This is a genomic window from Chryseobacterium sp. C3, from assembly GCF_014218905.1.
Taxonomy (GTDB): Bacteria; Bacteroidota; Bacteroidia; order Flavobacteriales; family Weeksellaceae; genus Chryseobacterium; species Chryseobacterium mucoviscidosis.
The window spans coordinates 115,344-230,686 of the sequence record NZ_JACLCU010000009.1 but is presented as its reverse complement, the minus strand read 5'-3'; the positions used below and the strand labels follow the sequence as shown (position 1 = coordinate 230,686).

General features: G+C 36.0%; 85 protein-coding genes, 8 tRNA genes and 1 other RNA gene (2 of these 94 cut by a window edge). 17 read left to right on the top strand and 77 right to left on the bottom strand.

The window, feature by feature from the left end; translation table 11 throughout:
* From rpoC to tuf, 13 genes are all read right to left on the bottom strand, one after another.
* Positions 1-2,551, bottom strand: partial view of a DNA-directed RNA polymerase subunit beta' gene (rpoC, locus tag H6W53_RS19180; RefSeq protein ID WP_087707479.1) — the 5' portion only. 1,715 nt of this gene lie to the left of the window's left edge; the window shows 2,551 of its 4,266 coding nt (coding positions 1-2,551); the start codon lies at positions 2,549-2,551; its stop codon lies beyond the left edge, outside the window.
* An 84-nt stretch (positions 2,552-2,635) separates the two neighbouring features.
* Positions 2,636-6,457, bottom strand: coding sequence for a DNA-directed RNA polymerase subunit beta (gene rpoB / locus H6W53_RS19175; protein ID WP_185209010.1), 3,822 nt, complete (start codon positions 6,455-6,457; stop codon positions 2,636-2,638).
* A gap of 926 nt (positions 6,458-7,383) precedes the next feature.
* On the bottom strand, positions 7,384-9,969 hold the full coding sequence (locus H6W53_RS19170) for a T9SS type A sorting domain-containing protein (RefSeq protein ID WP_185209007.1): 2,586 nt from the start codon (positions 9,967-9,969) through the stop codon (positions 7,384-7,386).
* 29 nt (positions 9,970-9,998) lie between these two features.
* Positions 9,999-11,192, bottom strand: coding sequence for a hypothetical protein (locus H6W53_RS19165; RefSeq protein ID WP_185209005.1), 1,194 nt, complete (start codon positions 11,190-11,192; stop codon positions 9,999-10,001).
* A gap of 500 nt (positions 11,193-11,692) precedes the next feature.
* On the bottom strand, positions 11,693-12,058 hold the full coding sequence (gene rplL, locus H6W53_RS19160) for a 50S ribosomal protein L7/L12 (RefSeq protein ID WP_087707490.1): 366 nt from the start codon (positions 12,056-12,058) through the stop codon (positions 11,693-11,695).
* A 45-nt stretch (positions 12,059-12,103) separates the two neighbouring features.
* On the bottom strand, positions 12,104-12,691 hold the full coding sequence (gene rplJ / locus H6W53_RS19155; protein ID WP_185209003.1) for a 50S ribosomal protein L10: 588 nt from the start codon (positions 12,689-12,691) through the stop codon (positions 12,104-12,106).
* 17 nt (positions 12,692-12,708) lie between these two features.
* Positions 12,709-13,401 (bottom strand): 50S ribosomal protein L1, encoded by a 693-nt coding sequence (rplA, locus tag H6W53_RS19150; protein ID WP_029295585.1) that lies wholly within the window; start codon positions 13,399-13,401, stop codon positions 12,709-12,711.
* An 11-nt stretch (positions 13,402-13,412) separates the two neighbouring features.
* Positions 13,413-13,859 (bottom strand): 50S ribosomal protein L11, encoded by a 447-nt coding sequence (gene rplK / locus H6W53_RS19145; protein ID WP_076390708.1) that lies wholly within the window; start codon positions 13,857-13,859, stop codon positions 13,413-13,415.
* Between the two features lie 154 nt (positions 13,860-14,013).
* The gene (locus tag H6W53_RS19140) at positions 14,014-14,772 is read right to left on the bottom strand and encodes a hypothetical protein (protein ID WP_185209001.1); all 759 of its coding nucleotides are present in this window, start codon (positions 14,770-14,772) and stop codon (positions 14,014-14,016) included.
* Positions 14,773-14,885: 113 nt separating this feature from the next.
* A complete protein-coding gene (gene nusG / locus H6W53_RS19135) occupies positions 14,886-15,428 on the bottom strand; it encodes a transcription termination/antitermination protein NusG (RefSeq protein ID WP_002976412.1) in 543 nt (180 codons plus the stop codon).
* 22 nt (positions 15,429-15,450) lie between these two features.
* Positions 15,451-15,657 carry a preprotein translocase subunit SecE gene (gene secE, locus H6W53_RS19130; protein WP_076390705.1) on the bottom strand — a complete coding sequence of 69 codons (207 nt, stop codon included), beginning with the start codon at positions 15,655-15,657 and terminating at the stop codon, positions 15,451-15,453.
* Positions 15,658-15,669: 12 nt separating this feature from the next.
* A tRNA-Trp gene (locus H6W53_RS19125) sits at positions 15,670-15,740 on the bottom strand.
* Positions 15,741-15,800: 60 nt separating this feature from the next.
* Positions 15,801-17,006 carry an elongation factor Tu gene (tuf, locus tag H6W53_RS19120; RefSeq protein WP_072955499.1) on the bottom strand — a complete coding sequence of 402 codons (1,206 nt, stop codon included), beginning with the start codon at positions 17,004-17,006 and terminating at the stop codon, positions 15,801-15,803.
* Positions 17,007-17,341: 335 nt separating this feature from the next.
* On the opposite strand from tuf, the gene H6W53_RS19115 reads away from it, so the two are divergent.
* A complete protein-coding gene (locus H6W53_RS19115; RefSeq protein ID WP_185208998.1) occupies positions 17,342-18,847 on the top strand; it encodes a DUF4394 domain-containing protein in 1,506 nt (501 codons plus the stop codon).
* 442 nt (positions 18,848-19,289) lie between these two features.
* Here H6W53_RS19115 and H6W53_RS19110 read toward each other — a convergent pair whose 3' ends face one another.
* The 15 genes from H6W53_RS19110 to rpsU all read right to left on the bottom strand — a co-directional run bounded on the left by H6W53_RS19110 (position 19,290) and on the right by rpsU (position 30,023).
* Complete coding sequence (locus H6W53_RS19110) at positions 19,290-22,388, bottom strand: efflux RND transporter permease subunit (RefSeq protein ID WP_185208996.1); 3,099 nt, start codon at positions 22,386-22,388, stop codon at positions 19,290-19,292.
* A 302-nt stretch (positions 22,389-22,690) separates the two neighbouring features.
* Positions 22,691-23,776, bottom strand: a complete 1,086-nt coding sequence (locus H6W53_RS19105) for an efflux RND transporter periplasmic adaptor subunit (RefSeq protein WP_116097684.1) — start codon at positions 23,774-23,776, stop codon at positions 22,691-22,693.
* A gap of 2 nt (positions 23,777-23,778) precedes the next feature.
* A complete protein-coding gene (locus H6W53_RS19100) occupies positions 23,779-25,020 on the bottom strand; it encodes a TolC family protein (protein WP_185208994.1) in 1,242 nt (413 codons plus the stop codon).
* 247 nt (positions 25,021-25,267) lie between these two features.
* Entirely contained in the window at positions 25,268-26,632 is a 1,365-nt protein-coding gene (locus H6W53_RS19095; protein ID WP_185208992.1) for an ATP-binding protein, read from the bottom strand.
* A gap of 1 nt (position 26,633) precedes the next feature.
* Positions 26,634-27,314: a response regulator transcription factor gene (locus H6W53_RS19090; RefSeq protein ID WP_076390699.1), complete on the bottom strand. Its 681-nt coding sequence runs from the start codon at positions 27,312-27,314 to the stop codon at positions 26,634-26,636.
* Positions 27,315-27,591: 277 nt separating this feature from the next.
* Positions 27,592-27,663 (bottom strand) — tRNA-Thr (locus H6W53_RS19085).
* Between the two features lie 40 nt (positions 27,664-27,703).
* Positions 27,704-27,776: transfer RNA gene (locus H6W53_RS19080), tRNA-Gly, on the bottom strand.
* A gap of 84 nt (positions 27,777-27,860) precedes the next feature.
* Positions 27,861-27,941: transfer RNA gene (locus H6W53_RS19075), tRNA-Tyr, on the bottom strand.
* Between the two features lie 20 nt (positions 27,942-27,961).
* Positions 27,962-28,035: transfer RNA gene (locus H6W53_RS19070), tRNA-Thr, on the bottom strand.
* Positions 28,036-28,127: 92 nt separating this feature from the next.
* Positions 28,128-28,200: transfer RNA gene (locus tag H6W53_RS19065), tRNA-Gly, on the bottom strand.
* Between the two features lie 84 nt (positions 28,201-28,284).
* A tRNA-Tyr gene (locus tag H6W53_RS19060) sits at positions 28,285-28,365 on the bottom strand.
* A gap of 20 nt (positions 28,366-28,385) precedes the next feature.
* Positions 28,386-28,459: transfer RNA gene (locus tag H6W53_RS19055), tRNA-Thr, on the bottom strand.
* Positions 28,460-28,568: 109 nt separating this feature from the next.
* On the bottom strand, positions 28,569-28,859 hold the full coding sequence (locus H6W53_RS19050; protein ID WP_076390695.1) for an HPF/RaiA family ribosome-associated protein: 291 nt from the start codon (positions 28,857-28,859) through the stop codon (positions 28,569-28,571).
* A complete protein-coding gene (locus H6W53_RS19045) occupies positions 28,856-29,743 on the bottom strand; it encodes a tyrosine-type recombinase/integrase (RefSeq protein WP_076390996.1) in 888 nt (295 codons plus the stop codon). Before H6W53_RS19045 ends, H6W53_RS19050 begins: the two co-directional genes overlap by 4 nt.
* Positions 29,744-29,825: 82 nt before the next feature.
* Complete coding sequence (gene rpsU / locus H6W53_RS19040) at positions 29,826-30,023, bottom strand: 30S ribosomal protein S21 (RefSeq protein ID WP_062697349.1); 198 nt, start codon at positions 30,021-30,023, stop codon at positions 29,826-29,828.
* A 359-nt stretch (positions 30,024-30,382) separates the two neighbouring features.
* Between rpsU and H6W53_RS19035 the strand changes: the two genes are divergently transcribed.
* The 3 genes from H6W53_RS19035 to H6W53_RS19025 all read left to right on the top strand — a co-directional run bounded on the left by H6W53_RS19035 (position 30,383) and on the right by H6W53_RS19025 (position 36,472).
* Positions 30,383-34,210, top strand: a complete 3,828-nt coding sequence (locus H6W53_RS19035; protein WP_185208989.1) for a T9SS type B sorting domain-containing protein — start codon at positions 30,383-30,385, stop codon at positions 34,208-34,210.
* A gap of 386 nt (positions 34,211-34,596) precedes the next feature.
* Positions 34,597-34,998, top strand: a transfer-messenger RNA (tmRNA) gene (gene ssrA, locus H6W53_RS19030).
* 247 nt (positions 34,999-35,245) lie between these two features.
* Entirely contained in the window at positions 35,246-36,472 is a 1,227-nt protein-coding gene (locus H6W53_RS19025; protein ID WP_098972089.1) for a site-specific integrase, read from the top strand.
* Between the two features lie 364 nt (positions 36,473-36,836).
* Here the strand turns inward: H6W53_RS19025 and H6W53_RS19020 are convergent, their stop codons facing one another.
* Positions 36,837-39,704 carry a type I restriction endonuclease subunit R gene (locus H6W53_RS19020; protein WP_185208987.1) on the bottom strand — a complete coding sequence of 956 codons (2,868 nt, stop codon included), beginning with the start codon at positions 39,702-39,704 and terminating at the stop codon, positions 36,837-36,839.
* Between the two features lie 90 nt (positions 39,705-39,794).
* Positions 39,795-40,721 (bottom strand): tyrosine-type recombinase/integrase, encoded by a 927-nt coding sequence (locus H6W53_RS19015; RefSeq protein WP_185208985.1) that lies wholly within the window; start codon positions 40,719-40,721, stop codon positions 39,795-39,797.
* Between the two features lie 84 nt (positions 40,722-40,805).
* Here H6W53_RS19015 and H6W53_RS19010 point away from each other — a divergent pair, with 84 nt between their 5' ends.
* Positions 40,806-42,008, top strand: coding sequence for a restriction endonuclease subunit S (locus tag H6W53_RS19010; protein ID WP_185208983.1), 1,203 nt, complete (start codon positions 40,806-40,808; stop codon positions 42,006-42,008).
* On the opposite strand, the gene H6W53_RS19005 is transcribed toward H6W53_RS19010, so the two are convergent.
* A complete protein-coding gene (locus H6W53_RS19005) occupies positions 42,001-42,435 on the bottom strand; it encodes a restriction endonuclease subunit S (RefSeq protein WP_317169759.1) in 435 nt (144 codons plus the stop codon). The two genes, H6W53_RS19010 and H6W53_RS19005, sit on opposite strands and share 8 nt — an antisense overlap.
* Positions 42,436-42,592: 157 nt before the next feature.
* Between H6W53_RS19005 and H6W53_RS19000 the strand changes: the two genes are divergently transcribed.
* Positions 42,593-43,183: a restriction endonuclease subunit S gene (locus tag H6W53_RS19000; protein WP_185208980.1), complete on the top strand. Its 591-nt coding sequence runs from the start codon at positions 42,593-42,595 to the stop codon at positions 43,181-43,183.
* On the opposite strand, the gene H6W53_RS18995 is transcribed toward H6W53_RS19000, so the two are convergent.
* From H6W53_RS18995 to mobA, 9 genes are all read right to left on the bottom strand, one after another.
* Positions 43,176-44,342 carry a restriction endonuclease subunit S gene (locus tag H6W53_RS18995; RefSeq protein WP_185208978.1) on the bottom strand — a complete coding sequence of 389 codons (1,167 nt, stop codon included), beginning with the start codon at positions 44,340-44,342 and terminating at the stop codon, positions 43,176-43,178. The genes H6W53_RS19000 and H6W53_RS18995 overlap by 8 nt on opposite strands.
* A 47-nt stretch (positions 44,343-44,389) precedes the next feature.
* Positions 44,390-45,940: a type I restriction-modification system subunit M gene (locus H6W53_RS18990; protein ID WP_185208976.1), complete on the bottom strand. Its 1,551-nt coding sequence runs from the start codon at positions 45,938-45,940 to the stop codon at positions 44,390-44,392.
* Between the two features lie 166 nt (positions 45,941-46,106).
* On the bottom strand, positions 46,107-47,864 hold the full coding sequence (locus tag H6W53_RS18985; protein WP_185208974.1) for a protein kinase domain-containing protein: 1,758 nt from the start codon (positions 47,862-47,864) through the stop codon (positions 46,107-46,109).
* Positions 47,861-48,151 carry a DUF6804 family protein gene (locus H6W53_RS18980; RefSeq protein WP_185208972.1) on the bottom strand — a complete coding sequence of 97 codons (291 nt, stop codon included), beginning with the start codon at positions 48,149-48,151 and terminating at the stop codon, positions 47,861-47,863. The genes H6W53_RS18985 and H6W53_RS18980 overlap by 4 nt, the downstream gene beginning before the upstream one ends.
* Positions 48,152-48,183: 32 nt before the next feature.
* The gene (locus H6W53_RS18975) at positions 48,184-50,700 is read right to left on the bottom strand and encodes an Hsp70 family protein (RefSeq protein ID WP_185208970.1); all 2,517 of its coding nucleotides are present in this window, start codon (positions 50,698-50,700) and stop codon (positions 48,184-48,186) included.
* Positions 50,701-50,717: 17 nt separating this feature from the next.
* Entirely contained in the window at positions 50,718-51,623 is a 906-nt protein-coding gene (locus tag H6W53_RS18970; RefSeq protein ID WP_185208968.1) for a hypothetical protein, read from the bottom strand.
* On the bottom strand, positions 51,624-53,531 hold the full coding sequence (locus H6W53_RS18965) for a hypothetical protein (protein ID WP_185208966.1): 1,908 nt from the start codon (positions 53,529-53,531) through the stop codon (positions 51,624-51,626).
* Between the two features lie 355 nt (positions 53,532-53,886).
* A complete protein-coding gene (gene mobB / locus H6W53_RS18960) occupies positions 53,887-55,149 on the bottom strand; it encodes a conjugal transfer protein MobB (RefSeq protein WP_185208964.1) in 1,263 nt (420 codons plus the stop codon).
* Between the two features lie 4 nt (positions 55,150-55,153).
* Positions 55,154-55,588, bottom strand: coding sequence for a conjugal transfer protein MobA (gene mobA / locus H6W53_RS18955; RefSeq protein WP_185208962.1), 435 nt, complete (start codon positions 55,586-55,588; stop codon positions 55,154-55,156).
* 547 nt (positions 55,589-56,135) lie between these two features.
* Here mobA and H6W53_RS18950 point away from each other — a divergent pair.
* The 4 genes from H6W53_RS18950 (at position 56,136) to H6W53_RS18935 (ending at position 58,185) form a co-directional block, all read left to right on the top strand.
* Positions 56,136-56,627, top strand: coding sequence for a DUF3408 domain-containing protein (locus H6W53_RS18950; protein ID WP_185208959.1), 492 nt, complete (start codon positions 56,136-56,138; stop codon positions 56,625-56,627).
* A gap of 502 nt (positions 56,628-57,129) precedes the next feature.
* Positions 57,130-57,510, top strand: coding sequence for a hypothetical protein (locus tag H6W53_RS18945; RefSeq protein WP_228457837.1), 381 nt, complete (start codon positions 57,130-57,132; stop codon positions 57,508-57,510).
* Between the two features lie 100 nt (positions 57,511-57,610).
* Positions 57,611-57,907, top strand: a complete 297-nt coding sequence (locus H6W53_RS18940) for a helix-turn-helix domain-containing protein (RefSeq protein WP_078795240.1) — start codon at positions 57,611-57,613, stop codon at positions 57,905-57,907.
* The gene (locus tag H6W53_RS18935) at positions 57,904-58,185 is read left to right on the top strand and encodes a helix-turn-helix domain-containing protein (protein ID WP_034979496.1); all 282 of its coding nucleotides are present in this window, start codon (positions 57,904-57,906) and stop codon (positions 58,183-58,185) included. The genes H6W53_RS18940 and H6W53_RS18935 overlap by 4 nt, the downstream gene beginning before the upstream one ends.
* A 112-nt stretch (positions 58,186-58,297) precedes the next feature.
* On the opposite strand, the gene H6W53_RS18930 is transcribed toward H6W53_RS18935, so the two are convergent.
* The 35 genes from H6W53_RS18930 to H6W53_RS18760 all read right to left on the bottom strand — a co-directional run bounded on the left by H6W53_RS18930 (position 58,298) and on the right by H6W53_RS18760 (position 109,311).
* Positions 58,298-60,538 carry a DUF262 domain-containing protein gene (locus H6W53_RS18930; protein WP_185208954.1) on the bottom strand — a complete coding sequence of 747 codons (2,241 nt, stop codon included), beginning with the start codon at positions 60,536-60,538 and terminating at the stop codon, positions 58,298-58,300.
* Positions 60,528-62,357 carry a DUF262 domain-containing protein gene (locus H6W53_RS18925; RefSeq protein WP_185208952.1) on the bottom strand — a complete coding sequence of 610 codons (1,830 nt, stop codon included), beginning with the start codon at positions 62,355-62,357 and terminating at the stop codon, positions 60,528-60,530. The genes H6W53_RS18930 and H6W53_RS18925 overlap by 11 nt, the downstream gene beginning before the upstream one ends.
* 232 nt (positions 62,358-62,589) lie before the next feature.
* Positions 62,590-63,840 (bottom strand): site-specific integrase, encoded by a 1,251-nt coding sequence (locus H6W53_RS18920; protein ID WP_185208950.1) that lies wholly within the window; start codon positions 63,838-63,840, stop codon positions 62,590-62,592.
* Between the two features lie 553 nt (positions 63,841-64,393).
* Positions 64,394-65,083 carry a PP2C family protein-serine/threonine phosphatase gene (locus H6W53_RS18915; protein WP_098972117.1) on the bottom strand — a complete coding sequence of 230 codons (690 nt, stop codon included), beginning with the start codon at positions 65,081-65,083 and terminating at the stop codon, positions 64,394-64,396.
* Positions 65,083-70,362: a methylation-associated defense system ATP-binding protein MAD8 gene (gene mads8 / locus H6W53_RS18910; RefSeq protein WP_228426233.1), complete on the bottom strand. Its 5,280-nt coding sequence runs from the start codon at positions 70,360-70,362 to the stop codon at positions 65,083-65,085. The genes H6W53_RS18915 and mads8 overlap by 1 nt, the downstream gene beginning before the upstream one ends.
* Positions 70,363-70,471: 109 nt before the next feature.
* Positions 70,472-72,028, bottom strand: coding sequence for a methylation-associated defense system protein MAD7 (mads7, locus tag H6W53_RS18905; protein WP_098972121.1), 1,557 nt, complete (start codon positions 72,026-72,028; stop codon positions 70,472-70,474).
* Between the two features lie 2 nt (positions 72,029-72,030).
* Positions 72,031-76,170 carry a methylation-associated defense system protein kinase MAD6 gene (gene mads6 / locus H6W53_RS18900; protein ID WP_098972123.1) on the bottom strand — a complete coding sequence of 1,380 codons (4,140 nt, stop codon included), beginning with the start codon at positions 76,168-76,170 and terminating at the stop codon, positions 72,031-72,033.
* Positions 76,155-77,576, bottom strand: a complete 1,422-nt coding sequence (gene mads5, locus H6W53_RS18895) for a methylation-associated defense system restriction endonuclease subunit S MAD5 (RefSeq protein ID WP_098972125.1) — start codon at positions 77,574-77,576, stop codon at positions 76,155-76,157. The genes mads6 and mads5 overlap by 16 nt, the downstream gene beginning before the upstream one ends.
* Positions 77,577-77,581: 5 nt before the next feature.
* Positions 77,582-79,594: a methylation-associated defense system DNA methyltransferase MAD2 gene (gene mads2, locus H6W53_RS18890; protein ID WP_098972127.1), complete on the bottom strand. Its 2,013-nt coding sequence runs from the start codon at positions 79,592-79,594 to the stop codon at positions 77,582-77,584.
* Positions 79,594-80,436 (bottom strand): nucleotidyl transferase AbiEii/AbiGii toxin family protein, encoded by an 843-nt coding sequence (locus H6W53_RS18885; protein WP_098972129.1) that lies wholly within the window; start codon positions 80,434-80,436, stop codon positions 79,594-79,596. Before H6W53_RS18885 ends, mads2 begins: the two co-directional genes overlap by 1 nt.
* Positions 80,426-81,448, bottom strand: a complete 1,023-nt coding sequence (locus tag H6W53_RS18880; protein WP_098972130.1) for a type IV toxin-antitoxin system AbiEi family antitoxin — start codon at positions 81,446-81,448, stop codon at positions 80,426-80,428. Before H6W53_RS18880 ends, H6W53_RS18885 begins: the two co-directional genes overlap by 11 nt.
* Positions 81,449-81,742: 294 nt before the next feature.
* Positions 81,743-86,911 (bottom strand): Eco57I restriction-modification methylase domain-containing protein, encoded by a 5,169-nt coding sequence (locus H6W53_RS18875; protein ID WP_228426236.1) that lies wholly within the window; start codon positions 86,909-86,911, stop codon positions 81,743-81,745.
* The gene (locus H6W53_RS18870) at positions 86,904-87,584 is read right to left on the bottom strand and encodes a hypothetical protein (RefSeq protein WP_098972134.1); all 681 of its coding nucleotides are present in this window, start codon (positions 87,582-87,584) and stop codon (positions 86,904-86,906) included. Before H6W53_RS18870 ends, H6W53_RS18875 begins: the two co-directional genes overlap by 8 nt.
* A 69-nt stretch (positions 87,585-87,653) precedes the next feature.
* Complete coding sequence (locus tag H6W53_RS18865) at positions 87,654-89,738, bottom strand: hypothetical protein (RefSeq protein ID WP_185208948.1); 2,085 nt, start codon at positions 89,736-89,738, stop codon at positions 87,654-87,656.
* A 62-nt stretch (positions 89,739-89,800) separates the two neighbouring features.
* A complete protein-coding gene (locus H6W53_RS18860) occupies positions 89,801-90,505 on the bottom strand; it encodes a hypothetical protein (protein WP_098972136.1) in 705 nt (234 codons plus the stop codon).
* 11 nt (positions 90,506-90,516) lie between these two features.
* Positions 90,517-91,398, bottom strand: a complete 882-nt coding sequence (locus H6W53_RS18855) for a M23 family metallopeptidase (RefSeq protein WP_098972138.1) — start codon at positions 91,396-91,398, stop codon at positions 90,517-90,519.
* Between the two features lie 4 nt (positions 91,399-91,402).
* Positions 91,403-93,391: a type IV secretory system conjugative DNA transfer family protein gene (locus H6W53_RS18850; protein ID WP_098972140.1), complete on the bottom strand. Its 1,989-nt coding sequence runs from the start codon at positions 93,389-93,391 to the stop codon at positions 91,403-91,405.
* Complete coding sequence (locus tag H6W53_RS18845) at positions 93,391-93,747, bottom strand: hypothetical protein (protein ID WP_098972142.1); 357 nt, start codon at positions 93,745-93,747, stop codon at positions 93,391-93,393. Before H6W53_RS18845 ends, H6W53_RS18850 begins: the two co-directional genes overlap by 1 nt.
* A gap of 12 nt (positions 93,748-93,759) precedes the next feature.
* Positions 93,760-94,629 carry a conjugative transposon protein TraN gene (gene traN / locus H6W53_RS18840; protein WP_098972144.1) on the bottom strand — a complete coding sequence of 290 codons (870 nt, stop codon included), beginning with the start codon at positions 94,627-94,629 and terminating at the stop codon, positions 93,760-93,762.
* A gap of 4 nt (positions 94,630-94,633) precedes the next feature.
* The gene (gene traM, locus H6W53_RS18835; RefSeq protein WP_098972146.1) at positions 94,634-95,848 is read right to left on the bottom strand and encodes a conjugative transposon protein TraM; all 1,215 of its coding nucleotides are present in this window, start codon (positions 95,846-95,848) and stop codon (positions 94,634-94,636) included.
* Complete coding sequence (locus H6W53_RS18830; RefSeq protein WP_098972148.1) at positions 95,845-96,195, bottom strand: hypothetical protein; 351 nt, start codon at positions 96,193-96,195, stop codon at positions 95,845-95,847. The genes traM and H6W53_RS18830 overlap by 4 nt, the downstream gene beginning before the upstream one ends.
* Before the next feature lie 2 nt (positions 96,196-96,197).
* The gene (gene traK / locus H6W53_RS18825) at positions 96,198-96,812 is read right to left on the bottom strand and encodes a conjugative transposon protein TraK (protein ID WP_098972149.1); all 615 of its coding nucleotides are present in this window, start codon (positions 96,810-96,812) and stop codon (positions 96,198-96,200) included.
* Between the two features lie 36 nt (positions 96,813-96,848).
* Positions 96,849-98,096 carry a hypothetical protein gene (locus tag H6W53_RS18820; RefSeq protein WP_123840837.1) on the bottom strand — a complete coding sequence of 416 codons (1,248 nt, stop codon included), beginning with the start codon at positions 98,094-98,096 and terminating at the stop codon, positions 96,849-96,851.
* A 1-nt stretch (position 98,097) separates the two neighbouring features.
* The gene (locus H6W53_RS18815; protein WP_228457836.1) at positions 98,098-98,718 is read right to left on the bottom strand and encodes a hypothetical protein; all 621 of its coding nucleotides are present in this window, start codon (positions 98,716-98,718) and stop codon (positions 98,098-98,100) included.
* A 214-nt stretch (positions 98,719-98,932) separates the two neighbouring features.
* Positions 98,933-99,601, bottom strand: coding sequence for a hypothetical protein (locus H6W53_RS18810; protein WP_098972152.1), 669 nt, complete (start codon positions 99,599-99,601; stop codon positions 98,933-98,935).
* Between the two features lie 66 nt (positions 99,602-99,667).
* A complete protein-coding gene (locus tag H6W53_RS18805; protein WP_098972154.1) occupies positions 99,668-100,354 on the bottom strand; it encodes a hypothetical protein in 687 nt (228 codons plus the stop codon).
* Positions 100,355-100,363: 9 nt separating this feature from the next.
* On the bottom strand, positions 100,364-101,017 hold the full coding sequence (locus H6W53_RS18800) for a hypothetical protein (protein WP_098972156.1): 654 nt from the start codon (positions 101,015-101,017) through the stop codon (positions 100,364-100,366).
* On the bottom strand, positions 101,004-104,093 hold the full coding sequence (locus H6W53_RS18795) for a TraG family conjugative transposon ATPase (protein ID WP_185208945.1): 3,090 nt from the start codon (positions 104,091-104,093) through the stop codon (positions 101,004-101,006). The genes H6W53_RS18800 and H6W53_RS18795 overlap by 14 nt, the downstream gene beginning before the upstream one ends.
* Positions 104,065-104,379: a DUF4133 domain-containing protein gene (locus H6W53_RS18790; protein ID WP_098972160.1), complete on the bottom strand. Its 315-nt coding sequence runs from the start codon at positions 104,377-104,379 to the stop codon at positions 104,065-104,067. Before H6W53_RS18790 ends, H6W53_RS18795 begins: the two co-directional genes overlap by 29 nt.
* 3 nt (positions 104,380-104,382) lie before the next feature.
* Positions 104,383-104,703: a DUF4134 domain-containing protein gene (locus H6W53_RS18785; protein ID WP_098972162.1), complete on the bottom strand. Its 321-nt coding sequence runs from the start codon at positions 104,701-104,703 to the stop codon at positions 104,383-104,385.
* Positions 104,704-104,819: 116 nt separating this feature from the next.
* Positions 104,820-105,356, bottom strand: a complete 537-nt coding sequence (locus H6W53_RS18780; RefSeq protein WP_098972164.1) for a hypothetical protein — start codon at positions 105,354-105,356, stop codon at positions 104,820-104,822.
* Between the two features lie 33 nt (positions 105,357-105,389).
* A complete protein-coding gene (locus H6W53_RS18775; protein ID WP_098972166.1) occupies positions 105,390-106,043 on the bottom strand; it encodes a ParA family protein in 654 nt (217 codons plus the stop codon).
* A gap of 87 nt (positions 106,044-106,130) precedes the next feature.
* Positions 106,131-107,603, bottom strand: a complete 1,473-nt coding sequence (locus H6W53_RS18770) for a relaxase/mobilization nuclease domain-containing protein (protein ID WP_317169758.1) — start codon at positions 107,601-107,603, stop codon at positions 106,131-106,133.
* A 75-nt stretch (positions 107,604-107,678) separates the two neighbouring features.
* Positions 107,679-108,932, bottom strand: coding sequence for a hypothetical protein (locus tag H6W53_RS18765; RefSeq protein WP_123840834.1), 1,254 nt, complete (start codon positions 108,930-108,932; stop codon positions 107,679-107,681).
* Positions 108,933-108,954: 22 nt separating this feature from the next.
* The gene (locus H6W53_RS18760; RefSeq protein WP_098972171.1) at positions 108,955-109,311 is read right to left on the bottom strand and encodes a hypothetical protein; all 357 of its coding nucleotides are present in this window, start codon (positions 109,309-109,311) and stop codon (positions 108,955-108,957) included.
* Positions 109,312-110,459: 1,148 nt separating this feature from the next.
* On the opposite strand from H6W53_RS18760, the gene H6W53_RS18755 reads away from it, so the two are divergent.
* From H6W53_RS18755 to H6W53_RS18740, 4 genes are all read left to right on the top strand, one after another.
* Positions 110,460-110,822: a hypothetical protein gene (locus H6W53_RS18755; RefSeq protein ID WP_185208943.1), complete on the top strand. Its 363-nt coding sequence runs from the start codon at positions 110,460-110,462 to the stop codon at positions 110,820-110,822.
* A gap of 150 nt (positions 110,823-110,972) precedes the next feature.
* A complete protein-coding gene (locus H6W53_RS18750; RefSeq protein ID WP_123840833.1) occupies positions 110,973-111,662 on the top strand; it encodes a hypothetical protein in 690 nt (229 codons plus the stop codon).
* Between the two features lie 153 nt (positions 111,663-111,815).
* On the top strand, positions 111,816-112,112 hold the full coding sequence (locus H6W53_RS18745) for a hypothetical protein (RefSeq protein WP_034870061.1): 297 nt from the start codon (positions 111,816-111,818) through the stop codon (positions 112,110-112,112).
* Between the two features lie 121 nt (positions 112,113-112,233).
* Positions 112,234-112,455, top strand: a complete 222-nt coding sequence (locus tag H6W53_RS18740; protein WP_098972177.1) for a hypothetical protein — start codon at positions 112,234-112,236, stop codon at positions 112,453-112,455.
* A 273-nt stretch (positions 112,456-112,728) separates the two neighbouring features.
* Here H6W53_RS18740 and H6W53_RS21590 read toward each other — a convergent pair whose 3' ends face one another.
* Both H6W53_RS21590 and H6W53_RS21585 read right to left on the bottom strand, forming a co-directional pair.
* Positions 112,729-113,409, bottom strand: a complete 681-nt coding sequence (locus H6W53_RS21590) for a YhcG family protein (protein ID WP_302714206.1) — start codon at positions 113,407-113,409, stop codon at positions 112,729-112,731.
* Between the two features lie 71 nt (positions 113,410-113,480).
* Positions 113,481-113,768 (bottom strand): DUF1016 N-terminal domain-containing protein, encoded by a 288-nt coding sequence (locus H6W53_RS21585; RefSeq protein WP_228426242.1) that lies wholly within the window; start codon positions 113,766-113,768, stop codon positions 113,481-113,483.
* Positions 113,769-114,060: 292 nt separating this feature from the next.
* On the opposite strand from H6W53_RS21585, the gene H6W53_RS21580 reads away from it, so the two are divergent.
* The 3 genes from H6W53_RS21580 to H6W53_RS18725 form a co-directional block, all read left to right on the top strand.
* A complete protein-coding gene (locus H6W53_RS21580) occupies positions 114,061-114,471 on the top strand; it encodes a phospholipase D-like domain-containing protein (RefSeq protein ID WP_228426245.1) in 411 nt (136 codons plus the stop codon).
* Complete coding sequence (locus H6W53_RS21575) at positions 114,419-114,958, top strand: hypothetical protein (RefSeq protein WP_228457835.1); 540 nt, start codon at positions 114,419-114,421, stop codon at positions 114,956-114,958. Before H6W53_RS21580 ends, H6W53_RS21575 begins: the two co-directional genes overlap by 53 nt.
* 348 nt (positions 114,959-115,306) lie before the next feature.
* Positions 115,307-115,343 carry the 5' portion of a transposase gene (locus H6W53_RS18725; protein WP_098972179.1) on the top strand. 503 nt of this gene lie beyond the right edge of the window, so the window shows 37 of its 540 coding nt (coding positions 1-37); the start codon lies at positions 115,307-115,309; its stop codon lies beyond the right edge, outside the window.

Below are 115,343 nucleotides of genomic sequence, written 5' to 3'. Positions count from 1 at the left end.
ATACTCTACCTAAGATTCTTTCAGAGATTCTTTCAACGATCTCATCATTTTTCTTAAGTGCGGTAACTTCTGTACCTCTTAAAGTTCCACAGTCGTCTTCTGTAACGATAACGTCCTGTGCAACGTCTACCAATCTTCTCGTTAAGTAACCTGCATCGGCAGTCTTAAGAGCGGTATCCGCAAGACCTTTACGGGCACCGTGGGTAGAGATAAAGTATTCTAGGATGGAAAGACCTTCTTTAAAGTTAGCAAGAATCGGGTTTTCGATGATCTCCGCTCCGGTAGAACCAGCTTTCTGCGGTTTTGCCATCAAACCTCTCATCCCTGATAGCTGACGGATCTGTTCTTTAGAACCCCTCGCTCCGGAATCAAGCATCATGTATACAGAGTTGAAACCACCTTGGTCAGTTTTCATTCTTCCCATGATCATCTCAGTAAGGTTGGCGTTGGTTGTAGTCCAAACGTCGATTACCTGGTTATAACGTTCTGTATCTGTAATAAGACCCATGTTATAGTTGGCTCTAATTTCATCTACTGTTCCGATAGAATCTGCAATCATCTGCTTTTTCTCAACAGGAACCACGATGTCTCCTAATGAGAAAGAAAGACCTCCTTTGAATGCGTTTGAATATCCTAAATCTTTCATTGCATCCAGGAATTTCACTGTTGTAGGGAAATCTGTATCTGCAAGAATTTTACCGATAACGTTTCTCAATGATTTCTTCGTTAAAAGCTCATTGATATATCCTACCTGCTTTGGTACAATCTGGTTGAATAAGATTCTACCTACCGTAGTTTCAATTAATCTTGTTACGATTTCTCCGTTTTCTTTTACCGGAAGTCTACATCTTACTTTAGCATTTAAAGATACTCTTCCTTCCGCATAAGCGATTTCTGCTTCTTCAGGAGAATAGAATGCCAAACCTTCACCTTTTACTTTCATATCTTCTGTAGAACTCAATTCTTTGGTCATGAAATAAAGACCAAGAACCATGTCCTGAGAAGGTACCGTAATTGGAGAACCGTTTGCAGGGTTTAAGATATTTTGAGAACCTAACATCAATAACTGAGCTTCAAGGATCGCTTCAGGACCTAACGGTAAGTGTACCGCCATCTGGTCACCGTCGAAATCGGCGTTGAATGCTGTTGTTACCAACGGGTGAAGCTGAATTGCCTTACCTTCGATCATCTTAGGCTGGAATGCCTGAATACCCAATCTGTGAAGCGTAGGTGCTCTGTTCAGTAGAACAGGGTGACCTTTCATCACGTTTTCAAGGATATCATACACTACCGGCTCTTTTCTGTCGATGATTCTCTTAGCAGATTTTACTGTTTTTACAATTCCTCTTTCAATCAGTTTTCTGATGATGAACGGTTTGTACAATTCCGCAGCCATATCTTTAGGAATACCACATTCGTGAAGCTGTAAGTTTGGACCTACAACAATTACGGAACGCGCTGAGTAATCTACCCTTTTTCCTAATAAGTTCTGACGGAAACGACCCTGCTTCCCTTTCAATGAATCTGAAAGTGATTTCAACGGTCTGTTTGATTCAGATTTTACGGCTGAAGATTTTCTTGTATTATCGAATAGTGAATCTACAGATTCCTGAAGCATACGCTTCTCGTTTCTTAAGATTACTTCCGGAGCTTTGATCTCCAATAATCTCTTCAAACGGTTGTTTCTGATGATTACTCTTCTGTAAAGGTCATTTAAATCGGAAGTAGCGAAACGTCCTCCATCCAACGGAACCAATGGTCTTAGTTCTGGTGGAATAACAGGAAGTACACGCATGATCATCCACTCCGGTCTGTTGATCATTCTTGTATTAGCACCTCTCAATGCTTCTACAACGTTCAATCTTTTCAGAGCTTCCGTTCTTCTTTGTTTTGAACCTTCGTTGTGTGCTTTGTGTCTCAGGTCGAAAGACAATGCATCAAGGTCGATTCTTTTTAGTAATTCTTCAACCGCTTCCGCACCCATCTTAGCGATGAATTTGTTCGGATCAGAATCATCAAGATACTGGTTCTCAATCGGAAGAGTTTCCATGATGTCAAGGTACTCTTCTTCAGTTAAGAATTCCATATTTTCGAAATCAGAACCGTCTAATTTTTTAGCAATACCCTGCTGAATCACTACATATCTTTCATAGTAGATGATCATATCCAATTTCTTGGAAGGAATCCCTAAAAGGTAACCGATTTTGTTCGGTAAAGAACGGAAATACCAGATGTGCGCAATTGGAACTACCAGATTGATATGCCCGATTCTCTCTCTACGTACTTTTTTCTCCGTAACTTCTACTCCACAACGGTCACAAACGATCCCTTTGTAACGAATTCTCTTGTATTTACCACAAGCACATTCGTAATCCTTTACAGGACCGAAGATTTTTTCACAGAACAAACCGTCTCTTTCAGGCTTATGTGTTCTGTAGTTAATAGTTTCCGGCTTAAGAACCTCCCCTCTCGATTCCTGAAGAATAGATTCCGGTGAAGCTAAACCGATGGTTATTTTATTAAATCTACTTGATTTATTTTTATTTGACATTTGTTAGATTTTAAATTTTAGATTTTAGATTTTAGATTAATTTCCGAATGTTTCCATTCAGCATTTATAATTTAAAATTTAAAATTATTCCTCTAGTCTTACGTCTAATCCAAGACCTTGTAACTCGTGAAGTAGTACATTGAATGATTCCGGAATACCTGGTTCAGGCATTGATTCACCTTTTGCAATAGCTTCGTAAGTTTTCGCTCTACCAATAACGTCATCCGACTTCACGGTAAGGATCTCTCTCAGGATATTTGATGCACCGAATGCTTCAAGTGCCCAAACCTCCATCTCTCCGAATCTCTGACCTCCGAACTGAGCTTTACCTCCTAACGGCTGCTGAGTAATCAATGAGTAAGGACCGATAGAACGTGCGTGCATTTTATCATCAACCATGTGTCCCAGTTTCAACATATAGATTACCCCTACTGTTGCAGCCTGAGTAAATCTTTCTCCGGTACCCCCATCATAAAGGTGAGTGTGACCGAATTTAGGAAGACCCGCTTTCTCAGTATATTCAGTAATCTGGTCTAAGCTAGCTCCGTCGAAGATTGGCGTAGCGAACTTCAATCCTAATTTCTGACCAGCCCACCCAAGTACTGTTTCGTAGATCTGACCGATGTTCATACGCGAAGGTACTCCAAGTGGATTCAATACGATATCTACCGGTGTTCCGTCTTCAAGGAATGGCATATCTTCTTCACGAACGATTCTCGAAACGATACCTTTGTTACCGTGACGACCCGCCATTTTATCTCCTACGTTCAGTTTACGTTTCTTAGCGATGTAAACTTTAGCCAACTTCATGATCCCTGCAGGAAGTTCGTCCCCGATTGAAATTGCAAATTTCTCACGGTTTTTAACTCCTTGAATATCGTTGTACTTGATTTTGTAGTTGTGAATTAATTGTTTGATTAATTCATTTTTATCGTTATCAACTGTCCAGTCTGAACCGCTAACGTTTACATAATCTTCAACTGAAGTCAATAATTTGTGAGTGAACTTCACCCCTTTACCGATGATTTCTTCATCAAGGTCGTTTTTCACGCCCTGAGAAGTTTTACCGCTTACAAGGGTATTTAATTTTTCAATTAAAGTATTTCTCAAATCATCAAACTTAGCCTTGTAAGTGTTTTCAATTTCTTCAAGCTTAAGTTTTTCTTCAGTTCTTTTCTTTTTATCTTTAATGTTTCTAGAGAACAATTTCTTGTCGATCACAACACCTCTTAATGAAGAATCCGCTTTCAATGAAGCATCTTTTACATCACCAGCTTTGTCACCGAAGATCGCTCTCAAAAGTTTTTCTTCAGGAGTCGGGTCAGATTCACCTTTTGGAGTGATTTTACCAATCATGATATCTCCAGGCTTCACTTCAGCACCGATTCTGATCATACCGTTCTCGTCAAGATCTTTAGTAGCTTCTTCAGAAACGTTCGGAATATCTGCTGTCAATTCTTCCATACCTAATTTGGTATCACGAACTTCCAAAGAATATTCATCTACGTGGATTGAAGTAAACCAGTCTTCACGAACTACCTTTTCGTTAATTACGATCGCATCCTCGAAGTTGTATCCTTTCCAAGGCATGAACGCAACCACTAAGTTTCTACCAAGAGCCAATTCTCCTTTTTCAGTAGCATAACCGTCGCAAAGTACCTGTCCTTTTTCCACTACATCACCTACTCTTACGTTTGGTCTCAGGGTAATGGTAGTACTCTGGTTGGTTTTTCTGAACTTAGTTAAGTTATATGTTTTAGTAGCAGACTCGAATTGTACTAAATCTTCGTCTTCGCTTCTTTCATATTTAATAACGATTCTGTCGGCATCTACATACTCTACAGTACCTGTACCTTCAGCGTTAATTAAGATTCTTGAATCTCTTGCAACCTGCTGCTCAAGCCCTGTACCTACGATTGGAGCTTGTGGCTTCAATAGAGGAACTGCCTGACGCATCATGTTCGATCCCATCAACGCACGGTTCGCATCATCATGCTCCAAGAAAGGAATTAATGAAGCAGAAATACCAGAGATCTGGTTTGGTGCTACGTCGATAAGGTCTACTTGGTTTGGCTCAACTACAGGATAGTCACCATCCAATCTTGCAATAATTCTGTCTGTTTCGAATTCACCGTTGTCGCTTAGTTCAACGTTTGCCTGAGCAATTACTTTAGATTCTTCGTCTTCTGCATTTAAGTAGATAGGATCTGCATTAAGCTCAATTTTACCATTCTCTACTTTTCTGTAAGGAGTTTCGATGAAACCTAATCTGTTGATTTTCGCATAAATACCTAAAGATGAAATCAAACCGATGTTTGGTCCTTCCGGAGTTTCGATCGGGCAAATTCTTCCGTAGTGTGTATGGTGAACGTCTCGAACCTCGAAACCTGCTCTTTCTCTTGATAAACCTCCAGGTCCTAGTGCAGAAAGTCTACGCTTGTGCGTGATTTCTGATAGCGGGTTGGTCTGGTCCATGAACTGAGAAAGCTGGTTGGTACCAAAGAACGAGTTGATTACTGATGTTAAAGTTTTTGCGTTAACAAGATCAAGCGGAGTAAAGATTTCGTTATCTCTAACGTTCATTCTTTCCTTGATTGTTCTTGCAATTCTTGAAAGACCTACCCCGAACTGTCCTGCTAATTGCTCACCAACAGTTTTAATTCTTCTGTTTGATAAGTGGTCGATATCATCCACCTCCGCTTTAGAGTTTACCAATTCGATCAAGTGTCTTACGATCGCAATGATATCTTCTTTTGTAAGAACCTCAGTTGTTGTAGGAATGTTAAGACCTAATTTTTTGTTTAGTCTGTAACGTCCTACTTCACCTAATGAATATCTTTGCTCTGAGAAGAATAATTTTTCAATGATTCCTCTTGCTGTTTCCTCATCTGGCGGATCTGCGTTTCTTAACTGACGATAGATGTACTCTACTGCCTCTTTTTCAGAGTTTGTAGGGTCTTTCTGTAATGTATTCTGGATGATAGAGAACTCGTTGCTGTTTTCTTTGTGAATCAGGATTGATTTCACACCTGCATCAAGAATAAGATCTAAATGTTCTTTTTCAAGAATCGTTTCTCTGTCTAAGATGATTTCGTTTCTTTCGATAGAAACAACTTCACCGGTATCTTCGTCTACGAAATCTTCGAACCAAGTGTTCAATACTCTCGCAGCCAATGTTCTTCCTTCTACTTTTTTAAGGGCAGCTTTAGAAACTTTCACTTCTTCAGCAAGATCGAAGATCTGAAGGATGTCCTTATCAGACTCATACCCGATAGCTCTTAATAAAGTTGTTAATGGTAATTTTTTCTTACGGTCGATATACGCGTACATTACGCTGTTGATATCTGTCGTAAATTCCATCCAAGATCCTTTGAAAGGGATAATTCTTGAATAATAAAGTTTAGTTCCGTTTGCGTGGTAAGTCTGTCCGAAGAATACCCCCGGAGATCTGTGTAACTGAGTTACGATTACACGCTCTGCTCCATTGATAATGAATGAACCGGACGGCGTCATGTAAGGAACCGGACCTAAGTATACATCCTGAACCACGGTCTGGAAATCCTCGTGTTCCGGGTCTGTACAATACAATTTAAGTCTTGCTTTAAGAGGAACGGAATACGTTAAACCTCTTTCCACACACTCATCGATTGAATAACGTGGAGAATCTACCAGATAATCCAAAAACTCCAATACGAATTGGTTTCTGGAATCGGTAATCGGGAAATTTTCCTGGAATGTTTTGTACAATCCTTCGTCTCTCCTGTCTTCAGGAAGCGTATCAAGCTGAAAAAACTCACTGAAAGACTCGATCTGGATATCCAGGAAGTCCGGAGTGATGATTTTTCCTTTCGCTGAAGAGAAATTTACTCTCTGATTTCCCCTAGTTGTAGGTGTTGTTTTACTCATAAAACTTTTAAGAAAGGTTAAAAAATATTTTGATTCATTAAAAAATATCAGAAAGAAGAGTTTGAGAGCAGAAATTGTAAAAGACCTTATAATATTGGCGCTATTAGAGACAGCCTTTTATTTTTTCCTTTTGATTCTCAGAATCTTATTCCTAACTGCAACACTGGTATATCTTTTCACAGCGTAATGCAAAATATTTTTATTACTTTTGAGGCAGATACCGCCGTAATATCTATACACACGAAATCTCTTTCATGGAAATGAAAGAGGTGATATTCAATATTTTATAGATTTACAAACAATTATTCGCGCCAAAAGAGACTGCAAATTTACAACATTTTATTTTCATATACAAATAAAACAACTTCATTCTGAAGATGTTAATTGTTTTTATGATTTTCCTATTGCCTTATCGTTGTGGTTTTAAAATTTCGATTTCATTATTAATTATACTGTTCTTTAAAGCAGGAGATCGCTAAGATTCTTTTTAAATATCAACTGTTTTCTAATCTGTACACCTTATTCATTCAGCAAAAACTCAAACTTTTTTAATGATGAAAAATTTTGGGACAGTAATATTTTATTTCTATACATTTTTTACACAAAAAGGTCATCCAAAAATATGGATGACCTACCCTTAATAAAAAAACTCAATCTTAAAATCATTATAATAACCTAAGATTTAGCTGTATTTTGATGTAAGATCGATTTTATCGAAAAAGATTAGCAGATGATCAATATTCGAAAAAGCCGTCATAATATATATTTACTGCAAGAAACTAAGAATAATTACTATTTTTTTACGGTAATTACTTTTTTTATAAAGTTAATTAAAAAAAATCAATAAAACATTTAATTTCAGATATTTAAAAACATAAGTCATTCTTGCGAATGACTTATGTGTAGAAAAGCTTTATTTATTGAAATTACCTCACGATGACTTTGTATGATTTTACAGTCGTTTTTGTTTCTACTTTTATAATGTACATTCCTGCCGGTAAAGAAGAAGTAGCAATTTCGGTGTTTCCTGAAAATTTACCTGAGCGGATTAATTGTCCTTGAGCTGAAAACAATGTGTACGTACCTTCTTCATCAGATTTTACATTTAAATTTTCCCCAGCTTTTACAGGATTAGGATAAATTTTAATATCATTTGCCACTGTATTTACTTCTCCTACTAAAGCTTTAGCTGCAATTGCACTGTTTTTCGCAAATGAAGAATATGGTGAAAGAGGAGAATTCGGAGAACCTTTCGCAATAAGATCCGTATCTACAACCGCCTGAATTCCATCTGCATCTGCATCGTTTATTCTCGAAATAAATCCTTCACCAAGATCATCCAGATTATCTTTTCCGATGGTATAAAGATCGAAGTCTACATTATTGGATTTCAAATCCACAAAATCCGGCTTATCGTCTCCATCTGTATTTTTTAAAGGATATTTCATAACGCCTGAATCCGGAGATGTTTCCAGAATATCTGCAATTCCGTTATTTCCTACCGCAACGCCGCTGTCGATAATTCCGTTATGATCCGCATCAATCTGATCAATAACTGAAGTTGGAATTCCAGATTCAAATAAATCTAAAATACCGTCGTTATCAGAATCAAGATCAAGATAACTTGAAATTCCGTCTCCCAGTTCTGCAATAACCAGTTTATTTCCGTCTACATCATCATCTTCAAATTTTCCGTTTCCATTAAGGTCTTCCCATGCATCCGGAATTCCGTCGTTATCAGAATCATTATCACAAGCATCTGCAACACCATCTCCATCACTGTCTAACGCAGAAGATTTATCATTTACCACAGAACATCCTTCAGCACAATCCGGAATACCGTTTCCGTTGTTATCAATACTGTCGTTTCCGTTCGGACATTTATCGTTACAGTTCGGAACACCATCCTGATCGTCATCAAGCTGAACAAATGCATTATAAATGTAGTATTGCTGCGCCAAAGTGATTCCTATTCCGGGATTGATTTCAATTTTCATTCTGTCGAACGCTTTTGTTGCTGTAAAACCAACATAAAACTGATTGGAAGCAGAAGTAATAAACTGTCCGCTGAATAAACCTCCCGAAGTTCTGGATTCTGTAACCGTTGTTCCTTTATAAAAAGTAATGGTAATATAATCTAGAGCATTTATAGTTAACAAATTAGCACTTTTCGTTAAGGTAAATCCGCCGAAAGTTCCGGCAGGATATTCTCCTGTATTGCTTTTAACGGTTAACCTAACTGTTGGAATTAATAAATTGATTGGAGAAAAATTTACTGTTGCAAAATTTGTTGTGTTGGTATCTACAACGTTTCCTGTGTTGGTAATATTGGTTAATCCGAAAATCGTTCCGGAAGCACCTGTCCATGAAGCACCCTGTACAATATCTCCTAATCTTGAAGTTCCCGAAGTCTGAATATACTCATTACAGTCGCAATCCTGAGGTTCTTCGAAGGCATAAAATACTTTTAAAGCTCCGAAATTCACACCTACTGTCTGCGTAATTTTTAATCTTACTTCATTAAAAGGCTTGGTTGTATTGAGGGAAATTTTTTGTTTGTTGGAACCGAATCTTAACACTTTGATATTAATCAGCCCTCCTCCATCAAATAAGTTTTTAGAATCCTGTAACTGCCCGAATAAATAGGTTTCGATTGTTATATTTTTCAAAAATTCAGCACTTAGCAATTTACCCTGATCGTCCGGTTCAATAACAAACCCTGCTTTGTTTCCTGCAGGATAAACCTGATTCTTATCTAAAACGCCTACAGAGTATGATCCCAACAAGCCTGCCGGTAAAACAACAGAACCGTAAGAACTTTTATCTCCGTCGCCAATCTTTTGCCTGTCGACCACGAAAGAAAGAGGTGCTAAAAAGCTGCTGCTTCCTGAAACATTTCCATCTACGCCGCTTCCTGCAATAATATCATCACAGATGCCATTATTATCTACAGGAACTTTATTGGGATCAAAAGCAAATGCATAATAAATATTCAGGGCACTGAATATAGAAAGGGCGTTAACCTGATACAGTCTTACTTCGTTAAAATCTTTAGTTGTTTTAAAGTGAAGGAAAATTCTTGTTTTGGTTCCTCCAAATGCAGGAACAGACAGTAAAGTTGCACTATTTGAAGATTCCTGAAGAACTCCTGCTTTATAAGTGCTGATTCTTAAATTGCTTAAAAGACTTGCCGTAAAAACGCTGGTTCCTAAATCTACATTAAAACCAGTAATATATCCTGCAGGATAAGTGGTATTTGTATTTTTAACAGAAACTCCGTTTCCGCTTACCAAGGTGGTAAAGCTTCCCATACTTACGCTGTTATCCAAATTGGCATCAATAAGGGGATTTGTGCTTCCGCTGTAACAAGCCAGGCATATTCCGTTTGCGTTAAGTGGTTTTGCTTCCACTCCCATTCCTCGAATCGGGGTGTAACCCTGTCCGAAAATCTTCACAGACAGCAGAAACAGCATGAGAAATGCTGTAATTTTCGTAAATAATTTTTTTGTCATTTTTATAGATTTTAAAGTTTGTGTATTTTTTAGAATTGTTGCCACGCATATACTCCTGCGGAAATTCTGCATCCGTAAAAGTTTCCTGTATTTCCGGATTTACCGTAAACAATAGTTCCTTCATTACTTGCGTTACAGTCTGAAGTTACAGGAACACCGGTGGCTTTAATTAAAATCCCTTTACTGATTTCAAGATCCGGAATATTAGTTCCGTTGGGAGTCATATTTACACCAACGTCCGTAATTGCTGTTCCAATTACACCCTGTCCGGAAAATGCATGTGAGGTATTGGCATAAACAGTCTGATTGGCAATGGTTGCACTTGCATTGGTTCCGAAAGCAATTGCGCCGGCTGCTCCGCTTGCAACATTGGCATTTCCAAATGCATAATTATTGCTCGTTACGTTATTTCCTGTTCCAAAAGCAAAACCACCGGAATTTACATTGGAGTTTCCAACATTAATTCCGCTAACATTAGATCCGGAAGTTCCGTTATTATTTCCTAAAACAATGGTATTGGCTCCTGTGGCAAAATTGTTGTTCCCTATTGTTTTTGCTCCGCTTAAAGAACTGTTTGCTGCTCCTATTGCCACACCCGGAAAGTTGGCAGCCTGCGCAGCAACGGTATTTTCTCTTCCTAAAGCGATGTTGGACGAGGTATTGTTTGATAATGTATTATTTGATCCCCAAGAAAGTGATGCATAAGGAGCTGAAGTATTGGCATTTCCACCTCTAAGATTACCATTAACATCCAAAATTGCTTTTACGGTATTGTTTGTTGTAAATACTAAATTCTGACTGTCGGTAGTTCCTAAAAAGTTTCCGGAAGAAACAGCAGTCCCTAAAGTTGAAGCAGAAGCCGTAGTTCCTGAGTTTCCGGTTGTTTTCCAATCTGAAGACTGTGGCTGAAGAAACTGAATCCAAACTGAGCCATCAAAATAATAATATCCTGTGCTTGTAACATTGGCGGTTTGACCTGAAGGTGCTGTATCAGGAGTTGTTACATAAACAATTGCACCAGTCTGAGCTGTAGAATAGTTTTTTACCTTAAGTTGATCTCCTGTAATTCGCGGTGCAATAATTCCATCAAGTTTATTTGGATTTGAAGGCGCTCCCACAACATCGAGAGTTGCCTGTCCCAAATTAGTATTAATGCCTACTTGTGCGTTTAGCATGCAACTGAAAATTGTCAACACGGACAATCCGAATAATTTGTTTTTCATTATATGATATTTGTAGTTTTTGAAAGATTACATGAAAAGTTATTTCATGCCTGCTGTAAAGATAATTTTACAATGTGTGATAAAATTAGCAGTGATGTAATTTTATAAGTAAGAATTTTTAGATGATATCTGTTGATAAAAAGAGGAATTTAACAGCTTTGCTGTATTAAAATACATCAACAAGATCATGTAAAGAATAAGCGGCACATTAATGTCCGGCAGAAAATAATTTATATCCAAGGCTGTGTGTTTTACAGATACAAATATAGTATATTTTCAATTAAATTATAAATTTTTATTAAATAATTTAAACTATTAAACAATTTAACACATAATAAATAAACTAAAAAGGCAAAAATTAAAAATAATTTAAAAATAAAAAATTACAATTGGTTTTTTTTAGTTCATAAATATTTATAGATATTAAAATGAATTTTTATACCCAATAAAAAAAGCCTGAACATTTTGTTCAGGCTTCCTATTTTTAATGTAAACTAGAATTATTTCAATTCTACTTCAGCACCAGCTTCTTCTAATTGCTTCTTAAGAGCTTCAGCTTCGTCTTTAGATACACCTTGCTTCAATGGAGCAGGAGCACCGTCTACGATATCTTTAGCTTCTTTAAGACCAGCACCAGTTAAATCTTTTACTAATTTAACGATCGCTAATTTAGAAGCACCTGCAGACTTAAGAATTACGTCGAATTCAGTCTTTTCTTCAGCAGCTTCACCAGCAGGACCAGCCATTACTACTGCAGCAGCAGCAGGCTCAATTCCGTACTCATCCTTAAGGATAGCAGCTAATTCGTTTACGTCTTTTACTGTTAAGTTTACTAGCGTTTCAGCTAAATTTTTTAAATCTGACATTGTTGTAATGTTTTTGTTGATTATTGATTATTTTTTGAGTGTAAATTATTCAGCAGCTGGAGCTTCTCCTTCAGCAGCCGGAGTTTCCGGAGTTTCAGCAGCAGGAGCTTCTTCTACTGCAGGTGCAGCTTCTTCAGCTTTAGCTTCTACTGTCTCAGGTTTGTTTTGAAGAGCAGAAACAACTCTCTGGATTGGAGACTGAAGTAATCCGATGATTTCACCGATCATTTCTTCTCTAGACTTGATGTTAGCTAACATCTCTAGGTTATTGTCACCTACATAGAAAGTTTCCTGAACGAAAGCAGACTTTAACGCCGGCTTTTCTTCTTTCTTTCTGAAATCTCTGATTAATTTTGCTGGAGCACTTGCGGTCTCAGCAATCATAATTGCAGAATTTCCTTTGAAAGACTGGAACATCTCAGAGTAATCTACTCCTTCAATCTGCTCCATTGCTTTTTGCAAAAGTGTATTTTTTACAACTTTTACTTTGATATTTTGCTTGAAAGCCTGTCTTCTGAAGTCAGAAGATTTTCCAGCGTTCAAACCTTCTAGATCTGCTACGTAAACTACTTTTGCATCCTGAAGCAAATCTTTGATCTCTTGTATTGCTACAACTTTTTGGTCTTTTGTCATTGTCTTAGGATTTATAATTAGTTAACAGATTTAGTATCGATTGCAATACCAGGACTCATTGTAGAAGAAAGATAGATAGACTTCACATAAGTTCCTTTAGCAGCAGTTGGCTTCATTTTGATCAAAGTAGAGATCAATTCCTGAGCATTTTCCTTGATTTTAGCAGCATCGAAAGATACTTTACCAATACCAGCGTGGATAATACCGTATTTATCAACTTTGAAATCAATTTTACCAGCTTTCACTTCAGTTACTGCTTTACCAATTTCCATAGTTACAGTACCTGATTTAGGGTTTGGCATTAAACCTCTTGGTCCTAATACTCTACCCAATGGTCCTAATTTACCCATTACAGCCGGCATCGTAACGATAACGTCAACGTCTGTCCAACCTTCTTTGATTTTTTGTAAATATTCATCAAGACCTACATAATCAGCACCCGCTTCTTTAGCTTCTGCTTCTTTATCTGGAGTTACTAAAGCCAAAACTTTAACATCTTTACCAGTTCCGTGAGGAAGAGATACAACACCTCTTACCATTTGGTTTGCTTTTCTTGGATCTACCCCTAATCTTACAGCGATATCTACAGAAGCATCAAACTTTGCAGTATTTACTTCTTTTACAAGAGCTGCACCTTCTTCAAGGTTATAGATTCTTCCTTTTTCTACTTTGCTTAAAGCTTCCTTTTGCTTCTTTGTTAATTTTGCCATTTCTTTAAGTTTTAAGCGTTAAAAGTTGGTTTAGTTCCTGTTACTCTTAATCCCATAGATCTTGCAGTACCTGCAACCATAGAAACAGCTGAATCCATTGTAAAGCAGTTAAGGTCTGCCATTTTATCTTCAGCAATCTTTTGAACCTGAGCCCAAGTTACAGCACCTACTTTGTTTCTGTTCGGTTCTCCGGAACCACCCTTGATTTTAGCTGCATCCATTAACTGGATCGCTGCAGGAGGAGTTTTAATTACGAATTCAAAAGATTTGTCTTCGTATACTGTAATAACTACAGGTAAAACTTGTCCCGGCTTATCTTGAGTTCTTCCGTTAAATTGCTTACAAAACTCCATGATGTTCACACCTGCAGAACCCAAAGCTGGACCTACTGGTGGAGAAGGGTTAGCTGCGCCACCTTTCACCTGAAGCTTTACCATTTTAAAGACTTTTTTAGCCATTGTTTGTTTTTTAAATTTGAATAATTAATGAGTTTGGAAGCATTTATTATTCAGCAGGTTATCCATTCTCACATTAGATAATCCTACTTTTCGGACTGCAAAATTATGAAATATTTTTGAAATAGCAAACGGAATATGTTGATTTTTAAATAAATTAAGGCAAACTATCATCAAAAGACTGCGGAATTTTAAACACACTGTCTCTATTATCGAATGGCACAACAATTTTATCCAGAATTTGATCCTTATCTTCTTTTAAACAACTTTTCTTAACAAGTTGTAAATCGTACACCGCCTTCTCTGATGGAAGAAACGCATACTGAACATTATAACAAAATCTGGTTCCATCTGAATTATCATCCCAATCTCCGTAAGAATATTCTGTAGTAACAGTACAAGCCTTTTTTAATTTATTCTGGCTGAAAATAACCAAATCATCATAATATAAAGTTCCCATATGAGTTTGTCCGCCTGATAAAGCAAAGCATACTGTTTCTTTACCAATCACAGTAAAGCTATGCAACGAACCGGAATTCCCATACATTCCACCACTTCCTGCTTCGATCATAAAATCAGCAGTTTCCCAATTCTTACCATTGAATCGGAATATGAACAGATCGCATTGCCCTGTGGATGCACCTGCAAAAGGATATTGATTTTCTACTACTAAAGCAGCAAATTTTTCTTTTCCTATTACAAAACGTTTGATATCTGATCTTGAAAGCTGTATTTCCTCATCCATTTCTTCTAAAGGTTTCATATTCATCGTATCATAGACAGGCTTTAAAAGATTATCTACAATTCCCGAAGTTAAAGTTGTATCTACGGCTATTACAACATTTTGTTTTTGAGGTGACGGAGAATTGACCGATGGCGGCGAAGAAGTTTCTTTTTTACAGTTTATTGCAGACAAAAGAAGCAATGTTAAGAATATATATAATGAAATAGTTCGAATCATCATCAAATATATTAAAAAGAAAAAGACCATTCTTTCGAACAGTCTTTTAAATTATTTTTTTAAAGTTTTTACACTTTTTCTACCTGCATATAGCTAAGTTCCATAGGAGTTTTTCTACCGAAAATAAGTACAGAAACTTCAATTTTCTTTTTATCTTCAAGAATTTTTTCAACAGTTCCGTTGAATCCGTTGAATGGTCCGTCTATTACTTTAACGTTTTCACCCACTACATAAGGAATTTCAACATCGCTTGCAAACTCGGAAAGTTCATCCATTCTTCCCAACATTCTGTTTACCTCAGATTTTCTCATCGGAACAGGATCTCCTCCTTTTGTTAAGCTTAAGAAAGAAATAACTCCCGGAATGTTTTTGATAACGTGAGGAATCTCTCCCATCAAATCAGCTTCAATCATTAAGTATCCAGGATAGTAAGGTCTTTCTTTAGGAACTTTTTTACCGTTTCTGATCTGAATAACCTTTTCCATAGGAATAACTACCTGAGTAACGTACTGTTCAAACCCTAAACGCTTGATTTCCGTCTCAATGTAGTTTTTCACTTTATTTTCCTGTCCGCTGATCGCTTTCAGCACATACCATTTCAATTCGCTCATTATTGGGAAAATACTTTTATTATTAATTGAACAAGTTGATTAGCATTCCAATGATGTTGCTGATTGCTTTAGAAAACAATTCATCAACCCCAAAAGTAAATAACGCCAAGATCACTGTTGCAACAGTTACTACAATTGTAGAAGATTGCAGATCAGACCACTTTGGCCATTCAACTTTATGTCTGAATTCGTTATAAGAACCTTTTAAAAAATCGACAAATGAACTCATAATTGTTATTTGCACGGGCACAAGGATTCGAACCCTGATCAACGGTTTTGGAGACCGGTATCCTACCATTGGACGATGCCCGTAGTTAAAAAAAGCTTCCGTAAAGAAGTTCCTTACGGAAGCTTTTATATTGTGTTAGATGATTAGTCTAAGATTTCAGTTACCTGACCTGAACCAACTGTTCTACCTCCTTCTCTGATCGCGAATCTAAGACCCTCGTTAAGAGCGATTGGTTGTAACAATTCTACAGTGATCTCTAAGTTATCACCAGGCATTACCATTTCTACACCTTCTGGTAAGAAGATCTCACCTGTAACGTCAGTAGTTCTTACGTAGAACTGAGGACGGTATTTGTTGTGGAATGGAGTGTGACGTCCACCTTCTTCTTTAGAAAGGATATAAACAGATGCTTTGAATTTTTTGTGTGGCTTCACAGAGTCTTTCTTAGCGATAACCATACCTCTCTTGATGTCAGTTTTTTCAATACCTCTCAACAATAGACCTACGTTATCACCAGCTTCACCTCTATCTAAGATTTTTCTGAACATCTCAACTCCTGTAATTGTAGAAGTTAATTTTTCATCCCCCATACCTACGATGTCTACAGGATCACCAGTGTTGATGATACCAGCCTCGATTCTACCAGTTGCTACAGTACCTCTACCTGTAATAGAGAATACGTCTTCGATTGGCATCAAGAATGGCTTATCTGTATCTCTTGTTGGCTCTTCGATCCACTCGTCAACAGCATCCATTAACTGCTCAACAGTTTTGAACCACTTGTCATCAGAGTTACCTTCAGTAGCAGCAGTAAGAGCTCCTAATGCAGAACCTTGGATTACTGGAGAGTTATCTCCGTCGAATTCATAAGTAGATAATAAGTCTCTAAGCTCCATTTCAACAAGCTCTAACAACTCAGCATCATCTACCATGTCAACTTTATTCATGAAAACAACGATTCTTGGTACGTTTACCTGACGGCAAAGTAGAATGTGTTCTCTTGTTTGAGGCATTGGTCCGTCAGTCGCAGCACATACCACGATAGCTCCATCCATCTGAGCAGCACCAGTTACCATGTTCTTTACATAATCCGCGTGACCTGGGCAGTCAACGTGAGCATAGTGTCTTTTCTCAGTTTCGTATTCGATGTGAGCTGTATTGATAGTAATACCTCTTTCTTTTTCTTCTGGAGCAGAGTCAATTGCAGAGAAGTCTTTTTTCTCAGCAAGACCCTTGCTAGCTAATACAGCAGAAATAGCAGCTGTAAGAGTAGTTTTACCATGGTCAACGTGACCAATAGTACCAATGTTCAAGTGTGGTTTGTTACGATTAAACGTTTCCTTTGCCATGATTTAAAATTATTTATTTATTGTTTTTCAAATTTTCGGTGTGCAAATATAATGAATTTTTAAATACCAAAACCTTTTTATTAAAAAAAGTTTCAATATTCAAATCCAATGAAGTACAAACCTTATATTTCAATGTATTGAGATTGCAAATTTACACAAATTTCTCAATTTAGAAAATCCGGAATAAACCTTTTAGCCAAAATATAAACTATCTCTTTAATTATGAATGCAATAAAATAGATAAAAAAAATAATATTGAGAAAAAATGCAGTAAAGCAAAACCATAATATATCTTTTATCGTAGATGGAAATATGAACCATTAAAATAATATATTATGAGAAAATTATTACACTTATGTACCGTACTGTTCAGCACCATCATCTTATTTTCGTGTGATGATTCCGATGATATGATGTCCACAGACATGAATATGCCTGTTCAGGGACCCGATCTTATGGCTTACGGACTTACGGCGAACAACGAACTTGTAGCCTTCAATGCCAACAATCCCAAAATGTTTACTTCTAAAACCGCTGTTACAGGAGTAGTTTCAGGCGAAAAACTGATGAGTATCGATTTCAGACCTGCAACAGGAGAGCTTTACGCTTTATCCAGTGCAAGTAAGCTTTACATCATCAACACTTCCAACGCTTCCGCAAGAGCGGTAAGCACAACAGCATTTTCACCGGCTGTTTCAGGAACAATTGCGTCAATTGATTTTAATCCTACCGTAGACAGAATTCGTTTAGTAAGCAATACAGGGCAGAATTTAAGACTTCATCCGGAAACAGGAGCGGTTGCTGCAACCGATATGAACATTAACGGAGGCGGAACGCCTGCTGTAACAGGGGTTGCTTATACCAACAGCAAATCCGCAGCTACAAGCACAGTTCTGTATGATATTGATATGACTTCCGGAAAGTTATTTAAGCAGGATCCTCCGAACAACGGAACATTGGTAGAAGTCGGAAGTTTGGGAACTACTTTTACGGGACAGGCTGCTTTTGATATTAAATATGATAACAGTGTAGCATTATTAGCTTTAAACAGCAACCTGCATTTATTGGATCTGAGTACAGGTAAAGCAACCAACATCGGGATGCTTCAGCAACAGATTATTGATCTTGCGATTCCTACAGAACCGGTTGCTTACGCGGTAGATAATTCAAACAACCTTCAGATCTTCAATCCGAACAGTCCGATGCCGGTTTCAAAGGGAATTACAGGACTTCAGAGTGGTGAAAGTATTTTAGGAATAGATTTCAGACCGTTAAACGGACAGCTTTATGCTTTAGGAAGTTCAAGCAGACTGTATACTATCAACTTAGGAACAGGAGCTGCAACTGCAGTGGGAACTTCTCCTTTTGCAACACTACTTGCGGGAACAGATTTCGGGTTTGATTTTAATCCGACCGTTGATAAGATCAGAGTCGTAAGCAACACGGGACAAAATCTACGTCTTGATCCTGTAACAGGCGGAATAACGGCAGTAGACGGAATGGTGAATCCGGGAACTCCGATGATCGGAGCGGCTGCTTATACCAATAATTTTGCAGGAGCTACTTCAACAACTTTATTCGTTATCGATCATAATACAGACAAATTGTACCAACAAAATCCACCAAACAACGGAACTCTGGTAGAGACAGGTTCTTTAGGAATCAATATTACCAGTGCGAACGGTTTCGATATCGGAAGCATGAGCCAAAAAGCATATTTATTGGCAACAGTAGGAACGGCAACGAAAGTATACAGTATTAATACTTCAACGGGAGCTGCAACTGCGGTTTCAGATTTCCCAAATGCAGTAAGAGGTTTTGCTGTGGGATTAGGATTCTAAACTCATAATAATTATTTCAATAGCGAGAATCGCGGAAAACAAAGTTTTCCGCGATTCTTTTTTAACCGAATATTTATTAGCCGCAAAGGCAAAAGATTTCGAAAATATATTGATAGTTTATTATTAAGGTAAAAAAAAGAAAACATAAACTCTTTCTTTAAAGTTTTAGTTATCTTATTTAAATATCTTTTGCCACCTGTGGTTAAATAAAAGGTTAAAGTAAAACTTGTCTAAATTTTTTTTACCGCAAAAGATGCAAAAGATTGTAACCCTTTAGTTGTTTAAGTTTACTTCTTAAATGGAAAAAAGAGCACATAAGTTAAAAAAATCAAAGATTTTTTCTCTTTGCAGATTTTTGGAATACTCTAAATAAATCCAATAAAGTCTTTTGTCTTCTGCGGTTAAATTTAAAACGAGTTTAAAATATAATTGAAAGAAATGATCAGATCTGCTGAGATTTTTTAGTTCGGTTGAAAATCCAGAAAATAATTGGGAAAATCAGCAGGGTTAAAACAGTTGCCGTAATTAATCCTCCGATAATGACGATTGCCAACGGTTTTTGGGATTCTGATCCGATTCCTGTGGATAAAGCAGCAGGCATTAATCCGATGGATGCCATTAAAGCCGTCATAATCACAGGACGCGTTCTGGATTTCACCCCATTCAGCAATGAGCTGTCCAGATCCATTCCGTTTTTAACATTCTGATGAAATTCTGTGATGAGGATGACTCCGTTTTGAATACAGATTCCCAAAAGGGCGATCATTCCCACTCCGGCTGAAATTCCGAAATTAATTCCGGTAACGTGCAGTGCGATAATTCCGCCGATTAAAGCAAAAGGTACGTTTGCCAAAACCAGTAAAGAATCTTTTATGTTTCCGAAAAGGATAAATAAAAGGAAGAAAATTCCTAAAATACTGATGGGAACAACCTGCGTCAATCGTTTTGAAGCTCTCTGCTGATTTTCAAACTGACCGGTCCAGCCTACGGAATATCCGTCCGGAAGATCAATTTTAGCAACCGCTTTCTGCGCATCGGCAATCGTACTTCCCAAATCACGGTCGCGGATGGAAAATTTAATCCCGATGTATCTTTTAATATCATCTCTGTAAATAAATGCAGCTCCGTTGTCTTTTTCAATCGTGCTGATTTCTTTTAACGGAATTTTAGCACCGTCCTGTGTAGGAACCATTAAGGCAGCAATATCATTTTCATCCTTCCTGTACTCCTGCGAATAACGGAGACGGATCGGGAATTTTCTTTCGCCATCAAACATTTCCGAAGCGGTTTTACCTCCGAAAGCCATCTCCAGAACCGACTGCGCATCATCGGGCATTACTCCGTAAGCCGCCATTTTATCTCTGTCGAGAACCACGCTTACTTCCGGCTGACCGATATTTTTAATAATTCCGGCATCTTTTACGCCTTTAATATCTTTTACCTCTTTTAAAACTTTTTCGGCAAGCACATCCAAAGTCTGAAGGTTGTCTCCGTAGATTTTAATTCCGTTTTCTGCCTTGAAACCGGCAACTGCTTCAGCCACATTGTCTGAAATCGGCTGGGAATAATTGAATGTAATTCCCTGATAATTTCTTAATTTTTTATCGATTTCTTCAATCAGTTCTTCATAAGTGATGTTCCGTTTCCATTCTTCTTTGGGTTTAAGATTCACGGCAAACTGTACGAACCCAAAACCATTCGGGTCGGTTCCGTCATTACTTCTTCCCGTCTGCGCGAGAACATCCGTGACTTCCGGGAAACTCATAATGTCTTTCTTGAGAAGATCGGCTGTATTCAGAGATTCTTTTAATGAAGAACTCATCGGCATTTCGGCAGTAATCCACAATGAACCTTCATTTAACTGAGGTAAAAATTCGGTTCCTAAAAATTTCCCTGAAAATAAAGTCACGGCTAAAAATGAAAGAGAAACAATTAAACTGAGTTTTTTATGTTTAAAGGTAAAATTGAATCCTTTCAACACAATTCTGTCCCAGAAATTCACGAACGGATTATTTTTCTCCTTTACATTTTTATTTAAAAGGATGTGCGAAAGCACCGGAACGAGCGTTAAAGTGAAAATCAAAGCGCCCATTAAAGCAAAACCTAACGTAAAAGCCAATGGCGAAAACATTTTTCCTTCCACTTTCTGGAATGAGAAAATCGGGATCAGGGAAGTAATGATGATTAATTTTGAAAAGAAGATTGCTTTTCCAAGACCTGTTCCCGTCTGTTTGATCCAGCCTGCTTTTGCCAGTTTATTGAATTTTTCATCACCGTATTTGTGGGCTTTATGGTCGAGCATCACAAAGAGTCCCTCCACCATGACGACCGCTCCGTCAATGATAATTCCGAAATCTACCGCGCCGAGTGAAAGTAAATTTGCGCTCATTCCCGCGAGTTTCAGACATAAAAAGGCAAATAATAAGGATAAAGGAATGATGATGGAAACGATAAGCGTTGTTCTCCAGTCTGCCATGAAAATCAAAACAATCACGGTAACCAGAACAATTCCTTCAATAAGGTTGTGCATTACGGTGTGCGTGGTGAAATCCATCAGATTATCACGATCGTAAAAAGTGACCATTTTTACATCTTTCGGCAGCACTTTTTCGTTGAGTTCTTTAATTTTTGCTTTTACGCCGACCAGAACTTCACGCGGATTTTCTCCTTTTCGCATCACGACAATTCCTTCAACAGTATCTTCCTGATGATTGAGTCCCGCCTGTCCTACTCTCGGCATCGAGCTTTCGTGTACTTCTGCAACATTTTTAACGAGAACAGGGTTTCCGCTGTCGTTCTGGATGGTAATATTTCCGATATCGGCAACAGATTTTACCAGACCGATTCCACGTACAACGTAAGCCTGTCCGTTTTTCTCAATAACATCACCGCCGACATTCAAATTACTTTTTGTGACGGCATCATAGACCTGAAGCGGTGTAAGATTATATTTATCCAATGCTCTCGGATCGATGCTTAATTCGAACACTTTGTCCTGACCTCCGAAAACATTGATGTCTGCAACACCGGGAACTCCTCTCAAAGCACGGTCGATTACCCAGTTTTGTAAGGTTAACAGTTCTCTGGAATCTTTGGTTTTACTCTGTAAAGTATATCTGAAAATTTCTCCGGTCGGTCCGTAAGGCGGCTGAACTTCGGGATCCACTTCATCTGGAAGACTCACCGTCCGAAGCTGATTATTGACCTGATTTCTGGCAAAAATATCGTCTACTCCATCGTCAAAAAGAATTTTAACAATAGAAAGTCCGAACATCGTGGTACTTCTTACACTGGTTTTCTTCTGAACGGGACTCATTGCGAGTTCAATAGGTGTGGTAACGAAACGTTCTACTTCTTCGGCACTTCGCCCGTTCCATTGGGTGATGATGACAATTTGGGTATTGGTAACATCGGGAAAGGCTTCAATGGGCATGTTTTTGAAGCTGATGAATCCCGAAACCGCCAGAATCGCTACCCAAATAAAGGTGAATGCTTTATTTTTTAACGAAAAAGCAATGATATTTTTAATGAATTTGTTCATGATGGATTTTTTTTGACCTAAAAAAGTCGTTGAATTTGTTTTCTTTTGTTTTTAACGCAAGGAGCGCAAAGCTTTTTGACAAACCATATATTTTTTAAGTTTGCAACGGTGCTTCGACAAGCTCAGCATAAACTATTCACTCAGCCAAGATCTTTTGATTTTAACCATTAAGGATATGTAAGGAGTTAAGAATTATTAAGCAACTTGTAAACGATTTTAAAAACCGATGTATAAAAAATCTTTAGATATTTTCTTAATTCGACTTAACTTCTTAATTAAAATCTTAATGGTTTAAATAAAAATCAGCTATTCAAAGAGCGATAAATCAACAACTGATTGTTTGTGATTACCTGTTCTCCTTCGGATAAACCTTCGGAAACATAGGTAATGTCTCCTACCTGTTTCAGAACTTTTATTTCTTTCACTTTTACATCGGTTCTGGATTTATAGATCACCACAAAACTTCTGTTGTCATCAAAAATCACGGCTTTGGAAGGAACTGTAAGTGCAGTTTTATTCTCCGAACTTGTTACTTTTATCGTTGCTTTGCTTTCCGGAATCAATAATCCATCCTGATTATCAAGTACTACTCTCGCCTGCATCGCATTGGTTTGAGGATCAATGATTTTGAAAATTTTATCAATCTTTCCATCAAAAACCTTATCCGGATACGATAATGTGGAAACCTGTGCTTTCATTCCGAGGCTGATTTTATCAATATCAGATTCATTCACGTTCATGATTGCCCAAACGTTGGTGGTATTGGCGACATCAAAAATATTATCGCTTCGGTCGCTTCTGAGCTGCATATCCTTATTGATGTTTTTCTGCACAATATATCCGCTGATTGGCGCAACAACGCTGTAGATATTTCCTTTTTTTACATTATACACTGTACTCACTGCACTTGCCCGCTGCAACTGATCCTGTGCTTTCTGAAGCTGGCTTTTGGCTTCCAGAACGTCTCTTTCGGTATTCAGTTTTCCTTCGTACATTTCTTTGGCAACGCGAAGATTGTTCTGGGCAACGACCAAATCTGTTTTTGCATCGCTCACATCTTTCTGCACTTCCGCCAATTCTGTACTTCGTATGGTGGCGAGAACCTGACCTTTCGTTACATGATCGCCCAGTTCAACATTAACGCTTAAAACATTTCCGCCGACCAAAGGATAGACATCGATGTAGCTGTTTTTGTCTGCTGAAATCTTTCCGTAGAAATTGTAATCGTCTTCTATATATTTTTTTTCAACTTTTGCTAAATCGATTGAATTCAGCATCGTGTTGCTCAGTTCAAAACCTTTTTTTGCCTGCGGTTTTGCTTCTTCCTCTTTTTTGGAGCAAGATAAAACAGACAGGGCAATCATTACCGGAATTATATAATTTTTCATGTTTAATAGAAGATTTTCGTTTGTACTAGTTGATTCAATTGTTCTGCAGACTGCATGATCCCGTTTTTCATATCATAAATCTGAAGTGCCATTTCGCGGTAACTGTCCATAAAGTCTGTAAATTCAATAAGACTGATGTTGCCTTTCCTGAAATTATTCAGCATCCCGTTGTAGACCAGTTCCATATTATTAAGATCTGTAGATTTAATCTGGCTGAGCTGATCGTATTGTGTTTTCCATATTTTGTAAGCCGACTGTACTTTTGTTTCGAGGTTCAGCTTCTGAAATTCTGCATTTTTCTGATTCTGCTGAATGGCAAAATTGGCTTTATCCACATTTCCTTTATTGGATTTCCAAAGTGGAAGAGGAATTCCGACCATCAGATTGACTTCATTTTTGAAGGTTCCGCCATTCTGATCCCACCCTGCTCCAAGATTAAGATCGGGAACGTTTAAAGATTTCTGCCATTGCGCATATAATTTACTGTTGTCGATCAATTTTAAATTAAATTGATAATCGGCATTGTTTTCGAGTGCTTTTTTCTGAAGTTCCGCTTCGTCGCCGAAAGGCTGAGCGGCAAGAATTTCTTTCGCTTCGGAATCGGAAAGCTGTGGTTCAATATCTTCGGTGACTCCTGTAAGAAGTTTCAGAGTCTGTTCAAATTTAAGAATATTTTTATTGATTCCTACTTTATCGTTATTTAACTGAATGACAATACTTTGTAGTCTAACTTCGTCTTTCAGCGAAACATTTCCTTTGGCAGACTGTATTTTGTAGGCAGCCAGAAGATCGTTCATGTAACCCAATTGCTTATTGGTATTGTCGAGTTTTAGTTTTTCGTAGTAAAGTTCAAAGTAAGTGGAACGAAGCTGGGATTTGAGATCGACCAAAAGCTGGGCAAACTGAAGTTGCGCCAGTTCCTTATTGGATTTTGCGAAGGCAATTTCATTCTTCTTTTTGCCCCCCATGTAAATTAATTGGGTGATCTGTGCTCCTTTTGCGTGTCCCACATCGAAAACTTTTCTGTCTTCGGGATTGTATGCATTGATTTGTCCGCTTAGCTGCGGAAGTTCCCAGATTTTAGCCTGCAAAATATCTGCATCAGCCATGTTGATGTTGTACTGTTCGGCGAGCAGTTGTAAATTGTTCTTCTGGAAAGCTTCTTCGCAATCCCGAAGCGACATTTGCTGTTGTGCCGTCATGAATGAGGAAATGACGATGAACAGCCCTGCAAATTTGTTCATTTTATTGATTTTATGATACAAAAATGCCTTTCTGCTATTAAAATGCTCTTAAAGAATGCTTAAAAAAAAATTAAATTTGTTAAGCAGCAACATATAATCATCTCATTTAAATTAAGTTACGAGTTGATTATAGTATTAATTTAATTCATGTAAACGTTAAGATTGCAAAGATTTATTTAAAATTTTGGGGAATATTTTCGTTCGCAAGAGCCGAATTACGTAAATGTTTTTAGATTAATTTAAAAAATTATTTCACAAAAATCACACTGAACTTATTGAGGAGATCTGCCGGAGAAGTATAGGTAATTTTAGCGCCGTGATATTCGAGAATCCGTTTAACGATTCTTAAACCCAATCCGGAACCTGAAATATTCTGAGAATTTTTTCCTCTTTTAAAGGCTTCAAAAAGTTTTTTCTGTTCTTCTTTCGGAATGGTATTTCCATGGGAAATGACATCAACAATCAGATGTTCGTCATTTTCTTTAATCAGTACATCCACTTCCACATCATCGGAATAGATGGCTGCATTTTTAAATAAGTTGATGAAAACAATATCGAGTAAAGACTGGATTCCTTTAATGGTTAAAAGTGCATCTTCAGAAGTATCTTCGGAGATCAGAAAATCCAGTTTTAATTTGGGGTAGCTTTTTTCAACTGCTTCAAAGGATTCAAAAATAACTTCATCAATTCTTACCTCTTCGTAAATGCTCTGGATATTTTCCTTGTCGAATTTGGTAAGCAGCAAAAGTGAATTGGTAAGATCCGAAAGCTGATACACATCTCTCTGAATCTGTCTTAAAGATGATAGGGTTTCAGGGGAATGTTCTCCGAATTTTATTAAATTTTCAAGCTGAAAAGCCATTCTGGTAATGGGCGTCCGTATTTCGTGGGAAGCACTTGCGGTAAAATCTTTCTGCGACTGGAAAACATCGTCCAACCTTGCAATCATCGTATTGAATGATTTTGCGAGAACATCAATCTCATCGTTAGAATTACGAACCGGAATCTGTGTTGTTAATTTATGCGCCGTAACTTCAGAAATTTCCTGATTAAGATCTTCGAGAGGTTTTAAAAACTGTCCCATGAAATAATAACTGAAGAAGCCAATGAGAAGGGCACTCATCACATAAGCCGTTATTAAAAGATATTTAAGATATTCCAGCTTGGATTTTCCGTTGGAATCTAAAGCACTTGTTAAAATATAATATTTTTCGCCGTTGATGGTTCTTAATGCCGCATAAATTTCGGGAACTGATTTTTCTGAGTAGATTACTTTTTTTTCGTCGAGTTCTTTCAGAAGTTCATTATCCCAGATTACATTGCGGTCTTTGATCGTGCTGTATATCAATTCTTTTTTTCCGTTGAAAATTAATATGGTCTCATTTAAAAGAATGTTATCTGAATTTTCATTAAAAAAGACAGGTGCTTCTTCTTCAAAATCTTTAGACTTGGCAATGAAATGGGAAGTGAACTCCAGTCTCTGCCTGAATCTTTCTTTGAATTCTTCTCTGCGGAAATCATTAAAAGACATATAAATAACTACCATTACAATAGCAAAAAGCAATGAAAAGGCAATACTAAGATTGAGCGCGATCTTCCTTTTTAAAGACATGCTATAACGGGCTTAGATAATATCCGAAACCGGAACGGGTGTGGATCAATTTTACTTTAAAATCTTTATCGATCTTCTTTCGTAAAAAATTGATGTAGACTTCCACGGTATTGGTGTTCGTATTAAAATTATGTTCCCAAACGTGTTCCGTGATCTGCTGCTTGGAAACCGTTCTTCCCTGCGCTTCGGCAAGATAAACCAACAACTGAAATTCTTTCAGGGTAAGATTGATTTCATTTCCGCCACGATAGACTTTCTGTTCGGTTTTATTTACTATCAGATCATCGATTCTTATAATTTCCTGATCCATATTCTCAGAAGGCGCTTTTCTTCTCAGCAAAGAATTGATGCGCAATAATAATTCTTCAAACTGAAATGGTTTTACCAGATAATCATCCGCCAAACGTGTAAAGGCATCTTTTTTATCGGAAAGGTCTCCGTAAGCCGAAATAATAATGATGGGCGTATTTTTATCGAAAGAACGGATGGTCTGACAAACGTCCAGTCCATTAATTTTCGGAACATTGATGTCCAGAAGATACAAATCGTAGGAACTGTTCCTGATCTGGCGAAGAAATGTTTCCCCATCATAAATCTTGTCGCATGTAAAGTTATTTGACTCCAGAAATTTGCAAAGTTCCGCTGAAAGAATTAAATCGTCTTCCAATAAAAGAATGTTCATCGAAAATTATTTTATACGAATGTAACGAAATTTTTGGTGATTGTAAAGGAATTGAATGAGGGAGGAATTACTTTTAATTGAATTTTAAGATTTGTATTGAATGCTTCTGAAAATTTTTATCCTGAAAAATCAAATGAATTCGAATTGCTTTTTTATGCAGAGTGTTTAACAGAATCTAAAAGGTAAGTCACATTATTTTTAATTTTTCCGAAAATTTTTAAAATTTCAGATAAAATTCAGGCATAAAAAAATCCCGAAGAAATCGGGATAAAATGAGAGCCAACTACGGGACTTGAACCCGTGACCTCTTCCTTACCAAGGAAGCACTCTACCGCTGAGCTAAGTCGGCTTAAAATAAAAAATCACACCAAAAAGCGTGATTTTTATTGAGCGGAAGACGGGGGTCGAACCCGCGACATTCAGCTTGGAAGGCTGACGCTCTACCAACTGAGCTACTTCCGCAATTTTGTTTCCAAAATTATTGGTAACGCTGTGCAAACTTAAGGAAAATCCTTTATTTATGCAACTTTTTTCTAATATAAAATGTGGGGAGAGCAGGATTCGAACCTACGAAGCCGAAGCAACTGAGTTACAGTCAGTCCCATTTAGCCACTCTGGAATCTCCCCAGATATTTTATATTAAATTGAGCTTCCAGAGGGATTCGAACCCACGACCCCGAGATTACAAATCACGTGCTCTGGCCAACTGAGCTATGGAAGCATTTTAATAAATGGACTGAACGCTGTGAGAAACTCTACTCTACATCATTTCAGTAGTAAAAAAAATCACGCTTTTTACGAGTGTGATATTTGAGCGGAAGACGGGGGTCGAACCCGCGACATTCAGCTTGGAAGGCTGACGCTCTACCAACTGAGCTACTTCCGCAATTTTGTTTCCAAAATTATTGGTAACGCTGTGCAAACTTAAGGAAAATCCTTTATTTATGCAACTTTTTTCTAATATAAAATGTGGGGAGAGCAGGATTCGAACCTACGAAGCCGAAGCAACTGAGTTACAGTCAGTCCCATTTAGCCACTCTGGAATCTCCCCAGATATTTTATATTAAATTGAGCTTCCAGAGGGATTCGAACCCACGACCCCGAGATTACAAATCACGTGCTCTGGCCAACTGAGCTATGGAAGCATTATTAAAAAAGAATTCAAAAGATCGCTGTTCCCTTTTTGCGAGTGCAAATATAGAACGGATTTTTTGAATTCTCAAATTTTTTAATAACTTTTTTTAACTTTTTTTTCTAAGCCATTTCTTTTTTCTTGATTAATAGCTTTTTAGCAGTATCAACGCATAGGTCTAAACTTTCCTCAAAACTTGCAGAGGTTTTCTTTACTACAATATCGTCTCCCGGAACCGCCAAAATAATCTCGGCCGTTTTGTTTGCTTTATCCGAGTTGTTTTCTACTTTTAAAAATATTTTACACTCCTGAATTTTGTCATAAAAAGTATCCAGTTTGCTTACTTTTTTTTCAATGTGTGATTCTAGTGGTTCGTGTGGAGTTAAACCAATTGATTGTACTGTGATCTTCATAATTCGTCATTTTTTGAGGCTCTTGGATGAGCCCGATTAAACACTTTTTTCAATTGTTCAATATTGGCATTCGTATAGACTTGAGTACTTGCAAGGCTGGAATGTCCTAATATTTTTTTTACTTTAGAGATCTCTGCCCCATTATCCAAAACGTGCGTAGCAAAGCTGTGACGAAGGATGTGAGGACTTCTTTTTTCTTTTGTTGTTATAAGACTAAGGTACTTATTAACGACCACATAAACAAATTTTTCAGTGAGTTTTTTGCCTTTCTTATTGACAAAAAAATACAAATCGTATTCAGACAGTGGTTTCCTTATTTTCAAATAACTTTTAAGCAGATCCGAAAGTTCTCCGGAGATGGGGATGTATCTTTCTTTGTTTCCCTTTCCTATTATTTTCAGTTCGTTTCCGCTAAGGTTTACATTTTCAAAAGTCATACCACAAAGCTCTGCTTTCCTGATTCCTGTCTGATAAAGCACCTCAACGATACATTTATCCAGAATATCGTTAATTTCTTCAAAAACCTGATCATTAAGTGTTTGCATTTCTTCTTTTGATATCGGAATCTGCTTTTCGGGATAAAATTTTAATGAAGAAATACTTTCTGTGGGAGAAATTTTTATTTCACCAATCTTTAAAAGAAAAAGGTAAAAGCTGCGAAGCGAAGACAGTTTCCGGTTGATACTCCGCTTGGAAATATCATTTTCGCTCAGCTCTACGATAAAATTTCTGATTATTTTTTTGTCGGCTTTGGAAATATCTTCCGAAGCTTCTGTCTTCAGGCAGAAATGGGAAAAATCTTCAAGATCTTTTCGGTAGCTTGTAATGGTGTGAGGAGAATATCTCTTCTCGAACTGTAAATATTCCAGGAATTTGTCCAGCATCATTTAGTATATAAAAACAAAAAATTCACTCTTCAAATATAAACATTTAAAGAGTGAATTTAGTATGGGTGTAAGAAAATTCTTAAGCCTGTTCTTCTTTGCTAAGATTTCTTTGCTTGTGAGCAGCCTTTAATCTAGCTTGTCTTAAAGTTACAGAAGGCTTGATAAACTGTTGTCTAGCTCTTAACTGACGAACTGTACCCGTTTTATCAAATTTTCTTTTATATTTTTTTAATGCTCTGTCGATAGACTCTCCGTCTTTTACTGGAATTATTAACATATATTACATCTCATTTTGGATTGCAAAAGTAAACATTATTTATGAAACCGCAAAACTTTATTCAATAAAAATCTTTAAAATCATATAACTTAAATTTTCAAAATAACTTATTAAGAAAAGCATTTAACATATTATTCGTAATAATTTAAGTGTATTTATAAAAAATTATTCAACAAATTATATGGTTTTGCATTCTTTATTTATTTAGATTTGCAGATTATATTAAACTGCTTAAAACCAAACAGCTATGATCCTATCCCATTACTCCTTTTTTATAAGGACTTTTCTGTTTTCACAGTCTACAGAATCTAAGTTTTGATTTATTTCGAGTAAAAACCATATTTCATATTCCCTTCAACATGCTTAAAAAATTACTCTTTTCTATCGTAATGCTCTTTTCTGTTTTTGTGTTTTCACAGGAAGATTGCGTTTCCGCTATTACCGTCTGCGGAAATTCGGGCATTAATTATACTCCTGTAGGAATCGGCAACACCAATGAAACTCTGGGAGGATGCCTTTCTTACGAAAATCACTCGGTTTGGTATAAATTTACGATCGCCACCAGCGGAACGCTTACTTTTGACCTCGCTCCTACCGGACCGGTAGATTATGACTGGGCGATTTACGGACCGAATGTAACCTGCTCCAACAGAGGAACTCCGGTAAGATGCAACGCTTCCGGATATTACACCAATACAGGGATGAACATGACGAATACCAATACCTCATCCGGCGCAGGAAATACAGATCCTTACTGTAAATATATGGATGTCGTGGCGGGTCAGACGTATTATCTGTATATCGACAACTGGTCTACAACAGTTTACACTTTTAATTTAACATGGGGAGGAACGGCAACTTTTGTATCTCCTTTCACCAATTCCACAATTGCTCCCAATCCTTTTGTGCCGCCGGGAAATCCGGGACCAACGGCAAGTTCTCCGAGAGAAATAAATATTTGCGGAAGTTCTGCAACATTTAATTTCAGTACCTTATCGCCGGGAATATTAAACGGAAATCCCAATTTTTATGTTTCCTATTACAGTACAGCGAACAACGCAGCTACTGGAACGAACCCGATTACCGCACCTATTACTGTCAATACGAGTAATACCTATTATTATAGCATCAGTTATCAGGATCCTAACAATCCCAATAATTCTATTAATTCCTGTAAACAAACGAATGCTATCATTTTTAAAGACAAAAGTGTAACGGCATCTATAACTGCATCCTCCACAAAGTTATGTCCTAACGGAAATGTTACTTTAACATCGAACAATGCGACAGGAAACACGTGGTCTACAGGAGCAACAACCCAGTCTATCACTGTAACTACACCCGGAACCTATACTTTAACGAGCAGCAACGGAATCTGTACGAGTCCACAAGCTTCCGTTACCATCACCCAAGACATAGATCCAAATGCGCAGATCAGCGGAAATCTGACATTGTGTGAAAATACTTCTACAATTCTTACTGCAACTTCAACGGGAACAGGAAACACCTATTCATGGTCTACCGGAGCTACAACTCCTTCAATTACCGTAACTGCTCCCGGAACGTATATAGTAACCGTAAAAACTCCGGCGAACTGCCAATACACAAAACCCGTAACGGTTGTACAGGGTGCGGTCCCTGTTGCTCAAAATGCGACTTTAACCAATTGCTCCAGTACAAGTACAGCAATTTTTAATTTAACAACAGCACAGCCCAACATAAGCACGACTTCAGGAGTTACTTTTGATTATTATGTGAATCAGGCAGATGCCATTGCCGGAAATACAAATACCATTGCAACACCAACCGCTTATACATCGGGAAACGCAACTATTTATGTAAGAGTAAAAACAGCAACGTGCTCAAAGGTAGTTTCGCTTCAACTCAATATAACCCAGCTTGCCTCTCCAACGATTACAAGTTCATCTTTGACGATCTGTTTTGGCGGAAATGTAACGCTTACTTCAAGTGTTCCAACCGGAAATACATGGTCTACCGGAGCAACAACACAATCTATCACGGTTACATCCGGAGGAACTTATTCTTTAACCAACACCAACGGAATATGTACGAGTGCGCCCGTTTCAGTAACATTAACCGCAGAAAGCGATCCGAATCCTCAGATTACGGGAAATTTAATCGTCTGCGGGTCTCCGACAACCTTAACAGCAACGTCTAACGGAACAGGAAATACATATTCATGGTCTACAGGCGCCATAGGAAATTCAATTTCAGTTTCAGTGCCGGGAACTTATACGGTGACTGTAAATACTCCTGCCAACTGCCAGTACACAAAATCTGTGACAGTAGTTCAGGGAGCAGTGCCTGTGGTACAAAATTCATCTTTAAGCGTCTGTTCAAATAACAATACCGGAACATTTAATTTAACATCAGCGCAACCGAATATCAGTACAACAACAGGAGTAACATTCAGTTATTATCTGAATCAGGCAGATGCATTAACCGGAAACAGTAATACGATTGCAAATACTTCGGCTTATATTTCAGGAAATGCTACGATTTATGTTTTGGTAAAATCAGGCTCATGTTCGAAAATTGCTGAATTACAGTTAATTGTTAATGTAAAACCAATTCCGACAATTACTGCTTCATCGAATGTCATCTGTAACAACAATCCTGTTACCCTTACTTCGGGTTCAGCAACAGGAAACACATGGTCAAACGGCGCAACGACCCAGTCGATCACCGTATCTGCTCCGGGAACCTATACTTTAACCTATAATAACGGAACCTGCACAAGCGATCCTGTTTCCGTTACGATCACTCAGGGAACAGATCCGAATGTTCATATTTCCGGAAATTTAAATTTCTGCGAAGGTGCTTCAACCGTTTTAACGGCTAGTGCAAACGGAACGGGAAATACTTTTTCATGGTCAAACGGAGCCACAACTGCCACAACCACAGTAAATGCTTCCGGAATTTATACAGTAACGGTAACTACGCCGGACGGTTGTCAATATACAAAATCTGCAACCGTGACAATGGATCCGGCCATCGTCATTAATATTAATCCTCCGGCAGAAATTAACTGTACAAATGCTCAGGTTACTTTAAACGCAACGACTTCTGTTTATCAACCCGGATCTACTTTCTTATGGACCGCTACAGGTGGGGGAAATATTGTTTCCGGAGCCAATACGTTAACACCGGTTGTTAATAATTCAGGAACTTATACTTTAACGATTACAAGCCCGACTTCCAACGGATGCGTAAAACAAAGTTCTGTAACAGTTATTAAGAACATTACACCGCCGATCATCAGTGTTTCGGCACCAAAAATATCAATCTGTAAAGGTGAATCTATTGCTCTTACAGCAATGGGTGCAGCAACATACACATGGACGGGATTAACAGGAAACGGCAACACACAGATTGTTTCCCCGACAATCACCACAACTTATACGGTAACAGGAATCGGAACAAACGGCTGTTCTGCAACGACTCCTGCTACAATTACCATCACGGTTGTTCCTGAAATTGTTTCTACGCTAAAAAATATTGAGATCTGTAAGGGTGACAAAGGTATTCTGGATGCAGGAAGCGGTCCGAATTACTCTTATTCATGGAATACCGGAGCAACTTCTCAAACCATCAATGTAGACACCGCGGGAACCTATTCGGTAACCATCAGTAACGGAGTCTGTTCTAAAACGTTTACTGCAACGGTAGGATATATTGCAACTCCTCAAATTAAAGAAATCACTTACAAAGATCCATTTTTAACGATTATTGTACAAAATAACGGAAATGTACCTATAGAGTATTCCATAGACGGAGGCGTAACGTGGCAGGCTTCCAACACTTTCCAAGTACTAAAAAACACGAAATATTCGATAAGGGTAAGAAACAGAGGAGCAACCTGCGATACCACGGCAGAATATTATACGTTCTTTATGGCAAACGTTATTACCCCGAACAGTGACGGAAGCAATGATGTGATTGATTTCAGCGAGATCAGCAAATACGGAAATTTTGAAGGGGGCATTTTCGACCGATACGGAAAAGAAGTTTTCCGACCGACCACCAAAACGCCGATCTGGGACGGAAAATACATCGGAAGACCTCTTCCTACAGGAACGTATTGGTATAAATTACAATGGGAAGATAAAATCATTAAAAAGCCTGTTCAGCTTTCGGGATGGATTTTACTAAAGAACAGGGATTGATGAGGTTGAAGTTAAGACTGAGATTGAGATTAAGATTGAGGTTGAGATTAAAATTGAGGAAAGGATTTAGATGAATTATAGAAGTGTCGGGTTTTTTCCGGCACTTTTTGTTTTTTGAGGGTTATTTTTTTGCTGTTCAGGCTTTTGTTCTTTGCTTAAAAGTTTTTTTGTCTATCATTTATACTACCCACTTCCACCCTAGCCCTGATTGTAGAGAAAATCCCGGAATGGAGCGGCGGAGCGAAGCGGAGCCGCGTAATGAGGAATTGCAACGGAAAGCAGGATAAAGCTTCAAATAAAATACATGAAATCCCATTATTAAAATGACTGAAAGAATATGAACTGAATTTGAATAAAAGTGTTATCTTTGCATTCACTTTATTCATGGGGTTGACTGGTTTCGACAGCAAGGTCAATGGGTAAGTAAGCATGCAGAGAACCGTAGCGCGATCTCTATAATCCCTTGCTACAAAATTTTAACTGGCAACGAAGAGTTCGCTCTTGCAGCTTAATATCGAAGTATAGTAGATCAAGCGTTTCCCCGAAGATTTTAGTAAGGGAGCAAGATATTCCACAAATGCTCTGTTCTGCGGCGTTTGATTCTGGGATATAGGAATGCAGAAATAAGGCTTTTGCTGCTTCGGCTAAAGCTCGAAAACCTCAGAAGATAAGTCGGAAGTTGGGTGTCTGCTCTCTGCTTCCGGTCGAAAACCAATAGCAGAATAAGCATGTAGAAAGCTTATGTATTGCTTGTTTGGACGAGGGTTCGAATCCCTCCAACTCCACCAGGTGGGAAACCAAATTAATCTAAAAGCCTTTAAATCCTAGTATTTAAGGGCTTTTTTATTTTTTGAGTTATCAAAATATACCAAAGAAATACAAATCGAACGTGAGTCATTCGGTGAGTCGTCTTTAGGCAGCATTTTGACTCACCGAATTCTCATTAAACAGCTTATTCATCAGCCTGTTCAATGATTGAACATCTTGTAGGTTTAAAGGTTCAGCAATATTATTAACCTTTAAAATTAAAATGTTATGCAAACCTACAGCTTACTGTTTTATGCCAAAAAGGCAAAAAACAACCCTGAATTATCAACAATTTACATGAGAATCACTGTTGCCGGAAGACGAACGGAAATTTCAACAGGACAAACGGTAAAAACTCCTCAATGGAGTATAAAATTAGGAAAGGTATCAGGTAATAGTCCCAATGGTAAACAATTAAACTCCTTACTGGAAAGCTTCAGAGCTAAATTATTTGAATGCTATAATTCCTTGTATAACGAAGGCAAAGAGATAACTTGTGAAAATCTTCGAAATAAATATTTAGGAATTGAAGAAAAAAAAGTTACTCTTATTGAAGCTTTTAAAGATCACAACTCAAAGGTAAAGGAACTTATAGATAGAGAATTTTCTAAAGGAACGTGGAAACGGTATGAAACATCATTACGACATACTCAGGCATTTTTGAAATGGAAATTTAATCTCAGTGATATTGATGTCCGTCATATTAATCCCGGATTCGTTGCAGATTATGAGTTTTACCTACGTACTGTTAGAAACTGCTCCAATAATTCTGCTGTAAAATACATTAGAAATTTTCAAAAAATAATCAATATTTGTCTCAACAATGAATGGATTAGCAAAAACCCCTTTATAGGTTATAAATCTAAAATAGAAAGCGTAGATGTCAGATTCTTAACTGATATTCAGCTACAAAAAATCCGTGAAAAGAATTTTAATTCTGACAGATTAAGAGTAGTCCGTGATATTTTCGTATTCTGCTGTTTTACTGGTTTAGCCTATATTGATGCCAAGAATCTTACTAGAGATAAAATAACAAAAGGAATTGATACAGGGTTATGGATAAAAACTAAAAGGGTTAAAACAAAGGTCGAAGCCAGTATACCCCTGCTACCAGAAGCACAGGAAATTTTAAGTAGATATGAAAATCATCCGAAATGTGTAAATGAAAATACTGTTTTACCGGTACTAAGCAATCAAAAGATGAATGGGTATTTAAAAGAGATTGGAGACTTATGTGAAATTGATTTTGATATTACTTTTCACACGGCAAGACATACATTTGCTACTACGGTTACCCTCAATAATGGTGTACCTTTAGAGACCGTAAGTAAAATGCTTGGTCATGCCAACATTCGAATGACGCAGCATTATGCTAAAATACAAGATAAAAAAATTGGAGAGGATATGCTGGTATTAAAAAAAATATTGATAAAAGAAAAAAAAGAAGTGTGTTGAAGATGTAAACCATAGTACTGCCACTCTTCCTCCAATTGCAATAAAAGCATTTAAATTGGAAGAAACACTTTTCCACAAAGTGTGTAAGCTAAAAAGTTAGGCTTGGATTTTCATAATCTGAGTCCTTTTTTATTTTAAAGTTTTCAGGAAAAAGCTGTATCGGTTGAATACTAAGCTTTTATAAAGATTATCAAAAAAGTCAGGTAACGATTTGGTAACGGTGCTTATTGCTTTGCTTTTCAACGTGTTTCCGTTAGCTCAAGGCAAATATACAAAAATAGAAGGATAGAAAAATTAAAACCTATCCTTTATTTATCACTCTTAAATATTTTTGATTCTTATGAACACCTACTAGAATAAAACATTAATTTCCTGATATCCCATTAACAAAAGTGTCTATGAATCCTATGATTTTATTTAGAATACGATCTCCGATTTCCTTAGATTTTAATACACTTGGTCTTCCTTCTTTCCGTAAATCTAAAATTTCTTTTCGCAAAGGTTCACGTTCTGTAAACAAATAGTTCTCTATAAGTCTTTCCGTTTTTTCTTCGGAAAGATTTTCTGTCTTGACTAGTTCCTGAAGTGCCTTTTCTTGCTCTACATTCCAGAATTTTTCGAACTCTTCAGGAATGGTATCCGTATCTTCAATATGGGGTAAACTTTCTTGAATAAATTTCTCAATCAATTCCCTTTTACTTCTTAATGATACTTCGGTGTTCAGTAAATTGAAAATGTCTTTTTCAATACTTTCTTTGTCTTTTGCATTATGTTTAGAATTGAATTTAATCAGTAACTGAAGGATATAGGTTACATTGATGGTATCACGCCTAATCAATTCCAATTCAAAATCTATATCATTGAGAATAGACGCTTTTTTAGATGGGTCAGTAGGATCAAGTCTTTCCTTTAAATCCAAATATTTGCTCGTGTAATCTGCAAAAAGCTGTTCTTCCATCTGTAAATCATCCCAAGTAAATTCTGTATAATGGCTCATTTTTTTGTGCAAACGCATCATGGCACGGAAAGCCAAAATAAATTGTAGCTGATCTTCTTCCGAATATAAACCGTCAACAGATACTACTTGTGGAACAATTTCTAATAATTTCTGCGTGGCTTCGTTAAACTTTTCTACATACGCTTCGTATGGTTCCACTATAATTTCGTCAATTGCTTCTTTATTGCTGAATAAAGCTATGGCTTCGTCTGTTTTGTCTTTAAGGTTTCGGAAACATACAATATTTCCCTGTGTTTTATTCTTATCTAGGATACGATTGGTACGGCTAAACGCTTGTATCAATCCATGATATTTCAGATTTTTATCAACGTATAAGGTGTTTAAATATTTACTATCGAACCCTGTCAAAAACATATTGGCAACCAACAAAATATCTGTCTCATTTTGTTTTGACTTCTTTGCTACTGCATTGTAATAATTGTAAAATCCTTCGGTATCTTTTACGTTCTGTTTCTCTCCAAATAATTCATTAAAGTCTTGTACATACGTTTCTAATAATTCTCTACGATGAGGTTTGTAGCCGTAAACTGCTTGTGGTTCAGCAACCATTCCTAATTGGGAATAAACAGCATCTTCCATTTCTTCTTCATTCTGAGCAAAGCTAAAAATAGTCGCTATTTTTAGCTCGTGCTGTCCCTCTTGTTTTTTACGCTTGAAAATTTCATAGTATTGAATGACGGAATCAATATCCTGTACACACATCATGGCACAAAACTTCCTGTTTTGCGTTTTCTGATCGTGGTATTGAATGATGTAATCTACAATGGCTTCCTTTCGTTCAGGAGCTTCAAAAACTTCAGTTTCATTGATTTGTTCTACTTTTAAATCAATGATATGTTCTTTCTGTTTGAAAGTCTGAATGTATTCTACAGAAAACTTCAGTACATTCTCATCACGTATGGCATCTGTAATTACATATTTATGCAGACATTTTCCAAACAAGCTTGCAGTTGTTTTTTCTCCATCTGCATTCTCTGCCAAAATAGGTGTACCTGTAAAGCCAAATAATTGAATATTGGTAAAATAATTGACGATGTTTTTGTGGGTATCACCAAATTGCGAACGATGGCACTCGTCAAATATAAAAACCATCCTTTCGTGCTGAATGGATTTCATTTTTGATAAGTTTCTACCTGAAATTGCGTTATTTAGCTTTTGAATGGTGGTAACGATGATGCGAACATTCGGGTCGTTTAATTTATGAATAAGGTCATCCGTATTAGTAGCAGAACTTACCGAGCCCTTACTAAATTTATCGTACTCCTGGTTGGTTTGATAATCCAAATCTTTTCTATCTACCACAAAAACCACTTTTTTGATAGCTGGAATTTTGGATAGAATCTGACTGGCTTTGAAACTGGTTAAGGTTTTTCCACTTCCAGTTGTATGCCAGATGTAGCCATTTTTTTCGATGTTATAGCCATTCAGAATTTCGTTTTCTTTTACCTTTTTGATAATACTTTCTACCGCATAATATTGGTATGGACGAAGTACCATCAGACGTTTATCAGTTTCATTCAGAACGATGTATTTACAGATCATTTTACTGATATGACAAGGTTCCAAAAAAGAATCGGTAAAGCCGTTTAAAATATTATTTAGTGGATTATTTTGTTCATCTGTCCAATGAAAAGTTTGAAGATATTCCTGCTTATGTGTTCCAAAATTGCTAAAATATTTGGTGTTTACACCGTTACTTATAACGAATAATTGTACAAAATGAAACAAACCCTTTCCAGCACCAAAGCTATGTTTTTGATAGCGGTTGATTTGGTTGAATGCTTCTTTCATTTCTAAGCCTCTTCGTTTCAGCTCAATTTGCACCAAAGGCAACCCATTCACGAGTAAGGTAACATCATAACGGTTTTCGTATTTCCCTTCTTGTGTAATTTGATTGGTTACCTGATATTCGTTCTGACACCAATGTTCTACATTGAGAAATTCAAAATACAGGTTATCACCATTATCACGAATAATATGATGCTTCTTTTCACGTAAAACCTTGGCTTTTTCAAATACAGAACCTTTATTGAGTATATTCAACACTTTTTCAAACTCACTATCGCTAAATTGTATATGATTATGCTTTTCTAATTGAATTTTCAGGTTTTCCAGTAATGCTTTTTCATCAGCAATAAAAGCGTATTTATATCCCAATTTCTGTAATTGGTCAACGAGTTGCTCTTCTAGAATTTGTTCGGACTGTTTGCTCAAAATAATTATGAATTAGGAGTTTATCTTGTTCTTTCCATCTATGTACAAATTTAACAAAATAAAATGTTCTCCTAATCCATAATCTAAAACTTATCTAAGAGCCTTAAACATCTGCTCAATAGCTTTTTTCTTTTGCTCCATATTGGGATGAACATAAAGATTCAGCGTTGTACTGATATTAGAATGCCCTAATAATACACTCACTGTTTTATAATCACAATTACTTTCAATACATCGGGTGGCGAAACTATGTCTTAACCCGTGAAATTTAAGTTCAGGCATTTTTAATTCTTTCATTAAATTTTTGTAATAGCTTCTGTAGGTTCTGGGTTCAGTTGGTTTAGCATCGTTTGTCAATACAAAAAACAAAGGATTCACAATCTTTTTAAATGGTTTCAATATTCTTAATAAATCCTTACTTATCGGAATTTCACGAATAGAATTTTTAGTTTTCGGGGTATCCAGAATCAATTCCGTTCTACGAGTTCCATCTTCTATCACATAAATACGCTGGATGGTTCTGTTAACACTGATAATTCCGTTATCGGTATCAATATCTTCCCAAGTTAAGGCGCATACTTCCCCAATACGCATTCCTGCACTTAAACATATATATACCCCTAAATTTCTAAATGTAAAATGTTCTTGTATATAGTTCATTATTTTTTTCTGATCAGTCTTGGTAAGCACTTCAATATTATGCTTTTCTCGTTCAGTAGGAAACTGAATATCAAAAGGGGTATACTGTAACCATTTGTTTTTAGCTCCAAATTTCAAAATCATTTTCAGAACAATTAAAATATCCTTAATTGTTTTATGACTTAAACCCGTTTCCAATTTTTGAAAAACAAAGCATTGGACATCAGCTTCCTCAATCGCAAATTTATTTCCGAAATTTGGTAGTAGATGATTCTCAATCAATAGCGTATAAGCTGAGAAACTTGATTTTTTTACATACTGTTTTTTGTCTATTTTCCATAGATCGATAACTTCTGAGAGTTGTTTTTGTTCATTCATTATAATTTAATTTTTTAAAATCTCAAAGGAAAGCAATTAAGGACATTTTATCCCGCAGATAGATTTGGAACTAAGGTTCCTAATTTGAGATTTCCTGAATTTACGGAGGAATGGGAAACTAAGAAGTTGGGGGAGATTTTGGAATTTAAGAATGGTATTAACGCTACAAAGGAACAATATGGTAGTGGATACAAGTTCATAAACGTATTGGACATTCTCAATAACGAGTTTATAACATACGATAAAATTATTGGGAGTGTAAATGTCAATGAAGAAATCATTGATAAATTCCCAGTAAACTACGGAGATATTCTGTTCCAAAGAAGTTCTGAGACACGAGAGGAAGTAGGAACAACAAGTGTATACTTAGATAAAGACAAAACTGCAACATTTGGAGGATTTGTAATTAGAGGTAAAAAAAATGGAGAATATGAACCTATTTTTTTGAATAAATCATTAAAAACTGATTTAATAAGAAATCAAATAACATCAAAATCGGGAGGAAGTACAAGATATAATATTGGTCAAGAAATATTAGCTTCTGTAACTCTGCCTCTTCCATCGCTCAATGAGCAAACTAAAATTGCATCATTTCTATCCTTAATAGACTCTCGAATCCAAACCCAAAACAAAATAATTGAACAATTAGAAACCTTAATTAAAGGGATAAGTGAAAAGGTATTTTCTCAGAAGATTAGATTTAGAGAATTTAGTGGTGATTGGGAATTGAAAAAGTTAGGAGAGGTTTTTTATTCAGAAAAAGGAAAGGGTCTTTCAAAAGACAGACTTATCCTCAATGGAAAATATGAATGTGTGCTATATGGTGAACTATACACAAAATACAAGGAAGTTATTTTCAATATTGTAAGCAAAACAAATGAAAACGATGGACTTAAATCTCAAATAGGAGATTTGTTAATACCAAGTTCAACAACTACCACAGGTATTGATTTAGCTAATGTCACCGCAATTAATAAAGAAAATGTGTTATTAGGTGGAGATATTACTGTTTTACGTAGTAGAAAAAAAATAAATAATGTCTTCTATGCTTACTATCTATCAAACTATAAAAAAGAAAAAATAGCTAGTTATGCACAAGGTAGCACCATTGTACATCTGTATTATAGTCATATAAAAGATATGTTAATCGATTTCCCTTCGTATGAAGAGCAGGATACCATATCTCAATTTCTCTCTTCCGTTGATACTAAGATTCAAATAGAGAAAAATATTTTGAATAAATATCTATATCAAAAGCAGTACCTACTACAAAAACTGTTTATATAAACAGTTTTTGTAGTAGGTACTTTTTCTGTATTTCATACCTTTGAAGTAACGTTTTTTCAGTTTTTATTTTTTTATCAATAGAAGATAATAACCTTTCTATTTTAATTTGTTCTTCTAAAGGAGGACAATAGATAGAAGCTTCTCCATAGTCTTTGAAATAAATATGTGGAATCCCTGAACCAACTTTATATTTTTCAAAGCTGAAAAATTTTAAACAGAAAAAAATATACCTTAAGTTAATTTTCGTTTTAGGTGTTAAATAATTTAGAGTGCCAATAACCGAAAATTTACCATTTCCATATTGAACTTTTCCAACTCCAGAACCATCTTTGATAATTAAAACTGCATCTTCATTAATTTGATAAATCTCCGTAAACGCAATAATGCCTGTAGCTCCGTAAACTGGATAAATTCCATTTTTATTAATTACATCGGATTCTGTTAATGAAGACGAATGACAAGAAATACAATGACTTATTTTTTTATTTGGTACTTGATTTAAAATTAGGTTTTGACAAAGCCCTTTAATTAAGGATTTTATTTCCTGAGTGAATACGCTTAGTAAGAAGATGTTCTCTGGTCAATTGAAATTTAAAGATAAAAATGGCAATAATTTTCCTGAGTGGGGGTCGAAAGAATTAGCAGAAGTTATGTCTGTTCCAGAAAAAATAAAATCAAAGAATATTGACAAAAGTAGATTACTTACTGTAAAACTTCATTTAAAAGGTGTTTCTCAAAATGATAATACAAATACTTTATCATTAGGAGCAACAAATTATTTCATTAGAAAGAAAGGGCAATTTATTTACGGAAAGCAAAATCTGTTTAACGGAGCTTTTGGTATTATTCCTGTTGAACTTGATGGATTTTTATCTTCTGGAGACGTACCTGCTTTGGATATTAAACACTCAAAAATTAACACGGCATATCTAATATATTTCTTAGGGAGAGTAGATTTTTACAAAAGATTAGAAGAATTGGCAACAGGTTCTGGAAGCAAACGGATACATGAGACTACATTATTAGGAATTAAAATAGATTTTCCGACAATTGAAGAGCAACATAAAATAGCTGACTTCTTATTATCTATCGATGGAAAAATTGAAATTGAAACCAATATCTTACAGAGGTTAGAGAGACAAAAGACATACTTTTTAGCCAATTTGTTTATATAAATAAATTGGCTAAAAGATATTGTTTCTGCTTAATTAATAGCGTATGAATTTCAAATTCAGTTTTTACTTTATCATCAATACTTGATAGAAAATCTGCAACATGTTTCTGTTGAATATAATTTGGCAATTGAATTTCCATAGGCTCAATTTCGGAAATGTAATGCCGTTTGTGTTCATTTGACGATAGATTTAAAAATGACAAATATTCAAATATAAATTTTAGGTTCACATTTGGTTTAGCTGTCAGTATTTTAATTGCTGAAGATTTTACTTTGAATGGAAAATTAACAAACTTTATATCCATTGTAAAATCATCGAAAATGATACATTGACCTTTGTCATAAATACCAAATTCTTCATTAGTATATCCTAATACAAAAGCTTTATTTGCAGTTAGAACTGGAATTAACGAAATATCAGATGAATAATCTGTATTTGTTATCAAATATTTAGTTGGCTGTTCATAATTTAAAGTATCCTTAACTTGAACAAATTCATTTTCTTGATTAAGAATTTGTTCATATAGCTGATAGCGAATCGTATTCTTTAATAACTTCAGTTCCTCAATTATTTTGTTTTGGGTTGATATCCTATCGTCAATAAGTGACAAAAGTTTTCCAATTTTTACTTGTTCATTTTTTTGAGGAATTGATAATTTGATTCCTTTTATGCTCTCAAAATTCAATCCTTCTCGACCACTTCCAGTTTGTAAACTATTAAAAATGTTTTGACCTTTATAAGAGGAAAATATTGGCTGAACAAATCTTGGATTGTAGTTTTGTTTTAATCTAATAATACAGACATGTTGGTTGACGTTTCCCATTTTAAAATCCTCAGGAACAACACAACTTCTTCCTAACGATGCCCCTGTAATATTAAGAAGTATATCATTAGACCTAACAATACTATTTTTCATTTGGTTATTTACAGATTCTGGAATAAATACAGAATTATCTAATTCTAACCCATCGTTGTTTACATTTTGACTCCTTATAAAAAGTACACCTTCCTTTGTGTAAACAGCTTCACCTCCTAAAGGAGTCTTCCCACTATTGACTTTATCAGCAATCTCCCCCAACTTCATAGTTTCCCATTCCTCCGTAAATTCAGAAAATCTCAAATTAGGAACGTTACCTACTTTTAATTTTTTATTTATCATCTCGATGATTCAATTTTCGTTAGTAAAAACATTAAGGATGTAAAAAATTAAAAAACAAGTCCCAATTCTTTGAAGTACACATCGATCTCTTTGTCCAGTTCCGCTCGTTTAGCTTCTAAAGATTTGATTTCCTGCATTACGGATTGGATATCGATTTCTTCTTCAGCTTCAAACGTATCTACGTAGCGAGGAATATTGAGATTATATTCATTCTCTTCAACTTCTTTCAAAGTAGCTAAGTGACTGTATTTCTCAATAGTCGTTCTGTTACGATAGGTTTCCACAATCTTATCGATATGTTCTTCCCGCAACATATTTTGGTTCTTTACTTTCTCGAATTCTTTGCTGGCATCAATAAATAAAATATGGTCAGGATCTTCCTTACACTTTTTAAATACCAGAATACAAGTCGGAATACTTGTTCCGTAGAAAATATTGGCAGGTAAGCCGATGACTGCATCCAAATAATTTTTCTGTTCAATCAGGTATTTGCGGATGTGCAGTTCTGCTGCGCCACGGAACAACACGCCATGAGGCAGAACAATAGCCATTGTTCCATTTTCTGCCAAATGATAGATCATATGTTGAACAAATGCAAAGTCAGCTTTGCTTGATGGTGCTAATTTTCCATATTGGCTAAAACGGTCATCATTTAAAAATAATGGATTGGCACTCCATTTCGCTGAAAAAGGAGGATTTGCGACAATTGCTTCAAATGGCATATCGTTTAGATGCTGCGGATGTTCCAGAGTATCTTCCTGCTTAATGTCAAATTTCAGATAATGTACTCCATGCAATATCATATTCATTCGAGCAAGATTGTAGGTGGTGCGGTTCATTTCTTGTCCGTAGAAATTATTGACATCTTTTACTTCTCTTGCAACACGTAATAATAATGATCCTGAACCACAAGTTGGGTCATATACCGATTTTAAACGATTTTTACCCGTTGTAACAATTTTTGCAAGAATTTTGGATACTTCTTGAGGTGTATAAAACTCTCCTGCTTTTTTTCCTGCACCGCTGGCAAACTGACCGATCAAATATTCATAAGCATCACCCAATACATCTAATTCTGTGTCATTCAATTTGAAGTCAATTTCATCGAGATGCTTCAAAACTTTTACGATAAGTGTATTTCTCGCATCAGCAGTTCTACCCAGATTATTACTATTCAAATCCATATCAGAGAACAAGTCCTCAAAGTCTTCTTCACTTTGTGTACCCATTGTGCTGAGCTGGATATTGGTCAGGATTTTTTGTAAATCTTCAAGAATAAAATTGTTATCACCTCTTTTGGTAATTTCGCTAAATAGCTCAGAAGGTTTTAAAAAATACCCTAATGTTTCCAGAGCTTCTTCTCGAATGGCTTCAATATATTCTAAACCTTTGGGCGTATCTTCTTTGATATCTCTGAATTGGATTTGATCTTCTTCCAAAATGGAATTCGCATAGATTTCCATTTTTTCAGCCAAATATTTATAAAAAATAAATCCCAAAATATAATCTCGGAATTCATCTGCATTCATTTTTCCACGTAACGTATTGGCTATATTCCAGAGCTGTTGCTCTAATATTTTCTTCTGTTCTTCTGACATTGAAATAAGCGTTATTTGATTAGGGATTTTTAATCCTTAAGAATCCACTAAAATAGTAAACTTTTAGATTCTAAAAACTATACTTTCTATTAAAAGGCAGATAGATATTGGCAAGCAGAAAATAAAGTCCAGATTGCAAATCTCTCATTATTGTTTGTTACAAAATCTATGTCCTAAATCCAATACTTGGTCTATCATTAGCGTTATTACTTTCTCCATCCATTTTTGCTTTTATGACCAAGTAACTATTTAACTCCTGTAATGAAATTGACGGTTTATTGTTTCGAATTGTCTCCAAAACAACGATTTTTGTAATTCGTGTATTTTCTTTTAAAGCCTTTCTTGAAGCCTCATCACATAAAAATTTGATGTCGCTTGATACGTAATTTTCAGTGGCTTTGGCTAATTCTTCGTAGTTCAAACCGATTTCTGTTGGACGCTTTTTTAAGTACAATTCAAACATCAATTTACGGGCTTCAAAGTCAGGTGGTGGCAAGTAAATATGTTTATCCAATCTCCCTGAACGCAAAACTGCTGGGTCAATAGCATTGGGTCTATTAGTAGCACCAACAATAAAAATTCCGTCTTCTCCGCAATTATTCATCTGTGCTAAAAATTCATTGACTGCACTTGTGTTCATATGACTGATGTTGGATGTGTCTCGACTAGGTACAAGAGCATCTAATTCATCTATGAAAATAATGCTTGGTGCATTTTGCCTTGCTTCATCAAACAAATTTTTGATATTTTCCTGTGAAGCATTGACAAACTTACTTTGAATATCAGAAGGTTTTATCTGATAAAAATTAAAACCAATTTCTTCTGCCATTTTCTCAGCAAAAAACGTTTTGCCACAACCAGGCGGACCATACAATAACATTCCATTGGGAATGGTCAAGCCATATTCTGCATATCGCTCTTTATCGTTCAAAGCATCTATTACATCTAACTGTATAGTTTCTTTCAATTCTTGCATTCCTGCTATGGCTGAAAATCCTTTGCCCTTTTTCTTTTCTTTAAATTGAATTTTTGTAGCTTTTTCTTCAGGAACAGAAAGTTCAACTTCTAATTCTCCGTTTAAAGCCTGTATAAATTCTTTGGCTGATTTAAAACGGTTTTCCGCTTTTGGCTGTAATGCTTTCACGATAATACGCTGCGTTTGTTCGTCTATTTTATCCGAAAATTTTAAAGGTTTTTTCCGTTCCTCCAAAATCGTTTCTTCCAACTGTATTTTATCGGATTTGTATTTGGATATTTCTACGAAGTAAGGTGGCAAGCCTGTCAATAAATGATAATACAAAGCACCAACCGAATAAATATCGCTTTTGAAAGAAAAGACCTTGTTAAAAGTTTCGTTAGCTGTATAAAACAAATTCAAACCGTCTTTCAAAAATTCTTTGTTGGATTGTTGCAAAAAACGAGCGTAGCCAAAATCTATGATTTTTGGAATGGCAACCTTACCTGATAAATCCAACATTATGTTTTGGTTTGTAATATCGTTATGAATGATTTGTTTGTTGTGCAAATAATTCAAACCATTTAGAACACTCAAAATGATACTTTTTGCTTCATACGGACTTAGTGTATTTTCACGCTTCATTTTGTCGGCTAAAGTTTCTCCACTAATAAAATCTAAAACTGCATAAGCATTTTTACGACTGTCAATAATAGTATTTCCGCTATCGTTGTACCTAACCAAATTGGGGTGTTTGACTTGCTTTAAAAGTTCAATTTCTAAAATATCTCCATTATCCGTAAACTGTGTACGATGTAATTTGGCAAGGTCAAATAGTTTGAGAAACTTCGTTTCTTTCGCTTCGTTTTGCACACGATACGTTTCGGCATAGCTTCCTTTTTTCAGAAAGAAGCTAACCGAATATTTATTGTCAATAGTTTGACCTTTGGATAATATAGATTTACTCATTTTTTATTATTTTTCGCTAAACTTACCAACAATCCAACGCCTACAATCACATCTACAATATTCCATAATTCTCGTCCTAGTGCAATTTTGAAAAACGGTTGAAATAGGAATGCTAATGCTCCATAGATAAACATTTCGGTTTGTCTGCTTTGCTGACTAGCTTGATAAGCCAAAACAGCAAAGCTGATTAACGCTATAAAATGCATCAGTTGATAATAACCATACGGCATATCCAAAAGGCAACCAAACATTAAAAAGGCTAAGCCTATTTTTATGATTTTTTCCATTCTATAATGCTTCTTCGGAATTACTGGTTTTTCTAACCAACCAAAACAGAATCGTCTCCGCTTGGTCTTTCCTCATTTGGCAACAAATTGATTAAGTCAACAACAATTGGATGTAAGTCATCTGTATTGGGGTTTTCTCCGATTTGTTGTAAGCCTTCATTTAATAATTGTCTTGCTCTATTACTGTCCTTCCAATGGTATGAAGCAAAATGTTGATTGTGTTGTCTGATGAAATTAATAAGTTGATATACTAATGTCATTTGGAAAAATACTGAATGGATTTCTTCTGCCAATGCTTTACCTAATTTGATGTCTTGTGATTTCAAAACTTCTTCTAATTGATTTCGCAACTGATTAACAACTTGTGTTGAACGGTCGTTTCCTAAATCTTTATTGGCTTTTTCTAATCTGTAAAATTCTTCTTTTAGTTCTTCTTCCAGTTTTGGCCATTCTGTTGTTTCGCTTAATTCGTCAATAGTTTTAAGCGTTTTCCTAAGATTAGTCAATACTTCTTGTTTTCCATCCACATCGTTTTTGCTGTTTTCAAACTTTCTCTCCAGTTCGGCTATTTCAGTTTCTGCCTTTTGGACTTTATCATCGCTTATTCCTTCGTCTTTTAGTTCTTCAATGCTTCCTTTTGCTTTGCGGATTTCATTAGAAAGCCAACTGGTTTCTACTGACTGAACGGTATCAGTTGGAACTTCGATTTCTGACGTATGGTCTAAATATGGGAAATATGCCTGAATAGAAACTTTTTGCGACTTATCTATGCTAATCGTTAAATCTACATCGCTGTTATCGGGTAATAATGCAGGTAAATCTGCTCCGCTAATTATGATGTCATAAACGTGTTCATTATAGATGGCTCTCGTTCCATCAGCACCGTGTTCGCCTTGATATAACGGAATTTTGATAAAATCAGAATCCATTCCGGGGCGAATTTGTTTCTGAGTTTTTAATCCATTTGCTGTACCTGTTGCAGGTAAAGATTTATTTTGTTCCAATCCTGAAACTTGCCTAAATTCAATTTTCCCTGTTTCTCTTTTTTTAATCTCGATACCCCAATTAAGTGTAAGTCCTTGCATTGAGTTCAAACCCCCAATTCCTTGAATTATTGTAAACTCTTTGGGTTCACTTTCTAAAAGATTTCCTTTGTCATCAAATAATGTTACTTCAAAACCATTAGTTTTACCTTCTATAAGTTGTGTTTCAATTACTTCTCCAATTTCGTTTATTTCAACTTTTCCGCTTGACCACGCTTTGTCACTTCGTGTAATTTCTGCGAAAACTTTTTCAGGAATTGTTCCTTCTGTTTTATCAATTAGAATTTTTAGCGTAACAAATTCTTCTAACTCAACAGTGGAAGCTTCGTGTCCTATTTCGATTTGAATTTTGGATTTATCTCTTGTCTGCTCTTTTATTTCTTCTGAAATACTTACTGTAGATGCATACAAAGCAGCACCTTTTGATACTACTGTCATTGGGTCAACGGTAGTGTCAGGTTTGCAAATTTGCTTCTCCAACATTTTTCTGATAATTGGAGAAAAAGTCGGACCTCCAACTAAAATCAAGGAATCTAAAGACGAACCTTTTAGGTTGTTACGCTCTAAAAGTTTTTTTGAAATATCAACAGCCTTTTGAAAAACAGGCGATAAAACATTTTCTAAATCTGCTTGTGTTATCGTTAAATCAATTTCGATATCTTCTCCATCATCATCAGTTCCTGCGCCTTCCTCTTTGTATAAATTGAATTCATTTTTAAAGGAAAGCTCATTTTTCAATTCTTCTGCAAACGGCTTTAATGCTTCACGGTATTTTGCTTTTTTATGGTCATCATTTAAAATACCATTAATCGAAAAATTCTCTTGAATATGTGGAATGATAATTTCGTCAACAACAGCCAAATCTAAATTTTTACCACCTAAATAATTATCTCCTTCGGTATCAGCAACTTTCATAATACCGTCTTCCACTTTCAATAAAGCTGCATCAAAAGTTCCCCCACCAAAATCGAAAACTAACCAAAAACCGTCTTTGTTCTTATTATCTAAACCATAAGCCATTGCAGCCGCAACAGGTTCTTGCAAAACTTCTGCATGTTCAAATCCTGCTAACTTTGCAGCACGCCTTGTAGCATCAATTTGATTGTTTTTGAAAGCGGCAGGAACTGTAATTACTACTGCATTTACAGCTTCATCAGTTACAAATGATTTCAACGTTTTTAAAACTTCTGCGGACAATTCTTCTGAACTTAAATCTTTATCCAAGTTGGAACTGAAATATTTCCTATCTGTTCCCATTGTTCTTTTGAACTCGATAAATGCATTGGGCTCAATATCTTTTGATAAACTAGCTTCTTGCTCGCTTCTGTAAACTGCGAACGCCTTTTTTCCTGCTAAAACACCTTTTTTGTTGTAAGCTATACAAGACGGCATTGTGTCGTCCAGACCATTAACTTTAATTATTTTTGCCTCTCCGTTTTCAATTCTTGAAATAGCGGAATTGGTTGTACCTAAGTCGATACCGTAATCTATTTTAGTTCTTGCCATTATAGTTTGGGAATATTTTAGTTTTGCGATACATCTACTTGTGCTCTTTGAATAAGAACATCATTATAATTTACTTGTGGTTTGATAACTGCCGTGATAACCTTTCTTCCTTCTGTTAGATTTTCGTCTGTTATGAAGTTAATGACGTCAATATTCATTCTCTCGTCATAGTCTTTGTTAAGAAGATTGACCATTTCATAACCATTGGAAGCAAAGTTTGCCTGAATTCTTTCTATACCTTTTACAAGTGGTTTTAATCCTTTGGTATCATCATCCATTTTGGATATGTTCTTTTGCATTCTTACAATCTCGTCAGCGACTTTCAAAGCTAAAGAATGGTCGATTTCAATGTTAGAATTAGTAGGAGTAATTTGTTTTTCCTCTTGTTTCAATTTTAATTGCGACTCCAAAACTTCTACCAGTTTGCTATCTAACTTAATGCTTTCTTCTTCCAAAGCTGTTTTGGTATTTTTGATTTGAGTTTCTACGTCAGTTTTACTGTTGGCAATACGTTTTCCTAATAACCAATAGATAATTCCGCCTAAAAGTAATGTTGCCAATGTCGCAATTATCCAATACAAACGATTGGTGCTTACATCTTTGTCTAACTTGGAGATGCTATCTTTTGCGGTTGTTTCTGTCTGTTGGATTTTTGTACCCAAATCGTCTGCAATCGATTTAATATTTTGAACATTTTGACTTGTCTCCGTTTTAAGGCTGTCAATCTGCTTTTCTTGATTTTCAGTTTTTACGGAAAGAGTAGACAATTCTGATTTATACTGATTGATTACAGATTGTTGATTGTTTAGTTTTTGTTTTAAAACAGAAATTTCCTGCTGTTGCTTTTGCAGTTCTGTATTTTGTTCCTGTGCGAAAAGTGTTGTTGCACAAAATAGTATTGGAATGAGTATAGTTTTTTTCATTTATTTATTCATTAGAGTTTGCTTAGCTTTTTTGATTTTATCTTGAACAGCCTTTACTTCTTTCTGTTTAGTTTCAGAAGACCTAAACCACTGAAATTTTTCAACTTCTTTCAATTCGTTTTCAAAAAAATGAACACTTTTGGTAAGCTCAGTCTTCTTTGCAGGAGACCAATCAACTTGAAAAGTTTTAGTATAGATTTTGTAATGATCTACATAAATTTCAATTTTATGTTCGCCAACCATATAGCTACATTCTTTAGCATTTCCATAACCACCGAGGTCAATCACACTGCTTTGAGGTGTTATTGTTAGGTCATTGACACTTGTATATCCTTTTGGAGAAGTTTTTGAATTATTACTGTATTTTCCTTCTGGATTTATGTATTTCTTATAGATGGAAATCTTTTGTGTTCCTGTTGAGCGAACTTTTAATTTTATTCCAACATATCTAATATCCTCTATAAAAAATGGTTTTTCAATAATTTTTGAGTTTGAATCTGTATTTGAAATCTCTGCGGACAGAATTTCAAAAGATAATTTCGGAGCAATTTTTTTATAAATCTCAATTATGCGTGAAATTGTGGCAGATTTTAACGAGTTGTTTTCTGTCCAATTAATTAATTCCCAAAACTCTTTTTTAGCCTCAGATTTATCACTTTCTTTGATTTTCTTTAAATTCTTATCTGTTAAAATTCCAGACAACAAATCATTTACGTTTCCCCAATTTATTGAGTTTCTAATATTATCCTTTACTGCACCCCAATTTATAGACTTATGCCCTAACTTTATTAATACGTCATTTTTCTCAAGGTCTCTGACTTCTTGGTTAATTTTCCTCTCATTATCTTCATACATTAGTTTAACAGACTTTAGAACTTCTACAATTTGAGAAAGTTCTTGGTCTTTCATTTCTTCAAGTGTACTAATATTTTCTTTTACCTTGTTTTTCGTAGCATCATTTATGGCTACACTTTCGGCTAATTTTGCCAACTTCATAGCTTCTTCAAGATAATTACCGCTTTTTTCCTGTTCCTGGCTTTCGTTGAAGTAATCAACAGAGCACTGTAAAATCTCTTTCGCAATATTATCACCCAATATTTTGTATTGTAAATTAGCATTACCTACAATTGATTTTAATAGTGCTAATTCGCTTTTGGTGTTAGTGTATAAATCTGTTCCAAATTTATATGCATTGCCTTTGTTATTTAATCGCTTTTTATTGCATTGTTCAATTTGAACTTCAATTTTATGAACAGGTTCTTCCGTAAATTTTTTGGAAAGATATTTTTGAGCAGTTCCGTTACAATTGCTAAACAGCTCCATTGCTTCTGAAGTTGAATATTTGCCTTTGAATAGTGTTAGTAATTCATCAATTAATAGTTCAATTTGCTTCGGCGTATCAATAGAAAAAGTCTCGTCAGCAACTGTATGAACAAAATCTTTGAAATTTTCCGATTCAATTAGTTTTATTTTGGTAGTAATTCCTCGTTTTAAATCTTCTTTAGAATGTCCCAACAAATAAAGCGTACTGATATTATTGAAAGCTGAATAATTTTTTGAGTTAACCTCTTTGTCATTGCTTAATTTTTCCCAAATTTCAAAAGCTTTTTCTTTGTTTCCGCTTATCAGATGTTGGATTGCGGTATTATCAATGGGATTGAGATTGAGAAACCAAAATAGAGAATAGAAAACTTTATTCTGATTTTGTTCGATGTCAGAAAAAGCTTTATCGATAATGGTACTACTCCTTGACAAGGATGATAGAAAAGGGAAATCATATTCAGAAGAAATCTCTTTTCCTACTTCACTGAATCTCTTGATTTTACTTTTTTGTTTCAGAATATCTTTCTCGGAACTATTGGCGAGAATCCCTGCAATTCTGTATGGATTATTTATAATTGATTTCATTATAATTTCTACGGTCTGGCAATTTAAATTAGTTTTTTTAAATTTTCTTACGGGTTTCCGTAAAGATAAAAAAAATAACGTGAGCTAATTCCCCTTGCTCGTATCTGCGGTGGTCGAATACCGATAGCACAAAGCAAAAAGGAACGCCCACGCTTTACCGTAGGCGTTTCCACTCTTACTTTCCTGTGCTATTTGAAATTTTCGACCTTTCAGATACAGGAATTTATAAAGCGAAACGCTATAATTATATATCTATTTTTCTTTTATTTAACTCATTAAAACTTGTTTTGTTCTTCTGCAAAGATATGAAAAATACGTCAGGGATTTGACGTGTGAAGTATCTACAAAGTCTATTTTACAATCTTCTCCCTTTCTTCTTTTTCTTCATTTGTTTAGCAAACTGTTCTTCCTCGTAGTCTTCGCCTTGTGCATTAGGTAGCAAGCTGAATAATCCTAAATCGTAATTAGCCGAATGTTCATTTGAAAGAAATTCAAAAAGGTCTTTCGTTGGAGAATAGTCCAATGTACTTGTATTGAAAACAGGGTTATCCTGTATTTTCAGTTCGGGTTTATTTCCGTTGTTCCACCACTGGTTAAACATATTTGCCGACAGGCTTCTATCTAATTGCGAACCGTTCCAAATACTTCGGCTTTCGTGGTCGATGAACGTGATACCGTAAATCCGTCCGCTTTCATTTTTACGGACAATCGTATTGATACCTTGCTCTACAAGTTGCTTTTTAAATTCCGTTTCGTTGTTTGTGGTGTGTATCGCAAGCTCCACCGTGTTTTTCAGAACAGACCTTGCAGGGGTGGTTTTCATTTTCTCTTTGGACTGCTCAAAGTGCTTTTGAAGTTCTGCAACGCCTGCATCTTTTCCGAAAAGTGATGCTTTAAATGGATTACTTACTTTGTTTCCGTTTTCGTCCAATGCCACATACACCAATCCGTTTACGGTCTGTCCGTTCCGTTCACCTTTGACTTGCTCCGCTGTGATGTTGAAAAGAGAAAGTAACGCATTGTAGCTACCCATAGTTGAAAAGTTGTAATACTTGGGCAGATGCCTTACTACCGAAGCAATCTGACTTTTAATGTCGCCATTTTTATGATTTACAGGCTTGAAAACTTTATTGGCTTGTTTCTGCTCTTGTTCGGTTGCTTTGTGCAGGTTGTATTTCTGTTCTAAATTCCGACAAATAGCCATTGAACGTGGATGGTCGTAATCATCAGGGATTTTCTTTCCGTCAATTCCCACGCAGGTCGAAACGATATGGATATGCGTGCGGTCAATATCCGTATGCTTGAAAACTATGTAAGGTTGGTTGCCGTAGCCCATACGTTCCATATATTCTTGTGCCATATCCGTAAACTGCTCATCGCTAACCTTATCCGCAGGATCTGGGTTCAGCGATATATGCCGTACCGTCTTTTCTGTTTTGATATTAGCAGACAGATATGGTTCAAAGCATTTATTAAAATAGGCAACGGAATACTTACCGTCCACCGTGTCAGGTATCTTGTTCAGCAATAAAACCGCTCCGTTTTCCTTATCCACTTTTTGTTGATTGTACAAAATCGCTCCATACATATTGCCTCCTTTTCCAATTTTTGCAATCATAACTTTACTCTTTTTTCAAATACTTCTCTTCAAATTCCTGTGTCAAACGGATGACTTCTTTTGTGACTTGTACCAATTCAATGGTTTCTTTTTCCAATTTAAAAAGGTATGTTCCTGCTTTTTTCTCTGAAAAATTGCGGTACAATATCTTCACAACCTGATTATAATTTGTTCCGATTGCTCGGAACTGGCTAAAAAATCGGGTCAATTTTTCGTGATAATCTAATGCATCCATATCAATTTTTACGGTCTTTACCGTCTTCTGAAAGATGCAAGCGGTAATAAAATGAGCAATGACTTTCATTTCTGACTGGTCAAAGAGAGCAAGAAATTTAGCATTATCCTCCGCATTCAGGTTGATAGAATACCGATGAACCGCAGGGTCAATCTTTGGTTTTCTTCCTGATTTCTTAATCTGTTTTCTGTTTTTCTCTTCCATAATAATCCATTTTAATTTTTAAACAAACGGGCGACTTCGGAGCCGTTTCCAGCCCCCTGCAAGGGCAAGTGCTTTTGAGGTGCCGAAATTCATTTCGAGTACCTCAAAAGATAACTTGCTCTGAACAGGAGTTCAGAAAAATCCGTTTTACAAACGGATTGGAGTTAGCCGAAAAAATCAACTGCTCCGATTACAAAGTTCGATAAGACTATTTGAATAACAGCTACTTACAATTACGCCAAATAAAGCCAATGAACGCCAAATAGTGCCACCACTATACGGTTTGGAACTGCTTTTATTTCCTTTGTATATAGTTAGTTGGCTGATTGGTTATATCCTTATTAAAGTAAATAAATAGCATAAATCCTGACAGCTAATCTGCGTGATTGAATGCAGACTAATTACAAATTTTTGAGTTAATGAACTAGCCAATTAAGAGTATGCATGTGCATAGGTGGATAGTTGGTTACATAGATACAACTGTATATACAGCTGATTGCTTAGTTAAGCAAACAGTTAATTGGATATAATATTAAAAATAAGAGATATGATAAACGAAGAAAACAAAAATCAGCAACCCGAAAAAGAGGATTTCTCTATTGAAAATTTCCTAACTGATGAAAAGAAGCAACCTTTGACGGAACAACAGGCAGTAACACATCGTGCAGATTTTGCTAAACCCGAAGTAGACGAGGAAGCGATGATGCTTGTAATGGCTGGAGAAGAACCTAAGGAAACGGAAGATACAAAACCGACATCAAGTAACGCAAAAAGAACTGTTTCAAAACCAAAGAAGCTAAACAAAGAGGACTATTGCGAACAGTTTTTTAAAATCCCGACTACAACGGCAAGCAGGGGGAAATCGGTCTATGTAAGGCAGGAGCATCACGAAACATTTAACAGGCTTATCAATATTATGGGCATAGACAAGCTGACAATTTATGCGTATCTAGACAATATTATCGAATACCACTTTCAGGAGTTCGGGGAATTGATTAACGAAATCTACAACGAAAAACACAAGCCGTTGTTTTTATAACCGTTCTTTGGTCAGGATGCGTAACTCCCCATTAAAATTGTTTCCAAAAGAAAAAAACAGAAAAAAAAGAAAGCCATTACAACAAGGCGGACAAGGGGAAAAGCCAAAAGGAAACGGAATAAATCCCGAAGGGTGGCAGGGCAAACACAACAACTCGGCGAAGCCTCCTTTTTTGTCCTGCCATTATGCCGTAGTCTTTTGGCGGTGCGGTGCGATGGCTGTCAGCCTTAATTTTGCTACCTTTTTGTTCTTTTTTAATCAATTCCAATCAAAGAAAGGGTGCAAAAAACACGTAAGGGCTAAGGATAGGGTATTTTTGGTATGCTTTCCTTTATCCGTACAAAACTCTTTAAATGTGTGAGGGCTTTGCGAGGAAAATTTAAAGTGTTTTAAGGATTACTTTCTATTTATATCGTGCCAACATAAGCCAAATACTGCCACGTAATGCCAAATGAAAACAATACATTCCTTTGGGTTCTATATTGAGGAAAATTTTGAACCTATGGCACAAAAAGTAATAACCGACAAAGAGCGTAAAGAAAAAGAACTGTCCAATAAAAAAGAGGATGCACCTTTTATGCAGGTCGATAAGCATAGCGACCCGATTTCCAATTTCATTACAAACCTTAAACGTCAATTCAGAGATACAAAGGGTTTAGGTCTAGGCAAGCTGTTCGGGGGCAAACGTGTTGAACAACAAAAACAAACTGCCGAACCTGAAAGCATAATAGGTGCTACAAAAACGATGGTGCATTCGGATTTCAAAAACAATGAAAAAAGTCAGACTGTACAGAAAAACAAAAAGACTGCTTCGAAGACAGACAATGTAATCAAACCACAACAGGCTCGCCCGAAAAACAATAAACCAAAATTGGGATTATAGCCGAGTATTTGGCAACTGCACGCCAAATACCGCCATCGGATGCAACATTAGAATAACCTATGGCAATAGCTTTTATTTTCGAGGTTTAAATGATGCAGATATGGAAATAACAGTTTTAGACATTCAGATTTTAAAGGCACTGCATAGGGAAGTAAAGGAAGTTTCTCTATTGATTGCAGAAATGACTGCACCCTACAAAGCATTACAACAGGCAACGAAATGGCTCGACCAACAGGAAGCTTGTCAACTTCTCAATATTAGCAAAAGAACGTTGCAGACTTACAGGGCAAAAGGCATTCTTGGGGCAACGCAAATCAATCGGAAAACATATTTCAGATTGTCCGAAGTGGAGTTACTTATGCAGGGAGAGCGACCATTAAAAAAGCAAAATAAATGAAACAGATTGGAAATTCAAACGAGGATATGCTTGCTCTGCTCGAAGCTGTGGTAGGCATCAAAAATGAACTGCTGTATATCAGGGAATATTTCCACCCACTCTTAAAAGGGGAAATCTACCTTTCAGGCGAACAGGTTTGCGAGATGCTACACATTAGCAAACGGACGTTGCAACAGTACAGAGATGACGGACTGATACCTTTTATCAAACTCGAACGGAAAATCTTGTTTCGTGAAAGCGATATTATTAAGGTATTGGAAGATAACTATCAGCGTTAGCCGATTGTCTGAAACTGTAACCGTATCAGTCAATTAAAGAAACAGCCCACTGCTTAAAGCGGTGGGCTGTTTTTTTTCATTTATTTTAAGTATATTACTTGGACAGTCCAAATTATGTCTGTGTCATTCCAGTCAATATTTGTTCAAGTAGCTCTACCCTGTCCTGCAAATCAATTCCATCTTCAGACTGAGGAACAATATAGCACCCCTTATTGTCAATGATTCCACTTTTTTCCAAATCGTCCAATAAAGTATTTGCAGTTCTCTCTGTCATACCATTCTCAAATAAAAAACCATTTGGTACTGAACAAATAAAAACCTTTTTACGTTTATGAGAGAAAACCAGTTTTGCTCCATAATTATCAAGACTGATATTTTTAATTCTTTTTGAACTTGTCAACTCTCTTAAAAACGGATCCCAATGCCATCCGTTAAACTGTCTCTCTTTCATTTTCCAGATACAATAATCATTACCTTCCCAAAAGAAATAATAACCTTGGTTACAATTCTCCCTAAATGAAGAATATTTCATAAAGTAATATCTCCAGTCTTTTGGTTTATCGGAATAATCGGAAAGAATTTCTTCAATTTTTTGCTGAATTGAAACCGATTGATTGGCTATGAAGAAATCTAAACATTCTAAAACGACTGTTCCTGTTTTTTTGTGAAAATGTGATTTATTATATCCTGGTGTTGTTAGAAAGTTTCTGACCACACGACTTTTATCTGACATTAAATTGGTCAACGTACCATCGTCCTGTGAATAATCTCCGAAACTCAATAAAAGATTACTCTTAGTATTAAAATCTGAAATAATTTCATTTTCATCAAATAGTCCTAAAAATTTCTCTGCTCTATTTTTAAAATCTCCAACTAAGGGGAATAAAGAAATACTTCCTCTAAATATCTCGCTATCTTCAAGTTTCAGAAGAAATTCTTTACTCGTGGGTGTTTGATTTATATACTCATTTTTAGATTTTTCTTCTTCGATTTGGTCAGTTTTAAATGTTTTGAAAACTGCTAAATCTCCGTTTTTAATAAAGTGTTCAGCTTCGGAAAAACTATTTCCTAAAACAGATTCACGTAGTTCATTTTCGGAGTTTACGACTAAATTACGTAAGGTTCTTATTTGTTTATTAAAAGTATTACTTGGTGTTTTGAGATGTGTAAAACAAGCTAACAGTAAAATTTGTTCGGGAAAAGATAAACCTCTGTAATCTGAATAGTGAAACAAACAGCGCTTTAAAAGATTCGTGTCTTTGTGTTGAAAAAACAACCTTGTCTTGTCAGAATCAAAGTCATCTTTTTCAATATAGAATAAGTTATTCCAAAAGGCAGGTTCTTGTTGTTCTTGTTTGCATATAGCGTCTAATGTGTCAAACAAAAAATTTTGATTCTCAATAGTGCCGTAAATGGTTTTTAGTAATTCGGGAGATTCTACCGTATTTGCATATCGCAAATCATTTGAGTCTTTCAAATCATCTTTGAAAGAAATTATCGAAGTGATAAAATTAAAAAGGTTGAGAAAGGAGTTATCAACTGTTAAAGCAATGTCGTCATCTTCTGATAATGATCCCAATTCAAAAATGATATGCCAGACAGTATCAGCCCAAATCCCGTCAATAGATTCCTCAAAGCGCTTTCTTTGTTTTGGTTCTGAAATTATCTCTGCAAATCCAGCCTTAAAATATTCAAATTCGGTTAAGGGCTTTCCACGAGAGTTCATTTTTATGTACAAATCGTCAGTTAAACCAACTTTGTCCATATCTAATTTGTAGAAATAGAACGGTGAATTTCCGATAACTTTCCATACAGAATTTATGTTTAAGTCACTATATCTTAACTCAATATCCTTGAGTACAACAAGCATTGCCTGAATGCTTGGGTCGAAGTCCCAAGTTTCAAAATACCAAGGCTGATTTGTAATTTCCTCGTTGATATGATTGTGTGAAAATTCGGGCTTAAACCTAATCAAATTTCTATAAAACTCGGTGGTACTGTGTCTTGTTTCATATAGAAAGTTAGCAAGAAAAGTTACCTCGTCATCTGAAATATTTTCTTTTACAGAAACAAACCAATACAACAACCAAAGTGTTGTTAATCTTTGTTGACCGTCAATGGGTACAAAAGTTATTTGATTGTTAGAATCTTGTTCATTGAATCCGTAAATAAAATCAAGCTCAATCTCAACATCTGGATTTAACTGTTTCTTGAAAATAAAGTCAAATAAAACGTCTAAAAAGTCTTTTCGAATTTTATTGGTTTTATTGTCTGTTCGTCCTTGTGCATAATCTCGTTGAATAATTGGTATTTCAACCTTATTGCGTAATATTTCAATGTAATTATTTCTCATTTTCTTCAACTATTTCAGGTTTGTATAGTTTTACACATTTACGGATTTCGTTTGAGTAAGCATCTCGTTCGTCTTTTGTCCAAACAGAATAATGTTGACCATTGTTGGATGCATAATATTTCAGAAAAATCCGTTTGGTAGCCAATGGAATAAAAGTTCCTGTTCTGTCCAATTCAATAATTTTTCTACGTTTTACCTCAAAAACAGAATTGCTCAACGAAATATTTTCAGTAAGTCCGAGTAATGCCATATTTTGAATTTTATGTAAATATTCGTTCTCATTGCTGTTTTCAGATGGGATGAGTCTTAAAATCCGTTCACTCAATGATTTAAAATCTTCGTACCTATATGTCTTTTCATCAATTGAGTCAGCTTCTGCAATAATTTTCTTTGCTTTCTCTTTATCAGTAGCCACATTCAATAATATGTTGGTGTGTGAGCGAAGCCAACTGAACCATTCCTCCCTTTTGTTCTCGTTTATTCCTTCAATATTTTGTGCGTGAATGTGTTCCAAGCTTTTTGTAATGCTTTTGTACATTTCAAAAGGAAAAAATTCATTACTATTTTTATTGGCTCTCGTTAGCTCAATATTGGTTAAAAGTAAAACTTTAATAATTTTTTCGTGGTCGCTTCTTTTGTCGTAACTTAGGTCTTCCCAATCATCGTCAATTCCGTTTGAAATTAGCTGATCTATTTCTTTTTCAAAATTTTGCTTCGTGTTAGTTTTTTTGATTTGTATCAAATTACCAATAGGTGTTCCAGTACTAATGAGATAGCCAATTTTATGATAGAGATTTTTGTTAGAATACCAATAAGCCAAGGAACGGTAGATTTCTTCTAGCTCAATCCATTTTTTCCAAAGAGAATCGGCAGTTTCTTTTTCATCAAAAAAGTGAATAAAACTGAATAAAGGGTCTTTCTCATTTGGTGTTTTCTTGGCAACTATATCAAACAGATATTCAATTTTATTGCTGAATTTATCTGATTTTTCGTTTGAAACAAAAGCCCAGAATTTCGGATTGTTAAGTTGGTTTTCAATTTCATCCCATATTTGGACTAATTGTGTTCTGCGTTTAATTTTGTCATCCTCTGGCATTCCTTTAAAACTGTCGGAATTAACAAATTTTGCTTTAATCAATTCAGCACTTGTAAGCGGTATTTTCCCACGATTTAAACGAGTAAAAAGCTCTTCGCTCTTTTGTTCTGTATCTTTTATCTCATACCAAATTACTTGTATACTCCACTCAGGAAGTTGTATTTCTCCTTTGTCGTTTGGCAAAATACTTGGCAGAATGATTTTTAGCATTTCATCTTTAACTTGCCTTGGAATCCCTTTATTACCGTCTTCGAACCATTCCTTAATACATTTATACGCCTCGCTCATATAGTATAAGTCGGGTTTGGTATTGTTAACTTGGTTGGATTCCAAAAAGATCTTGGATTCAAGTCTTGTTTTGTAATAAATGGAATAAAGATTATCGGGATAGCCTTCGGATTTCAAATTATTCTGAAGGTATTCTAACGTTAAGTAGGTAACAATACGATGAAGGGTTGTTAAGCGTTGTTGTCCGTCAATAAGTTCAAAGCCTTGTATGCTATTTCCGTTGATGTCTTGCCAATCCGCTTTTCTTACCACTACGGGTTGTAAGCAATAGAATGTGTTTCTGTTATTAGTTTCTTGCCTGTATTCCCAAATATCATTAAGTAATTGTAATACATTTGTTTTTGTCCATCTGTAACCTCGTTGGTATTCTGGGATATAAAAATTATACCCTAAAAGCTCGGTTATGCTCAATGTTTTAATTTTATTTTCTTGCATAATTTGTCAAATAATCCATTTTTTTTGTCAGTAAGAAAGATGCTTCAATCGAAAATTTATCGTTTTGATCTTACTATTAAAGCGATATTTTATCCCTCGATTACTTTGAAACATCCTTGTATTTTTTAAAATCCATACAGTGCTAATAAAGTATGTTTTCGGTAGTCGCTAAATTACAAAAAAAGTCAAGGCTGGACTCCTTGACTTTTCTTGATTAGTTTTAAATATCTGTTTAAAGTTGTGAAACAAAAGAGCTTTCCATCCCCTTAAATTTGTGTGATACTTTTTGCATATCCTTACCTACTTTCTCGTTGAGTATCTTGGCATAAATTTGCGTTGTGGCAATGTTTTTATGCCCTAACATTTTGCTCAAACTCTCTAACGGAACTCCCTCGCTCAAAAATAGCGTGGCAAACGTATGGCGTGCCAAGTGAAAGGTTACTTTCTTTTCTTTCAGGCAGTCAATCAGTTGTGATGTTCTCTTTAGTCTATCATTACAGACTGTATTTGATGGTACAGGAAATACCTTTCCGTCTTTTGAAAATCCTGCATATTTTTCGATAATCATTTTGGGGATATCCAACAGCATCACGTTTGACGATGTGGCTGTTTTTTTCCTACGTATGATAATCCACTGGTTACCGTCAAAGAAATCCTGAATATTGCTGTTTCTAAGCCCTTTCATATCTGAATAGGAAAGACCAGTAAAGCAACTGAAAACAAACAGGTCTTTAACCAATTCGTCTTTCTTTTTCTCGCAGTTGAACATTACAAGCTGTTCCAACTCGCTTCGTAACAGATAACCTCTGTCTTTGTCCTTTTTGGTATTCTTGTATTCGCTGAACGGATTAAAAGCAAGGTGCTTTCTGCTCATTGCCAATCGGCAAAGCGTGGTAAATCCAATCATATACAGCCAAATGGTGTTGTGTGTCAAACTTTGGTCGTCACGCAGGTAATAATCAAAGTCCTGCACAAAGTCAGATGTAACGTCGTTGAATGATAAGTCAGAGCAACCGTATTTTGTAAATGCAAAATTTCGTAGGTGTTTCAAAAGTGTTTTGTACTTACTGCGTGTACCATTGACCCGAAGTCCATTATTGACCTTTTTCTCATAGTCAGAAAGGAACTGTTCATAGAATTTGAAAAAGGTCAGTTCTCCGCTTTCCATCCCAAGAACGGCATTTTTAAGTTTGGTACTGTTTACAACTCCCTCATTCTTTAAAATTTTGGAATAGCATTCTTCGATACCCAAACGAATTTTATCAAGTTTGCTGTTTGTGTCTTGGGCTTCTCGGCTTTTTCCCAAAACTCTGCCATACTTCAAATCCCAATTCGATACGGAAATATCCAACTTGGTGCTAAATGCAGATTGTTTGCCGTTTACAGTAATCCTGCACATAACCGTAACTTTTCCGTTTTTCTTTGGGGCGTTTTTTTTAAGGTAGAACAATACCTTAAATGTTGATTTTTTTGTCGTTTCCATACTCACAATTCTTAATGATAAAATTAAACCTATGTGAGCTACGGAACAATATGAAAAACTATGCAAAAAGCTGAAATACAGCATTTTAAAACAATTACTTCTGATATTTAAAAGTAACGTTTTAGTAACCTTACTTTTGTCTATCGTTGCTTTTTCCTGCTTTTTACCTCATTAACAAAAAATCAAAAAAACGATTGTAAAGCCTTTATTTACAATCGTTTTACCTGTTATTAATCTTTAGTGTATTTTTACTGAAAATTTTATTTTAAAGTTTTCAGGAAAAAGTTGTATTGGTTGAATACTAAATTTTATAAGGAAAATCAAAAGATTAAAATGACTGATAAGTAAACAGTGTTTATCGTCTTTTTTTATTTTCTTTTTAAATGTGTTTACTTTGAACAGATTACTATGGTCAATTTTTCAAGATTCTACACTTTAGCTCATCACAAATACACAAGGGATATTACTTGTATAAACGCAGCGTTATCAGACTAATATTAAGCTGATAACATTCCATTCAAATTAATGAACGATGAGTCATATCGATGGATGCCTAAAATGCAATGGTAACAACAGAATAATTATCTTGTGCCTCTTTGAGAAATTGGCTTTCTAGTTCTTGCAAGCCATTTCCTTTCTTAATATATTCAAGTATCTGTTCGACAGAAATAGTATTATGCACCCCATCTGAACAAATAATAAAAATGTCATCTTCTGAAAACCGGATGGACTGATATCCGATACTAGATTCAGAAGGTTTTCCTGATATAGATCTAGTTACGATATGTTTATATCGCTCTAAAGATTTCTCTTCTTTTATGCTGTCGGATTCTAATAGGCTATTTATTAGTGTATGACTCTTGGTCTGAAACAAAACTTTATCCTTACTTACTAGGTAAACCATTACGTCTCCAACCCAAAAAAAATGGGAGATATTTTTATTTACAATAATACCGCCTATCGTAGCACCAGATTTAATATTATTTTTGATATTGAATTGTTTGATCGCCAAATTGGCTTTTTGAACAGCTTGCTGTATATTTTGTTCATTGATGTTGTCAGCATAATTGAGGAATGTAAAGATGTTCTCAGAAACAATCTTTGCAGCTTCATCTCCTCTATCATAACCACCCATACCGTCAGCAATAAGAAAAAAAGAAGCACCAGACTCTAACTTGTCAATGCAGATAAAATCTTGATTACTTTCTCTTTTTCCTGTTCCTGTTATCTGTTGCATTTTCATTAGTTTCCTGTGGCCTTTTTTGTTGCTCCTCCGTGATTAGTAACTCTTGGTCTTGTACTTATTTTTACCGGCTTTGTTGTTATACTTTGTTCAGATGCTTTGGAAGCCCATAGGAAGCCTTCACCAGGTTTCAAGACACTCATATCAGCAGAAGTCAAACTATTCAATTGAGTCAAGGATTTTTGAATATGCTTTAACCATTGTGGAGAGTTAAACTTATGGAGTAATACAATACTGCTTAATTCAATGATTTCATTTGGTAAGCTTGGTGGATCTTGACTAGCAATCATTATACTGACTCCTTTGTGCCTCATTTCTCGAATTGCTGTAACTATATTATTGGTCAAGTCCTTATTGTCCATATATTTATGAGCTTCGTCAAAAACAATGAACTTGTTAAAATGCTTGTCATTAAAAGTTTTTACCCCTGAAAAAATATTAAGCATAATCACAAATAACCCTAACGCTTCGTCCTTAACAATAAACTCATCTCGTAAATCTACAATGACTAATCTCCCCGGTTTCAAAACTCCTTTAAGAAAGAAACTATCATCAATATATTCTTGGGCAAAACTAAGTTTCTGCCTAGCTAAAGATTTTTGAGTGTTTGAAAGTAGTTCAGATGTCTCCACACTTTCTCTTAATCCTTCCAACGTAATATTTCGACGTTGTTCTTTCATCATAAATTTCAATTGTTTAATATATGATGAGTCGTTTCCCACTGCACCTAATAAAAACATCCAGTCTTGAACATTCAGCTCTTTAGAGTTAAAGGCTATAGGTTCAACCTGAATCGATGGAAATTCTTCTCTACGCTCGTCAACTTTATCCGAAGGAGTTAATATAACAACATCTTCTATCTTATCTGGTTCAGCACTATATAATTCTTTTAATTTCTCTAACTCAGTTGGGTTAGTATTAGCATTAATCATCGAAGTAAATTCCGGTTCGTAGTCCATACTTTCACTATAATGGAATATAACGCCCGCTAAAGGAGAAGGAAGCTTATTGATGTTCGAAAATTGCTTTAACACCATTTCGCTAATCGTACCGATTGTATAACTTTTTCCTCCACCTTGAACTCCAAATAAACTTATGGTATTGGTTTCGGACAGATCTATAGCAATTTTTTTGTTATGTATTGATGTACCGATAATTCCAAACTGATTAGAAACGCTATTTTTTCCTACAATAATATCAAATTCAGGTGTATTGTAAGTTGTGTCATTCTTTTCGGGAACAACTTGATTACTCTTTTCCTCTTCGTTAGATTCTGTTGGTCGGTCAATTGTAGATTCGTTATTATCCTTTTCAAAAGAGTCTTCTACGTCCTTTTCAGTTGAGTCCTGAATGTCTTGATTGCCTTTTTTCTGTTCGTCAGAAGATACCTTAAGTTTTGACTTAAACTTCTGTATAAATGGCTTTAACTTGTTGTTAGATTCGAATGCAGAAACCAATTCTTTATTAAGTTCTGTATCCTCCAATCTCTTAGTATTCAAATCAGAATCCGGATCTAAAATATCACTTATTAGTTTATGACCAAAAGTAAAAATGGTTGTATTGTCATCGAAATTTTGCTTTTGATGTTTTTGTTCAAAAGAAAAGTCGAAGATAAATCCTAATCGGATGAATTTTATTTCAAATCCATTATTAAGAGTTTGAATAAAATCAATATAGCTATTATAAGCATTTTCAGACAGATAATTATATCTATAAGCTCTTTCAATATAAAAGCTGAATAACGATTTTAATTCCTTGTTTTTTATTTCACGGTCTAAACGATCATTACTCTTGTAATCATTTGGATCAAAGTGATATTTGATTGTAGCAATTGTATTATCAATTTGCTCAATCATTCTCGTCTTTAATTCTTCTCGTTCTGCTATTCCTAAAGAACTTCTACATTTTATTTCTAAAACAGCTATTTTTATTTCTCTTTTCTCCTTGTTTATCGTAATAAACAAATTGTCTGCACGACTTTTAGAGTTTGTATTCAGGCTCTCAAAAAGATTTTGATGCAAATCAATCGGAATAAGAAATGCATTCTCCAACAAACCTTTTTTCTCCAAAACTCTTTTAGAAAAAGCGGTACCTATAGCTTCAAAAGCTTTGTTTTTTGAAGAGTTTAGTTGCAATACCAAAGAACTACTGATTGCTCTTAAATCTTCAAGAATAGTTTGGATCTTACTTCGGCTTTCAGCACTTTCCATATTTAATCCGAAAGATTCAAAATGAGGACTTAATAATCCTATTATCTCACTTGAAGGCTTAGTGGTAAGATAAGAGGAAATACCCGACACTTCTTCGCCAGGAACATAGTCTAATAGAAAAGGAATTTTCCCATTTTCAGAAGGCTGATCAAAAACTTGAGGACCTAAGTTTTTATCAAATGTAATTACCCAATCCGAATATTCGTGTAAATGTGCTAATAACACTTGATCTCTGTTCGTCAAACTTAATTGTGTAGCAGGAACAGCCTCTGTAGCATGGAAAGCCAAAGAACCTGACGTAAAAACCTGATACGAATTGTAAAGTTTATTAATCAGATTTTCTTTTGTATTTTCAATTTTGACATAATTATTCCAAGTTATTTTTTCAGGCTCCTGAATGATTTCAACATCAGTTGCTGGGTCAATAATTAAGCTGTTCAGATAAGCAGATTTATAGAATCTGTACGGTTTGTATAAAGTGATTTTTGTTGCAAATGGATTGACTAAAAAACTAATATGAGCATTGTAAATCTCTGGATTTTGTACAAAATCATTGATATTGTTAATAGAAAATCTCAATTTAGGAAACAATCTATTTTTTGAAGGCTGAGAAAATAGTTCGGCTTCTTCACTAATGTTTGTTTCAGGATTAAGTAAAGCTTTTAAAGCCAATCCGTGTTCAATCAATGATTCTTGTCCTACAAAAATTCGAACTTCAAACTTGGTATTGTAGTATTCAGGATACTTACTCACATCTACAAATGCATCAGCAAACACCTCAGCATCACCAACATTAAATAAATTAATGATTAGCATATCTGTATATGGATGTTGTATTAAAAAATTCTTTAGATGTTTAATTACTAATGTTTTACTAACATCATTATGAACGATATTTCCAGGATCAATATTCAATAAATGTTTAAAATAGTGTTTTAATTGATGTGAAATAGGAACAAGCGAATCATTTGGATTCAGTGTAAATACATTAATATAAATTCCCCAGCCGAAACTTAGTTCTCCAAGGTATTCATAGTTCATTAATTGACTGGGATCAACTAATACCAATGGATTGTTGCTCGGAATCAATTCTCCTAAAAATAAGTTTTCCAAAGATTGCCATTCCTTGATATGGTCATTATATTGAAGTGTCTTATTAAACCATTCCTCGAATTGGTCAATAAGATTCATAAACCAAGTCAACCTAAGTGGGTGAAGTGGCGATAATAAAACCGCAGAAACAGAACCTTCAGTTGGTAATTTTGTTTTAATTTTTACCGTATCCAAAAACTGGACTTCTGCGTAAAGAAGCTTGATATTTTCCTTGTCTTCTTCTGAAACTTCGGATTTTTCAATCTTTTTATTAAGATTTACTAACCAATTATTGTAATGTTCTAAATAGGCATTAATATCCTCTTTTAAATCGTAAAGATTTGTAGTTTCCAACACACCGTTCTCAGAATTATTTGAGTTTTTGATTTTCTCAAAAACAACTTTTCGTGATTCTAATAACTTCTTTGGAGCTATATCTGTCAAACTACTAATCCTGTATTCAATATTTTGTAATCCCAGCGTAGTGTTATTATTACTAATGGTCACGTTCGTAAAACCAAAGTGTTGACTATTATTCAGAATCTCATTTTCTATCAATCTTAGCTTTGATGACAACATAATTTGATAATTATGCTTATTTGAATAATTGATATGAAAGATAGATGATAATTTAAGTTTATCATCATTTAGCCAAGTGTTAGATTGATCGCTTGGAGTAGGACTATTTATAACAGTGTCTTGTCTCAGACCATCAATATTGTATTTGAAAAATGCTTGAAGAACATTGTTCAACTTATCTTTACGTATTGTTTCTTCTTTTTCGGTATTACTGTCAACTGCATAGTCGAAATCCTCCGAATCGCATTTCAATTTATAACGAAGTTCTTTTTTACTTTCAGGAGAAAATTCATTCTCTTCCCACTCTCGTTGTATCGAATCTTCATAAAAATCATCATTTACATTTAAAACATTCCCCAATTCATCTTCCGCTAATACTTTAAAAAAATATGAACCTTCCTCAATATTATTCGCATTGAGTTCTATTTTAGCTTCTCGATAGGCTTGTTTAGCATTTGTATTTTTTAATTTTCTAATCGTGATTATTTCTTGACCTGAAAAACCATCCACAGCCATTAAAACAACCCTGAAGTATTTCAATTCTTCAATATCTTTTGGTTCAGGTGTAGTTTTAAAACGAATAGTAACTTTTGGGTTAGAAGTCCCATCAGATAGAAGAACTTTTTTACCTTCCTCAATAGTAAAATCTGTTGATCGAATTTCAACAATTTCCAATTTTACTTCTTTAAAATTAAGACTTGGAATTTCCCATTTATCAAACCATAATTTGGGGTATTTTTCTCCAATTAACGCTACAAGCCTATTCAATGAAGTAATATCCTCTTCATCTTTGAATAACTGTATAAAATCTTTTTGAAGTGAATCTTTTTTTATTTGAAGCTCATCAACTCGGTCATAAACAGGTTTATTAAAAGATGCAAGTATATTACAACTTGTAATATTTAGATTAAGTCTTGAACGAATCAGATTCTCGTCTTCAACCAATTTAAGATCTGGCAACAAGTCTAAATAAAACAGATTTCGCCCAATACTTTCTTTTGTAAATAACTCCATTTCTAATGCTAAAAGATAGCTCAACAAGCTTGTTCGATTAGAGTTACCAATATAGTTAATCACGGTGCGAACAAATGCAGACAGCTCCTCTGGAATTTTATTCTGAAGTTTGGCAGCTAAAATAGGCTCTATGCGTTCCAAAGAAATTTCTTTAAACGTAGCATTGCCATAAGAATCTTCTGCAGCGGTTCTGCTATTTGAAGGAACAAGAATAAGCAATGGTTTTTTCTGCTGATTTCGCAATTCGATTAGTTTCGTTGCAGAAATATAATAATTACCTTGTTGTGTTTCATCAACAATATAAGTATCTAAGTTCTTGAAATGTGTTGCAATAACTTCCCAAAGCGAAAATAATTGCTCATTCCCCAGACCTGTAATTTTCATACAATGTCCCGGTTTAGCATTCTCGAACTCATTTTTGTATAGTTCTACAATTAGTTCGATGATGTATTGATAGTAACGTGTTAAAATATTGACGTTCATTATTTTTTAATTATGATAGTTCGTAACGAGGCCTTATTTTTTGCAGGATGTATGCATCACTTAAATCATTATAAAAGCCTATCTGCCTCAATTTTATTTTAAAGGCTTCTACATTTTCTTTAAACGCTAAGTGAGTATGAAGATCCGTGTTTTGAAAACGTTCTTCCTCTAATCCATTTATAATTAATCCATAACGTTCTTTCAGATTATTCATCAATTCTTCAATAGACAAGCTTTGAGTAATAAACTTATCGCCTTCCAAATGCAAAACCTGTATTTGAACCAAAGCTTCTAATAATCTGGTTCCAAGCATATATCTTCGAGGATATTTTTTACTTCTTCCTTGAGCTAAAAATCCTCTTTCGCTATTTTTTTGTGATAAACTGTCTAATAATTCTATGTGATCCTTCTGTAAGCGTTTTCCTCTCACTTTTAAAAGTAATTCAACGTATCTATCAAAATAGGTCGTTTCATATTTTACCATTTCGGCGAGTAAGTCTTTATCATCTTCGTCTTGCTCATTATAGACGATATCCCAATACGCCTCAAACTTCGTTTCGTATTGATTCAACTCATTTTTAAGAACTTCCAACGCTTTTTCTATGCTATCCGAATTGGATTCGTCTAACTTTAGTTTTTGGATAATACTATTAATTTTAAATGTAGCTTTGATGTATTTGTATAGTGAATTATATGTTTTTTCCGCTTCAGCTATTGCAATAGAAGAAACTTTACTTTCAAAATCGTCTGTAGCATCAATCACAATATTCCAATCATCAACAACATCTTTTGTTCCCACCTCAATCATTTTTGGCAATAAATAAATGACTTTATTTATATACAAAGCGAGGTGAAATGAAGTAATTGTTTTCAGATAATCAATCAAAATATTTCTCGGGATTTTGGATTTATACACCAACAATCTTCGAACATCATCGCAAAATAATTCTGCTTGTTCTATTAAAAGAGGTTTTACTTTATTGAGCGTTGTGTTACTCTCCATAAAGCCAGGATTCACATTCTTTATCAAATATAAAATTCCCAAACTATCTACGTCCAATTCTTTTGATTGAAGTAATGTGTTGGTTGTTTTATCCCATCCCTCAGCTAAAAAATTCCGAAGATCTTCTTTTACAATTGGGTTTTGTCCTAACATCAGGTAAACTTGATCTGCTGTAAAATAATCTCTTGTATTGGGAACATTTCTTACCCGATAACTTTCAAGATGGATAGGTCTTAACGAAGATATTTTTTCTTTTTCAGAATTCCCACGGTTTACCATATTGACAAGATTGGTACGTAACCAAAGCTCTACCGCTTCGGGATTTTCTTTAAAACCTTCCAATTCATTACTTTCTTCCAGTTTTTGGAAAATGTTTTTTAGTTTATCAAGTTCAATAAAAACACTGTCACCCCTTCTTGTTCGTTGTTTAGGACGAATACCTTCATGCTTTAAAAGCATAAAAAGATTGACCAAGGTATTATCTATTCTAATCGTTTTGGCATCAGCCGTAAAAAGGAGTTCATTTCTAAATGTACTTTCCTGTTTGTTTAGTTTGATTGCCATAGTTAATAGGTTAATTTTTTAATAGCGATTTTGTTATGATTCTTTTTGATCGAATAAAATAGAAGATTATCTGGTGTTACTACAATCTCATCGTAATTCAGATTCTCTAATAGGTTTTTAAACACAATCAATTCAATGAATTTACCTCGCAAATCATTCAACGAAGGGCTAAAACCTTTCTTAATAAAGTAAAGCATTTCATACAAATCTAATGAAATAGCTAACTCAATATGTTTATTTATTTTATGCCTAAAAATTAAGCTATCCGGTTCGTATTCCAGATATTTAATCAAATGGTCTGTGCGATTTACTATCAGTTCAAAATCGCCTAAGGGAAACATTTTAAAAGATTTTCCTCGAACATCTTTTACATCGGTCGAAGCAAGAATTAGATTTTCTTTATCCAACGAATCATTATCACATCCCTCGTTTAAAGAGACCGCTCTTGAAATTACCTGTTTTGTTGTTTCTTCGATTGTAGATTGGGACAATATAGAAACGAAGTCAAAAATAGATTTGTAAGGTAAACGTAATAAATACGAAGGCTTTAAACCTTTATTAGTCAGTTTTTCAGTAGTTTCTTCTGTAGAGATATCTTCCTTAAACCAACTTGTTTTTCCTTCAAAATAATGATGCCTAACAAACGCTTTATGCTTTTCCCTTATCGTTTGAATCAATTCTGGAGTCTGCTCATGTGCTGGAATAAAGTTTTTTTGTTCGTTAAAACTATCTAATAAATTAGATTCTCTTTCCGCAAATACAACATAGTCTTTTGGATTATGATTACTAAAAAACAACTCTCTGTCCAAATGTGGAATCGCAACTTCGCCAACCTCTGTTTCTCTTAAAAGCTTTATTAGGCGATCCTTATTTCCATTATCTTCCAAAATAGGATTGGTGATATTGAAATAATAATATTGCCAATATTTTTCAGGGTTTGAACCTTTTAACAATTCTATCTGCGATATTTCTTCACAAGAAACATCACGAGTAAGCATAAAGGCTATAAAAGAGCGTATATCACGCATTGTGATATGCAATTCGCGTTTTAAACTAACGGTTCTGATCAACCATTCTAAACGATTGATGACTGTTTCTCCAGAAGCCGAATCGTTTAAGGTATCAACATTGTACTTAATAAAACAATCTTTTGCTAATTCACAAGTTTCACATTTTGCCCACAGTGATTTTTGTGTCAATGCTTTTACTTGATTTTTAAATAAACTACCTTCCCCCGAATCATCCGCAACCACAGAACGAAGATTCAAATTGACAATCATTATACCTTCTGGAAGTTCTGTATGACCTTCTTCGTAAAAGTAATCTTCGATTAACTTAGCCAATTTATGATGCTTATTAGAAGTCTTTAAAAACTCGACTAAGCGTCCCTCATTTATCGCAATGATACGCCCTTCTGCTACTTGAGTGTACTGCTTAATATCTTCAAAAGGTTGAAAGAATTTTTCTAAAACGTCATTATTTATTTTGTTTTCTTCATCTTGAGAACCGTCATAGTTACTTTCATAACTTATGCCATTTATTTTAAATCTCGCTCCATTATGATGCGCAAAATGTTCAACATCTTTTACGGAAGGGTGTTGTTCGATCTTCTTAATAAATGCAGTCTTACCGTCTCCTGCATTTCCCGTAATAATAAGCAGTTTGTACTGTCCATCTACAATAGCCGGAATAAGACTTTTATCCAGCTTGGTAGGTGTGTACGTCTGTTCATCCAATTGATGCGCATTGCTGTTTACTCTTGTTCCAAAATTTCCATATTTCGATTGGCTATACAATGAGTTGATATATTGAATAATATCAACATCGGTTGTTATAGTCGTCGTATCTTTTGATTTCGTTTCCGGTGCAATATCTTCTAAAATCTGATCTTCAATGGCAATCAATGCATCGAACATTTCCCGTGCACTTTGAAAGCGTTGTGAAGCATCGGTAGCAATAGCTTTCAATAAAAAGGAAGCAAACTTATCCGATATTCGATGTTCAATTTCTTTAGGATTATTCGGCTGCCTACTTGCCATAGGTGTTTTTGAAGGATGCCACGGATATTGTTTACAAAGCAACTCATACAAAGTTACGCCGAGTGCAAAAGTATCTGTAGATAAATCCCAATTTACCTTATAGTTATCAATGATTTGATCGGGCGCTAAATAGGGAATTGTTCCAACAAATTCACTATTTTTCAAAGTAGAAGAAGCTACATTAAAATCTACTAAGACAAAGCGTTCTCCCTTATCCCAAATGATATTTTGCGGTTTGATATCTCGGTGTATAACAGGTTTTTCTTTAGATTGCATATCTACCAAAGCAGAAAGAATCTCTTTACCCACTTGATATATCTTATGAATAGGAAGTTTGGCATCTGTACGAGCATAATCACTTAGATTCTCCCCATCCAAATATTCCATTACAGTAAAAAACTGCCCCGAAGCGGCTTCATCATTCCATTTGAATTTTACTATATTGGGATGATTCAATTTCACCAATGCCTCGTATTCATCTTTTACAGAACTGAAGTTTACACTTTCATTAAAGAGTTTCAAAGCATAATAAACGTCTTGAATACGATGTTTAACTTTAAATACTTTAGAATAACCTCCTTTACCCAATACTTTGTGAATTGAATAACTGCCAATAGAATCACCTTCTTTTAACTCCTCAAAAGTTGATGGTTTTACAACAGTAGCAATCACAGGTGATGCATCTGCAATAGATTTGCTTTCTATGGCATTGGCGATAATATCTTGTAAGGTTTCTACACTTTCAATTCGTTTTAAGTCATCTGTTAAAATGGTTTGTGAGCAGATTTCATCAATCCATTTAGGCAAGTTGGGATTGATGTATGTTGGGAGTAAATCTGCTTTCAGTTTACCACCCATTTTATCCAAATCGTAAGGCGTTTTGAATGGTTCTTTGTCCGTAAACAACCAATAGATCAAAACCCCTAATGAATAAATATCCGAAACCGCACTGGCATCATTCACAGTCAGTTCCAAAGGATGATAAGCTGTTGCGTTATTTTGATTGATGGTTGGCATAACGGTATATCCTTCTTCACTGTGATCAATGAAATAAGATTTACCAAAATTACCCAGATAAGCATAACCACTACTCAAATAAATATTATCCGGATTGATATCTCTATGAAAAATACTCTCTTTATGGGCTTCTTTTAATGCCACAATTACATTGTTAATGATATCAATCTTTTCTTTGAATGTAAAGGTTTTGACACGAGCTTCTGAACGTAAGGAGTTTTCTTCCAAAAAATCAGAAATTTCATAGAAGAGATGATTGACCTCGTCGATGCGAAACTCTACATTCAGGATAAATGGTTTCGCTTTTAACTTATTGAGTGCGTGATATTGGTTCTTGATTTTATCTTCCCGTTTCTTCAGTTCTTCGGCAGATAAACCGCTTACCTGCAAAGCATATTCTTTAATTCTACGACGTACCGAAGTAACACCTTTTGGTTTTACCAAATATTCCGTAAAATTTGGTTCCTGCTGAATGATTTCCAACACTTCATAACCTTCAATTTCTCTTTTTTGTTCTGGAGATTTCTTGGATTGCTGACCGATTAAGAATTGCATTATTTCTTGTTGAATGTCAGCAATATCATCTTCTGATTTGCCAATGCTGTACGGATCGGTAATAAAATGAGTCAATTTCTTGTTTAATCCAAAGGTAAGCTTTTGTGCTTCGTGGGAAATAATAGGAGGATAAGTATTGTCAAAAGAAAAGGTAAGCATATTTTGAATCCACGCTTTTCCCCAAGCAAAGTTGGCTTCTTTAAGTTTGGATGCTAATATCGCTGTTTTTTGCCTACCTGTTTTTAGCGGATTAGGCATTTGTCTATCATTCAGATACCAATAATGGTCATCTCCTTCAATACGCCCTTTCCAATCTTTGTTTTCAATATTGTAAATACCATGCGGAGCTACCACAAGTAAATCGTATTCCCAGTATTGGATACGATTATTTTTGGGATTGGTAGAAGCAATCTCCACATTTGGGATTAAATAGTAATTATCCGGAAGATGTATCTCCAGATAATCTAGCAATCTCTTTTCCCCGGCATTAACGACCGATTCGAAATAAGGCGGTTTTATGATACTTGCCATAGGTCAATTTCTTTTTCTATTAAAGCAATGGCTTGGTTTTCTTTGACAATAGCTTCGTAAAAGTCTGTGTGAGCTTTACGAACATTCTTGTCTATATAATTCATTTGATCTATATCCATTAGCGGGACAGGTATTTTTGCCAATAGGTTTGGGATTGGTCTGCAAAGTTTTGTGCCAGTTTGCGTTGATCTAATCAATCGGAAGCCGTAATCAGAATTAAGCCAAGCAAACAAGTATCCTGAAGGAATTTCTTCATTAGTTTTCATTCTTATAAATTCTCCTGAAATTAATTGGCTCTCTAATTCTTCGTTTGCAAAAATTGCTCTACAAAAAGTCTCTCCTTCTCCCAAAGTTCCAACTCCTGCTATTAGAACTTCTCCATATTCAACCAACTTGACATTTCCCACAAAATGGCGAGATAATACTTTCCCTTTCTTGTGAATATCAAAAATATCAGACTGATTAAGTAGTTTGATCCCATTTATGGAGTTTGTTTCTAAACGCCTAAATGAACCTGTGGAAAAGAATTTATTTTGATTTAAGCAATTCTCTAAATTCAAATATTTCTTTTTTTGAATTGTATTAATAATTTTCTCAATTCTCTTTGAATAGTTAAATGCATTGATAGAAATAGAAGTAATTTCTTTGGCCTTTCTAACAAAAGTTGAAACATCTCTTCCAATAGCATGATTACCGAAATACTCGTAATCCTCTTTTTCTAAATTCGGCAAATCAAGGCTTTTCTTTAAAAAGGCTTCAACTTTATTCAACAATCTATTCGCTTCAACTCTTAATTCAGATGCCTCCACTATAAGCTGATGAATTTGCTGTTGTTTTTCTTCTGATAAGATAGGAATAGGTAACCTAGATAATGTATTAGGCTCAATTCGGGGAACAACGGAACCGTAAATATATGATTGCATATAATTGTAGGCTGTTTTTGAAGCTAAATAAGCATATAGATAGCCATAAGGTAATTTTGTATCATCTGGATTTACTCGAATAATATCTTGAGAACCTATTACGCCTTCTAAATCTTTTGTTATAAGTCTCACATTACCTACTGTTCCAGCACAACTCACCAAAATCTGACCTTCTTTCAGACTCATTTCTTCCTGTCTTGGTGTATATTTCTTAGAAATTATCTTCGCTACATCAAGAGGGTTTGTATTCATCATATGTTGCGCAGAAATATATGGATATCCATATTTTGTATCATCAACAAACATTCTTTTGAATATACCTCCCGTAAAAACAGAAGCAGACACATTTCCTAAACTATCAAAAGGAAATTCATTATAGATTGCTTTCTCTATTCTTATCTTACCATAATTCATATGATAGCTTGGTTTAAGAATATGAGAGTTACCTATAATTATTCTGGATTTTACCTGACTTACTTCCATTTTATCTATTTTAAAAATTCTAAATATGCTTTTGAAATTTTAGGCAAATCATCATCCAACAGCCGTTGTTTTTCAACACGAGTTTTTACAATTGGCTTCCCATCTTCCGGTCGATAGGCTACATATTTATTCTCCACCGGGAAAATAATTTCAGCTCCATCTTCATCTCGTAAATAGATTGGATTACCTCTTCGGTCTTTTCCTAACTTTTCGGCTATTGCCATAAATACGTCATAATCTTCTTCTCCTTCGTGGGCAATATTTCTTTCATTGGCAGATTTCTTTTGTAAGAACAAAAGAGAGGCTTGTACGCCAACTTGTGGGAGAAATGCCTCCACAGCTAAATCTACCGAAGCTAATATTTTGAACTTATCTAATATCCATTCTCTAACAGGCAAGGTATTGGGATTACCTAAAATACCATCTGGCAATACGATAGCCATTTTTCCGTCTTCTTTCAAAAAATTGTAACAGGCTTCTATAAACAACACTTCTGGGGCATTAGAATATTTGGATAATTCATAATGAATCGCAATATCTTCATCGACCTTTACTTTTGCTCCAAATGGAGGATTGGTAAATATGATGTCAAATTTCCCTCTGGCACTATTACCGTAAATACCCTCATTATCTTTCATTGCCTTTAAACTCCGATTGATTGCTTTTTCAATTTTCTCAATTTCTGTAGGATGCTCCCAGTTAGGATAAGCCAAAGAATTGACGTGAAAAATATTAGCGTGTCCGTCACCTGCCATTACCATATTCATTCGAGCCGCTTTCTTTAAATCCGGATCAAAATCAAAACCGAATATGCTGTTTTCTGCATATTCGCGAACTCTTTCGTTTACTTCGTAGGTGTTATATTTTGCAGCAAGTAATACTTCATCCGTAATTTCTGGATATAGTTTTTCTGCTATTTGTTTGCGAACATGATCCAATACCATGACCAAAAAACCTCCCGAACCGCAGGCAGGATCCAACACTCGTGTATTTTCATTTGGATTCATCATTTCTACCATCGCTTTGATGATGTTGCGAGGTGTGAAAAACTGACCAGCTTCTTGTTTCAGGGTATTACTTACAATGGTTTCATAAGCTAAACCTTTTACATCTACAGAAGCATCAAGGAAGGAGTATTTTGCCAATTCCCCTGCAATAAATGCAATTCCTTTGTCGGTTAATTCTATTGCTTCATTCCCATCAAATACATCCGAAAAAGTGCCTTCTGTTTTTAATTCTTCAAAAATTTTCTTAATTCTTTCTGCAACGGCTTTTCTACCTTCAACAGTATTTTGTTCTTTTACACCCACCCAAAAATAACGACGATAAGAAATACCGTCTGGCTGAGGCATAAAACGTCTTTTCTCATCATACAATTTACAGAAAATAAGATAGAGCAATTGCCAAAACGCATCTTTCTTCCGACCTTCATTTCCATAAATATAATCGTGCGAACGCTTAAAAACTTTGATTAACGAATCGTTTGCAGGCTTACGGCTATGCGAACGGTCTCCACGGTTTAAATCATCTAGGGTTTCGCCCAATCCCGGGAAATCAGATAAATCGGTAAAAGTATAATCAAAACCTATCTCGTCATCTTCTTTTTGTAAATACTTGATATCCGTGCCGTTTGTCCATAATCCGAATTCACAATTATCAGCGGCAGCCAAAGCATTCTCCAACGTAATAGTTACGCCTTTTTTCTTGTCGTTTTCCTTTATCTTTTCGTCCTGTACAATAGCAATTCGGATAATTTGATCTTGTTCGTGTGATTTCCCTTTTTCAAAAATAACGAGTTCAATCTTTTGTTTTTTATTTTTTCCGGTATCCGGATCGGTATAAATAATATTAAAATCCCGTTCCATATCGGTCAGATCAAAACCATACTCTTCGTTAAGCATACGGATTATGGACTGTAGGTTATTTTCCTGTGATGTTGCTTTTCTCGGTTTTTCCGTAAGAATACACATCACTTGATTGTCTTCTAATATTTGTTCTATTGTATTATTGATTCCCATTATTTTATTTTCTGGTTAAGAATTTGAAAGCAACATAGTATGTCTTCAAATTTGATATGATTTGTTTCTAGTATTTGATTGAATAAAATACTGTCTTCTTTTGCATTTATTTCTTTCTCCATAATCGCTTTTAATTTTGCTTTGTTATCTTCATTGTCAGATAAGAGCATATTGATATCTATACCTAATAGAGCTGCTCCAGCTTTTGTTATAGTAAAATTTTTTATATCATACACTTCTTCGTAATACTCCGCTGCGGCTCTTTCTTCGTGAATATTGAGATAGTTCAATAGAATAAATCCCATATCATCCGCGTCTTTATTACCTTTATGATGCCTGTCTTTCCAAGCAACCAATTTCAAAATAAAAATTCCTGCCAATGAAACAATATCAATCTCCAATGTGTCATCTATCTTAACCCTGACCAAATCCTTTTCTGCTTCTTCAAAACCCAATACGGTCATTGCAAAAGACTGGTCAGGCGGCCAGAATATTTTGTCTTCAGCAGTTGTAATCCCACCATACGGAACTATATCTAATTGAAAATCATTTAGATATAAAAACCGTTGTTGCTGTTTTGGATCTTTTTTAAAATCAGGCAGTTGCGTTATTTCGTATTCAATAGTTTTGAATTCCTCCCATTTATCCACAGCTATGGCAATATCTATGTCTTGAGTTCTTCTACCAGATCTTTCTCCGTGAAGTTCCATAATGATATCCCTTGCAGTTGCTCCGATGACGAAAAATTTGATTTCCAATTTTTGAAATACAGGGATTAATTCTGTCAACAATTTTTTTAATAATGGATGCTCCAGTTTTTCACTTGATATGTTATAATCCATTCTCTAGAATAATTTTAGCCGTTTCTATATTTCTATTATTACCGGTTCCTAATAAATCTGCATATACAACCAAAGGAGGAGCAGCATTTTCATTTTTTAAATAAAGACTATCTGTCCAGAATCTGCTATACAATTCAATGTTTCCTGCTTCGTCCGGAACAAGTTTCAAATCTTTTGCAACTTTGCTTATCTCTTCGTCTGTATATATAATATAATCCTTTGGTTTTAAATGTCCGGTTAAAAGTTCACCACCAGGCTCGCCTCCGCAATAGAGTTTCATATTATTATTTATAATATTATTTGTATTAAACTCATTTCCTAAAGCCCGCATTTTTCTTTTAAAAGTGCGAGGCTTTAAAAGCTCATTATATGCTATTACCCATCGCTCAATTATTTCATCCTGATTTTTTAGAACTCTTTTGTTTCTTGTTTTTAACAAGTAGTGGCTTTCTTCTAATTCTTTTAAAATATTACTTACAGATCCTAAAGCAATCCCTGTTTTTTCTGCCAATTCTCTATAGGAAAATTGTAGTGTTTCAGGATTAGAGACAAGTAGTAGTAGTAGTTTTAATCCCGCTTCTTGAAATGCTCGGGTTTGATTAGTTTTTTTATTTATTTTTCCTTTCTTACCTTCTATATATATAAAGAAGTTGTTAGCTTTTAAAAAAGCATTTCCGGAAGCATCTAAGTAATTGATGTTATTTTCTTTAAGCTCTAATGCTGTTTTTTTAGTTAAGTAGTCAGCAATGACTACATTGCTTTTTGCATGATTAATTTCTTTCAAACTAGACATAATGATTCCATAATTTGCATTTTTTGCATTTTTCTTTGCAATACAATAAAATGTTTGTTCATTGATTTGAAGCACTACATCATAGCCTTCCCTAAAACTTTCAATGGCAATAGGAAGGCCTGTTATTTCTTCTAATGAAGCAACAGCTTCATAAACAAAATCATTATCTCTATACATTTTCTTGTTCAATAAAATTAAGCGTTCAGCAGGAATGAACATTCAAAAATAGTGAACAAAAATAGATTAAACAAACTTTTAGAGAGAAAAGTACTTTAAATTTTTCTACCGCCTTTCTTCTTTTTTTTCATCCAATTAGCAAACAACTATTCCTCCTAATTCACACCTGTGCCTCGGGTAAAAAGCTGAATAAACTAATATCAGAATTAGAAATGCTATTGTGAAAGAAACTCCAAAAGGTCGTTAGCTGGTAAATTGTTTTATATTGATTTTGGAAACAAGGAAACTTAATTACCTGAAAAAAGATGAAGTGAAAGAATCTCTACATATTTAACACTATCTTTTTCTTCCCACAGTCGATACATTTTCCAGATTTATGCTTTCTCTCGGTAATAGTATTACGTCGACAGAATTTTTAATCGCCATATAATCAGCAGTATTTACTTTCAGTAAAGCATTATGCAGAATTAAATTTTCATCTGCTCTTTCTTTTACATAATTTATAAGCTCATTCATTTTGAGTTGCTTTGCTTTTTCCTCCGTATATTGAGTAATTAAATTATCTTTTATCTCCGGAAGCTCTTCCAGTTTTTTATCCAGCTCCGCTATTTTATCCTCTGTAGCCCTTGTTTGCTTCTCAATTTCTGTAACATTCACTCCTTTTTCAGCTAAATTCTGGATTGCTTTTTGAACCTCATCTTTTGCGAGATCAATCGTTTTTTGATACGACGGAAGCTGGTTTTTCCAATATTCTGAGTCCTCTCCTTCTTCTTTAGAATACCCTAAAATCCTGTTATAACTATACTCTGCTTTGGTCACTCCCTCCTGAACTTTGATAAAATCCTCGTATTTCCTTAATACAAAGGCACTATCCGCAAGGTGTTTGTTTTTCTCACTTTCAATCCGTTTTTTCATCAGTTCAATCTCAATATTAGCCCTTGTTTCCGGATTGGTAATGATTGATGTCTTGAGCTCCTGGGTACTGATATCCGAAACATCCAATACATCCGCCCCTTTTTTCATGGCTTCTAAATATCGTGCCTGTTTAGCCTGCAATTTTTGAAGCATAAAGACATCAATACTGTCATTGGTTAGCATAAAATTGACTCGCACATTTTCATTTTTATTCCCTTGTCTCCATATTCTTCCTTCCACCTGTCGTAAAGAAGTAAAATTATACGGTAAAGAAAGCAGATAAAGATCGGTTGTGTTTTCCTGAAGGTTCATTCCTTCCTGAATGGCTTCGCTGCCTATAATAATTTTAATCTTCCCAGAATTAAAATCATCCTGGATTTTTAACCTGTTAGGTTTACTTGTTGCTCCGGTAATGATTCCAATCTCTTCAGGTTTATAACCAATTTTCTGTACAAGATATTCTTTCAATTTAGGAAATTCTGCAACTGCTAGTTCTGAATAAATAATCTGTCCTGAATCCGGAATGTCTTTTTTATTCTGCCGGATCAGCTCCATCATCTGCCTTAGCTTCGGAGAGTTCTCTATAAATTCCTGCAGAGAAGGCTCTTCTCCATCATAATAAGGTGACAAATACGGAGAAATGGCAATCAACCTTGCATTAAGGATATGGGTAAGAATCGCTCCTTTCTCCGTTTCACTAAAGCTTTCATTAAGCAAATCATATTGCTCTTTCGTCAGGTCATTCTGTTCAATCTTGTATTCTTTATTGATTTTGTTGGGACGCTTCAATTCTGGGTTGTCTTCTTCTCCTTTGATGTCAATGAATTCAGAAAGCAGCTGCTGAAACAAAGAATTATTCTTAAACCTACGGACATTCGCTTTGAATTTCACATCACCTTTAGCATCAATTTCCATATCATTATCTGCCTCCATAAAGGTTTCAAAAAATGTATTGACATTGAAGTAACCGGACTCTTCCAAGCGTTTATTAGCGATCAGGGATAAAATGGAATAATACTCCAAAGGCTTGTTTGTAAAAGGGGTAGCAGAAAGCAGTGTAACATTCCTGCCATCATTCTTATCCTGAATGTATTGCGCCGCCATCCAGGTATTGATTCCCAGTTTTGAGGTCTGCTGGTTTTGGCTCCTGAAATCCGAAGCAAATCTACGGTCTTCTACTCTAACCTTCCCTACGATATGATTGGCATTATGGACTTCATCATAAGTAAGATGGTCAAAGCCAAAATCTTCCCAATCATAGATTTTACCACGTTTCATTTTTCCCTCCAGTTCTTTTTCTTTCTCCAGTTCTTTCTGAAAATCCCTTTCGCTAATGGAATTAACACTTTTTAGTTCACTTTCTGAAATGTAAGAAAATCGGGAAGCCAGCTCCTGGGTAATATTTTCAGAAAAACCGATATTATTAAAGCCTTCATAGGTAACTATGGTAATCTCTCCGTCCTTATTATCAAACTTTGAGAGATCATAGTCTTTACCCAGGTTTCCCAGTATATTCACTTTCGCATGAGGAATGGTTTCAAAAATTGTTTCCACCCATTGTTTGAGAATACTCTCGTTGGGAATAACAATTAAAGGTCTTTTTGCATTTCCACGCTCCATAGCTTCGTGCATAGATAAGATTCCGGATAAAGTTTTCCCAAAACCAACCTCGTGAGCTAATAATCCAACTCCTTTTGTGGTTTGTCTTCCGATTCCAGCTTTCTGAACTTCCGTTAGTTTTAGTTCTCTTCCTTTGAAATTAAGATGAATTTTAGAGAACAGCGGAAACTTGGAATAATCAGGAACATGGATATTATTATAGTTTCTGTTAAAGTCATTTACGAAACGCTGTCTTAGTTCATCCGATAACTCTTCTCTCAAAAATTTATAAAACAAATCGTTAGCAGCAGCTTTTCTCCTTTCACGGACGAGAGCATTTCTTTCTTTATCGCTTCCCGTAACGGTTTCATTATCCACAAAGCCTCGGACTTCCCATGACGATGACCCCGCAAAGGCATCGCTGGGTAAACTGCTTACAAAATCCTTAAATTTCTCTGCTAATGTATAATTTTCAATGACCGGCTCTGTGCTTTTTGTAATTGAATTATATCGTAACCTTTCAATAGTCCCTAAATTAAACTGATGAATGAATTCATGGTTAGGGCTGATATAAATTTCATCAAGGGATTTAGGCTTGGGTAAAACGCTTTCTAATAAGAATTTTTGCTTTTCGTATTGATTTTCCGTTCCCCCAATAGCATATTTATCTGCAAAGTCTCTTTCCAATTGTTCCAACTTTGCACAAATATTCCCTTCGGCATAGTAAAAATCATGTACCCATTTTCCGTCTATATAGTTGGCAAATTGATAGTGCTTTCCTCGATTATGTAAAGTTCCGTCATATGAGGTCTCCCTGAAAGCTTCGACCTGTTCGTTTGAAAGCTCAGAGCTGTTTTGAAGTGATGTATTTACAATATCATCGGATTTGAGGAATTGATACTTTAGAACTCCTTTTTTAAGCTCCGGTTTGGTCTGAATTCTATACTCTGTAGTTTTTTCATTTTGAGACTGAATAATTTTCTTCGCTTTTTGGAGGATTTCATCAATTAGGCTTTGATCGAATTTCTTTGGCTCGCTGGCAATTTGGGATTGAATCTTAGCATACTTCTCAATCTCCTTTATAACGGCCGGAGATTTGAATTTTACAGAATTAAGTGATGAAAGTACCTGTTCAACCTTTTCCTGGACTTCAGTAAGATTTATCTCACCAGGCTCAGAATCTACAATACCCTCCTGGTGGGTCTCCGTTTCATTATTTTTTAAGATGATTTTAGGTTCTTCTTCAGCTTCCAGGAATAAATCTTCAAAAAGATTCCCGATTCTTTCGGTTTCTTTTTTGCCTCTCAGCTGGTCAATTCTTATTAAAGCATCCTCTAAATTTCCGTGAATATAGTTTTCCTGACGTCCAAACCGATTGGTTTTCTGCCGGGTTTCACCCAGAATTTTTTCCGGATTAATTTCAAAATAGCTGGAAATATCTGTGGAAATTTTCTGAGGGTCTTTTCTTAGAATAATAATATCCGTACCAATGGCAGTTCCGGCAAAAGCACCGCTGGGCAAGCGGTATCCCTTCATTAATTCGGCATTGTTCAATTGGTTTTGACGGTTGAGCCAGCCCGAAGGCAGTACCATCGCCAAAATGCCACCGGGTTTTAAGGAATCTAAAGAACGTTTGACAAAATAATCTTCATATTTTGAGATTTTCGGCTCTTCACCCAAACCTTTATATAATCCCCGATGTTCTCCGTAAGGTGGGTTACCAATAACCAGATCATATTTTTCGGAAAATCCTTTTTTGCCACCTTTCTCATCAATAAATTCCGTTTCAAAGGAACGAAGATGGATATCAGCTTCGGGATGAAGGATTTTTGCTATTCTGGCTGTGGTTTCGTTGATTTCAAAAGCCGTAATACTGGTTTTTATACCCAAATCTTTTGCAGCATGGAGAAAGTTTCCTGTTCCTACACTGGGTTCCAATATTGAAATTTCCTGACGGCTTTTAAATCGGTCTTTGATTAAATTGCGGACGGCATCCACAATCCTTGAATCGGTGTAGTATTCATCTAAAATCCCTCTGCCTTCTTTCGCTGTTCCACCGCTTTTGAACTGCCTACAAATATCTTTCAGTTCATCAGTAGGGCTAAGATTTTCATTTAGAGAAATTTTGTGATTCCCCGAAACAAAGCAAGCTGCGGAAACCACTTCTGCAACTTGCTCGTTGGTCAGCTTCTGACCTCTATACTTTGAAATGAGAATATCTAAATCCTCATTATTTTTATTGGATAAATCTAATCCTGATCTATTGGATAAAGTTCTCCCGGATACGATTCCGCCCACGGAATGTTTTCTTCCTTCATTTTCTTCATCATTCTGCGGTTGTGCTCTGTCATTGGATCTTTCTCTTGTTCCTCTGTTTCCAGAATCGCTCCGCTTTGTGCCTTCAAATCCATTTCCAGCATGGTGGCTGCCCATAGCTTGTCCTCCCGGGTGATTTCCGTTTTGCTCGGATTGGCTGCTTTGGAGAGGCTTTCCAGAATTTCGTTCAGAAAGTTCGGATCCCACGTACTGAGTGTTGGGAATTCCGTTTCGTTTATTATTAAGGTTTGCATCTTCTGAATTTTTTGGTTCGACTAAAATAGTATTTTTATTTTGAAGATCTAGTTTGTTTTCTAAATACTCACTTAGGCTTTGATTACCGTTTTCTGAGATTCCATATAAGGGACGAATGTCCTTTATATTTTTCCCGTTTAATTCATTAAGGATTTTCAGGGTCATCATATTTCCTGTCCGATCTCCATCCAGGCAAAGGAATATTTTCCCCTCATAGTTCTGATACCTGTTAATAAACTTTTTGGTATTTGCACCGGAATGAATGGCAACAAGGGTTCTGTTATTATTCTGATTATTTAATTTCAGCAGTTCCAGGAATGAATGCCTGTCCTTACTGCTGTTAAAAACAATCAGTTCATTTTTATTCCCTTCTATTACGGAAATATCATCGATATTATATGCTAGCTGATTTTCATTCACTTTCCCGTTTTTTTTCAAAATGATTAAATTCAAAAAGTTCTTTCGCAGTATCATCCCAGTTTTTTCTGGGCAGTAATTGAAGCGTTACAAAAACGTCCTCTTTTTTATTGTAAGAATCAATACGTTCCAACCGTCCATGATAATCCTTTTCGGCATGTCTGTACAGCGAATAAGGTAAAATAGTGTCTGTCGGATAGATATAAAATCTTGTGTACGTCCAGGGAGAATTAATCTCAAAACGTTTGTATTTCTTATGGAATAAAACCGTGTCTGGCAGATTTCTTCTGTTCCTGTAGTTGGGAATCCATTCTTTTGAAAACACAGCTCCTTCTTTCTTTTTCCAAACCAGAAAAGGCTGTTGTTTCCTGGAAAGATCAGAAAAGATGAGATTACGCTCCATGAGGTCAATGGGATAACAGAGTGAATCCCTGATATAATACACCTGTCTGTTAATTTCAGGAAATGAAAGGTCAGGAACATATTCTATAAGCTGATCCTGAGAATAATTTATTTTCGATACATGAAAACTCTGCATGTTGTCCAGCCCCTTGGACGCATTAAAATAGACATTGGAAATCAAATCAATTCCGCCTTTCTCGGATTTGATTTCTTTGTGACAGGAACTGATAGTGAAAAGAAAAAGCAAGTATGGCAGTATTAAACTTATTTTCATATGGGTAGATTTTAAAAAAGCGGCAAATCATCATCAGACTTACCGCTTTCAGATAATAGGTAGGAAATTTTATCGTTTGATGCTTTGCTCTCTTACATTGGCTTTATCATGTTCTCTCTCATCTTCCAAACCCTGTAAAGGCTTGTTGGTATTGATCCTGTTCATATCCTGATCATACAGGTTCAGATTTTTGTACTGGGGATTAAGAACCGCTTTTCCCTCTATAACCCCTTCATCCAATTCAAACTTCACCTTAACCACGTTGCCTTTTTCCAAAGATTTTATCGTATTCTCCTTATATTCAGGCTTATCAAAGACCAGATTGGACTTTTCTACAATTTCAGCGGTATCAATACCATAGTTTTTATAAAAATTCTGGAAATTATAATTTCCTTTTTCTGTTTTAGGCTCTTTAAAGTCGAGCTTGACAAAAGCAGGCTCCAACTGGTCTGTTTTCGGATTGTGAAATTCTATTTTCACAGAACGTCCTTCCAGAAGATTAACAGCCTCTTTAGCAGTAAAGGTGCTTTCTTTACTCACATAAAAATTGTGGGAAAAGCTTTCATTTTTTTCATTTTTCAACGTTGCCTGGTAGGAATTAAAGAAAACACCTCCTTTTTCGCTTTTGTTGAATTTTAAAATAAAATCTACGGTATTTCCGGGCAATGCTTTGTCGGAGTATGTCTTGATTTCAAACTGCTGTTTGCTAGACTCAATACCTTTTTCCAGGTCTTTGTGAAGTTCTTCTGCTTCTCCAAAACCAAGGTATTTTAACTGGTCTTTTAGGTATTGAACCTGATCGAATTCTTTTGTTGTTTCCATAATGTTGGGATTTTGATTGTTATTAATTGATTTATGATGAATCAGGGCCAGAAGTCTTTTTATTTCACTATCAATAAAAGACATAGCAATGATATCATCGTTCACTTGTTCTATTTTATACTGGTCTTTCTTTAGCTTTAATAGATTTTCTAATTCGCCATCTGACAGATTCATTAATTCACTGCTGCTATACCCTTCGATGGTAGTTTCCACATGGGGATTATTTTTTTCCATTTGAAGGGACGATGTTATTTCATACATTTTCCTATCATTATTAGCATGAATTACTGACTGATCTGTATTAATGGCTTTAATTGTTGCTTTAGTTTCAGCAGAAAACCGATTAGAAAGGTCATACAGTAAGGCTTTGAATGCATCCGGTCTTCTTTCGACATTGGAATCATGGATCATATGAATATCAAAATTGTACCTGTCAAAAACTAAATATGCATTTTCTAAAAAAAGATTATATTTTTCTATCTTTAGCTTATAGGATTCCTTTGCTTTCTCATAAGAAGATTCTCCCCTATCATAAGACTCATCTCTGAAGTCGTAAAAATCAGGCTGTAGTGGTCGTTCTGTAAAAATGTATGTCAGAACTTCCTTTCTTAACTGTTCATCTGCATTTTGAAGAAATAATGCCAGCTCCAACGTCTTAATAGATTTCGGATGGGTAAAATCAAACATACTTTCCTGCTCATTTTCATAATATTGAGTAAGCATATCCTTGAGTTCATCAAGCTTCGATTCTCTGTTCTCTACACTACCTAAATTCTCTTGTATAACATTTCGAGTACCGGGATAAAAACTCAGATTATCTTTAACAAGTTCATTCCTGATATTTTTTATTTTTTCTTCACTGGGTACTGATTCTCTACTTTCAGGATAAGAAACATTCATGTCATTTTTAGAATTTTTATACCCAAGAATCTCTAAAAACTTGATTTCTCTCACCGTAAAGACTCTCTCACCATCCTGAAAAAAATGTTCAGGTGATGTATTTTCTTTTTCTTTTACAAAATCTTTATAAGCCCGGGTTAGAGGAGTAATATTCTTATCATACCAGCTTAGATCATTTGTTGTTCGCATAATGCCTGGATTTTGATTGTTCGTAATATGGTCTTGTAATTGTTGCCCTAAATTGATGGGTCGCAAATCAAATGGTTCTGCATCCAGTCCGTAATCAAACGTATAGCCAATAGCTTCGCATTCTTTCTGAAAAATCTCACAATCATTATAATCAAGCCCCCAGTATGCTGATTTTTGCTGCCATTTATCACAGACTGCTTTCAATTCTTCCGGAAGAAGCTCATAATCTTCAAATAAATCCATTTTAAAATTTTATTTTGAGATTTTATATATTCTGAAATAGTTTATCAGAGGCATCCATAGGACTATCTTCTAAACCTTCGCTTTTCTTCTTGCTCCTGCTCCTCTTCTTCTCTCATCTGGTTGACATCTTGATAAAGATCCGGGTCGTTTACATTCAACCTGATATCAGATTTCTCTTGTTTTTGAGAATCATTATGCTGCCTGGCAAGAACTCCATCAACTGTACTTATCTCTTTGGAGATAATATTCAGATCATTGGTAATTTCTTTAGCGATCTCGGGATATTGGTCAATTTTATCCTGAAGGAAATTTTTCAGTTTTTGCAATTCTATTTTATATCGCCCGGTTTCAGTTGCATCTCTTAGATCAGCAATAATAGCAGTCAACTCCGTGGTATGCCTGATGAAATCAAACTCGGCTACTTTGCCGGTGTCCTGATCGAAAATAAAAGCTTTCTTTTCTATCGCCGAAACCTCCGGTGGCAATTTATTTGAGAATTTCTTTATATCGGAGTATTCGATTCTCGTTTCACTGTTTTTAAGAATTTCCGAGATGCTTTTGTCTCTTTCCAGGAAGATAACCTTCAGCCTGGTATTATTATCCGTGAGCTGAAAGGTTGCCCTGTTCTTATCGTTGTCAGCGACAATGGTGTATCCCTGTAGGAATCTCTGAATATCTTCTGCGCTTAGTTTTTTGGAAAATGTATGGTCTTCACCAATAATTCCATATTTTTTCAGTTCGTCTGTGGGTAAATTGCTGTTTTTCATTGTTAATGTATTTAGTAGGGGTTGTATGTTGCTGTCTCAGTATTATGATAGGTTGCCATGAGATGAGTGGCTTTTATTAAATCATTTAAAAAATGAGTAGGGTTAATGCTTTGTCCGAATTCTTTCACCGAAAAATGCAGGTGAGGCCCTGTAGAATTCCCGGTATTCCCGCTTCTTCCCAAGATAAATCCGGCTTTCACGAACTCTCCGGTCCGATAATAAATCTCTGAAAGATGCAGGTAGCTTGTCTCAAATCGGCCATAGTGGAGGATCTTGATATAATTGCCTCCGGTCGCTGACCGCCCCACTGCCGTTACGACTCCGTCCATGACTGCATATACATTTTCATAATATGCTTTCAGGTCAATACCATTGTGCATTTTCCGGTTTCCGGAAATGGGATGAACCCGTGTCCCGTAAGAAGAAGTGATCGCCATCTTACCCGCCAAAGGCATTACAACTTTTGATAAAGATTCTTTAGGCTCCTCCACAAAGTCATATAAAGCCGGGGAACTTTGATTTTCTAAAAGATCCATTTGTTGTTCGGCTCTACGCTTGGTGGCCAATAGCAAAGAATCTTTAATTTTTTGAAAGCTCTCTTTTCCAGAATTATTGGTATGCTTGTACTTTTTTAACAGTATTTTTAAAGAATCCAATTCATTTTTTAAATCCGACCTTGTTGTCGTATTGAATATTTTTTTCCAGAAATTTTTCCCATTTTTGGGATCAATAGGTTTCTCTTCTTTTGTAAATTCAACATGGGATTGACTTTGGGGCTTTTGAGGCTGTGCAGGCATTATGGTATTGAATTGGGCAAACGTAAAACTGTTTACCAACAGAAGCATGAAGACCACCATCTTGTAAATTCGGTTGCTAATTATTTTACTCTTCATATGATTATGCTTTTACTGATTCTCTGACAATTAATTCAACTTCCTTATTGATTTTCCTGAAGTTGGTCATTAGGACTTCTTCTTTGCGGTTAACTCCTGCCCTATCCACAAAGGAGTAATAGGAAGGCATGGACGGAAGTTCTGCTTCCTCTTTTTTAATACTTTTCATATCCAGGTTTATTTTACCGTTCACAGCAGAGGTTTTGTATTCTTCGGTATCATTTTCTTCTCCCTGGGCGATCATCCCCACCATTTCTCCGGTTTTAAGTGCTGCAATTTTTCCGGCTGGAATCATATGGTCCATTTTCTCATTGATACTGGTGGTCGTACCTTGCTGGGAGATGGATTGGGAATACGACTTCTGCTTTATTTTTCCAAATAATTTTTCGAGCCAATCCAAGGTATTCTTATCCCTTGCAGAGCCGGACAGGATATTTCCGACAATGGCAGAAATGGTATCTGCAACTTCTTTCTTATAAAACTGGCGAAGCTGTGGAAGCTCCTGAAGCCCTAGCATTACAGCAACCCTGTTGCTTCTTGCCGTAGCAACGACATTATCAATTTTATGGATGTAAATCGTAGGAAATTCATCAGCAATAATACCTCCCGGAAGATTACCTTTGGAGTTGATCAGTCTTAAAGTCCTGTTAAGCACCGAAGAATACAAAGCAGAGTTGATGTCCTGAGTTCCCGGGTCTGACGCTAAAATAACAATGGAAGGATTGTTCCTGTCTGTTATTTTGAGTTCCACTTCATCTCCCGAAAACACCCAAAAGCTTTCTTTGGTAGCCAGTCTGGAAAGGAATATTTTCAATGTTCCTACCTGCCCTTCCAATTGGTCAAAAGCTTTGTTATCATAGGCGGATTTAAAAGGCGATAATAAAGAATACAATTCTTCGTGTCCAAAAAGGGTATCAAAAATTTCCTTGTAGCTTCGGTTCATAAAGGAAAGGATGTGAGGCAGATCCGAGTACTTTCCGTTTTCGTGGGTTGCAAAAAAATAAATGCAGGATGAAAGGAAATTGATCGCTGATTGGGTGAAGAACTGGTCAGCCCCACCTCCGGAACTGGTACTGCCTTTTTGTAAAGAAGACACCATAGCCTCAGCCATTTCCTGTGCTTCTGCTAATGTCTGCACATATTTTTTGGCGAACGGGTTCACCCTTTTGGATTTCTCAACTTCATTGAGGTTAATAACATAAAAATTGTAATTATAACCTGATTCCTTACTTTTTTTGAATAAATAGTGGTAATAAGCGATCTGCGCCAGGTCGGGAAACTTAAAATCGTAAATTATCAGACAAAATCCTTTAGCTATCATCTGCCTGATCGCGGGATTGATCACTCCAAAAGATTTACCGGAACCTGGCACACCAATCACCATCGTCCCCCGGAAAGGATTAATATTCATCCAGCCTTTATTGCTTTTCCCTTTATACCGGAATAAATAAGGAATATTAATCATCATGTCGGATTCTACTAATTCCTGGTTCTGGTCAAAAGATTCTTCCTCGACATTCCATCGGTCTTTTCCCATTTTCTGCTGCATCAGCTTAGAGATGCTGTCAGCTCCCATTTGAAGAACAACCGCTCCCAAAAACGATAAAAAAGCATACACCACCTGGTAAAGACTCATTCCGGGAAATATTTTAGGAAGTGAAGGATTTCCGGCTTCACGCTCCCAAACCAGAGAGGAAAACATCATCAGGAGTCCCAATACCATAGGAACTACTATTTCCATAGCGATATGAAGGTCTTTCTTTTTCTTAGCTTTTGTTCCTACAGCCACTAATCCTATCAATAGTAGTGTCGCCAGTTTAGCATTGACAGGAGGATAAATGAAGCTCATTCTGGAAAAATTCTTCAATAAGTTGGAAACCACCGGAATATTGGCATGCAGATAAAATAGTGAAGCACAATCCAACGCCACAACGGCATATACCGCCTTCTGAAGGAAGCCGTAAATCCTGATCTGATGTTGTTGTTCTTGCATTAGGAATAGTGTTCAAAAAAATTGTCCAGTGATGGCTCCTTCTCAGCCTGGTTATCATGCTGCTTCTGCCGTTGCAATTTTTCATGATGTTCCAGTATTTTAACAAGATCAGCCTTCAACACATTCAATTGGTCAATAACTTCATATCCTCTTTTTTTAACCCTATCGATCATACAGGAGTAACTTTCCTCTTCAGACATTTTCTCAAACTCATTTTTAAGGATTAATAATTGCTCATAATCCTTTGCATATTGGTTCCATTTTTTTCCAAAAATGATGAGACCAACACAGCAGTATACAGTTGCAATTAGCATTAGTCCATATACTATAATTGCGATAGTTATAAAATTGTCCATAGTATCAATTATTTAAAATGTATCGGCTTTAAGGATATCAGAGTAGTTGATCTTCATTTCGATGGTTCTTCCTGAGAGCTGTTCTTCGATCAGGCGGATCATCATCACCTTAGAATTCGGGAAAGTGAATTTTTTGAACACATAAATATTCCTGAAATTCTTCCTGAAATGCTTTTGAGGGTTCAGCTGAAACACTGGAGTTATTTCAACACTCTGATTGTTGGTCGCCTTATGGATCTTTTTATCTTCTACGGAGAATTTCAAAGCTTCTATATCATAACTTAAGTTGGAATTGTTTTTAAAGGTCATATCCAGGAATATATAGTCACTGATGACATAGACATTATTGAGCTGAACACTGAGCCCCAGGTTTTTCTCTTCCCGAATCGGATTTTTTTCTGATTTTTTCTGAATAATGTCCATCGCAAATTTTCTCAGCTCAAGATTGGAGAAAGCCATTTTATCAAATTCTATGGGCTGCATTTCCTCCGGCTGAATATGAATATTAGTAATGGTATTCAGGTTTTCAGAATTTCTGTAAACAGCTTTGTACTGTGCAATAAAAGACTGCCCCACCACCGTGATAATGCCGAGGTTCGGCTTCCATTTTTCTTGGGGTCCATATCCTGATTCTTGTGTCTTGGTTACCGAATCTCTTTCTACAATTTTAATCCGTGCAATCTGGCTTGAAGGTAAGTCTCCCGTGAGTTGCTTAGTGGACAGATCCACATACTGGATAGGTTCCGGAGAAATAATATGAAGGCTGATTCCTTCAGTAATTTCTAGTTCCGGTAAATCCGAAATGAGCTGTTCTTTGGTTGCTGTTTGCGCCGTAAAAAGCTGTGTTATGAAAATCAGTAATGTGTACAATATGGCTTTCATTTTTTTATTTTTTTTGTTGGTTTTGTGAATCTTTCAGTTGTTTTTCGTCAATCAGAAATACATAAGAGTTGTATTTCAATTTGGCTTTGTTGGTTTTAATCAGGTTAGCAATGGACTTGGAAGTGGATGTAAACAGTTTAGAGCCAATACTGGTAAAAAATCCCTGTCCGCCCATATCCATCTGTGTTCCCTGTACGGAATTGCTTCCCATTTCCCGGATCATATCCCGGAAAATACTCTCCGGAACATAGAGCCCTTTGCTTCCATCGACATCGTAAACCGATAAGTTGACCGGATAAATTTCTCCTTTAGTGAATACGGATACGATACTGAGATTAACCCTTTGCATCGCAAATCCTGAAATCTGCCCATAGAGTAAAGACCCTTTACTGAGCTTTTTGTTCCCCACATATATGTCTTCCAGTAACCTGAACCGAATCCGGCTTCCCAAATACCCTTTGTTGTTTTCATCAATGACCGCTTTGATAAAGCTGTTTTCCTTTTCTTTGTAGAAAGCATTGAACTCGCTATTGATACCGGATTTACTGACATTGAAGGTAGAATTCAGAAATTCTTCCATTTTTTCCTTACTCATTTTCAGCTTTTCCTCAGCTGCCAGTTTACTTTGGTATTCCGGGTCTCTTGCTTTTTCCAAAGAATCCATCACCAGCATCTGCTGTTTCAGGTATTTGACCGGATCAGGGTTTTGTTGAGGAGTGTGAGGAGTTGCTTTTGAAGGCTCTGAAGCATAGTCACTTTCCGGTTTGCCATAAGATTTATCGTTCAGCATCCGGATAATTTCTGAAGACCGTTTGTAATCCCGGTCGTCATTTTGTTGTTGTTTCGGATTATAGTAAGAAGATAAATTTCCTTTCGACTGATACCCGTTTTGTCTTCCGGACACCGCTTTGAGCGAATCTATTTTTCTTTTCTGCGCTAATGACAGCTGGTCTTCGTAGCTGAGCAGGCTGTCCTTTTCTTTGCCCAGCCCCTCGAGCATCGTTCTGTTATCTTCTTTTTTGAAAAATGCGTCATAGGCATCATTCTTACTCATAATCGAATCCTGCGACTCACCAAGGGAAATGGAGAGTTCTTTGGGCTTCTCTTTGGGCTGTTTTTCTTTGGCGAATTGGGTTCCTACATAGATAAAAAGCAGCAGAAACGGCAGTGCCAAAAGGGGCAGGATGTATTTCTTCTGTTTGAAATCGAGTTTTTTCATTGAGTTTTTAATTTTTGAAATTGGTTAAACAAATATTCAATCCTCAGGCTGTCCCCTTTCTGTAATTGTTTTCGGTCTCTTTTCACTTTTAAAATTTTAAGCTCTTCCACAATCTTTTTCATCTCTTTTTCGTTGTTTACAGTAGGGGTCTGTTCCTTCTGGCTTTTGGAATAAAGGACAGGTGGTTTAATGGTAAATACTGTCTCGCTGGGAAAGAAAATTCCCTGGATCAGAGAACCTATGAATGACACTGACAAAAAAATCATCGAATAGGCAAAAAACTTTTTAGGGTGATGGACAATCCATTGCAGGCATTTCTGTCCGACTTGTTTGAATGAAGTATTCATTGTTAGTACGAATTTTTGGTTTGGTTTGAAATTTCTTCATTATCAAGGATGCGCCAGTTTTTAAGGATCACTCCATGCGGGTTATTGGGACTTCGGATAATATCCTCAAAGAAACCTTCAGTGATAAGCTTTCTGGTAATTACGGATGATTTTCTTGTAATCATCTGTTTTCCGAAAAAGGCGAATTTCTTTTGTTCCATATCAAGCTTAACCGAATCGGTATGAATGCTTACCATCGAACTTGAAGCAATGATCTGGTTATAAAAGCCTTTTTCCCTAAGGTTGGTATATTCTTTCTTTCCGCTGTCATCGATGAGATACAATGATTTCTGGATATTATCCTTGATATAGGTATCGTCAGGCGCCAATGTGAAAAATAACCGATGAAAGAGTTCAATCTGGGCTTTGTATTCAACGGGCCTGTTGAGTAAAACATCCATCTGCTTGGCCAAAACCGGGACACCATTATCCAGGATATAAATGGATTTTCTGGAATCTTCAATCATTTTATAGGCGAAGAAAAATCCCGCAATGACAATAAAAACGGCAAAGGCAATGGCTGAAAGTGAAACTATCTTATTCACCTTGATTCTTTGTTCTATATTTTTGATAAGCATTTTTATTAAGATTTTGAATTAAAATGGCAGGAAATCCTATTTCCCGTTTTTCATTGCCTGCTGAACTCTCCCCGATGCAGAACCTGCCGCAGCAGACTTGGCAGCTGTTGCAGCCACAGAAGCACCTCCGGTTTTAACAGCCAGAACAGCAGTTTTAGCACTGCCCGCCATTTTGCCTATGGCACTTTTCATTTTGGTCATGGCTCCGGCTCCTCCTGCTGACACAATGGTATCTGCAATCGTAGGGGTCATCAAAACCCCGATTCCGGTGACGATATAAGCTACGCACGTAAAAAGTTGGTTATAAATCATTCCCGAATTACTGACATAGACCAGTAGGGCATCCAAATTGGTAACTGTTCCATTCGTTAAAAGGGTATCATATCTTTCTATTTCCATCATATAGCCGGAAGCGATCAGCTGCTGCCCAATGTTGATGATGGTATAAGCCACAAAGGTGTAGAGATTGATGTTAATAAATTTGGAAACCCAGTTGTACAGGGAACTTTCAAATCCCGGAACAAGAGCCATACCCACCGCAATCGGGCCTAATATAATAAGGATGTACGCCCAGATCTTCTGAATAAAGAAAATCAGGTAGACACAAATTCTCAAAATGGAAAGGCAGATAAACTCAATCACTTCAGCCACTAATTTTTGCATCTGGAACTGCATCCTGATCTGCCACTCCTTGATGGGCTGGATGAGTTTATCCAGTCCCTCGCTGATATCAAACCACGAATCATCGGCATCTTTTCCGGTATTCTCAATGACCTCCTGCTTGGCATCTTCATCTGCTTTGAGCTTGATGATGGCATCGAGCAATTGCTGTTGTTTTTTAAAGCGCTGCACCCGAAGATCATTTACCTCAGACTCTATATCACTGAAAATGCTGATTCCCGGCTCTGCGATAGCTTCAAAGGGAGCCTGTATCAGATTGACAAATCCCGTCCAGTAGATCAGCGTGAATCCGATCAGAATTGGTTTCAACATCGGGGTAATCTCCCACTCCCGGTCTCCGGCAGCCATCTGCCATCCCATGTATCCGAGGTACATCAAAGCCCCTAATCCGCCAATGGCTTTTCCCACCAATGCGGCATCACTGGCATTATCCTGAATACTGGTGTCCAGCTTGGTAAATACCTCCATGAACCATTTCTCAAAAGCTCCGTCGCCTTTCAGGAACTGAAGTAAATTGCTGTAATCACCATCGGTCTGGGCAAAGCCCATTACCGGCAATAAAAGAGCCAGAAGGCAACAGCATAAGGTTACTGCTTTATTCATTTTAATATCGGTGTTTGTATTGATTCATAATATTTTGAACGACCTGCCCGTCCGACGACGGACTCCAGGCTGTAGGCAAAGCATATGAAGAATGATTTTTCAGGATATTTTTATAATCCAGAAGAAGGGTCGTTTTGTTATTATGTTTCCTTAATTCCTGAGCAAATTTTCTCCAACGCAAAAGGGTTTCATGGTACATCAGAAAGCGCTTTCCCCTTGGCATATCCATAGACCGGGACATCGAATATTTTTCCTTGATCATATCCAGCTCCTGCTGAAGCCTTTTTAGGGTCCCTATACTATTAAGTGTTTCATAGGTCTCCTGGTCTTTGAGCCTCCATTCCATAAAATTCTGCGGGGTATCAGGAAATTCAGTAATGGGTTTGAGCATCCGTTTGTAATACAAAAGCCAAAACGGATCGGCATCTACGGTAGCAGAAGTCCAATGGGCGAAGTCCTGGACACTCCTTTTATAGATGGTATCGGAAGCAGCCTTTATTTTTTCGGCTTCTTCCTCTTCATATTTCACTTCTGCAAATCGCTGGTTCTGTACTCCTGTAGGTTTCAGGGGCCTAATGTCGTCTCCGTCTTTATAATCCCTATTGATTTTGGGTGCCCACATTCCCCATACCGTGGCATAGGCGAAATTGGTCTGAACGCCCAGAAAATATTTGGGGTAAGGTCGCCAGTCTCCCCAGCTTTCAAAAACCATCCGCTTGTGCTGCGCGACAATAGCAGGGTCATTGAGCCGTTTTACACTTAATTGTGCGGATACGGCGGTGACTACAAGCAATAAGTGCAGCCTGATTAATTTTATAAGTAAATTTTCCATTGTTTTAATTAAAAATGTATTTGTATTTCTGAATAATGTCACTGACAATGGCTCTGTCGATATTGATGTAATTCCTAAGTACAGGGACCTGATAGAGATAGGGGATCTTCTTGGCGTTCTGTAGCCGTAAAATGATATAGAGAATATTGCCGTTGATATTCCTGACCCTTGTCAGTACCTTTTCAATGAGCATTTCCCGATCCATAGCATCCATCAGAAAATCTTTGTTTTCATTCAGGATATCCTGCGTGACCTCCTGTTGGAGCTTTATTGCCTGCTGTCCTATGGCCGTATAATACTTTGAAACCAGTACGGCATATTCCGGATGTTGCATGGATAAATCCAGCATGGTTTGGGAGTTGCTTACGATTTTTCCTAAATACTGATAGAGGTAGATAAGCTTTTTACCTTGCGTAAGGGCCGAATTAACATTTTTAAGCTGCTGGTAGATATATTCCTGAATGGCAATCACCTGGGCCGTTTTATTTTTGATCTCGTTATACAGCTCATTTTGCTTTTCATAAGAGTCTAAAAAAGCCTGCTCACTCCCTAATCGAACGCCATGATTAACGGTAATCTGGGACAGCAGCTTGTCATTGATCACGATCTGCTGGCTTTTTATGCAAATCGTAGAAAGCAGTACAATTCCGAGGGTTAGTATTTTTTTGTTCATATCCTTATTTTTTTTATTATGGTATATGTGAAATGTATTGGCTATGCAGAATCTTCGATTTCATTTTTAAAATGATTTAATGTTCTTCATAATATTCTCCACCACTTGTTTATCCCTGTTGACGTAATACTGGAAAGCTCTTTTATTACGCAGTACTTTGGCTTTAATGTCCCGTATCTTGAGCAGCATATGGGTTGAATTCCTGCTCAGGGTTTTGACTTCACCCAGTGCATAGTCCAATAAAATCTTGCGTTCCGATTTTTCCATTTGATTGATCGCTCCGTAAGAGAGGATAATTCCGGTGATTAAGCGGAGTACCATTTGTAAATCATCTACATACTGTACTCCGGAAGGCAGGACCGCTGCAATGGAGTAAGGTGCGGTGCTGATTTCATCAATAATGGCAGCCTGGTTTTGAGTGATCTTACCAATCTCCCTGCTCATCGCCACTCCTGTTGGAACCGCCTGCAAGGCAAATGAAACAATCCTTAATCTGTCCTGTATTTTAACAACCTTATCCTTAAAGCTGTTCCATTCGTTTTTATTGACCGTTTCAATACCGGCATTCAGCGTCTGGTTTTGCCGCATTTCCTTTTGCCTGTCATGTTCTTTCATCGTAGCATTTATTTCCAGGTCCATCATCGGAAAGGAAACATTTTCTTTCTGCCAGGCGGGCGTAGAGCTGCCTCCGGAAGAAGTGATTATGATGTAAACCATCGGAATGAATACGCTTAAAAAAAATTTCTTTTTCATTATTTGATTTTAAAAATTCCGTTTGTACCGGTTCATAATGTCTTCAACAATGGCTTTGTCGGTATTGATGTAGCCCGCAAAGGGATTAATAGAGTTCCAGAATCCCAGTCTGTTGGCTTTTTCCAATCGCAGCTTAATAGCCAACAGCCACAGCTTTAGATTTTTTACGTTTCCCGAGATATTATGCAGTATCTTATAGCGGTCTCCTGCCGTAGCGAGGTTCAGCTCTCCTGAGGCCAGGATATCTGATAGATCCGTTACGATTTTCAGGCTTTGCTCATAGGTTTTTTGCGAGGCTTTAACCCCGAAAATGGCATATTGGGGATGAGCAGAAGCTAACTGAGCGACATCAGAAGAATACCCGTAGCATTTATTGAGTTCCGTATAAATTTCCTTTACCTGAATTCCGTTTTGCAGGGTTCCTGAAACTTCTTTCAAACCTTTGAGTATTTTATTCTGGATATCATTGGCGGCTACCATCTGGGTTCCTACCCAGGTCTGCGCATCTTTCAGCTTGGAAGTTTCATCGATGACTTCATTCTGCTTGGCTTTCAGGTTTTCCGAATACAGGATCATTGCTGCCGTTACGGTAGGGTCTATGTAGGTATTTTGGGCATATACTAAACTTCCAAATCCTAAAAAAAATAAACTAAACGTTTTCATATGCATGGGTTTGTCTGTTAATTAATTCCGAAAGGCTGATGTTATAATCTTCCAATTCCTGGGTAATGATTTTGAAAATATTTTTACCCTGGTTTGCCTTCCGGTTCTTAAATCCGTGGTAGAATGCAAGGACTTTTGAATCCAAAGGCTTCTGATAGAGGTTCACTAAGGAAACCATGCTTCCCATATCATCCCCGAAGCTTTTCACCTGTTCTACAAAAATTTCTAAGGCTTTATCGTAGTTTCCGTACTGCTCAACGTAGTATTCAATGGCCGACTTTTCAGGCTTTTCTGTGGTATAGGTCAGATATTGCTCAAGGGCCACTTCGTTGCCGTATACTTCTCCTTTAGAACCTCGTTTGAGATAAAACTCCTTAAAGCGGCTTCGCCCGAATTTATTGTTGAGATTGTTGATCGTGAAAATCTTGTTCTGTTCTACTTTATTCAGAGATAATAGAGACGCTATCCGATCAAAATTGTCTTTGAATTTGGTCTGATCCAGCAGAATAAACGTATCGGAATTGTTAATGATGCTGTCTTTTACGACGGCATTTCCGATGATATCATCCAGTTCCTGGGTAACTACCACCGCCTCGCCCCAGAATTTCCGTACCGTTTTGTACAGATACAATAGGTATCCACCCATCAGCTTACTCGCAATCGCCTTCCACGCCTCTTCCACAATTAGGGCTTTTCGACGATCTTTCCTCAGTCTCATCTTCTGGATGAACGTATCCATAATGATAAGTGTTACAATGGGGAAAAGTTTTGGATTATCTTTCACATTATCAATCTCGAAGACGATAAAAGGTTCGCTAAACAGCGTATTGTCTGCACTTTCATTGAGGGTGGTCCCGTATCTTCCGCCTTTGTAAAAATCCTTCAGTACGAACAGGAATGTTCTTAGGTTAAATTCCCTTTCCGTGATTTTATGCTTTTTATTACCCAGATAAATAGGGAGGAATTTGTCACAGTACTCATAGAACCCGTTGAAGGAAAGTTCTTTTATAACAAGCTTTTCTTCCAGCTCCTTAATTTTTTTGATGATGACTTTCCTGAACGACTCATTCCATTCTTCAGCATTTTTGGGCTGCTGCATGATTTCATTAGCCTGAATGAGAATCAGCTGAGTCTCATTATAGGCTTTGCGTTTTTCCTGATCACTCAGGGTTTCATAAGCCTCATAGATTGTATAGAATTTCTCGCTGTCATAATCAGGATTATTCAGATTTTTATCCGGATGGTATTCAATAGCGAGTTTTCTAAAGGCTTCTTTCACTTCATCAAAGCCGGCATCGAAAGCAATTCCCAGAATATCATAATAGGTATGTTGTCCTCTGAACTGTTCTTCGTATGCTGCATAGACGTCTTCTTCATGAATATTATATTTGCTTAAATAAAGAATGAGCTCTTCCGAGGTTTTATTTTCGTACCACTTCGTTCCAGAATTAAAATACCCGTGATAATACGACATCAGGACATTATCCAATATGGATTTTTGTGCTGAGGACATCGTCGCATCAGGACCTTGCCAGATCAAAAAGATCAGGTTGGTCAAAAACTCTATTTTTTCAATATTAAATTCTTTTTTATCCATCAGGAAAGGATTCATCGTAATGGGTTTTTCTTCCGTATACTGGATGTATCTTCCACCTTTATACTGGCAGGTTCCCGAGTAGGAATCTCCGGTATCCACGATAACCACGTCGTAATTGTAGGTGAGGTACTGTTCCACGATATTATTCATTAAAAAGCTCTTGCCTGAACCGCTGGGACCCAGCACAAACTTGTTACGGTTATTAATTCTTCCGGTTTTCATCGGTAAATCCGAGGGGTCAACTTTTAGGGGAACGCCCTGCCGGTCGGTAAATCTGAGGTAGAAACTACTTTCTTCATTCACGGGGTAGCTTTCTTTAAAAAAAAAACAAAGCGCCGCTTCGCTTGTGGTCATAAATAAATCATACTCCCTGAGTTCCGTGGCATTGCCCGGTAAAGCAGCCCGGAAAAGCTCCAGCTGGTTGTAGGCATTCCTGGAGACAATAATCCCCTTGGTAAACAGCTTATTTTCAATCAGGGACTGTGTCCCTTCCATTTCTTCCAGCGTATTTGTTGAAAATAGTAGGGAAAAATGGGCATTAACAATAAGCTGGCCTTCTATGGCAATATGATGGAGAAGGCTCTGGATTTCTTCGGCAATAATGGCATTGGAAGGCGAATTGTTCGCTGCTCCTTCGTGCTTTTTCTTCTTTTTATCCAGTTCCCTTTGCTGCTGTGCCTGATGGGGAATGGTAATGACCTGGTTGTAGATAATGGTTTCATAATCTTCCAGTTCATTAATAAAGGTAAAATTATCCACTGCCGTTTCTGCGGCAGCTCCGTTTCCTCCCAGTATGGAATAAGGTTCTATTTCAGAGGGCAGGTCAATGTTTTCCACATCGACATAGGAAATATTTTTAACGAATCGGTTTCCGATTTGCAGGTATTCATTGGTACTTCTGATATTGTCAAAAACCGGGGTACCCGAAAACTGCATGGATAATGCTCCGGAAATATAATACTCAAAATCTTTCTCAAATAAGAACTCCGGTTCACAGTCACTTTGCCTCAACAGCATAAACACCTTCTGGCATTTGTCCCGGAGTTCTTTATAACTTTTTTCTGTTATATTGCCACCGGTCGCTGACCGGCCTGTTTTTTTATTTTTATCATGAATAATATCCGTAAACAGCAAGACGGTTTCAATGGTCTTAAAAAGCCTGCCGTCAAAATGCTCGGAATATTTCTGTTGGAGGAACTCCTTGGAAGGTTCGGCTGAATATTTCTTTTTTGAGAAAATATCAAGCTTCTGAACAACTCTCCCTTCTCCGATGATAGATACGACCTGGTTCAACACCGTATGGAAGTTCAGATAATTGTCCGGATCTGCCGAATATTGTTCCACCATATTCCTGATTCTGATGCCAATGATGGGGTTTCCATACTGCCCGAAAAGAACATCAAAATCCCAATGGTGATCTTTTCCATAATCATACCCGATGAAAGGAATGTTAAATGCTTGTTTTTTTGTTGTTGCCATGCTGTAAAAATTTTTTATTGTCCAACCTTTTAGGAAATATGAAAATCTGACCGAAGTTTTTAGTCTTATCATAAAGGCCACGGGTATCCTGTCTTTTGAAAATGAGGTAAACACCGCCTCCGGTGGCTACAAGGCCCAGTAAGGAACCCAGTAATCCGAACCTGGATAAGATGAGTGCGGCTACGACTCCGGCTCCGATAACACCCACTGCATAGAAAATATATTTTCCCTTGAGTCCGAAGAATACAAGGGGTTTTTTGAGCCCCTTGTAGAGGTAGAATCCCATAGCTTACGCAAAGAATGAGGTTACGAATTCCGGAACGACAATCAGAAAGATCATGGCTCCTCCATAGCCCAGGATTTCTTTGTTAACATCCTGATCTCCATTAGTCCATTTGTTATACACTCGAAGACCTCCGATAAAGCCGACCAATCCGCCCACGGCTTTCAGAATCAGCTTGATGGGATCCCAGTAGTCCTTAATGTCATTGGCTGCATTAGAGATGGCTGTTGCTCCGCCCTGGGCAAATATGGGAGTGACAGCAAGGAGAATCATACAGGCAGTCAATATCTTTTTTACTGCCACATGGCGTTTTACATTGTTGTTCATAATGATTAATTATTGGTTTAGAATTAAATTTTGTGCTTAGAAATTGGCATAAGGGGTATGCTATCCGTATCAGTTGATAGGATGATATTTGGTCAATTTGAAGGGTTTCTTACTGCTTAGATGACGGAGTGGTAGACCTTTTGGCCATCGTAGTTAGCCACCATCTGCACGGTGGTCTCCGATAAATTCAGGAGTTCTTTCCAATGGGATTTTTTAGGCTTAGTCTTTTCCCATTTGGAATGCTCTTCTGCTTTGTTGGGCATATCCTGAAGATGACTTGTGTTATCGGATGGGCTCTTTTCTGCTGGTGCTGTTTTGGTATCGTTCACTGGTGCGGGCATATCGTCAATATCCTGCTCCGCTTCAAATCGCTTTCTCATCTCTTCCAGATCCGGCTGCTGGTCGGTAGAAGATGGTTTTTGGAATTCAAGATCCTTTTTTAAAAAGGATTTGGGGGTACTGAGGTTTTCAACATCTTCAATACCAATCCGGCTTGGAGGTTCAGCATCAGTTTGTGCAAAACCGCCTATTGAAAATTCTTCAGTCAGATCGACGTGAGTGATCTTTTCTTTTTTTAAAAAAAGGTCGTACAGGATATTTCCGGCATAATACAGGAAATAAGCTGCTAACAGGATGAGTGAATACTTTATCATATTTTTTATTTTGTTTTTTCTTTGGAATCAGCCTTACAGGGTGATTTGTAATGCTTCACTGATTTGTTCAATGATTTCATTGAATGGCTTTTTTATAGCGTATCGCTGCTCGTAGGTAAGCTTCCTCGTATTAATGCTTTGTAAACAATTCCTTTTGTATACAGGGCTTACAATCAGGGTTCCGTATTTTGAGATCTCGATATCCATCTCCCTTTGATTGAGATATTTATAGCCTTTGTCATATTTGGAACGGATGAAGATCCGCTCTGCTTCACTTTCGAGTAGGCCCAGCAGGTTTTTGAATACCAGGGTCGATTTTACCGATACATCGGAGTATTCGAAAGGGATGATGATAAAATCACTGTAAATGAGTAGGTCACTGTATTTTTGGTCCAGCGTGCCTGCCAAATCAAACAGGTATATATCTTCGCTTTCCTTAAGGCCTATAATTTTTTCCAGATCGGCAAAAGGCTGTTCTTCTTCATCGTCTCCAATGAGCTCCACTTCATAAAGCCTAGGCAGCTCTGAATTTTCGTCCTCTTTCCATTTGTTGAAAAAAGATTTCTGAAAGTCAAAATCATACGCCTTGATTTTCCTCTCGGAAACCTCACAAAGGTAATTGGCAAAGGCAATGGCAAGAGTGGTCTTTCCCGCTCCGCCCTTCTGGGTGGCAAAAGTGATAATCATAGTTTGATTGTTAGCTGTTGGTTAATGCTTATCGGTTTTAAAGGTGTTGGTTGATTTTTATGGGCGATCAACTGATAACCACTGCCTCTATTTTCTCTTTTTTCTTCTTTTCTTACGCTCCTCTTCTCCGGGGTCTTTTCCTGATCCTCCTGAGGATCTGCTGAATTGAAAAATCAAATCATTGATGCTTCTGTTCAGCTCTTTTGAAAGCTTTTCACTCTGGTTTACTGAAACCTGCTGTTGGTTGTCACCCGGATTCAGGAATCTTTGATAATCTTTTTCGCCGATCAGCTGCTCAAGTTCCCCTACGTAGTGTAATTTTGAGTGGATCACATAAAATTTACCGTCTTCGGGCTTTATAATGTGAACATCTTTTGCGTTATGTGTTCTGAGATATTGCTTTACCTCATTCCTCACTAAGCCAAATATTTCTTTATTCTTCCTTTTTTTAGTTTCAAAAAGCATAAAATCTTTTGGCACATGGTCAGGATTCTGGCGTTTCAAATGATCTTGTAAAACCTGCTTAGCAGCCTCATCTGCTATGTTATAATCTTTTAAGCTTTCAAAAAGCCTTTTGTCTATGGTATCGTAAGTGAACTCAAACAATTCATTCATTTTCATAATCTCACTTCCTTTATACACTGATCCTGTCTTATGGTCAATCAAGGTATATCCGAAAGGTTTGAGTTCTACAGCAGTTTTTACTTTGTCAGAAGTATGGAATACAACATCAATCCCGAAAACATCCCTCAATTTTTTCTGAAGCTCACTCTCAAATTCAATTTTCGGCTTCCAGTTCTCGTTGTGCTTTTCTTCAGGTAATACACCTTCCTGAGCCCTGTGGTCTTCGATCCTGAATACCTTGCAAGAGTGCAGTTCTTTGTATTTTAAGAGAATCGCCCTTAACTGCCATGCCCTGGAATCTTTTTTTTGACTGCTGAAGTTGAGCTCGGCGGCGTTAATGGTTTTTTCCCAGACTCCGTTTTTTAGTATATCTAAAGCACCCTCATCATTCCTATTGGGAGAAAGCCGGAATCCGTCTCTTTCTAAAAGCAGTTCAAGTTGTTTAATAGAATTGTATCGGTAACCCAGTAATTTTTCTATTTGCTCCTGTATACTTAGTCCATACAGCTTTTCCATGGTACGGCTTAATGCCTGCTGTGCCTTAAGCTTTTCATAACTGTCATTAATTTTCTTTCCGGTCTGTTTACTGACACGGGTTGAAACAATGTGTGTATGGTTATTTTCCGTATCATTATGGAACACCACAATAAAAGGCTGCTTTCCGTACCCCAGCTCATCCATAAAATTTTCTGCGATATTGGTAAGCTCTTCTTTGGTATGTTCCCGGAACTTCGTGGAAATCGCGGCGTGGAACTGCGGCTTTTTTACCCTTTCAATATTTGAGATGGATCTTAAATATTCCCGGACCTCCTGCTGACTGCTGTTTTCATTAACGATGGAAGGAAAATTTTTCATCAGCATCAGTTCTCCACTCCCCTTCTCTACCTTTTTATCATTATACTGTACTCCGGGAAAGCCGGAACCCGCAGGTTCCATAATTTTTACGATCAATTTTATGGTTATATTAGCCGCCTACTTACGGATTATACTTTAAGGTTTCTTCCACTTATTTTATATGCCTAAAATTTGCTTGATCTGTATTTTTTGTGCCGGGGTTGCTGTCTCGAGAATGGATATGAAGGCAGCCACATTGTCGTTAATTAATCCCAGTTTTCCGTCCGGTTTTGCAACGACTTTCAGGATATAAGAAGTATCTGATTGCGGTACCATATGATAGGTGGGATTAAGATTCAGTGTCCCATTGAATTTTAGCCATCGTTCGGCAAAGTCCCCGATGATCAAGCCATTGGTCCAGGAAGCGCTCAGGTCAACGGCGTTCTCTGTTCCGATAGCTTCGGACGGAACCAGGCTTGCATTGCTGTGTATGACCAGCCTGTTGTTTACTGTTTCTACACTATTTACCGTATTGCTGTGCCCGGCTCCTGTTCCGATAAATACATTGTTTTCTCCCCGGACATAGCCTCCGGCCTGCGCCCCGAGCATTACATTTTTGCTTTCCGTCGTAATAAACTGCCCCGAAGACTGACCTATAATGGTATTATAGCTTCCGGTATTCAAACTGTTCAGGGCCGACTGGCCTATTGCTATATTCTTATATCCGGAAGTCAGTTTTGCCAGGGTTGCATTTCCAAGTCCTACGTTCACATTTCCCGTAATAATTTTTCCGGCATTGGAAAGATCATATCCTGAAATATGGCCGACAAAGGTATTGTATGCTCCGGTTGTTACTCCATTCAAACTGTAGCTTCCAAAGGCGACATTCCCTGAAGCAGTGGAGAGCTTCTGCAGGGCTCCGTATCCGTAAGAAAGATTATACGTTCCCGTGTGCATCTGGTTCATATTTCCAAAATACATCGAATAGGTCTGCGGATTCATTCCTAAGGCAGCATCTGTTGTACCTTGCTTTGTGATGGAGCTTCCAGTAAACGAAATATATCTCGGGGCAAAGTTTCCTCTTTCAACTACATCATATAAGCTCCCATAAAGCGGCTCCCATGCCGAACCGTCGAAATAGTAATAGGTATTAGGACTTTTGATATGGGCAACCTGACCAGAAAGTACCGGTGCTGCTTCGGTCACATAGACCAATGCCCCTTTTTGCAAAGCTGTGTACGTATAGGAAGCCAACTCACTTCCTTTCACTCTTGGAGCAATAATGCCATCCAACGCTTTGCTTTTATCCGTATTGCCGATAACATCAAGGGTTGCTGCGGGGCTGGTGGTATTAACACCGACCTGACCCTGAATATTTCCAGCTGCAAGAAGGAAAAATAATCCTGCGAGACTGCATATTAATTTCTGCATATCATTAAATTTGCTGTTTGTTTTATTTTCCAATCATGGAATAGATCTTTTTAAAAATGCTATTCTGTTCTTTTTTTAACTCAATAATTTGACTTAACTGCCTGTTGAAATAGCCTACTTCCGAAGAGGTTATGGCTTTCATTGTATTGACATACCGGGCTACCTGATTGATGTTCGTTTCTATCTTTACAAAAATGTTGTCCTGCTCTTCAATGAAATTCAAAACTTTCCGCCTCTCATCATCCAAAATCCTGTTTTCTACCGAATGGATAATTAGACTCGTCAGGGAGATTTGCTTTTCTGAGCAGATTTTCTTCCAGTTGTCTTTTCTGGATTTTTGAATTCTTATAATAATCAAGTCTTCTTTTCCTCTTTCCATTTTCAATTTATCCTATGGTAAAATAACTTTAGTGAAGCTTTATCCGATTTAAACAGCTCTGCGCTTCTTGGCAAGTAAGGGTTAATATTTCCTCTCTGATAAATAACAGAAAAATAAATCTGTGTTTTCATTTTGCTTTCTGATTAAAATTTCTTCTGCAAAATTGGGGCATAAAAATCGTGAAAACAATAGTATTCATAGGGCGTGGGCTAAATAAGAACGTGCTGGGCTTATCTGGAATATGTGAGGATTAAAAAAGAATATACTGGGCTATTTTGGAATATTGCTCCTGATTTTCCCCAAAACAAAAAAACAAGTTCCGCTGTTTTTTCTCCTTTTTGCAAAAAAAGGCAAGATCGTCTTTGGAGATACAACTTGAAAAGTTTGTATATACAAAGACACATCTTGCTATGTAAAGTCGCCCACTTTTTTCAGAGTTCTGAAAAGCGTCCACAATAAACCATAAATCATTAGTAATCAAAACATTGATTTTATTTATATGGTTTTTGCTGTTGAAAGAAAAAATATGGCAAAAATCGAAGTGCGGAGAATACACTAACCTGTATCTATTTCACTCAGGGTAAGAAGCTAACCTGATACATTTTTATACAGTGTCTTGCAATAAGATGGGTAAAATTTACTCAGGTTAGAATAAAACATGGGTAATTTTTACGCAGGTTTAGCTTTAACCTGTAATCATTTGAGGTTCAGCATGTACCTAAGACTATTTTGCCCAAGTCCTGCAATTAGGTGGATAAAATTTACGCAGGTTAGGAAAAAACATGGGTAATTTTTACGCAGGTTCAGCTTTAATATGTACTCATTTAAGATCAGCATGTACCTGATGCTTTTTTATGCAGGTCTTGCAATAAGGTGGGTAAAATTTACGCAGGTTAAAAGAAAGCATGGGTAATTTTTACGCAGGTTCAGCTATAATCGTAATTATTTAAGATCAGAATGTACCTGATACTTTTTTATGCAGGTCTTGCAATAAGGTGGGTAAAATTTACTCAGGTTAGAAAAAACAATGGGTAATTTTTACGCAGGTTCACTTCATCAATAAGTATATTTTACCCTAAGTAAGTAATAATCCCTGCAAGAGAGATATTTTGGAAATTAGTTGTATTTTAGATTTAAATAAAAATAGTATGGCTGAGTTTACCAACAAATCATTTGAATACACAGATATCGTAGAGGGCATTGAATATAAGATCAAGGTAATGATTGTCTCTGCACCTGATGATATTCAGATCTCTAATGTGGATACCCAAGAGGCAAAGGGCTTTATCTTTAACATAGCTGTTAGCACTGAGCCACGCATTTCAAATGACTATTTTGATACAGCAAAACAGTACGTGTACGTATTTGGCAGGGAAGATGAGCATAAATTTGGCTATCTTGAAAACGGTAATCTGGTTGAGACTGCTGAAAATCGCTTTATACAACTACTGACGGTTCATACGCAGGAAATTCTTATGATTGCCGGGAATGAAGGACACTTCTATTTATAACTGTTTATGTTCTTCACATTTTTTGATGATATTTTAGAATATTGTTTTAAAAGACTTCGAAAGGCAAATGTTTTACTATCAGTTTTATGTATAAAAGAATTATATGGAGAATGAGTCTCAAAAAAGACAAAACCATAGAGATTATAGCAAATGAAGAAGCAAAAGAAGAATTTTGATTCATTGATCGAACCAATCAACAACTATTTGGAATCATATCACGCTGAACAAAGGATTGCGAATACAGAGGCGCATTATTCAAAAACATTGGATTGTGTTAATGCTCTTGCCCAAATTTTTGAAGAATGTTTATCTTATGGGAATTTTAAAGACGAATGGGATTATGATAAATTCTATGAGTTTCTTTATGGTCCCGAATTAATCATTACGTCAATCAATACAAATTGTGGTTATAAATTAGGGATTAACGATAAGGGATTATATCTATCAATGAATTTACATTATAGTGAAAACTTGCGTTACATGGATGACAAATACTGGAAGTTGTTATTAGCACTCTCTGATTTTAAGGATTTTGAATATGAAGAATATGAATTTATCAGAGATGAGAGAAGAAATGAATTTCCAGAACTTTTCAAAACAAACAAGAGTATGATTTATAGAATTATGCGTAAATATATATTTGATTTTACTGAAACACATTCAAGCTATCAACCAGGTAGTGTAGGAGAATTTAAAATTATTGCCCCTTTTAATGAAGACTTTAGTCAAAGTGTTAAAAAATTTTGTGAAACATTTAAGATCATGTATAAACTGAATTATGATTTATGGAAAATTACCGATCTGAAAAATAAGAAGACAGCGACTAAAGATAGATATTAAATAGTGATAGATTTAATCCAGCAATTATTGTAAAGCACATTAAACTTAATTTAGTCTTATTACATCTTCAAGGTGAAGCTATTTACTCTATATGGATTTGTAAATCGACAAATACACTACATAAACTGATTTTGGAATCAAAATATTAATGCAATGGCAGAAAACTATATACAATACGCAAGCGGATTTCAAAAAGACAATATTGATGAAGCAGATATAGTAAAAGCTATATCAGACATTCAGCTAATGGATGACGAGCATGGGGCATTTTGGGTCTCAGTTATAACAGATGATGAAAATGTAATTGAAGTAAGTAAAGACCTGTCACTTTCTGTAATTTTCGGAGGACAAGAAACTAAGTACCATGCTATAGATTGGAAAGAAGTTAAAGAACTTTATAAACTACTGTTGCTTGAAAAATTCGATGAAATAGCCTCGAGAATAAAATAGCGAATGCCTGGTACTAGGTTTACGTCGATGGGCTTGTGTAAAAACTTGAAACTTTGTAGTTCGAAACCAACCTAAATTCAAAACCTTTTGGAAAATCCCAAACCCAATAAAAATTAAATCTATGATTGTACTTCTATGTATTGATTATTTTAGAAAATCTGTAAATTGGAATTACCCATTTCTTCCAAGAATCGGAGAAAAATTATTTACGGCAGATTTCTTCCCCCATGAAGAACTTAAAGAACCGGAAGATTATTTGGTTGTCACTGATGTTATTTGGCATAGAGAAAATACGGAATCGAAAGAATTGTGTGTAAGTTTACTATTAGATTACCAAAAATAAAGATGAAAAAAAATAAGCTTTATATTTTCGTAATAATGGCAGTAATAATCTTACTTCTGATTTTTATTTTTGAGTATGAAAAAGGAGTAAAAATAGGAACCTGGGGAGTGAATAGATCGATTAACTGGGGATGGGACTTTGGATTTTGATAAAAATTAATCTCACAAAATGATGTGTAAAAATTAAAAAATATTACAGCAAAACAATCATTAAAAAAAACAATTTCTTATCGAGATCTGTTTTTAAAGGTTTTTGTGAGAAGTTTTTAATTTTTTATTGTTCTTCATTACCGTTTTGGTCAAGCTGCTCAATATTTTCTTTTACTAATTGTTCCAATTGGTAGGTGGCAACTCCTAATGGTTTATCCATACCCCGCATAGCATATTCTACTTTTACATTACTTTTTGATGCACAAAGTAATAATCCGATAGTAGGTTCATCGGTTGGGGTTTTAAGCTTGTCATCAATGGCACTGATGTAAAAATTAAGCTTTGAAATATATTCGGGTAAAAATTCTCCTGCTTTGAGCTCAATCACAACGTAAGCGTGTAGTACCGTATGATAAAAAAGCAAATCTATTTTGTAGTCCGTATCATCAACTTCAACCGGATATTGTCTGCCTACAAAAGCAAAACCTTTTCCCAATTCCAATAAAAAGTCAGTAATTTTATGGGTCAGAAGCTTTTCTATTTCAAGTTCTTTTACTTTTTCAGAAAGCATCAGAAAGTCAAAATGATAGGGATCTTTAAAAATACTTTTGGCTAAATCAGACTGATATTCCGGTAAAGTTTGTTCAAAATTATGGATTGCCTTCCCTATTCTTCCATATAAATTACTCTGAATCTGCAACAACATCACATTTCGGCTCCACTCATTTTTGACATTTCTATGATATAAAAAGCTCTTTCCGCTGTATCTTTTACCTTGGTTAACAAGCTGATATGATGATACCACGTAATTTGTGCAAGTGGCACTTGCACAAATTCACCCCCCGATTGTGCAAGCGGAACTTGCACTATTGGAAACTACGGATATGCTTCTGCAAAAGCCCGCATATATTTGAGATTCCTAACAGAGAATCCTTTACTTTCAGGGAAATTTTTAACCAAATCTAATGCCAGAAGATCAATAATTTTACTTCCCCAACTGTTTTGTTTTTGTTTTTCAATGATGGAATTTCCGATTTCCCAATAAAGGGTCAATAATTCTGCATTAACCTTGAAAGCTGCCTGGGTTTGAGTAAGTTTTATTTTATTTGCTATAAACGCTGTCCAATCTTGGTAATCTTTATGGTGGATAATTTCATCACTCATATAAAACACATTTTTGTAGTTACAAAGATAGCAAAAAGGCTCTGCCATAAATTATGACAGAGCAATAAATAGCTTAAAAAGTGCCCGATGAACAGAAAAAATTCACAAAAAACATTACTATGGTTTATATTTATTTTTCATAACACAGATAATTTTTCTCTATAATTTTCAAAGTTTATATGCCAATTCAAGATTAAAGTTTTAACTTTATTAACGACTTGATATTTACATTTGTATCTTGCAAAAAATGTTTTATATCTGTATTTATATCTTAAAATCACAAAACATTAAAATGAATTTTTTAACAGGAAAAGAATTAAACGAAAAAATATATGATACTATTTATAATTCCGAAAAATATCTCTTAATTCTATCCCCATTTATTCAGTTAGACCCATATTTTAAAAATGAGGTCTTCAAAACTCATTTAAATAATTCCAATGTTCATATCATCATAGGTTTTGGGAAAAATGAAAATAATGTAAACAAAAGTTTAAGACAAGAAGATTTTGATTATTTTACACAATTCCCCAATATTACTATTGTTTATATTCCTAAGCTGCATGCAAAGTATTATGGAAATGAAAACAAGTCTGTAGTTACCTCTATGAATTTAATTGATTATTCTTTTATAAATAATATTGAATTTGGTGTTTATTCCGAAAAAAAAACTAATATCTCTCAACCAGAATTCATTTTTTGAATCTGCTGTCAGCACATGTTTTAATATTGTTGAAGAGGAAGGCTACACCATTTTTGTTAAAAGACCCAAATATGAAAAGAAATCAATATTTGCCAAAAACTATGTAGGTTCAGAGGTAGAATTAAATTACATCGAGGAATTAATAAAATTCGGGCAGGTATCTAAAAGGAGATTGTCAGATTTTACAAATGAAAAGTATGTAAATATTGCTCTAAAAGACCAAAGGAGACCGAGAGAGGAATATCATGTTGAAAATGTCAATAAACAAAGTCAAATTATCAGCAATAAAGGGTATTGCATCAGATGCAGAACCACTATAAAAGTAGACTTGGAAAAACCTTTATGCTGGGACTGTTATAAGACTTGGTCAGTATATGAGGATCCTTTTTATAAGGAAAAATTCTGTATTTCGTGCGGGGCAGAAAATAACACAAGTTTTAATAGACCTGCCTGTCTTAAGTGCTTCAAAGAATTAAAGAAAAAATAAAACAAATATAAAATCCGCAACCTCTTTTAAAAACATAAGACAACAGCTTTTGAACTGTTTTTAAATGGGGTTGCTCCGATTTTCGCAAAAATGCGTTTCCGACTAACAGAGGAATTGTATTTTTGTCGCCTGATTGAATATATAAATTTTAGAAAGATTTTTTTTCAGAAGTATCAGATTTTATATTTTTTACAAACAAAAAACATTCTGTCCTTCAGAAAATTTAAAAAAAAGACTGCTATATAGAACTATTTTGAATAAAAAAAATCAAAGAGTATAAAATTCATTATCATTTTTTATATTTGAGCTGCTTACCAATATCTAAAAGAGAAATTTCAACAAAATAAAATGAGAAAAACACTAATTCTATCCGTAATATCAATCT

What these genes read in the sequence shown, in the direction of transcription:
- mads6 (WP_098972123.1), bottom strand. Translation starts at nt 76,170, where the DNA reads ATGGCAAGTATCATAAAACCGCCTTATTTCGAATCGGTCGTTAATGCC.
- H6W53_RS18935 (WP_034979496.1), top strand. Translation starts at nt 57,904, where the DNA reads ATGAAACAGATTGGAAATTCAAACGAGGATATGCTTGCTCTGCTCGAA.
- H6W53_RS18950 (WP_185208959.1), top strand. Translation starts at nt 56,136, where the DNA reads ATGATAAACGAAGAAAACAAAAATCAGCAACCCGAAAAAGAGGATTTC.
- mads5 (WP_098972125.1), bottom strand. Translation starts at nt 77,576, where the DNA reads ATGGAAGTAAGTCAGGTAAAATCCAGAATAATTATAGGTAACTCTCAT.
- H6W53_RS18815 (WP_228457836.1), bottom strand. Translation starts at nt 98,718, where the DNA reads ATGTGGGCACCCAAAATCAATAGGGATTATAAAGACGGAGACGACATT.
- H6W53_RS18965 (WP_185208966.1), bottom strand. Translation starts at nt 53,531, where the DNA reads ATGAAATCAATTATAAATAATCCATACAGAATTGCAGGGATTCTCGCC.
- H6W53_RS18930 (WP_185208954.1), bottom strand. Translation starts at nt 60,538, where the DNA reads ATGAGAAATAATTACATTGAAATATTACGCAATAAGGTTGAAATACCA.
- H6W53_RS19095 (WP_185208992.1), bottom strand. Translation starts at nt 26,632, where the DNA reads ATGTCTTTAAAAAGGAAGATCGCGCTCAATCTTAGTATTGCCTTTTCA.
- H6W53_RS18995 (WP_185208978.1), bottom strand. Translation starts at nt 44,342, where the DNA reads ATGATAAATAAAAAATTAAAAGTAGGTAACGTTCCTAATTTGAGATTT.
- H6W53_RS18850 (WP_098972140.1), bottom strand. Translation starts at nt 93,391, where the DNA reads ATGCAAGAACAACAACATCAGATCAGGATTTACGGCTTCCTTCAGAAG.
- H6W53_RS18880 (WP_098972130.1), bottom strand. Translation starts at nt 81,448, where the DNA reads ATGTTCATTCCTGCTGAACGCTTAATTTTATTGAACAAGAAAATGTAT.
- H6W53_RS18990 (WP_185208976.1), bottom strand. Translation starts at nt 45,940, where the DNA reads ATGTCAGAAGAACAGAAGAAAATATTAGAGCAACAGCTCTGGAATATA.
- H6W53_RS18980 (WP_185208972.1), bottom strand. Translation starts at nt 48,151, where the DNA reads ATGGAAAAAATCATAAAAATAGGCTTAGCCTTTTTAATGTTTGGTTGC.
- H6W53_RS18800 (WP_098972156.1), bottom strand. Translation starts at nt 101,017, where the DNA reads ATGAAAACGTTTAGTTTATTTTTTTTAGGATTTGGAAGTTTAGTATAT.
- H6W53_RS21580 (WP_228426245.1), top strand. Translation starts at nt 114,061, where the DNA reads ATGAATTTTTTAACAGGAAAAGAATTAAACGAAAAAATATATGATACT.
- H6W53_RS18785 (WP_098972162.1), bottom strand. Translation starts at nt 104,703, where the DNA reads ATGAACAACAATGTAAAACGCCATGTGGCAGTAAAAAAGATATTGACT.
- mobB (WP_185208964.1), bottom strand. Translation starts at nt 55,149, where the DNA reads ATGATTGCAAAAATTGGAAAAGGAGGCAATATGTATGGAGCGATTTTG.
- H6W53_RS19025 (WP_098972089.1), top strand. Translation starts at nt 35,246, where the DNA reads ATGCAAACCTACAGCTTACTGTTTTATGCCAAAAAGGCAAAAAACAAC.
- H6W53_RS18915 (WP_098972117.1), bottom strand. Translation starts at nt 65,083, where the DNA reads ATGAAAATGCAACAGATAACAGGAACAGGAAAAAGAGAAAGTAATCAA.
- H6W53_RS18805 (WP_098972154.1), bottom strand. Translation starts at nt 100,354, where the DNA reads ATGAAAAAGAAATTTTTTTTAAGCGTATTCATTCCGATGGTTTACATC.
- H6W53_RS18855 (WP_098972138.1), bottom strand. Translation starts at nt 91,398, where the DNA reads ATGAAGAGTAAAATAATTAGCAACCGAATTTACAAGATGGTGGTCTTC.
- traM (WP_098972146.1), bottom strand. Translation starts at nt 95,848, where the DNA reads ATGAAAAAACTCGATTTCAAACAGAAGAAATACATCCTGCCCCTTTTG.
- H6W53_RS18885 (WP_098972129.1), bottom strand. Translation starts at nt 80,436, where the DNA reads ATGGATTATAACATATCAAGTGAAAAACTGGAGCATCCATTATTAAAA.
- H6W53_RS19035 (WP_185208989.1), top strand. Translation starts at nt 30,383, where the DNA reads ATGCTTAAAAAATTACTCTTTTCTATCGTAATGCTCTTTTCTGTTTTT.
- rpoB (WP_185209010.1), bottom strand. Translation starts at nt 6,457, where the DNA reads ATGAGTAAAACAACACCTACAACTAGGGGAAATCAGAGAGTAAATTTC.
- H6W53_RS19105 (WP_116097684.1), bottom strand. Translation starts at nt 23,776, where the DNA reads ATGAAAAATTATATAATTCCGGTAATGATTGCCCTGTCTGTTTTATCT.
- H6W53_RS18775 (WP_098972166.1), bottom strand. Translation starts at nt 106,043, where the DNA reads ATGATTATCACTTTTGCCACCCAGAAGGGCGGAGCGGGAAAGACCACT.
- H6W53_RS19015 (WP_185208985.1), bottom strand. Translation starts at nt 40,721, where the DNA reads ATGAATGAACAAAAACAACTCTCAGAAGTTATCGATCTATGGAAAATA.
- traK (WP_098972149.1), bottom strand. Translation starts at nt 96,812, where the DNA reads ATGCTTATCAAAAATATAGAACAAAGAATCAAGGTGAATAAGATAGTT.
- H6W53_RS19170 (WP_185209007.1), bottom strand. Translation starts at nt 9,969, where the DNA reads ATGACAAAAAAATTATTTACGAAAATTACAGCATTTCTCATGCTGTTT.
- H6W53_RS18790 (WP_098972160.1), bottom strand. Translation starts at nt 104,379, where the DNA reads ATGGGATTCTACCTCTACAAGGGGCTCAAAAAACCCCTTGTATTCTTC.
- H6W53_RS18760 (WP_098972171.1), bottom strand. Translation starts at nt 109,311, where the DNA reads ATGGAAAGAGGAAAAGAAGACTTGATTATTATAAGAATTCAAAAATCC.
- H6W53_RS18810 (WP_098972152.1), bottom strand. Translation starts at nt 99,601, where the DNA reads ATGAACAAAAAAATACTAACCCTCGGAATTGTACTGCTTTCTACGATT.
- H6W53_RS18745 (WP_034870061.1), top strand. Translation starts at nt 111,816, where the DNA reads ATGGCAGAAAACTATATACAATACGCAAGCGGATTTCAAAAAGACAAT.
- tuf (WP_072955499.1), bottom strand. Translation starts at nt 17,006, where the DNA reads ATGGCAAAGGAAACGTTTAATCGTAACAAACCACACTTGAACATTGGT.
- H6W53_RS18740 (WP_098972177.1), top strand. Translation starts at nt 112,234, where the DNA reads ATGATTGTACTTCTATGTATTGATTATTTTAGAAAATCTGTAAATTGG.
- H6W53_RS18755 (WP_185208943.1), top strand. Translation starts at nt 110,460, where the DNA reads ATGGCTGAGTTTACCAACAAATCATTTGAATACACAGATATCGTAGAG.
- rplL (WP_087707490.1), bottom strand. Translation starts at nt 12,058, where the DNA reads ATGTCAGATTTAAAAAATTTAGCTGAAACGCTAGTAAACTTAACAGTA.
- H6W53_RS19045 (WP_076390996.1), bottom strand. Translation starts at nt 29,743, where the DNA reads ATGCTGGACAAATTCCTGGAATATTTACAGTTCGAGAAGAGATATTCT.
- H6W53_RS21585 (WP_228426242.1), bottom strand. Translation starts at nt 113,768, where the DNA reads ATGAGTGATGAAATTATCCACCATAAAGATTACCAAGATTGGACAGCG.
- H6W53_RS18870 (WP_098972134.1), bottom strand. Translation starts at nt 87,584, where the DNA reads ATGAAAATAAGTTTAATACTGCCATACTTGCTTTTTCTTTTCACTATC.
- H6W53_RS18945 (WP_228457837.1), top strand. Translation starts at nt 57,130, where the DNA reads ATGGCACAAAAAGTAATAACCGACAAAGAGCGTAAAGAAAAAGAACTG.
- rplA (WP_029295585.1), bottom strand. Translation starts at nt 13,401, where the DNA reads ATGGCAAAATTAACAAAGAAGCAAAAGGAAGCTTTAAGCAAAGTAGAA.
- H6W53_RS18975 (WP_185208970.1), bottom strand. Translation starts at nt 50,700, where the DNA reads ATGGCAAGAACTAAAATAGATTACGGTATCGACTTAGGTACAACCAAT.
- H6W53_RS19165 (WP_185209005.1), bottom strand. Translation starts at nt 11,192, where the DNA reads ATGAAAAACAAATTATTCGGATTGTCCGTGTTGACAATTTTCAGTTGC.
- H6W53_RS19050 (WP_076390695.1), bottom strand. Translation starts at nt 28,859, where the DNA reads ATGAAGATCACAGTACAATCAATTGGTTTAACTCCACACGAACCACTA.
- H6W53_RS18820 (WP_123840837.1), bottom strand. Translation starts at nt 98,096, where the DNA reads ATGAATAAAGCAGTAACCTTATGCTGTTGCCTTCTGGCTCTTTTATTG.
- H6W53_RS18940 (WP_078795240.1), top strand. Translation starts at nt 57,611, where the DNA reads ATGGAAATAACAGTTTTAGACATTCAGATTTTAAAGGCACTGCATAGG.
- H6W53_RS18860 (WP_098972136.1), bottom strand. Translation starts at nt 90,505, where the DNA reads ATGAAAAACAGCAATTTACCCACAGACGAACTGAAAAAATATGGAATT.
- H6W53_RS18780 (WP_098972164.1), bottom strand. Translation starts at nt 105,356, where the DNA reads ATGATAAAGTATTCACTCATCCTGTTAGCAGCTTATTTCCTGTATTAT.
- H6W53_RS18795 (WP_185208945.1), bottom strand. Translation starts at nt 104,093, where the DNA reads ATGGCAACAACAAAAAAACAAGCATTTAACATTCCTTTCATCGGGTAT.
- H6W53_RS18770 (WP_317169758.1), bottom strand. Translation starts at nt 107,603, where the DNA reads ATGGAACCTGCGGGTTCCGGCTTTCCCGGAGTACAGTATAATGATAAA.
- H6W53_RS18830 (WP_098972148.1), bottom strand. Translation starts at nt 96,195, where the DNA reads ATGAATACTTCATTCAAACAAGTCGGACAGAAATGCCTGCAATGGATT.
- H6W53_RS18985 (WP_185208974.1), bottom strand. Translation starts at nt 47,864, where the DNA reads ATGAGTAAATCTATATTATCCAAAGGTCAAACTATTGACAATAAATAT.
- mads8 (WP_228426233.1), bottom strand. Translation starts at nt 70,362, where the DNA reads ATGAAAATTACAGGTCTGGGGAATGAGCAATTATTTTCGCTTTGGGAA.
- nusG (WP_002976412.1), bottom strand. Translation starts at nt 15,428, where the DNA reads ATGAGCGAATTGAAATGGTATGTGCTGAAAGCGATCAGCGGACAGGAA.
- H6W53_RS18920 (WP_185208950.1), bottom strand. Translation starts at nt 63,840, where the DNA reads ATGGAAACGACAAAAAAATCAACATTTAAGGTATTGTTCTACCTTAAA.
- rplK (WP_076390708.1), bottom strand. Translation starts at nt 13,859, where the DNA reads ATGGCTAAAAAAGTCTTTAAAATGGTAAAGCTTCAGGTGAAAGGTGGC.
- mads2 (WP_098972127.1), bottom strand. Translation starts at nt 79,594, where the DNA reads ATGGGAATCAATAATACAATAGAACAAATATTAGAAGACAATCAAGTG.
- mobA (WP_185208962.1), bottom strand. Translation starts at nt 55,588, where the DNA reads ATGGAAGAGAAAAACAGAAAACAGATTAAGAAATCAGGAAGAAAACCA.
- H6W53_RS18845 (WP_098972142.1), bottom strand. Translation starts at nt 93,747, where the DNA reads ATGGACAATTTTATAACTATCGCAATTATAGTATATGGACTAATGCTA.
- H6W53_RS19090 (WP_076390699.1), bottom strand. Translation starts at nt 27,314, where the DNA reads ATGAACATTCTTTTATTGGAAGACGATTTAATTCTTTCAGCGGAACTT.
- H6W53_RS18750 (WP_123840833.1), top strand. Translation starts at nt 110,973, where the DNA reads ATGAAGAAGCAAAAGAAGAATTTTGATTCATTGATCGAACCAATCAAC.
- mads7 (WP_098972121.1), bottom strand. Translation starts at nt 72,028, where the DNA reads ATGGCAATCAAACTAAACAAACAGGAAAGTACATTTAGAAATGAACTC.
- H6W53_RS18765 (WP_123840834.1), bottom strand. Translation starts at nt 108,932, where the DNA reads ATGCAGAAATTAATATGCAGTCTCGCAGGATTATTTTTCCTTCTTGCA.
- H6W53_RS18970 (WP_185208968.1), bottom strand. Translation starts at nt 51,623, where the DNA reads ATGAAAAAAACTATACTCATTCCAATACTATTTTGTGCAACAACACTT.
- H6W53_RS19110 (WP_185208996.1), bottom strand. Translation starts at nt 22,388, where the DNA reads ATGAACAAATTCATTAAAAATATCATTGCTTTTTCGTTAAAAAATAAA.
- traN (WP_098972144.1), bottom strand. Translation starts at nt 94,629, where the DNA reads ATGAAAGCCATATTGTACACATTACTGATTTTCATAACACAGCTTTTT.
- H6W53_RS19100 (WP_185208994.1), bottom strand. Translation starts at nt 25,020, where the DNA reads ATGAACAAATTTGCAGGGCTGTTCATCGTCATTTCCTCATTCATGACG.
- rpsU (WP_062697349.1), bottom strand. Translation starts at nt 30,023, where the DNA reads ATGTTAATAATTCCAGTAAAAGACGGAGAGTCTATCGACAGAGCATTA.
- H6W53_RS19115 (WP_185208998.1), top strand. Translation starts at nt 17,342, where the DNA reads ATGAGAAAATTATTACACTTATGTACCGTACTGTTCAGCACCATCATC.
- H6W53_RS18865 (WP_185208948.1), bottom strand. Translation starts at nt 89,738, where the DNA reads ATGGATTTATTTGAAGATTATGAGCTTCTTCCGGAAGAATTGAAAGCA.
- H6W53_RS18925 (WP_185208952.1), bottom strand. Translation starts at nt 62,357, where the DNA reads ATGCAAGAAAATAAAATTAAAACATTGAGCATAACCGAGCTTTTAGGG.
- secE (WP_076390705.1), bottom strand. Translation starts at nt 15,657, where the DNA reads ATGAGTTCATTTGTCGATTTTTTAAAAGGTTCTTATAACGAATTCAGA.
- rplJ (WP_185209003.1), bottom strand. Translation starts at nt 12,691, where the DNA reads ATGACAAAAGACCAAAAAGTTGTAGCAATACAAGAGATCAAAGATTTG.